The sequence below is a fragment of the Streptomyces sp. NPDC048337 genome (assembly GCF_043201175.1).
In the GTDB taxonomy this organism is placed as follows: Bacteria; Actinomycetota; Actinomycetes; order Streptomycetales; family Streptomycetaceae; genus Streptomyces.
This window is the reverse complement of sequence record NZ_JBICYR010000007.1, coordinates 230,065-330,396: the sequence shown is the minus strand read 5'-3', so window position 1 is coordinate 330,396 and position 100,332 is coordinate 230,065. Positions and strand designations below refer to the sequence as shown.

At 71.0% G+C, this 100,332-nt stretch carries 102 protein-coding genes, 9 tRNA genes, 1 other RNA gene and 5 pseudogenes (1 of these 117 only partly in view); 56 read left to right on the top strand and 61 right to left on the bottom strand.

Annotation, left to right across the window (positions count from 1 at the left end):
• The 5 genes and pseudogenes from ACGFYU_RS15350 to ACGFYU_RS15330 form a co-directional block, all read right to left on the bottom strand.
• A partial coding sequence (locus tag ACGFYU_RS15350) for a DEAD/DEAH box helicase (protein WP_393827752.1) occupies window positions 1-1,961 on the bottom strand: 1,961 nt, incomplete at its 3' end.
• A 289-nt stretch (window positions 1,962-2,250) separates the two neighbouring features.
• Complete coding sequence (locus tag ACGFYU_RS15345; protein ID WP_393827751.1) at window positions 2,251-2,808, bottom strand: hypothetical protein; 558 nt, start codon at window positions 2,806-2,808, stop codon at window positions 2,251-2,253.
• Window positions 2,809-2,893: 85 nt separating this feature from the next.
• Window positions 2,894-3,268, bottom strand: a complete 375-nt coding sequence (locus ACGFYU_RS15340; RefSeq protein WP_393827750.1) for a fluoride efflux transporter FluC — start codon at window positions 3,266-3,268, stop codon at window positions 2,894-2,896.
• Window positions 3,265-3,756, bottom strand: a complete 492-nt coding sequence (locus tag ACGFYU_RS15335; protein WP_393827749.1) for a CrcB family protein — start codon at window positions 3,754-3,756, stop codon at window positions 3,265-3,267. The genes ACGFYU_RS15340 and ACGFYU_RS15335 overlap by 4 nt, the downstream gene beginning before the upstream one ends.
• Window positions 3,753-3,818 (bottom strand): annotated as a pseudogene (locus ACGFYU_RS15330) (metallopeptidase family protein); the annotation flags it as partial. The gene ACGFYU_RS15335 and the pseudogene ACGFYU_RS15330, both read right to left, overlap by 4 nt.
• Before the next feature lie 71 nt (window positions 3,819-3,889).
• Between ACGFYU_RS15330 and ACGFYU_RS15325 the strand changes: the two are divergent.
• From ACGFYU_RS15325 to ACGFYU_RS15305, 5 genes are all read left to right on the top strand, one after another.
• Window positions 3,890-5,599: a recombinase family protein gene (locus ACGFYU_RS15325; protein WP_393827748.1), complete on the top strand. Its 1,710-nt coding sequence runs from the start codon at window positions 3,890-3,892 to the stop codon at window positions 5,597-5,599.
• Between the two features lie 308 nt (window positions 5,600-5,907).
• Complete coding sequence (locus tag ACGFYU_RS15320) at window positions 5,908-6,420, top strand: hypothetical protein (protein WP_393827747.1); 513 nt, start codon at window positions 5,908-5,910, stop codon at window positions 6,418-6,420.
• A gap of 103 nt (window positions 6,421-6,523) precedes the next feature.
• Complete coding sequence (locus tag ACGFYU_RS15315; protein WP_393827746.1) at window positions 6,524-7,693, top strand: phage major capsid protein; 1,170 nt, start codon at window positions 6,524-6,526, stop codon at window positions 7,691-7,693.
• Between the two features lie 15 nt (window positions 7,694-7,708).
• Window positions 7,709-7,897, top strand: coding sequence for a hypothetical protein (locus tag ACGFYU_RS15310; protein WP_365924526.1), 189 nt, complete (start codon window positions 7,709-7,711; stop codon window positions 7,895-7,897).
• Window positions 7,898-8,295: 398 nt separating this feature from the next.
• Complete coding sequence (locus tag ACGFYU_RS15305) at window positions 8,296-8,421, top strand: HNH endonuclease signature motif containing protein (RefSeq protein ID WP_365924524.1); 126 nt, start codon at window positions 8,296-8,298, stop codon at window positions 8,419-8,421.
• Between the two features lie 12 nt (window positions 8,422-8,433).
• On the opposite strand, the gene ACGFYU_RS15300 is transcribed toward ACGFYU_RS15305, so the two are convergent.
• Together ACGFYU_RS15300 and ACGFYU_RS15295 are read right to left on the bottom strand one after the other, a co-directional pair.
• Window positions 8,434-8,619 carry a hypothetical protein gene (locus ACGFYU_RS15300; protein ID WP_393827745.1) on the bottom strand — a complete coding sequence of 62 codons (186 nt, stop codon included), beginning with the start codon at window positions 8,617-8,619 and terminating at the stop codon, window positions 8,434-8,436.
• 116 nt (window positions 8,620-8,735) lie between these two features.
• Window positions 8,736-8,885: pseudogene (locus ACGFYU_RS15295) on the bottom strand (IS3 family transposase); the annotation flags it as partial.
• Window positions 8,886-9,261: 376 nt separating this feature from the next.
• On the opposite strand from ACGFYU_RS15295, the gene ACGFYU_RS15290 reads away from it, so the two are divergent.
• From ACGFYU_RS15290 to ACGFYU_RS15270, 5 genes are all read left to right on the top strand, one after another.
• Window positions 9,262-9,534: a hypothetical protein gene (locus ACGFYU_RS15290; RefSeq protein ID WP_393827744.1), complete on the top strand. Its 273-nt coding sequence runs from the start codon at window positions 9,262-9,264 to the stop codon at window positions 9,532-9,534.
• On the top strand, window positions 9,515-10,033 hold the full coding sequence (locus ACGFYU_RS15285; protein ID WP_365924520.1) for a DUF6879 family protein: 519 nt from the start codon (window positions 9,515-9,517) through the stop codon (window positions 10,031-10,033). Before ACGFYU_RS15290 ends, ACGFYU_RS15285 begins: the two co-directional genes overlap by 20 nt.
• Before the next feature lie 12 nt (window positions 10,034-10,045).
• Window positions 10,046-10,894: a helix-turn-helix domain-containing protein gene (locus ACGFYU_RS15280; RefSeq protein WP_393817877.1), complete on the top strand. Its 849-nt coding sequence runs from the start codon at window positions 10,046-10,048 to the stop codon at window positions 10,892-10,894.
• A 286-nt stretch (window positions 10,895-11,180) separates the two neighbouring features.
• Entirely contained in the window at window positions 11,181-11,411 is a 231-nt protein-coding gene (locus ACGFYU_RS15275; RefSeq protein ID WP_393827743.1) for a hypothetical protein, read from the top strand.
• A 261-nt stretch (window positions 11,412-11,672) separates the two neighbouring features.
• Window positions 11,673-12,023: a metallopeptidase family protein gene (locus ACGFYU_RS15270; RefSeq protein ID WP_365924516.1), complete on the top strand. Its 351-nt coding sequence runs from the start codon at window positions 11,673-11,675 to the stop codon at window positions 12,021-12,023.
• 15 nt (window positions 12,024-12,038) lie between these two features.
• Here the strand turns inward: ACGFYU_RS15270 and ACGFYU_RS15265 are convergent, their stop codons facing one another.
• The gene (locus ACGFYU_RS15265; RefSeq protein WP_365924514.1) at window positions 12,039-12,392 is read right to left on the bottom strand and encodes a metallopeptidase family protein; all 354 of its coding nucleotides are present in this window, start codon (window positions 12,390-12,392) and stop codon (window positions 12,039-12,041) included.
• A gap of 128 nt (window positions 12,393-12,520) precedes the next feature.
• On the opposite strand from ACGFYU_RS15265, the gene ACGFYU_RS15260 reads away from it, so the two are divergent.
• The 3 genes from ACGFYU_RS15260 to ACGFYU_RS15250 all read left to right on the top strand — a co-directional run bounded on the left by ACGFYU_RS15260 (window position 12,521) and on the right by ACGFYU_RS15250 (window position 12,805).
• A tRNA-Glu gene (locus ACGFYU_RS15260) sits at window positions 12,521-12,593 on the top strand.
• 39 nt (window positions 12,594-12,632) lie between these two features.
• Window positions 12,633-12,706: transfer RNA gene (locus ACGFYU_RS15255), tRNA-Asp, on the top strand.
• A gap of 22 nt (window positions 12,707-12,728) precedes the next feature.
• Window positions 12,729-12,805 (top strand) — tRNA-Phe (locus ACGFYU_RS15250).
• 37 nt (window positions 12,806-12,842) lie between these two features.
• Here ACGFYU_RS15250 and ACGFYU_RS15245 read toward each other — a convergent pair.
• Genes ACGFYU_RS15245 through ACGFYU_RS15235 form a run of 3 tightly spaced genes read right to left on the bottom strand, consistent with a single transcriptional unit; the run spans window position 12,843 to window position 14,822 of the window.
• On the bottom strand, window positions 12,843-13,664 hold the full coding sequence (locus tag ACGFYU_RS15245; RefSeq protein ID WP_393827742.1) for a cytochrome c biogenesis CcdA family protein: 822 nt from the start codon (window positions 13,662-13,664) through the stop codon (window positions 12,843-12,845).
• Between the two features lie 5 nt (window positions 13,665-13,669).
• Window positions 13,670-14,395, bottom strand: coding sequence for a thioredoxin domain-containing protein (locus tag ACGFYU_RS15240; protein WP_393827741.1), 726 nt, complete (start codon window positions 14,393-14,395; stop codon window positions 13,670-13,672).
• Window positions 14,396-14,453: 58 nt separating this feature from the next.
• Window positions 14,454-14,822, bottom strand: coding sequence for a hypothetical protein (locus ACGFYU_RS15235; protein ID WP_393827740.1), 369 nt, complete (start codon window positions 14,820-14,822; stop codon window positions 14,454-14,456).
• Between the two features lie 111 nt (window positions 14,823-14,933).
• Here ACGFYU_RS15235 and hrpA point away from each other — a divergent pair, with 111 nt between their 5' ends.
• Together hrpA and ACGFYU_RS15225 are read left to right on the top strand one after the other, a co-directional pair.
• Window positions 14,934-18,857, top strand: coding sequence for an ATP-dependent RNA helicase HrpA (gene hrpA, locus ACGFYU_RS15230; RefSeq protein ID WP_393827739.1), 3,924 nt, complete (start codon window positions 14,934-14,936; stop codon window positions 18,855-18,857).
• Window positions 18,858-18,926: 69 nt separating this feature from the next.
• Window positions 18,927-19,000 (top strand) — tRNA-Asp (locus ACGFYU_RS15225).
• Between the two features lie 610 nt (window positions 19,001-19,610).
• Here ACGFYU_RS15225 and bldC read toward each other — a convergent pair.
• Window positions 19,611-19,817 carry a developmental transcriptional regulator BldC gene (gene bldC / locus ACGFYU_RS15220; RefSeq protein WP_003949541.1) on the bottom strand — a complete coding sequence of 69 codons (207 nt, stop codon included), beginning with the start codon at window positions 19,815-19,817 and terminating at the stop codon, window positions 19,611-19,613.
• Between the two features lie 566 nt (window positions 19,818-20,383).
• Window positions 20,384-21,226: a hypothetical protein gene (locus ACGFYU_RS15215; protein ID WP_393827738.1), complete on the bottom strand. Its 843-nt coding sequence runs from the start codon at window positions 21,224-21,226 to the stop codon at window positions 20,384-20,386.
• A gap of 210 nt (window positions 21,227-21,436) precedes the next feature.
• Here ACGFYU_RS15215 and ACGFYU_RS15210 point away from each other — a divergent pair, with 210 nt between their 5' ends.
• The gene (locus ACGFYU_RS15210) at window positions 21,437-22,531 is read left to right on the top strand and encodes a Leu/Phe/Val dehydrogenase (protein ID WP_393827737.1); all 1,095 of its coding nucleotides are present in this window, start codon (window positions 21,437-21,439) and stop codon (window positions 22,529-22,531) included.
• A 289-nt stretch (window positions 22,532-22,820) separates the two neighbouring features.
• Window positions 22,821-23,075, top strand: coding sequence for a DUF3073 domain-containing protein (locus ACGFYU_RS15205; RefSeq protein ID WP_393827736.1), 255 nt, complete (start codon window positions 22,821-22,823; stop codon window positions 23,073-23,075).
• Between the two features lie 80 nt (window positions 23,076-23,155).
• On the opposite strand, the gene purM is transcribed toward ACGFYU_RS15205, so the two are convergent.
• Together purM and purF are read right to left on the bottom strand one after the other, a co-directional pair.
• Window positions 23,156-24,226 (bottom strand): phosphoribosylformylglycinamidine cyclo-ligase, encoded by a 1,071-nt coding sequence (purM, locus tag ACGFYU_RS15200; RefSeq protein WP_393827735.1) that lies wholly within the window; start codon window positions 24,224-24,226, stop codon window positions 23,156-23,158.
• Between the two features lie 100 nt (window positions 24,227-24,326).
• Window positions 24,327-25,844 (bottom strand): amidophosphoribosyltransferase, encoded by a 1,518-nt coding sequence (gene purF / locus ACGFYU_RS15195; protein WP_393827734.1) that lies wholly within the window; start codon window positions 25,842-25,844, stop codon window positions 24,327-24,329.
• A 95-nt stretch (window positions 25,845-25,939) separates the two neighbouring features.
• Here purF and ACGFYU_RS15190 point away from each other — a divergent pair, with 95 nt between their 5' ends.
• Together ACGFYU_RS15190 and ACGFYU_RS15185 are read left to right on the top strand one after the other, a co-directional pair.
• The gene (locus tag ACGFYU_RS15190; protein ID WP_393827733.1) at window positions 25,940-26,089 is read left to right on the top strand and encodes a putative leader peptide; all 150 of its coding nucleotides are present in this window, start codon (window positions 25,940-25,942) and stop codon (window positions 26,087-26,089) included.
• Window positions 26,090-26,204: 115 nt separating this feature from the next.
• Window positions 26,205-26,926: pseudogene (locus tag ACGFYU_RS15185) on the top strand (sulfatase).
• A gap of 21 nt (window positions 26,927-26,947) precedes the next feature.
• Here ACGFYU_RS15185 and ACGFYU_RS15180 read toward each other — a convergent pair.
• The 6 genes from ACGFYU_RS15180 to purS all read right to left on the bottom strand — a co-directional run bounded on the left by ACGFYU_RS15180 (window position 26,948) and on the right by purS (window position 33,182).
• Window positions 26,948-27,754 (bottom strand): META domain-containing protein, encoded by an 807-nt coding sequence (locus ACGFYU_RS15180; protein WP_393827732.1) that lies wholly within the window; start codon window positions 27,752-27,754, stop codon window positions 26,948-26,950.
• Window positions 27,755-27,802: 48 nt separating this feature from the next.
• Complete coding sequence (locus ACGFYU_RS15175) at window positions 27,803-28,594, bottom strand: sterol carrier family protein (protein ID WP_393827731.1); 792 nt, start codon at window positions 28,592-28,594, stop codon at window positions 27,803-27,805.
• Between the two features lie 9 nt (window positions 28,595-28,603).
• A complete protein-coding gene (locus tag ACGFYU_RS15170; RefSeq protein ID WP_393827730.1) occupies window positions 28,604-29,626 on the bottom strand; it encodes a hypothetical protein in 1,023 nt (340 codons plus the stop codon).
• Between the two features lie 375 nt (window positions 29,627-30,001).
• Window positions 30,002-32,251 carry a phosphoribosylformylglycinamidine synthase subunit PurL gene (gene purL, locus ACGFYU_RS15165; RefSeq protein ID WP_393827729.1) on the bottom strand — a complete coding sequence of 750 codons (2,250 nt, stop codon included), beginning with the start codon at window positions 32,249-32,251 and terminating at the stop codon, window positions 30,002-30,004.
• Window positions 32,248-32,928 carry a phosphoribosylformylglycinamidine synthase subunit PurQ gene (gene purQ / locus ACGFYU_RS15160; protein WP_393827728.1) on the bottom strand — a complete coding sequence of 227 codons (681 nt, stop codon included), beginning with the start codon at window positions 32,926-32,928 and terminating at the stop codon, window positions 32,248-32,250. Before purQ ends, purL begins: the two co-directional genes overlap by 4 nt.
• Before the next feature lie 2 nt (window positions 32,929-32,930).
• Window positions 32,931-33,182: a phosphoribosylformylglycinamidine synthase subunit PurS gene (gene purS / locus ACGFYU_RS15155; RefSeq protein WP_008740952.1), complete on the bottom strand. Its 252-nt coding sequence runs from the start codon at window positions 33,180-33,182 to the stop codon at window positions 32,931-32,933.
• Between the two features lie 322 nt (window positions 33,183-33,504).
• Here purS and ACGFYU_RS15150 point away from each other — a divergent pair, with 322 nt between their 5' ends.
• The 8 genes from ACGFYU_RS15150 to ACGFYU_RS15115 all read left to right on the top strand — a co-directional run bounded on the left by ACGFYU_RS15150 (window position 33,505) and on the right by ACGFYU_RS15115 (window position 37,946).
• Window positions 33,505-33,822 carry an Lsr2 family protein gene (locus ACGFYU_RS15150; RefSeq protein ID WP_393827727.1) on the top strand — a complete coding sequence of 106 codons (318 nt, stop codon included), beginning with the start codon at window positions 33,505-33,507 and terminating at the stop codon, window positions 33,820-33,822.
• An 88-nt stretch (window positions 33,823-33,910) separates the two neighbouring features.
• Window positions 33,911-33,982, top strand: a tRNA-Gly gene (locus ACGFYU_RS15145).
• A 59-nt stretch (window positions 33,983-34,041) separates the two neighbouring features.
• Window positions 34,042-34,117: transfer RNA gene (locus ACGFYU_RS15140), tRNA-Gly, on the top strand.
• 129 nt (window positions 34,118-34,246) lie between these two features.
• Entirely contained in the window at window positions 34,247-35,227 is a 981-nt protein-coding gene (locus tag ACGFYU_RS15135) for an ABC transporter ATP-binding protein (RefSeq protein WP_393827726.1), read from the top strand.
• Window positions 35,224-35,985 carry an ABC transporter permease gene (locus ACGFYU_RS15130; RefSeq protein ID WP_393827725.1) on the top strand — a complete coding sequence of 254 codons (762 nt, stop codon included), beginning with the start codon at window positions 35,224-35,226 and terminating at the stop codon, window positions 35,983-35,985. The genes ACGFYU_RS15135 and ACGFYU_RS15130 overlap by 4 nt, the downstream gene beginning before the upstream one ends.
• A gap of 19 nt (window positions 35,986-36,004) precedes the next feature.
• Complete coding sequence (locus ACGFYU_RS15125) at window positions 36,005-37,243, top strand: histidine kinase (protein ID WP_393827724.1); 1,239 nt, start codon at window positions 36,005-36,007, stop codon at window positions 37,241-37,243.
• Window positions 37,240-37,851, top strand: a complete 612-nt coding sequence (locus tag ACGFYU_RS15120) for a response regulator (RefSeq protein WP_393827723.1) — start codon at window positions 37,240-37,242, stop codon at window positions 37,849-37,851. Before ACGFYU_RS15125 ends, ACGFYU_RS15120 begins: the two co-directional genes overlap by 4 nt.
• Before the next feature lie 22 nt (window positions 37,852-37,873).
• A tRNA-Gly gene (locus ACGFYU_RS15115) sits at window positions 37,874-37,946 on the top strand.
• A gap of 54 nt (window positions 37,947-38,000) precedes the next feature.
• Here the strand turns inward: ACGFYU_RS15115 and ACGFYU_RS15110 are convergent.
• From ACGFYU_RS15110 to ffs, 6 genes are all read right to left on the bottom strand, one after another.
• Window positions 38,001-38,906 (bottom strand): phosphoribosylaminoimidazolesuccinocarboxamide synthase, encoded by a 906-nt coding sequence (locus ACGFYU_RS15110; RefSeq protein ID WP_393827722.1) that lies wholly within the window; start codon window positions 38,904-38,906, stop codon window positions 38,001-38,003.
• Between the two features lie 74 nt (window positions 38,907-38,980).
• Window positions 38,981-40,468, bottom strand: a complete 1,488-nt coding sequence (locus ACGFYU_RS15105) for a N,N-dimethylformamidase beta subunit family domain-containing protein (RefSeq protein ID WP_393827721.1) — start codon at window positions 40,466-40,468, stop codon at window positions 38,981-38,983.
• A gap of 190 nt (window positions 40,469-40,658) precedes the next feature.
• Window positions 40,659-42,404, bottom strand: coding sequence for a hypothetical protein (locus tag ACGFYU_RS15100; protein ID WP_393827720.1), 1,746 nt, complete (start codon window positions 42,402-42,404; stop codon window positions 40,659-40,661).
• 288 nt (window positions 42,405-42,692) lie between these two features.
• Entirely contained in the window at window positions 42,693-43,946 is a 1,254-nt protein-coding gene (gene purD / locus ACGFYU_RS15095; RefSeq protein ID WP_393827719.1) for a phosphoribosylamine--glycine ligase, read from the bottom strand.
• Between the two features lie 60 nt (window positions 43,947-44,006).
• The gene (locus tag ACGFYU_RS15090) at window positions 44,007-46,220 is read right to left on the bottom strand and encodes a DNA polymerase III subunit gamma and tau (protein WP_393827718.1); all 2,214 of its coding nucleotides are present in this window, start codon (window positions 46,218-46,220) and stop codon (window positions 44,007-44,009) included.
• Between the two features lie 68 nt (window positions 46,221-46,288).
• Window positions 46,289-46,383: signal recognition particle sRNA small type (ffs, locus tag ACGFYU_RS15085), an RNA gene on the bottom strand.
• 121 nt (window positions 46,384-46,504) lie between these two features.
• On the opposite strand from ffs, the gene ACGFYU_RS15080 reads away from it, so the two are divergent.
• A tRNA-Ser gene (locus ACGFYU_RS15080) sits at window positions 46,505-46,592 on the top strand.
• Between the two features lie 63 nt (window positions 46,593-46,655).
• Here the strand turns inward: ACGFYU_RS15080 and ACGFYU_RS15075 are convergent.
• The 16 genes from ACGFYU_RS15075 to ACGFYU_RS15000 all read right to left on the bottom strand — a co-directional run bounded on the left by ACGFYU_RS15075 (window position 46,656) and on the right by ACGFYU_RS15000 (window position 58,019).
• On the bottom strand, window positions 46,656-47,939 hold the full coding sequence (locus ACGFYU_RS15075) for a tyrosine-type recombinase/integrase (RefSeq protein WP_393827717.1): 1,284 nt from the start codon (window positions 47,937-47,939) through the stop codon (window positions 46,656-46,658).
• A 74-nt stretch (window positions 47,940-48,013) separates the two neighbouring features.
• Window positions 48,014-48,238, bottom strand: coding sequence for an excisionase family DNA-binding protein (locus ACGFYU_RS15070; RefSeq protein ID WP_393827716.1), 225 nt, complete (start codon window positions 48,236-48,238; stop codon window positions 48,014-48,016).
• A gap of 466 nt (window positions 48,239-48,704) precedes the next feature.
• Complete coding sequence (locus ACGFYU_RS15065) at window positions 48,705-50,180, bottom strand: ATP-binding protein (protein ID WP_393827715.1); 1,476 nt, start codon at window positions 50,178-50,180, stop codon at window positions 48,705-48,707.
• A gap of 3 nt (window positions 50,181-50,183) precedes the next feature.
• Window positions 50,184-51,035 carry a bifunctional DNA primase/polymerase gene (locus tag ACGFYU_RS15060; protein WP_393827714.1) on the bottom strand — a complete coding sequence of 284 codons (852 nt, stop codon included), beginning with the start codon at window positions 51,033-51,035 and terminating at the stop codon, window positions 50,184-50,186.
• Window positions 51,036-51,215: 180 nt separating this feature from the next.
• Window positions 51,216-51,506, bottom strand: a complete 291-nt coding sequence (locus ACGFYU_RS15055) for a hypothetical protein (protein WP_393827713.1) — start codon at window positions 51,504-51,506, stop codon at window positions 51,216-51,218.
• Between the two features lie 12 nt (window positions 51,507-51,518).
• Window positions 51,519-51,671 (bottom strand): hypothetical protein, encoded by a 153-nt coding sequence (locus ACGFYU_RS15050; RefSeq protein WP_393827712.1) that lies wholly within the window; start codon window positions 51,669-51,671, stop codon window positions 51,519-51,521.
• An 8-nt stretch (window positions 51,672-51,679) separates the two neighbouring features.
• On the bottom strand, window positions 51,680-51,982 hold the full coding sequence (locus ACGFYU_RS15045; RefSeq protein WP_393827711.1) for a hypothetical protein: 303 nt from the start codon (window positions 51,980-51,982) through the stop codon (window positions 51,680-51,682).
• Complete coding sequence (locus ACGFYU_RS15040) at window positions 51,979-52,584, bottom strand: hypothetical protein (RefSeq protein ID WP_393827710.1); 606 nt, start codon at window positions 52,582-52,584, stop codon at window positions 51,979-51,981. Before ACGFYU_RS15040 ends, ACGFYU_RS15045 begins: the two co-directional genes overlap by 4 nt.
• The gene (locus ACGFYU_RS15035; RefSeq protein WP_364854103.1) at window positions 52,581-52,781 is read right to left on the bottom strand and encodes a hypothetical protein; all 201 of its coding nucleotides are present in this window, start codon (window positions 52,779-52,781) and stop codon (window positions 52,581-52,583) included. Before ACGFYU_RS15035 ends, ACGFYU_RS15040 begins: the two co-directional genes overlap by 4 nt.
• A 4-nt stretch (window positions 52,782-52,785) precedes the next feature.
• Entirely contained in the window at window positions 52,786-53,067 is a 282-nt protein-coding gene (locus ACGFYU_RS15030) for a hypothetical protein (protein ID WP_393827709.1), read from the bottom strand.
• A gap of 139 nt (window positions 53,068-53,206) precedes the next feature.
• Entirely contained in the window at window positions 53,207-55,360 is a 2,154-nt protein-coding gene (locus ACGFYU_RS15025) for a cell division protein FtsK (RefSeq protein WP_393827708.1), read from the bottom strand.
• A 41-nt stretch (window positions 55,361-55,401) separates the two neighbouring features.
• On the bottom strand, window positions 55,402-55,785 hold the full coding sequence (locus tag ACGFYU_RS15020) for an RRQRL motif-containing zinc-binding protein (protein WP_393827707.1): 384 nt from the start codon (window positions 55,783-55,785) through the stop codon (window positions 55,402-55,404).
• Window positions 55,785-56,873 carry a conjugal transfer protein gene (locus ACGFYU_RS15015; protein WP_393827706.1) on the bottom strand — a complete coding sequence of 363 codons (1,089 nt, stop codon included), beginning with the start codon at window positions 56,871-56,873 and terminating at the stop codon, window positions 55,785-55,787. Before ACGFYU_RS15015 ends, ACGFYU_RS15020 begins: the two co-directional genes overlap by 1 nt.
• A complete protein-coding gene (locus ACGFYU_RS15010) occupies window positions 56,873-57,517 on the bottom strand; it encodes a GGDEF domain-containing protein (protein ID WP_393827705.1) in 645 nt (214 codons plus the stop codon). The genes ACGFYU_RS15015 and ACGFYU_RS15010 overlap by 1 nt, the downstream gene beginning before the upstream one ends.
• Window positions 57,514-57,702, bottom strand: a complete 189-nt coding sequence (locus ACGFYU_RS15005; RefSeq protein WP_393827704.1) for a hypothetical protein — start codon at window positions 57,700-57,702, stop codon at window positions 57,514-57,516. The genes ACGFYU_RS15010 and ACGFYU_RS15005 overlap by 4 nt, the downstream gene beginning before the upstream one ends.
• Complete coding sequence (locus ACGFYU_RS15000; RefSeq protein ID WP_393827703.1) at window positions 57,699-58,019, bottom strand: hypothetical protein; 321 nt, start codon at window positions 58,017-58,019, stop codon at window positions 57,699-57,701. Before ACGFYU_RS15000 ends, ACGFYU_RS15005 begins: the two co-directional genes overlap by 4 nt.
• 854 nt (window positions 58,020-58,873) lie before the next feature.
• Between ACGFYU_RS15000 and ACGFYU_RS14995 the strand changes: the two genes are divergently transcribed.
• Together ACGFYU_RS14995 and ACGFYU_RS14990 are read left to right on the top strand one after the other, a co-directional pair.
• Window positions 58,874-59,614 (top strand): helix-turn-helix domain-containing protein, encoded by a 741-nt coding sequence (locus ACGFYU_RS14995; protein WP_393827702.1) that lies wholly within the window; start codon window positions 58,874-58,876, stop codon window positions 59,612-59,614.
• A 2-nt stretch (window positions 59,615-59,616) separates the two neighbouring features.
• Window positions 59,617-60,090: an NUDIX domain-containing protein gene (locus ACGFYU_RS14990; protein ID WP_393827701.1), complete on the top strand. Its 474-nt coding sequence runs from the start codon at window positions 59,617-59,619 to the stop codon at window positions 60,088-60,090.
• Here the strand turns inward: ACGFYU_RS14990 and ACGFYU_RS14985 are convergent.
• Both ACGFYU_RS14985 and ACGFYU_RS14980 read right to left on the bottom strand, forming a co-directional pair.
• Complete coding sequence (locus ACGFYU_RS14985; protein WP_393827700.1) at window positions 60,083-60,646, bottom strand: HD domain-containing protein; 564 nt, start codon at window positions 60,644-60,646, stop codon at window positions 60,083-60,085. The genes ACGFYU_RS14990 and ACGFYU_RS14985 overlap by 8 nt on opposite strands.
• Window positions 60,647-60,672: 26 nt before the next feature.
• Window positions 60,673-61,080: a GntR family transcriptional regulator gene (locus ACGFYU_RS14980; protein WP_393827699.1), complete on the bottom strand. Its 408-nt coding sequence runs from the start codon at window positions 61,078-61,080 to the stop codon at window positions 60,673-60,675.
• Window positions 61,081-61,604: 524 nt separating this feature from the next.
• Here ACGFYU_RS14980 and ACGFYU_RS14975 point away from each other — a divergent pair.
• On the top strand, window positions 61,605-64,028 hold the full coding sequence (locus tag ACGFYU_RS14975) for a helicase C-terminal domain-containing protein (RefSeq protein WP_393827698.1): 2,424 nt from the start codon (window positions 61,605-61,607) through the stop codon (window positions 64,026-64,028).
• 122 nt (window positions 64,029-64,150) lie between these two features.
• On the opposite strand, the gene ACGFYU_RS14970 is transcribed toward ACGFYU_RS14975, so the two are convergent.
• Window positions 64,151-64,789 carry a disulfide bond formation protein B gene (locus ACGFYU_RS14970; protein WP_393827697.1) on the bottom strand — a complete coding sequence of 213 codons (639 nt, stop codon included), beginning with the start codon at window positions 64,787-64,789 and terminating at the stop codon, window positions 64,151-64,153.
• 13 nt (window positions 64,790-64,802) lie between these two features.
• A complete protein-coding gene (locus tag ACGFYU_RS14965; RefSeq protein ID WP_393827696.1) occupies window positions 64,803-64,961 on the bottom strand; it encodes a hypothetical protein in 159 nt (52 codons plus the stop codon).
• Between the two features lie 205 nt (window positions 64,962-65,166).
• Between ACGFYU_RS14965 and ACGFYU_RS14960 the strand changes: the two are divergent.
• A pseudogene (locus ACGFYU_RS14960) lies at window positions 65,167-66,886 on the top strand (aspartate-alanine antiporter).
• 71 nt (window positions 66,887-66,957) lie between these two features.
• Here the strand turns inward: ACGFYU_RS14960 and ACGFYU_RS14955 are convergent.
• Window positions 66,958-68,442 (bottom strand): MFS transporter, encoded by a 1,485-nt coding sequence (locus ACGFYU_RS14955; protein ID WP_393827695.1) that lies wholly within the window; start codon window positions 68,440-68,442, stop codon window positions 66,958-66,960.
• 157 nt (window positions 68,443-68,599) lie between these two features.
• On the opposite strand from ACGFYU_RS14955, the gene ACGFYU_RS14950 reads away from it, so the two are divergent.
• Window positions 68,600-68,998, top strand: coding sequence for a TOBE domain-containing protein (locus ACGFYU_RS14950; protein WP_393827694.1), 399 nt, complete (start codon window positions 68,600-68,602; stop codon window positions 68,996-68,998).
• Window positions 68,999-69,011: 13 nt separating this feature from the next.
• Here the strand turns inward: ACGFYU_RS14950 and ACGFYU_RS14945 are convergent, their stop codons facing one another.
• The gene (locus tag ACGFYU_RS14945) at window positions 69,012-69,386 is read right to left on the bottom strand and encodes a PucR family transcriptional regulator (protein WP_393827693.1); all 375 of its coding nucleotides are present in this window, start codon (window positions 69,384-69,386) and stop codon (window positions 69,012-69,014) included.
• A complete protein-coding gene (locus tag ACGFYU_RS14940) occupies window positions 69,329-70,450 on the bottom strand; it encodes a PucR family transcriptional regulator ligand-binding domain-containing protein (RefSeq protein ID WP_393827692.1) in 1,122 nt (373 codons plus the stop codon). The genes ACGFYU_RS14945 and ACGFYU_RS14940 overlap by 58 nt, the downstream gene beginning before the upstream one ends.
• A 220-nt stretch (window positions 70,451-70,670) precedes the next feature.
• Here ACGFYU_RS14940 and ACGFYU_RS14935 point away from each other — a divergent pair, with 220 nt between their 5' ends.
• The 3 genes from ACGFYU_RS14935 (at window position 70,671) to ACGFYU_RS14925 (ending at window position 74,796) form a co-directional block, all read left to right on the top strand.
• Complete coding sequence (locus tag ACGFYU_RS14935; RefSeq protein WP_393827691.1) at window positions 70,671-71,498, top strand: FAD binding domain-containing protein; 828 nt, start codon at window positions 70,671-70,673, stop codon at window positions 71,496-71,498.
• A complete protein-coding gene (locus ACGFYU_RS14930; RefSeq protein WP_393827690.1) occupies window positions 71,495-74,263 on the top strand; it encodes a molybdopterin-dependent oxidoreductase in 2,769 nt (922 codons plus the stop codon). The genes ACGFYU_RS14935 and ACGFYU_RS14930 overlap by 4 nt, the downstream gene beginning before the upstream one ends.
• Window positions 74,264-74,346: 83 nt before the next feature.
• Window positions 74,347-74,796 (top strand): molybdopterin-dependent oxidoreductase, encoded by a 450-nt coding sequence (locus ACGFYU_RS14925; protein WP_393827689.1) that lies wholly within the window; start codon window positions 74,347-74,349, stop codon window positions 74,794-74,796.
• Here the strand turns inward: ACGFYU_RS14925 and ACGFYU_RS14920 are convergent.
• Entirely contained in the window at window positions 74,793-75,866 is a 1,074-nt protein-coding gene (locus tag ACGFYU_RS14920; RefSeq protein ID WP_393827688.1) for a serine hydrolase domain-containing protein, read from the bottom strand. The genes ACGFYU_RS14925 and ACGFYU_RS14920 overlap by 4 nt on opposite strands.
• Window positions 75,867-75,986: 120 nt before the next feature.
• Here ACGFYU_RS14920 and ACGFYU_RS14915 point away from each other — a divergent pair, with 120 nt between their 5' ends.
• On the top strand, window positions 75,987-76,277 hold the full coding sequence (locus ACGFYU_RS14915; RefSeq protein ID WP_393827687.1) for a hypothetical protein: 291 nt from the start codon (window positions 75,987-75,989) through the stop codon (window positions 76,275-76,277).
• 11 nt (window positions 76,278-76,288) lie between these two features.
• Here ACGFYU_RS14915 and ACGFYU_RS14910 read toward each other — a convergent pair whose 3' ends face one another.
• Window positions 76,289-76,708 carry a molybdopterin-binding protein gene (locus ACGFYU_RS14910; RefSeq protein ID WP_393827686.1) on the bottom strand — a complete coding sequence of 140 codons (420 nt, stop codon included), beginning with the start codon at window positions 76,706-76,708 and terminating at the stop codon, window positions 76,289-76,291.
• Window positions 76,709-77,221: 513 nt separating this feature from the next.
• Between ACGFYU_RS14910 and ACGFYU_RS14905 the strand changes: the two genes are divergently transcribed.
• The 3 genes from ACGFYU_RS14905 to ACGFYU_RS14895 all read left to right on the top strand — a co-directional run bounded on the left by ACGFYU_RS14905 (window position 77,222) and on the right by ACGFYU_RS14895 (window position 79,052).
• Window positions 77,222-78,007, top strand: coding sequence for a helix-turn-helix domain-containing protein (locus ACGFYU_RS14905; protein WP_393827685.1), 786 nt, complete (start codon window positions 77,222-77,224; stop codon window positions 78,005-78,007).
• 222 nt (window positions 78,008-78,229) lie between these two features.
• Window positions 78,230-78,727, top strand: a complete 498-nt coding sequence (locus ACGFYU_RS14900; RefSeq protein ID WP_393827684.1) for an RICIN domain-containing protein — start codon at window positions 78,230-78,232, stop codon at window positions 78,725-78,727.
• 127 nt (window positions 78,728-78,854) lie between these two features.
• Window positions 78,855-79,052, top strand: a complete 198-nt coding sequence (locus tag ACGFYU_RS14895) for a hypothetical protein (RefSeq protein WP_393827683.1) — start codon at window positions 78,855-78,857, stop codon at window positions 79,050-79,052.
• A 79-nt stretch (window positions 79,053-79,131) separates the two neighbouring features.
• On the opposite strand, the gene ACGFYU_RS14890 is transcribed toward ACGFYU_RS14895, so the two are convergent.
• A complete protein-coding gene (locus tag ACGFYU_RS14890; protein ID WP_393827682.1) occupies window positions 79,132-79,944 on the bottom strand; it encodes a VOC family protein in 813 nt (270 codons plus the stop codon).
• 112 nt (window positions 79,945-80,056) lie between these two features.
• On the opposite strand from ACGFYU_RS14890, the gene ACGFYU_RS14885 reads away from it, so the two are divergent.
• Complete coding sequence (locus tag ACGFYU_RS14885; RefSeq protein ID WP_393827681.1) at window positions 80,057-80,644, top strand: HhH-GPD-type base excision DNA repair protein; 588 nt, start codon at window positions 80,057-80,059, stop codon at window positions 80,642-80,644.
• 115 nt (window positions 80,645-80,759) lie between these two features.
• Complete coding sequence (locus tag ACGFYU_RS14880) at window positions 80,760-81,233, top strand: cupin domain-containing protein (protein WP_393827680.1); 474 nt, start codon at window positions 80,760-80,762, stop codon at window positions 81,231-81,233.
• On the opposite strand, the gene opcA is transcribed toward ACGFYU_RS14880, so the two are convergent.
• Together opcA and ACGFYU_RS14870 are read right to left on the bottom strand one after the other, a co-directional pair.
• Entirely contained in the window at window positions 81,182-82,114 is a 933-nt protein-coding gene (gene opcA, locus ACGFYU_RS14875) for a glucose-6-phosphate dehydrogenase assembly protein OpcA (RefSeq protein WP_393827679.1), read from the bottom strand. The genes ACGFYU_RS14880 and opcA overlap by 52 nt on opposite strands.
• A 180-nt stretch (window positions 82,115-82,294) precedes the next feature.
• The gene (locus ACGFYU_RS14870; RefSeq protein ID WP_393827678.1) at window positions 82,295-83,896 is read right to left on the bottom strand and encodes a helicase HerA-like domain-containing protein; all 1,602 of its coding nucleotides are present in this window, start codon (window positions 83,894-83,896) and stop codon (window positions 82,295-82,297) included.
• Window positions 83,897-83,984: 88 nt separating this feature from the next.
• On the opposite strand from ACGFYU_RS14870, the gene ACGFYU_RS14865 reads away from it, so the two are divergent.
• Together ACGFYU_RS14865 and ACGFYU_RS14860 are read left to right on the top strand one after the other, a co-directional pair.
• The gene (locus ACGFYU_RS14865) at window positions 83,985-84,281 is read left to right on the top strand and encodes a type II toxin-antitoxin system VapB family antitoxin (protein WP_017240525.1); all 297 of its coding nucleotides are present in this window, start codon (window positions 83,985-83,987) and stop codon (window positions 84,279-84,281) included.
• A 114-nt stretch (window positions 84,282-84,395) separates the two neighbouring features.
• Entirely contained in the window at window positions 84,396-85,064 is a 669-nt protein-coding gene (locus ACGFYU_RS14860) for a LytR C-terminal domain-containing protein (RefSeq protein ID WP_393827677.1), read from the top strand.
• A gap of 1 nt (window position 85,065) precedes the next feature.
• Here the strand turns inward: ACGFYU_RS14860 and upp are convergent, their stop codons facing one another.
• On the bottom strand, window positions 85,066-85,701 hold the full coding sequence (upp, locus tag ACGFYU_RS14855; protein ID WP_393827676.1) for a uracil phosphoribosyltransferase: 636 nt from the start codon (window positions 85,699-85,701) through the stop codon (window positions 85,066-85,068).
• A gap of 139 nt (window positions 85,702-85,840) precedes the next feature.
• Here upp and ACGFYU_RS14850 point away from each other — a divergent pair, with 139 nt between their 5' ends.
• The 10 genes from ACGFYU_RS14850 (at window position 85,841) to ACGFYU_RS14805 (ending at window position 92,452) form a co-directional block, all read left to right on the top strand.
• Complete coding sequence (locus ACGFYU_RS14850; RefSeq protein WP_393827675.1) at window positions 85,841-86,791, top strand: universal stress protein; 951 nt, start codon at window positions 85,841-85,843, stop codon at window positions 86,789-86,791.
• Window positions 86,792-86,860: 69 nt separating this feature from the next.
• On the top strand, window positions 86,861-87,055 hold the full coding sequence (locus tag ACGFYU_RS14845; RefSeq protein WP_393827779.1) for a hypothetical protein: 195 nt from the start codon (window positions 86,861-86,863) through the stop codon (window positions 87,053-87,055).
• Window positions 87,056-87,251: 196 nt separating this feature from the next.
• The gene (locus ACGFYU_RS14840; RefSeq protein WP_393827674.1) at window positions 87,252-87,800 is read left to right on the top strand and encodes a hypothetical protein; all 549 of its coding nucleotides are present in this window, start codon (window positions 87,252-87,254) and stop codon (window positions 87,798-87,800) included.
• A 74-nt stretch (window positions 87,801-87,874) separates the two neighbouring features.
• On the top strand, window positions 87,875-88,303 hold the full coding sequence (tadA, locus tag ACGFYU_RS14835; RefSeq protein ID WP_393827778.1) for a tRNA adenosine(34) deaminase TadA: 429 nt from the start codon (window positions 87,875-87,877) through the stop codon (window positions 88,301-88,303).
• Window positions 88,304-88,360: 57 nt separating this feature from the next.
• Window positions 88,361-88,445: transfer RNA gene (locus tag ACGFYU_RS14830), tRNA-Ser, on the top strand.
• 95 nt (window positions 88,446-88,540) lie between these two features.
• Window positions 88,541-88,864, top strand: coding sequence for a hypothetical protein (locus tag ACGFYU_RS14825; protein WP_393827673.1), 324 nt, complete (start codon window positions 88,541-88,543; stop codon window positions 88,862-88,864).
• Window positions 88,865-89,231: 367 nt separating this feature from the next.
• On the top strand, window positions 89,232-89,393 hold the full coding sequence (locus tag ACGFYU_RS14820) for a hypothetical protein (RefSeq protein ID WP_215014193.1): 162 nt from the start codon (window positions 89,232-89,234) through the stop codon (window positions 89,391-89,393).
• A gap of 216 nt (window positions 89,394-89,609) precedes the next feature.
• Window positions 89,610-90,533, top strand: a complete 924-nt coding sequence (locus tag ACGFYU_RS14815; RefSeq protein WP_393827672.1) for an RNA polymerase sigma factor SigF — start codon at window positions 89,610-89,612, stop codon at window positions 90,531-90,533.
• Window positions 90,534-90,764: 231 nt separating this feature from the next.
• Window positions 90,765-91,613: an RNA polymerase sigma factor SigF gene (locus ACGFYU_RS14810; protein ID WP_393827671.1), complete on the top strand. Its 849-nt coding sequence runs from the start codon at window positions 90,765-90,767 to the stop codon at window positions 91,611-91,613.
• 50 nt (window positions 91,614-91,663) lie between these two features.
• A complete protein-coding gene (locus tag ACGFYU_RS14805; protein WP_393827670.1) occupies window positions 91,664-92,452 on the top strand; it encodes a hypothetical protein in 789 nt (262 codons plus the stop codon).
• A gap of 45 nt (window positions 92,453-92,497) precedes the next feature.
• Here the strand turns inward: ACGFYU_RS14805 and ACGFYU_RS14800 are convergent, their stop codons facing one another.
• Entirely contained in the window at window positions 92,498-92,731 is a 234-nt protein-coding gene (locus ACGFYU_RS14800) for a hypothetical protein (protein WP_393827669.1), read from the bottom strand.
• Window positions 92,732-92,924: 193 nt separating this feature from the next.
• On the opposite strand from ACGFYU_RS14800, the gene ACGFYU_RS14795 reads away from it, so the two are divergent.
• Both ACGFYU_RS14795 and ACGFYU_RS14790 read left to right on the top strand, forming a co-directional pair.
• Window positions 92,925-93,317, top strand: a complete 393-nt coding sequence (locus ACGFYU_RS14795; protein WP_393827777.1) for a MarR family winged helix-turn-helix transcriptional regulator — start codon at window positions 92,925-92,927, stop codon at window positions 93,315-93,317.
• 15 nt (window positions 93,318-93,332) lie between these two features.
• Window positions 93,333-94,895 (top strand): annotated as a pseudogene (locus tag ACGFYU_RS14790) (MDR family MFS transporter); the annotation flags it as partial.
• 139 nt (window positions 94,896-95,034) lie between these two features.
• Here ACGFYU_RS14790 and ACGFYU_RS14785 read toward each other — a convergent pair.
• From ACGFYU_RS14785 to ACGFYU_RS14770, 4 genes are all read right to left on the bottom strand, one after another.
• On the bottom strand, window positions 95,035-95,646 hold the full coding sequence (locus ACGFYU_RS14785) for a TetR/AcrR family transcriptional regulator (protein ID WP_393827668.1): 612 nt from the start codon (window positions 95,644-95,646) through the stop codon (window positions 95,035-95,037).
• Between the two features lie 89 nt (window positions 95,647-95,735).
• Complete coding sequence (locus tag ACGFYU_RS14780; protein ID WP_393827667.1) at window positions 95,736-97,982, bottom strand: ArnT family glycosyltransferase; 2,247 nt, start codon at window positions 97,980-97,982, stop codon at window positions 95,736-95,738.
• Window positions 97,979-99,253 carry a glycosyltransferase gene (locus ACGFYU_RS14775; RefSeq protein WP_393827666.1) on the bottom strand — a complete coding sequence of 425 codons (1,275 nt, stop codon included), beginning with the start codon at window positions 99,251-99,253 and terminating at the stop codon, window positions 97,979-97,981. The genes ACGFYU_RS14780 and ACGFYU_RS14775 overlap by 4 nt, the downstream gene beginning before the upstream one ends.
• A gap of 25 nt (window positions 99,254-99,278) precedes the next feature.
• Window positions 99,279-100,332 carry the 3' portion of an ATP-binding protein gene (locus ACGFYU_RS14770; protein WP_393827776.1) on the bottom strand. 482 nt of this gene lie beyond the right edge of the window, so the window shows 1,054 of its 1,536 coding nt (coding positions 483-1,536); the start codon falls outside the window, past its right edge — the gene reads right to left on this strand; the stop codon is at window positions 99,279-99,281.

Genomic DNA, 100,332 nt, shown 5'->3' with positions numbered 1-100,332 from the left:
AAGCCACCCGAGGGGCGGTCGTCACGGCGGAAACCACCGGACGGACGGTCACCACCGGAACGGAAACCACCGGACGGACGGTCGTCACGACGGAAGCCGCCACGGTCACCGCGGTCACCGCGGTCATCGCGGTTGAAGCCACCCGAGGGGCGGTCGTCACGGCGGAAACCACCGGACGGACGGTCACCACCGGAACGGAAACCACCGGACGGACGGTCGTCACGACGGAAACCACCACGGTCACCGCCACGGTCGCCGCGGTCGTCACGACGGAAACCACCACGGTCGCCACCGCGGTCGCCACGGTCGTCGCGACGGAAGCCGCCACGGTCACCACGGTCGCCACCGCGGTTGTCACGGCGCTCGTAGTTGCCGCGGTCGTCACGCTGGGCGCGGTTCTCCTCGCGGCGCTCCTGCGCGGCCAGCTCGGCGGCAGCGGCAGCGGCGGCAGCCGCGACCTCGGCCTCGGCGGCCTCGGCCACCTCGGCGACAGCGGCCTCCGGGTCCTCGCCGCGCTCACGCGCGGAGCGGGCGACCAGGCGGTCGGCCTCCTCGCGCAGCTCGGCGGCACGGCGCGTCAGGCGCTCCAGCTGCTTGGTGAGCTCGGCGACCTCGCGCTCGGCCTGCTTGGCGGCGTTGTTCGCGGAGTCGGCCTGGACCTCGGTCAGCGAACGCGCACCGGTGATCTCGGCGACCTCCGGCTCGAAGGCGCCGGCGCCCTGGACGATGTGGCGCGAGGCGTCGACGCCCGCGTCCTCCATCAGGCGGAAGATCTGGCGGCGCTGGTGCGGCAGGGCGAGGGAGACCACGACACCCGACTTGCCGGCGCGGGCGGTACGGCCCGAGCGGTGCAGGTAGTCCTTGTGGTCGCCGGCCGGGTCCACGTTCAGGACCAGGTCGATGCCGTCGACGTGGATGCCGCGGGCGGCGACGTCGGTCGCGACGAGCGCGTTGACGTAGCCGTCCTTGAAGTCGGCGAGGACGCGGGTACGGGCGCCCTGCGTCATGCCGCCGTGCAGCGCGTCGGCCTTCACGCCGGCCTCGACGAGCTGCTCGGCGATGCGGTCGGCGCCCAGCTGGGTGCGGACGAAGATGATGGTGCGGCCCTTGCGGGCGGCGATGGCGGCCGTGACCGGCGCCTTGTCCTTCGGCTTCACGACGAGGACGTGGTGGGTCATGGTCGTGACGTTGCCCTGGGCGCTGTCGACCTCGTGGCTGACCGGGTTCGACAGGTAGCGCTTGACCAGGGTGCCGATCTCGTTCTCCATCGTGGCGGAGAAGAGCATGCGCTGGCCGCCGGCCGGGACCTGGTCGAGCAGCTCGGTGACCTCGGGCAGGAAGCCCAGGTCGGCCATCTGGTCGGCCTCGTCGAGGACCGCCACCTCGACGTTCTCCAGGGAGCAGGCGCCGCGGTTGATGATGTCGCGCAGACGGCCGGGGGTGGCGACGAGGATGTCGACACCGCGCTCCAGGGCGTAGATCTGGTTGCCCATGGAGGTACCGCCGCAGACGACCTTCATCTTCAGGCCGAGGACGTCGCCGTAGGGCTGGAGGGCGTCCGCGACCTGCATCGCGAGCTCACGGGTCGGGGTGAGGATGACCGCGCGGGGCTTCTTCTTCTCCGTGTGGCCGTCGGCCAGGCGGGCCAGGGTCGGCAGACCGAAGGAGAGGGTCTTGCCGGAGCCGGTGCGGCCGCGGCCGAGGATGTCCTTGCCGGCCAGGGCGTCCGGGATGGTCGCGGCCTGGATCGGGAAGGGGGTGGTGACGCCGTTCTGCGCGAGCTTGCGCACGACGCCCTCGGGCAGACCGAGGTCGCCGAAGGTGACGGTGGGCTCGGCGTCGGCGTCGGTCTCACCGTCCGCGTCGAAGTCGGTGGAGTCCTCGAGGGACTCGATGATCTCGTCCGCCTCGATGGCCGCGATGGCCTCGTCGACGATCTCGGTGGAGTCGTTCTCGGGCATGACGGAACGGTCAGAACTGGAAATGGACATGCGAAATGCGAAACCTTCCGGAGTCTCGGCACGCGCCCAAACTCCGTGAATCGCAAATCGACCGCCTCAATGCGGTCAGCCACGGCTAGGGAGAGTACGCGCCACGCGGCGCTCTTCGGATTCGGCGCCGGGCAATGGGATCAAACGATCTATAACCATACGCACCCTCCCCCGGGTCTGGCAAGTCACTCCGCCGAAACGGCCCTGACCTGCGCAGACACCGCCAGCCCGGCCGACTGTGACAAAGGCACGACCGGGGCTACGGCTGCGGTACGGGCTGGGTGGTCGGCTCCGGCTGCGGGCTCGGCGGAGGAGTGGTTTCCGTCACAGGGGAAGGCGTCGGAGCCGGCGGTTCGGGGGTCGGCGCGCTGGTCGGCTGGCCGCCGCCGGAGCCACCCGAGCCGCCCGAGCCCCCGGAGCCGCCCGATCCACCGGACCCGCCGGAGCCCCCGGAGGGCGGCTGCTGGGGGCCCTGGCCGCCCGCCCCGCCGCCCGGTCCCGCCGACGGCGAGGGCGCTCCGGGTCCGGCGCCCGTCGCACCCGGACTGGGCGAGCCCCCGGTCGCGCCGGACGCCTTGCCGTCCTCCTTGGCCCTGCCGTCCGGGCTCCCCGTGGCGTCCTTCGTGCCGTGGCCGTTGCCGTGGACCCCGGAGCCCCGCCCCGCGGCGCCTCCCCCCGACCCGGCGCCGGCCTTGCGGTCCGCGGCGGAGGAGGGCCCGGGCTTCGCCGCGTCCTCGCCGACACTCATGCAGCCCGCCGTCGCCGCGACCGCGAGCGCGGTGACGGCCAGTCGGAGGGAAGCGGACAACTGGCGCACTGGGGCACCTCCGGAGCCTGGGGGTGAGAGTCCGCATGAGCGGGTCAATGTGCCCAACTCCCTTTGACCCGTAAGAGACACGCCCTCAGCCGAACAGCTGCCGCGCCACCTGCGACCCGAGGTGTACGGCGCCCAGCCCGACCAGCACCGATACCGCCACGTTCGCCCCCGCGAGGAATCTCCGGCCGCTCTCGGCCAGCCGCAGGGACTCGTACGAGAACGTCGAGTACGTGCTCAGCGCCCCGCACAGCCCGGTCCCCAGCAGCAGGTCCAGCCGCGCGGAGGAGGCCCCGGCCAGGGCCGCGCCGGCCAGCGCGCCGAGCGCCAGGCAGGCGGCCGCGTTGACCACGAGGGTGCCCCAGGGGAAGACGGCGTCGTGCCGGGCCTGCACCGCACGGTCCGTCAGATAGCGCAGCGGGGCCCCGACGACCGCGCCCAGGACCACGACCAGCCAGTTCACCGGGCCCCCGGCCGACGCCGGAACCGGCCCCCGACCACCAACCGCGTCACCGAGGCCGCAGCCCACACCGCCCCCAGCGCCGCCACCACCGTGAGCCCGGCGTACGCCAGCGCGACCGGCGCCTCCCCCTCGTCCAGGAGCCGCGAGAAGTCCACCGCGTAGGCCGAGAAGGTGGTGAACCCGCCGAGCACCCCGGTCCCGGCGAAGGGCCGCACCAGCGGATGCGCCGAGCGCCCGCCCTCGCCGATCAGCACCATGAGTACGCCGATCAGCGCGCAGCCGGCCACGTTGATCCAGAAGGTCGCCCACGGGAAGGCCCCGGGCCCGGCCGGCCACAGCAGGGAGATCCCGTACCGCGCCGAGGCCCCGACCGCCCCGCCGGCCGCCACCGCCGCGAGCACCCGGCCCTGCGGCTCGGCGGCCTGCGCGGGCACGTGCAGGTCGACGTCCGGGTCGATCGCCTCGGCGCCCTCGACCGGCCGCGTCATCCGTAGCCCAGCGCGTGCAGCCGCTCGTCGTCGATCCCGAAGTGGTGGGCGATCTCGTGCACGCAGGAACACCCGCCAGACACCTTGTCCGACCCAGGATTTAGGCTGGTCAGCGGGGTAAGGGGAGGTTTGAATGTCACCACGAGAGCCATTCTCGCGTGCCGCCGCCATCCTGCGCGCGATTCTGTACCTGCGGATCTCGGATCTCACGGACACGTCCACGTCCATCCCCCGCCAGGAGAAGGCCGGCCGTGGCCGGGCCGATAACCTGGGCGCGGAAGTGATCAAGGTCTTCAAGGACGAGGACAAGTCCGGCTTCCACGCGTACGTGAACCGCCCCGACTGGGACGCGGCGCTCGCCATGCTCCGGGAGCGCCTGGCGGACGTCCTGATCGTCTTCAAGGTGGACCGGGCGACCCGCCAGGGCATCCCGCAAGCGTCGGAGATCATCCGGATCGTCTACGAGACGGGCTGCCGCTTCATCTCCATCGCGGACGGCATCGACTCCAATAACGAGGGCTGGGAGATCCAGCTCACACTGGCCGCGCACCAAGCCCACAAGGAATCCAAGAACACGTCCATCCGGGTCACCGACCTCCGGGCGGACGAGCGGGACGGAGGCCGCTGGATGGGCAGCCGCCCGTACGGCTTCATCGTCACGCCGGAGCGGAAGCTCACCCCACACCCGGAGGAGTCGGAGATCATCCGCGCCGTGGTCGCCAAGCTCTTGGACGGTCAGTCCCTGCGGTCCGTGGCGAAGTGGCTGAACGATCAGGGCTACGACTCTCCGCGCTGGGCCAGCCGGAAGCTGCGGATCACCCAGCTTGAGGCCAAGGGCGAACCGATCAAGGCGCAGAAGCTCCGGGAGAAGCCGCTCAAGACCCCGAACTCATGGTCGTGGCCAGCCGTCCGACAGCTTGTGATCTCTCCCACAATGGCCGGGTACCTGCCCCACAAGGGCGAGGTCTACCGCCACAGCCTGACCGGCGAGATGGTCCGGGTCAGCAAGGAGATCATCAGCTTCGCGGACCACACCCGCTTGCGGTCAATGTTCGGCAGCCGTGTTCCGGTCCACTGGACCAGGGACGCCACACCGGGCACGAAGTCCAAGGAGACGGGCCGGGCTGTGACCGGACTCCTGTCGGACTACCTGCACTGTGCCGGGTGCGGCTCCCGGATGTCGTACGACACGGCGTTCGTGCGGAACGGTGAGGTCTGGCCGCGCTACCGGTGCATTCGGCGCCACTTCAGCGGCCGGTGCCCCGGCGTGCTGATCAAGGGCACCCACGCGGACGCCCTGGTGACCGAAGCGATGATCAACCGTCTCGGCGCTCTTGCCGACGATGACCCGGCGGTCCTGGCCATCGCCCAGCGCTGGGCCGACATGCAGCACCCGGACCGCAAGGCCCGCCGCTCCCAGCTTGAGGCGCTGATCTTGGAGGAGGAACAGTTCCTTGACCGCCTGGAGGACGAGAAGCTGAACGGCCTCTTCCAGGGCTCTCGCGGTGAGGCCCGCTTCAAGCGCCGGTACGACGAGAGCAACGACCGGCTGGACGGCTACGAGCGGGAGCTGAACGATCTCCCCACGGGACAGGCACTCGACATCACGTTCTTGCGGGACACCGCCCTCTTCATCGAGGCGTGGGAGGAGTGGCTCCTTGCCGAACGCCGCGAGATCGTCGGACTCGTGTTGGAACGCGCCTGGGTGATCAAGGCCCGCAAGACCGGAGTCCGCCCGACGATCGGCCGCTTCCGCTTCTGGTGGGTCGGGGAAGAACAGCCGGAGGACCTGAAGTTCCCCACGACGCTCCCTGAGGCCGACACCAAGCCCGAGCCCGCGTAAGTCCTCACAGGCCCTCAGACGGCCGCACAGCCCCGTTCCTCCCCGCCGGAGGGACGGGGCTTCCCCTTGCCCAGCGAGGGGAGGCAACCGACTCCCCAGTCCATGGATGAGGGCGGTGACGAAGTGACGGAATGACGATTAGTTCTAATCCATGCATAGAACTAAGAAACACATATCTATAGAGGTAACCGCGATCTAGCGGCACTTCGTCACTTCGTCACCACTGCGGTCCCTGCTGACCGCCATCGGCCCCCATGCCTGCCCCGGCTCCCAGTCCGGGGCTTCTTCATTCCCGCACTGGAGGTCTTGTGTACTACAACCCGACCGGCGTCACAGAAACTGAGATCGACGCGGTGATCGGTACAGCGGACGAGCTCACGGAACACGTCGCCCCCGAAGTCCGCAGGGCATGGATGGAATGGGACACCGCCCGATTCATGGCCGGAGTCAACGGCCCGGTGGTCGTGCGCGCCGGCTTCGCCCGTGGCCCCTACCGGCTCATAGCCGACCCGTTCCGGCCCCTGTGGGACTTCCCTCCCGCGCTGCGCACAGACGTGCTCCGGTCCCGCCTGATCATTCGGCGTCGGGAAGCGCGCCCCCTGTCATGGAGGACGAACGGCGGCAGGATCCGCGTGGTGGGCGGCGTGAAGGTCTTCACCGGCGAGTGCGAAGTGTGCGGCAAGACGTACGAACAGAGACGCCCCGAAGGACAGAAGCGCCGTTGGCCGCTGATGTGCTCGGAGGAATGCCGCGCTGAGCGGAACCGGCAGCGGAAGCGCGAATGGGCGGCAAAGAGCCGCGCGCAGGCCAAGGCCGCGTAGACGCTTACTGATACAGGTGAGAGGCGCTTCCTCTCGCGAAGTTTCCGCCGACCGACCCTCTCAGGGAGGTCGGCTTCCTTGTGTCCGGGAGGAAGGAACAACCTTGTCCCACGCCGAACGAGCGCGCGCGCATATGGCGAAGCGCGACGAATATACAGACCTCTTGAACAGGCTGGACCTCGGCTCCAAGCGCTCCCTTTCCCCCTCGGAGCGGAAGACAGAGAAGGAACTCCTTGGGGGAATCGCCACCGCTGACGCGGCGGTGAAGCGGCACCTTGAGGCAGCCGCCGCTGAAGAGCGCGCGATGCAGGCCACGTTTCCGCTCCAGCTCATGGGTACGACCCGCAGGCACGAACCGAAGGAAGACCGCATGACGGCCGCCATTCCGGGTGAGCTTCTGGCTCGCTCTCTCGACATCGCCCGCGGCATCACGACACCGAGCACCGGCAAGGCATTCAGCCCCGAGGAGATGGCGAAGAAGCTCGTAGACCTCCTGGCCCCTCAGTCCGTCGTGATGGCATCGGGCGTGAACCGGGTGCAGACAAACGCAGAGACCTACTCGTTTCCCGTGATTCGATCCGACTTCACTGCGGGGTTCGTGGGCGAGCTGGATGACCTCCCTACCGGTGGCTTCGGAGCAGAGCCGCTGAAGGTCACACCGAAGAAGATTGCCGCCGCTGACATGCTCGCCAATGAGCTCATGGACGATGGTGGTTCGGCGTTCCTGGACCCTGTTGCCAAGTCATTGATGCGGTCGCTCTCTCTGGGCTTCGACCGCGAGGCCCTGTTGGGCACGGGCGCCAACAAGGGCTTCGTGGGAATCGCGAACACGCCGGGAATCCAGAAACACGCGGTCACGGGAGGGTTCAAGGACCTTGACGCCTTCGTTGCCGCGTTCGGGAAGCTCGAAGCGGTGAACTCGAAGGCAACGGCGGTCGTGATGCACCCGACCACCTGGGCCGACCTCATGGCACTGCGTGAAGCATCGGGTTCCCTGAAGCCCCTCCTGAGCGAGTCCGCTGGTTCACCCACGGCCGGTGTTCAGCGCTCGATTCTGGGCGTTCCGGTGTGGATCTCGTCCTTCATGCCGGTCACGACCGTTCTCGCCTATGAGGCGGACCAAATATTCGCCGTATGGCGCAAGGACGCGGGATTCCAGATCTCCGATCAGTTCGGCTTCCTCAAGGACGGCACTGCGGTGCGCGCCATCGCCCGTGCCGCCATCGCTGTCCCGAACGCCGCCGCCGTCTGCAAGATCACCATTTCCGCGTAAAGAGGAGCTGCCCGAATGCCTTATTTCAACACCACCAACCTGGCAGTGACCATCCGAATGATCGGCTACATGTCCTACAGCCCGACCTCTGACGGCATCCCGTCTCGTGTTCTGGAGAACGGCCAGACCTACGAGGTCCCCCAGAGCGAGGCTGAGTGGCTGGTCTCCGCTGAGCTTGCGGAACTGGTCGCACGTGATCGTTGAATTGACTACCGGCGTGCGCATCGACCGTGCGTCGGTAGGTGCTGGGATGCGCATTGCGTGCCACTCCGACGTGGCCGGGCATCTGATCGAAAAGGGCTGGGCTCGGCAGGTGGCGACTGGCCACCGGAGCGACGGCCGGACACTGCTCGCGCTCAAGGCCCGCACTGTCCCCGGCACCAACGAGGACCTGAGCGAGTGGCCTTCATGGATGAGACCGGCATGGATCAGGCCGGACGGCCGGGTGTCCCACAGTGGGGATGACCGCCAGTGGGTTCCCGCCCACTGCCGCGCATGCCCGCGCTTCTCTTACGCGCTGAGAGACCGCCTGCCGACTGACGCTCAGCGTGAAGCCAAGTCGGATGCCTGGGTGATCCTCTGCCCACGGTGCCGCGACTGACGTGGACCACGTGGTTCCCCTGTCGCGCGGTGGTGAGGACGTGGACGGCAACGTTCAGGTGCTGTGCCGCCCGTGCCACAAGGCGAAGACCCGCGTGGACCTGGGCTACGCGGGTCTTCCCTTCTGAGTACGCGGGGCCTCAGACGCCGGCGGCACCCTGGATGGCGGCCTGGGTGGCGATGTTCGGGACAACGGTTCCCCAAAGGCCACCGATGGCACTCCCGGCGGTGTGCATGAGGTTGTCAAAACCTGAAGCGCTAGCTGTCGAAGCGGAGAACGCGACAATCGCGACTGCTCCGACGATGACGGCAGTGATGCGACGCATGAACGGCCTTTCCTCTCTTTGGCAGGTTGCCTAGCCATGGCTTCCCGCAAGTGAGCCTGTGCATGTGCTGTGTCGCTCGTGTGGGTGAGGTTCCCCCGCTGTGCGGGAGTGGTTGACTAGCTGGTCAGGGCGGGTTGACGTGGTTTCAGATTCAGTTGTTCGGTGCCTGCCTGGTTGGCGTAGTGCTTCTCCTCGAACTCGATGGGGCTGAGGTAGCCGAGTCGTTCCTGGATGCGGCGGGGGTTGTAGAAGCCGTCGATGTAGTTGAAGAGCGCGAGGCATTTCCCTTCCGAAAGAGGGGAGGGGGAGAGCGGTCCGGAAGTTCCCGCGCGTGCCCGCCGGCGATCCCGGCCCCAGCTCGGAAAACGCGCCCTGGGTGCGGCTCCTTTTTTGGGCCCTGGGCGCTGTCTGACCTGGGCAAAGCCCGTTCCGCACCCCTGAGAAAGGCACCCTTAGTGGGCCGCTAAGCCCCGTGAAGCACCCCCGAAGCCCCCGATGGCTACCCGTACCGGGTGGCTGTCGGGGGCTTCGTCGTGCGGCTGGAAGGCTCAACCACCTTGTCCGCACGCCCTCTTGCGCCCGTCAGCCACAGGGGTGAGGCTCGTGCACGCTCATGCAACCGACTCGACAGCGGGAGCGATCGTGAACCTAAAGTTCCTCGGCATCATCCCCAACACGCCGACCGACGAGTCTCCGACGATCTGGCTCGACGAAGAGACCGGCGACCTCCTGATTCAGTCGTACAAGGCGACTGAGGAAGAGGTGAAGGCATGCCAAGAGATCGGTTCGATCCCGGGCCACTCCACCGATGTGCCGGACCACGAAACGATCATCAGGCTCCCCGCGGTGATGCTGAAGTACATCCCGCGCCCGGACGGCATCGGAGAGGCAGGAAGTGCAGCCACCCGCGCGTAACGCACTGGCCCAGGCCCGGCACTCTGCCGTGCATCTTGAGTTGCGCGACAGCTACATGCGCGACGATCCCGAGTTCATCGCGTGGCAGCAGGGCGCGCGCCTTGAACCGTCCGACCGGTCTTCGTGGTGGGGCGGCTGGCACGACGCCGTGACGGCCGCGACGGCCCGCGGGGTCGTGGTCCGCCGGGCCCGCATCATCTCGGAACCCATCAGTGACTACATCCGGTACGAGTACGACTGCACGTTCACGAACATCGCTGCGGGTGAGTTGGTCCGGTGGCTTCCCCGGCGACAGACGACGGACCTGGCCTTGCCGGGTACGGACTTCTGGGTCTTCGATGGGGCGCAAGCCCTCTTCCACCACTTCACCGGGGACGGCCAGTTGGACGAGGACGGGCGGGAGTACACCGACGACCCCGAGAGGTTGAGCCTGTGCACCACAGCTTTTGAGGCTGTGTGGCAACGCGCTATTCCGCACGAGGAGTACAAGCCGCGCTGACCGGTCACCACTATGGCTGTCTCTCCCTCTTCGAGTGCCCAGCAAGCCCGGCAGGCTTTGGCGAACCGTCTCGCTGAGCTGTGCCGGGATGCCGGGCTGAGTGGACGCGATCTCGCCCGGCTGTGCGGGTGGCATCCGTCGAAGTCCTCCCGGATCATGAATGCCCGCACTCCCCCGTCCGCCGACGACATCCGAGCGTGGTGTCAGGCGTGCGGTGCCGAGGCGCAGACGAACGATCTGATCGCCTCTCTGCGGACCGTCGAGGACATGTGGATCGGCTGGCGGCGCATGGAGCGCGCCGGCCTCAAGCAGGCCCAGGAAGCCCGACTGCCGCTCTTCGAGCGAACCCGCCGGTTTCGCGCCTACTCCTCGTGGTTCATCCCGGGGCTGATCCAGACCTACGGCTACACCGAAGCCGTCTTGCGTGCCGTCCAACGGCGACGGGTCGAAGTGGACGACGTGGCGGATGCCGTCGCAGTCCGCATGGAGCGTCAGCGCGTGCTCTACGAGGGTGCTCGACGCTTCGCGTTCCTGGTTGAGGAATGGGTCTTGCGGAACGGGATCGGCGGTTCGGATGTGCAGGAGGAACAGCTCCGCCATCTCCTCACGGTGGGCTCACTGCCCACCGTCAGCCTGGGCGTGGTCCCCACACGAACCGAGCGTTCCCGGATGCCGGTGGAAGGGTTCTGGATCTTCGACACCGCACAGGTCAACATCGAGCTGGTCTCCGGCTACCTCACGCTGACCCAGCCGAGCGAGGTTGCCGCGTACGCGGACACATTCACCGAACTGGCCGACATGGCCGTCTACGGGGCGAAGGCCCGCGCGCTGATCACGAGGGCCATCCAGACTCTCAGGTGATGGCTGTGCAACCTCGTGCAATCCGCTGGGAGGCGCAGCTCCGGCGTTCCTAGCGTGGTCGCTACACGGACGACACGAGGAGCGGCCCCGTGAAGGCGATCACGTATGCGCAATCCCCGGTAGAGCTGCCGTTGCGAACTGATCCGGAGCCCGTACCGGTGGCCGGCTGCGGGGTCTGCGGCGCCCTTGCGGTACAGCGCCGGGAAGCCCGCCTCCGCGGCGACCACTCCACAGTCAGCGATTGCAACGTGGAGCTCCGGAACCATCCGCATCCCGAGGGAGCGGCATGAGCGTGAGAGCCGTGCTCCGGTACGTCAGCTACGTCATGCACCGCCACCCCTCAGCGGAAACGACGGCTACGGCGCGTTGCCTGAGCCCGGACTGTCAGTGGACTGCCGCGCCGACGGGGAACGCGGACGTGTGCACCGACATGTGCATCCAGCACACCGGCCGGACCGGCCACATGACCTTCCTCCGGGAGTTCTCGGAAGTCGCCGTGGTGGAGCGGGTCCGGTGAGCGGGCGGCCCCGGCTGACGGTCCGGGTAGTCAGCGGGGGCTCGGCTGGCCCGGTGCGGATCTTCCGATCAGGAGAGCCCGTTCAGCTTCTGTCCCGTGATCCCGTCGCTGTGGCTCGGTTCCGGCGAGAGGGCTACTGGCAGGGGTGGGGGGATGAGTTCCCGCCGTGCCGGTGTCCTCAGCACAGGTGAGCCCGCTCCAGCTCCCAGACGGGCGGGCACGGTAGCTCCGGAAGTGATGTCGCTCACGGAGAATGGCCCTGTGCTGGAGATGACGCGAGAAGCCTTCGAAGAGCTGGTGTCCGACGCCCTGGACACGATCCCGCCTGAGCTGACGCGGATCATGGACAACGTGGCGGTGTTCGTCGAGGACGAGCCCCCGGCGGACGACCCGGAGCTTCTGGGGCTCTACGAAGGGACTCCGCTCACTGAGCGGGGCGAGTGGTACGCCGGAGTCCTCCCGGACCGCATCTCGATCTACATGGGGCCGACGCTCCGGATGTGCGAGAGCCCGGAAGACGTTGTTCACGAGGTTGCCGTGACCGTGGTCCATGAGATCGCCCACCACTTCGGCATCGATGACGAGCGGCTTCACGAGCTGGGCTGGGGCTGATCCGGGGCGGCCCGCTCAGGCCGCGAGAGTCACCTGAACAGGGGAATCCTCACTCGAAGAGGTGTACGACGGGATATCGTGCACCACGGTGACCTCCGTCTCGGCGACCACGCTCTCCCGGTCCTCGCACATCCGCAACGTGGGGTTCCGGTAGATGGTGATCCGGTCCGGCAGCACCCCGGCGTACCACTCGCCGCGGTCCGTCAGCGGGGTCCCCTCGTACAGCCCGAGCAGCTCGGGATCGTCGGCCGGCGGCTCGTCCTCGACGAACACCGCCACGTTGTCCATCAGCCGCGTCAGCTCCGGCGGGATGCGGTCCAGGGCCTCTGCGACGAGCTCTTCGAACTCCTCGCGCGTCATCTCCAGCACGCCGTCATTGTCCCTCCAGTGGAGGCGCCTCCCGCTTGGCCGGGAGAAACCGTTTTGGCGATAGCTCCCCGGATCCCATATGCTTCTCACGTCCCCGACGCGCTGGAAAGCGCCCAGGCGGGCCTTTAGCCCTCATCGTCTAGTGGCCCAGGACGCCGCCCTTTCAAGGCGGTAGCACGGGTTCGAATCCCGTTGGGGGTACGCATTACCGTGTGCGAGACTTGTTCTCGCGCACTGCAAGGTCCTGTGGAGCAGTTGGTTAGCTCGCCACCCTGTCAAGGTGGAGGTCGCGGGTTCAAGTCCCGTCAGGATCGCTGAAACCGGAAACGGTTTCGTGGCTGGGTAGCTCAGTTGGTACGAGCGATCGCCTGAAAAGCGATAGGTCGCCGGTTCGACCCCGGCCCCAGCCACCACCAAGAAGGCCCCGTCTCCGGACGGGGCCTTCTGTGGTTACTCCCCTTCCCCGCGGCGCCACCGCGCCAGGCCGAAGGCCGCCGCCCCCGCCGCGACCAGGCCGAGCAGCGCCCAGTCCGGGACCCCGTCCGCCAGGGACCGGACCCGCTGCTCCACCGCGAACGAGTCGTCCACGTCCAGCAGCCCCGGCAGCGCGCTCGCCCCGTCGAAGACGAGGAACAGCGTGCCGAGCGCGATGAAGAACAGCCCGGAGAGGGCTGAGGTGGTGTGCAGCCCGAAGCGGCCCACGGTGACGGCCCGGCCGCGCAGCCAGCGCCGCCGGCCCAGCTCGAAGCGCTCCCAGAGCAGGGCCAGCAGGAAGAGCGGTACGGCCATCCCCAGCGCGTACACCGCCAGCAGCAGGCCCCCGTAGACCGGGCTGCCGCTGACCGCCGCCACGGTCAGGACGCTGCCCAGGATCGGGCCGGCGCAGAAGCCTGCCAGGCCGTAGACCGCGCCGAGGGCGTACACGGACAGGGCGGTCGTCGGGCGGATCCGCCCCGACAGCTCGGAGAGGCGCCGGCTTGCGAAGCCGAGGCCCAGGATCTGGGCGAGGCCGAGCGCGATGATCAGCCAGCCGCCGACGAGGACCAGCGTGTCTCGGTGCCCGTGGAAGAACCGGCCGGCGGTCGAGGAGGCCGCCCCCAGCGGTACGAGGGTGCTCGCGAGGCCCGCGTAGAAGATCCCGGTGCGCGCCAGCAGCCGGGAGGCGGAGTCAATCGAGTACGCGAAGAAGGCCGGGAGCAGCAGGGCGCTGCACGGGCTGAGCAGGGCGAGGAGGCCGCCGAGCAGGGCGGCCAGGTATCCGATGTCGGTCATGCCGGTCACTGCTTCGCCGAGCCGGCGGCCTGGGCCTGGGCCTTCGCCTTGGCGATGGCGGCCGCGAAGGCGGCGGTGGGCTGGGCGCCGGCGATCGGCTGCCCGTTGACCAGGAAGGACGGGGTGGAGCTGACGCCGATGCGGTAGCCCTCGTCCTGGTCCTTCCGCAGGGCCGCGGCCGCCTGCTCGCCGGCCATGTCCTTCTTGAAGCGCTCCAGGTCGGGGACGCCGGCCTGCTCGGCCAGCTCCACGAGGCGGGCCTCGCCGAAGCCCTTCTCCTTGGAGCCCTCGGCGTACGCGGCCGCGTGGAACCGGGCGAACCGGTCCTGCTGCCCCGCGGCCCAGGCGGCCTTGGCGGCGGCCTCGGATTCGGCGCCGAAGATCGGGAAGTTGCGCCACTCGATGCGCAGGGTGCCGTCGTCGACGTACTTCTTCACGAGCTCGGGCTCGGTGTCCCGGGCGAACTTGCCGCAGTAGCCGCACTTGAAGTCGGAGTACTCGATCAGGACGACGGGCGCGTCGGCGCGGCCGAGGGCGAGCTTGTCGCCGGCCTCGCGGCGGGCGAGCGCCTTCAGCTCCGCCGCCGGGTCCGCCTGGGGCGCGGAGGCCGAGGCGGACCGGTCGGGCTTGTCCGCGGGGGCGGTGGCCTGCCAGGAGACGAGGCCGAGGGTGACGGCGGCGAGGGCGACCCCGGCGGAGATCAGCAGCGGCTTGCGGGTGGAAGAGGACATACGGGTGCTCCAGGGCTACGCGTTTTACGGGTGTGCAGGGGACGGGCGCGGCCGCCCCCTACACCCGCATCACCGCGAGCTCCACCGGCCCCGGCGCCGCCCGGTCCGGCCCCCGTACGAGTGCCCGTACGGGCATCGCCCGCTGGGCACGCGGCCCCTCGGGCACGCCCGCCCCCGCCGGAAGCTGCCCGTGATCACCACCGACCCGCACCGGCACGCCGGGCACACCACCCCGATCCGGACCGGTCGGGTCGCAGGCGGGGCCCTTCTGCGGGGCAGGGGCCGGATCGGCCGCCCGGGCCGAGGCGGAAGCCGGGCGCGGGCCCGGGCCGGCATCCACCGGCCCGGCCAGGGCAGGGGCACGGGTGCCCAGGAGGATCGCGAGCACGGCTGCCAGCAGGCACCACGTACGGCGACGGCGGGACACGGGTGGGCTGCCTCTCACTCACACAACTGGGGGACTCGTCCCGAAATGGTACGGGGAGGGGCACAAATGCGTTCGCCACCCGCCCGGCCCAGGTGAGATCCTCGACCAGGTATGTCTACTTCCTTCGCCGCCCTGCAGACGCTTCTCGGTGAGATCTCCCTCCGTGACGCGCACCGCCTCGGCCGCCGCCTCGAAGGCGCCCGCCGCATCCGCAAGCCCGAGGCCAAGCAGGCCGTGCTCGACGAGATCGCCGCGGAGGCCGCGAAGGCCGCCGAGCGACTGGCCGGCCGTGCCTCGCGGATGCCCGAGGTCACGTATCCCGAGAACCTGCCCGTCAGCCAGAAGAAGGACGAGATCGCCGAGGCGATACGCGACCACCAGGTCGTGATCGTCGCGGGCGAGACCGGCTCCGGCAAGACCACGCAGATCCCCAAGATCTGCATGGAGCTGGGCCGCGGGGTCCGCGGCATGATCGGGCACACGCAGCCCCGCCGGATCGCCGCCCGCACCGTCGCGGAGCGGATCGCCGAGGAGCTGAAGTCGGAGATCGGCCGGACGGTCGGATGGAAGGTCCGCTTCACCGACCAGGTGGACCAGGACGCGACCTTCGTCAAGCTCATGACCGACGGCATCCTGCTCGCCGAGATCCAGACGGACCGCGAGCTGCGCGCCTACGACACGATCATCATCGACGAGGCCCACGAACGCAGCCTCAACATCGACTTCCTGCTCGGCTACCTGGCCCAGCTGCTCCCGAAGCGCCCCGACCTCAAGGTCGTGATCACCTCGGCGACCATCGACCCGGAGCGTTTCTCCCGCCACTTCGGCGACGCCCCGATCGTCGAGGTCAGCGGCCGGACGTATCCGGTGGAGGTCCGCTACCGCCCGCTGCTCGAAGAGGACAGCGAAGAGAGCGACCGCGACCAGATCACCGCGATCTGCGACGCGGTGGACGAGCTCCAGGGCGAGGGCGCGGGCGACATCCTGGTCTTCCTCTCCGGCGAGCGCGAGATCCGCGACACCGCGGACGCGCTGATCAAGAAGAAGCTCCGCTTCACGGAGGTCCTCCCCCTCTACGCCCGGCTCTCGCACGCCGAGCAGCACCGCGTCTTCCAGCAGCACACGGGCCGCCGGATCGTCCTCGCGACGAACGTCGCCGAGACCTCCCTCACCGTCCCGGGCATCAAGTACGTGATCGACCCGGGCACCGCCCGCATCTCCCGCTACAGCCACCGCACCAAGGTCCAGCGCCTGCCCATCGAGCGGATCTCGCAGGCCAGCGCCAACCAGCGCAAGGGCCGCTGCGGCCGTACCTCGGACGGCATCTGCATCCGGCTGTACTCCGAGGACGACTTCCTCGCCCGTCCGGAGTTCACGGACGCCGAGATCCTGCGCACCAACCTGGCCTCCGTCATCCTCCAGATGACCGCGGCCGGCCTCGGCGAGATCGAGAAGTTCCCCTTCATCGACCCGCCGGACCACCGCAACATCCGCGACGGCGTGCAGCTCCTCCAGGAGCTCGGCGCCTTCGACCCGGCGCAGAAGGACCCCCGCAAGAAGCTGACGCCCATGGGCCGCCAGCTCTCCCAGCTGCCCGTGGACCCGCGGCTGGCCCGCATGGTCATCGAGGCCGACAAGAACAACTGCGTCCGCGAGGTCATGGTCATCGCGGCGGCCCTGTCGATCCAGGACCCGCGCGAGCGCCCGTCGGACAAGCAGACCCAGGCGGACCAGAACCACGCCCGCTTCAAGGACGAGACGAGCGACTTCCTCTCCTTCCTGAACATGTGGCGCTACGTCCGCGAGCAGCAGAAGGAGCGCGGCTCGTCCTCCTTCCGCCGGATGTGCAAGCAGGAGTACCTGAACTTCCTGCGGATCCGCGAGTGGCAGGACATCTACTCGCAGCTGCGTACGGTCGCCAAGGGCATGGGGATCCACGTCAACGAAGCGGATGCCCCCGAGACGAGCGTCCACATCTCGCTGCTGGCAGGTCTGCTCTCGCACATCGGGCTGAAGGACACCGACAAGAACGAGTACCTGGGGGCGCGGTCCGCCAAGTTCGCGATCTTCCCGGGCTCCGCGCTGTTCAAGAAGCAGCCGAAGTTCCTGATGTCGGCCGAGCTGGTGGAGACCTCGCGGCTGTGGGCGCGGGTCAACGCCAAGGTGGAGCCGGAGTGGGTGGAGCCGCTCGCGCAGCACCTGATCAAGCGCACGTACAGCGAGCCGCACTGGGAGAAGGACCAGGCGGCCGTGATGGCGTACGAGAAGGTCACGCTGTACGGCGTGCCGATCGTGGCCCAGCGGAAGATCAACTACGGCCGGATCGACCCCGAGGTCTCGCGCGAGCTGTTCATCCGCAACGCGCTGGTCGAGGGCGACTGGCGCACGCACCACAAGTTCTACGCCGACAACCGCAAGCTCCTCACCGAGGTGGAGGAGCTGGAGAACCGGGCCCGGCGCCGGGACATCGTGGTCGACGACGAGACCCTTTTCGACTTCTACGACCAGAAGATCCCCGAACACGTGGTGTCCGGGGCGCACTTCGACTCCTGGTGGAAGCACAAGAAGCGCGAGGAGCCCGAACTCCTCGACTTCGAACGCGAGATGCTGCTGACCGAGAAGGCGGCCGGGGTCACCAAGGCCGACTACCCGGACTCCTGGTGGCAGGGGCAGCTGAAGTTCCGGGTGACCTACCAGTTCGAGCCGGGCGCGGACGCGGACGGCGTGACCGTGCACATCCCGCTCCAGGTGCTGAACCAGGTCACCGACGAGGGCTTCGACTGGCAGATCCCCGGTCTGCGGGAAGAGGTCGTCACCGAGCTGATCCGGTCCCTCCCGAAGCCGATCCGCCGGCACTACGTGCCCGCGCCGAACTTCGCGACCCGGTTCCTCGCGACGGCGACGCCGCTGCGGGAGCCGCTGCCCGTCACCCTGGCGCGCGAGCTCCAGCGGATGGTGGGGGTCCCGGTCTCGGCCGAGGACTTCGACCTGACCCGCATCCCGGACCACCTGAAGATCACCTTCCGGATCGTCGACGAGCGCCGCAAGAACCTCGCCGAGGACAAGGACCTGGAGGCGCTGCGCCTGAAGCTGAAGCCGAAGGCACGCCAGGCGCTGTCCAAGGCCGCCGCGGCCACCGCCGAGCGGGCGGGCGGGGAGTCGGTGGAGCGCACCGGGCTGACCGACTGGACCATCGGCACGCTGACCAAGGTCTTCGAGACCCGGCGGGCCGGCCAGCCGGTGAAGGCGTACCCGGCGCTGGTGGACGAGGGCAGGAGCGTCTCCGTACGGCTCTTCGACACGGAGGCCGAGCAGCAGCAGGCGATGTGGCTGGGCACCCGGCGACTGATCCTGCTCAACATCCCGGTGAACCCGGCGAAGTTCGCCTCCGACCACCTCACGAACCAGCAGAAGCTGGCCCTGTCCAGGAACCCGCACGGCTCCATCCAGGCGCTGTTCGACGACTGCGCGACGGCCGCGACCGACAAGCTGATCGCCGACCACGGCGGCCCGGCCTGGGACGAGGCGGGCTTCCGCAAGCTCTACGAGGCCGTCCGCGCCGACCTGGTGGACACGACCGTCCGCACCATCGGCCAGGTGCAGCAGGTGCTGGCCGCCTGGCAGGCCTGTGAGCGCCGCCTGAAGGCCACGGGCAGCCTGGCTCTGGTGGCCAACATCCAGGACGTGAAGACGCAGCTGGCGGCCCTCATGCCGGCCGGCTTCGTCACGCTCACCGGCCTGCGCCGGCTGCCGGACCTGATGCGCTACCTGGTGGCGGCGGACCGGAGGCTCCAGCAGATGCCCACGGGCGTCCAGCGCGACACCACGCGCATGGAGAAGGTCCATGAGATGCAGGACGAGTACGCCTGGCTCCTGGAGCAGTTGCCGAAGGGCCGGCCGGTGCCGGCCTCGGTCACGGACATCCGCTGGATGATCGAGGAGCTGCGGGTGAGCTACTTCGCCCACGCGCTCGGGACGGCGTATCCGATCTCCGACAAGCGGATCGTGAAGGCCGTGGACGCGGCGGCCCCCTGATCGGGTTCGACCGCACCCCCTGAGCTGCTGTACAGTCTGATTCGCAGCCGCCCGGCGGCCGCGAATCAAGGTCCTGTGGAGCAGTTGGTTAGCTCGCCACCCTGTCAAGGTGGAGGTCGCGGGTTCAAGTCCCGTCAGGATCGCAACAAACGTCAGGGCCCGTATCCCCCCAGGGGATACGGGCCCTGACGCGTTGACGGGAAGGGATGGGCCGGCGGGCCCGCGATCCCGCCAGGCCACCCCCCAGGGCCGTTCAAAGGGCTCTCAGGGGCCGTTGGAGCCGCCGAAGTCGTGCCGGGTGGCTCGTCGTCCCGCCCTGGGTCGTTCGGGCCTTCACGGCGCCCCTCCCGGGTCGGCGGTGCCGGAGGGGCCGCCGCCAGAATCCCCCTTTCGCATGATGCGTCCGACGGCGCACATCCCCTTACGGGGTGCATTACCGGAAATACAAGAGTGATCATCTGTGACGGGAGTCACCGCACGAGTTTTTGAGACTCACACATTTATCGCGCCCATACGCGTGCTCGATTTAATATGTGCAATGGCACCCACCCCCGCCGGGGGTCCCGCGCCAGCCCGAGACCGCCCTGACCTGGGCATAAAAAAGATCGCGCTGGACCCGGCGGAGTCCAGCGCGATCGAACGACTGAGACCTGTTGGGGCAGGTCCGGCCGTATGAAGCTATGTGGGTTTCATCGGATTGGGGGACCCGATATAGACCCGTTAAAACGGGGTGCTACGTGGTGCTGCTGAACCTCAGGCCTCGCTGCGCTGCTGCGGAATTCCCGCAAGCAGTGCGCGAACCTCGGCCTCGCGGTAACGGCGGTGTCCACCCAGGGTGCGGATGGACGTGAGCTTGCCAGCCTTGGCCCAGCGGGTGACCGTCTTCGGGTCCACGCGGAACATCGTGGCAACCTCAGCCGGGGTCAGCAGCGGCTCGGCATCAGGGGTGCGAGCGGTCATGAGCGGCCTCCTCGGGAGAACCGAACCATCTCGGTTCTTTCCTCTAAATTCTGCACCTTGGCCCGCGTTGCCCGAAATGGACATACGCGGGCCGAGTCGGTTATAGGACGAACGGCTTGTCCTCGGCACTACAACTACACCATCCGTCCAGCCCCAAGGGCCAAACCGACGGAATTGCCCTCCGAGGTGTTCATCAGCGGCGGAAGCCGATGGACCGTCCCATAACGGACAGTCACCCCACTGTGACGATCAGTCACAGAGCGATCAGGAGTCGTCAGACCCCCCGTAGAGCGCAATGCCGAGCATTCCGCCCTTAGTTGGACGGAAGGAACCCTCCCCGGACTCCTTGTCCTATTTTGGCACGAGGGTAGGGGAAGGGCGCAAGGGTGTAGATAGTGCGGTCCGTCACGCTTGGGCCAATGGCCCGTATCGGGACGTAGGTCCTGGTACTACGTCCCAAATGCCATGATCAAGCCTCTGATCAGCCATTTATGACCGATCGGCCGATACGCAGCGGTACGTACGGGTCGCGCGTGGACTCTCGCAGCATGATCCGCTCTCTCGGCCTAATTCGCGAACAGTCTCTCCCGGACCGCCCGCCACCGGTCCGCGAGCTCCGCGTACGCCTCGGCCGCCCCCTCGGCGTCCCCCGCGCGCAAGGCCGCGATCCCCGCCGCCAGCTCCGCGGCCGACCGGTCCGCCGCCAGCCCGGCCGCCGGCAGCGCGTGCAGCAGCCCGCCGTAGTCCAGTTCGACCATCGACCGCGGGTGGAACTCCTCCAGCCAGCTCCCCACCTCCACCAGGCCGTCGGCGAGCGCCCCGTATCCGTCCGCCTCCCGCAGGGTCCGCAGCGCCCGCGCGAGGCGCCGCCGCGCCTGCACCATCGGCGTCCGGTAGCGCAGCCGCTCGCCCGGCAGGTACTCCCGCTCCTCCTCGGCCACCAGCACGAACCAGCGCAGCGGGACCTGCCACACCCCGGTGCGGATCCACGGGCGCGCGTCCGGGTTCCGCTCGCGCCAGCGCTCGTACTCCTCGGTCGCCCGCCGGCGCGCCACCGGCGGGAGCGCGGCGTCCAGGACCGGCCGCGGGAACTGGTCGACGAGCTCCTGGAGCGCCAGCCAGCCGCGCAGCCTGGTCCGCCACGGGCAGACCAGGAGCACCCCGTCGACCTCGGCCGTGAACGCGTCCGCGCTCTCGTGCGCCGGTACCCCCACCACGGGCACCCGTACCAAGTCCGTGAGCGATCTGCGCAGTTCGTCCTGTGCGGTCGGGGCGGCCCCGCGCCGGGCGTAGTCGGCCCAGTGGGTGCGCTCCGGCTCGGGAAAGGCCGCGAGGGGCTCGTAGACGCGCAGGTAGGAGGCGTACGGAACGGTCGGCGCCGAGCGCGCGGAAGGAGGGGATTCGCTCACGCTCTCGTACCTGCCCCTCTCGCGGGTCCGGTTCACCTCCGGGACCCCTTCCGCCCGGCCGGCCGGGGCCCGCCGTCCCCCGGGAGTGTTCCGATCTCCGGACAGCTCGACCACAGACGCCCCACAGGTCTTACGCTGCTCCCAGCACGCCCTCCCCCACCCGCAGGGCGGGCGTCATTCCGCCGCATCTCTTCCATGGGAGTCACCACCGTGACCGAAATGACCGACGGCGTCCTGCACACCCTGTTCCGTACGGAGCAGGGCGGCCACGAGCAAGTCGTGCTGTGCCAGGACCGAGCCACAGGCCTGAAGGCCGTCATCGCCATCCACTCCACCGCCCTGGGCCCCGCCCTCGGCGGCACGCGCTTCCACGCGTACGCCTCCGACGAGGAGGCCGTCATGGACGCGCTCAACCTCTCGCGCGGCATGTCCTACAAGAACGCCATGGCCGGCCTCGACCTGGGCGGCGGCAAGGCCGTGATCATCGGCGACCCCGACGTCCTCAAGTCCGAGGAACTGCTGCTGGCCTACGGCCGGTTCGTGGAGTCCCTCGGCGGCCGCTACGTGACGGCCTGCGACGTCGGCACCTACGTGGCCGACATGGACATCGTGGCCCGGGAGACCCGCTGGGCCACCGGCCGCTCCCCCGAGAACGGCGGCGCGGGCGACTCCTCGGTACTCACCGCCTTCGGCGTCTTCCAGGGCATGCGCGCCAGCGCCCAGCACCTGTGGGGCGACCCGACCCTGCGCGGCCGCAAGGTCGCCGTGGCGGGTGTCGGCAAGGTGGGCCACTACCTCGTCGAGCACCTCCTGGAGGACGGCGCCGAGGTCGTGATCACGGACGTGCGCGAAGACTCCGTCCGCCGCATCCTCGACAAGCACCCGGGCAAGGTCACCGCGGTCGCCGACACGGAGGCCCTGATCCGCGTGGAGGGCCTGGACATCTACGCCCCCTGCGCGCTCGGCGGCGCCCTGAACGACGAGACGGTGCCGGCCCTCACCGCCAAGATCGTCTGCGGTGCGGCGAACAACCAGCTCGCCCACCCCGGCATCGAGAAGGACCTCTCGGACCGCGGGATCCTCTACGCGCCCGACTACGTGGTCAACGCGGGCGGGGTGATCCAGGTCGCCGACGAGCTGCGCGGCTTCGACTTCGACCGCTGCAAGGCCAAGGCCACGAAGATCTTCGACACCACGCTCGAAATCTTTGCTCGCGCGAAGGCAGACGGCATCCCGCCGGCCGCGGCGGCCGACCGGATCGCCGAGCAGCGGATGGCGGACGCCCGCGCCGCCCGCACGGCCTGACCCTTCCGAGGCCTCCTGGGCGGGCCCGCCGGGGCGCGGCGAGACGGAACTCACTGCGCTTCGGCGGGTCGCCCGCCAGGAAAGGGTTAAAATCGCGGTTGACCAGCGAGGACGGGGCGCCTTGTTGGTTCTGCGCCGAGGCGCGTCATGCGGGCGGCGTACCGTATGGCCGCGGAAGCAGGTACCGTTAAACCCCTACGGACGGTCTCTCTACGGAGAGCCCGCTCCGAACCATGAACGCGTGTCAGACTCTGGGGCCGTCGAGCCCCGTCACCGAGGGGGTCGAGCCATGGGGCGCGGCCGGGCCAAGGCCAAGCAGACAAAGGTCGCCCGCCAGCTGAAGTACAACAGCGGCGGGACTGACCTCTCGCGTCTGGCCAATGAGCTGGGCGCATCGCCGACGGAGCCGCTGCCTGTCAGCGAGCCGGTCGAAGTCGATGACGAGCTGGACGAAGACGACCCGTACGCGAAGTACGCGGCTCTCTACAACGACGACGACGAGGACGAAGAGTCCGGTCCGTCGGCACAGCGTCGCGGCGCTTGACGCCCTAGGGCGTCTGCACAGCAGGTCATATAGCTGAAACCCGGTCCAGGGCATCGCCCCGGGCCGGGTTTCAGTGCTGCTCAGCTCGCGTAGGTACCGGTGAGGGTCGCGCCCTCGGTACGGTCGCCGCGGTCCTGGATCTCGCCCGCGACCCAGGCGTCGACGCCCCGGTCGGCCAGCGCGGTCAGGGCCACGTCCACCGACTCGGCGGGGACGACGGCCATCATGCCGACACCCATGTTCAGCGTCTTCTCCAGCTCCAGCTGCTCCACCTGCCCGGCCTTGCCGACCAGGTCGAAGACGGCGCCGGGGGTCCAGGTCGCACGGTCGACCGTGGCGTGCAGGTGGTCCGGGATGACCCGGGCCAGGTTCGCCGCGAGGCCGCCGCCGGTGATGTGCGAGAAGGCGTGCACCTCGGCCGTACGGGTGAGCGCGAGGCAGTCCAGCGAGTAGATCTTGGTGGGCTCCAGGAGCTCCTCGCCGAGGGTGCGGCCGAGCTCCTCGACCTCCTGCTCCAGGGACATCCCGGCGCGGTCGAAGAGGACGTGCCGGACGAGCGAGTACCCGTTCGAGTGAAGGCCGGACGAAGCCATGGCGATGACGGCGTCACCCGTACGGATGCGATCCGCGCCGAGCAGGCGGTCGTACTCGACGGCACCGGTGCCGGCGCCCGCCACGTCGAAGTCGTCCGGACCCAGCAGGCCCGGGTGCTCGGCGGTCTCGCCGCCGACGAGGGCGCAGCCGGCGAGGACGCAGCCCTCGGCGATGCCCTTGACGATCGCGGCGACCCGCTCGGGGTGCACCTTGCCGACGCAGATGTAGTCGGTCATGAAGAGCGGCTCGGCGCCACAGACGACGATGTCGTCCATGACCATGGCGACCAGGTCGTGGCCGATGGTGTCGTAGACGCCCATCTGGCGGGCGATGTCGACCTTGGTGCCGACGCCGTCCGTGGCCGAGGCCAGCAGGGGGCGCTCGTAGCGCTTGAGGGCGGAGGCGTCGAAGAGGCCGGCGAAGCCGCCGAGGCCGCCGAGGACCTCGGGGCGCTGCGTCTTCTTCACCCACTCCTTCATCAGCTCGACGGCGCGGTCTCCCGCTTCGATGTCCACACCCGCGGCTGCGTAGCTGGCACCGGTGGTCTTCTCTGTCATGACAGGAGAGAGCTTTCGTGTCGTTACTGCGTGTGGTGCTGGGCCCCCGGATAAGCCTCAAAGAGAGGGCCCAGCGCAGGTTGAGCCTGGGGCAGCGGGGCTACGGGCGGCGGAGCGCGTCGGCGGCGTCGGTGCCGCCGGCCAGCTCGGACTCCAGCAGCTGCTTGCCCAGGAGCTGCGGGTCGGGCAGCTCCATCGGGTACTCGCCGTCGAAGCAGGCACGGCAGAGGTTGGGCTTCTGGATGGTGGTCGCCTCGATCATCGCGTCCAGCGAGATGTACGAGAGCGAGTCCGCGCCCAGCGACGTGGCGATCTCGTCGACCGTCATGCCGTTGGCGATCAGCTCGGCCCGGGTGGCGAAGTCGATGCCGAAGAAGCAGGGCCACTTCACCGGCGGCGAGGAGATCCGGATGTGGACCTCGGCCGCGCCGGCCTCGCGGAGCATCTTGACCAGGGCGCGCTGGGTGTTGCCGCGGACGATCGAGTCGTCGACGACCACCAGGCGCTTGCCCCGGATGACTTCCTTGAGGGGGTTGAGCTTCAGGCGGATGCCGAGCTGGCGGATCGTCTGCGAGGGCTGGATGAAGGTCCGGCCGACGTAGGCGTTCTTGACCAGGCCGGAGCCGTACGGGATCCCGCTGGCCTCGGCGTATCCGACGGCGGCGGGCGTGCCGGACTCCGGCGTCGCTATCACCAGGTCGGCCTCGACCGGGGCTTCCTTGGCCAGGCGCCGGCCCATCTCGACGCGCGAGAGGTAGACGTTCCGGCCGGCGATGTCGGTGTCCGGGCGCGCCAGGTAGACGTACTCGAAGACACAGCCCTTGGGCTTCGCTTCCGCGAAGCGGGAGGTGCGCAGGCCGTTCTCGTCGATCGCGATGAGCTCGCCCGGCTCGACCTCGCGGACGAAGCTGGCGCCGCAGATGTCGAGGGCGGCGGTCTCGCTCGCGACCACCCAGCCGCGCTCCAGGCGGCCGAGGACCAGCGGGCGGATGCCCTGCGGGTCACGGGCGGTGTAGAGCGTTCCCTCGTCCATGAAGACCAGGGAGAAGGCGCCCTTGACCTGCGGGAGGACCTTGGCGGCCGACTCCTCGATGGTCAGGGGCTTGCCCTCGTCGTCGGTCTGGCCGGCGAGCAGGGCGGTGACCAGGTCGGTGTCATTGGTGGCGGCCACCTGAGTGGCACGCCCGTCCTGACGGGGGAGGTCGGCGACCATCTCGGCGAGCTCGGCGGTGTTCACCAGGTTGCCGTTGTGACCCAGGGCAATGGAGCCGTGGGCGGTCGCGCGGAAAGTGGGCTGCGCGTTCTCCCAGACGGAGGCTCCGGTGGTCGAGTAGCGGGCGTGACCGACCGCGATATGACCCTGGAGCGAGCCGAGAGAGGTTTCGTCGAAGACCTGGGAAACGAGGCCCATGTCCTTGAAGACGAGGATCTGGGAACCGTTGCTCACAGCGATTCCCGCGGACTCTTGTCCGCGGTGCTGCAATGCATACAGTCCGAAGTAGGTGAGCTTGGCGACCTCTTCACCCGGAGCCCAGACACCGAAGACGCCGCAAGCGTCCTGGGGGCCCTTTTCGCCGGGGAGCAGGTCGTGGTTGAGTCGTCCATCACCACGAGGCACGCCTCCGAGTGTAGGCGAGATCGACCACTGGTCCGAATTCGTGAGGCCCGGGAAATCTCACAGCACAGAGGGTGACCGCGCCCCCCCGTCTCGGTATGCGGATCACTTTGTTGACAGCTACGAGGGGAATTCGTACAGGCTCTCGCCTCATGCAGCCCCTCGGTGACCGTTCCGTCACCCTCGTCGAGCGCCGGCACGTGGACCTGGTCCGTGTCGCGAGCGCCATCTGTCGCTGTTCCGCGTAGCCACAACTCTTCCGCTGCCCTTCTCGTTTCGCTCCGCCCTGCCCCGCCCTGCCGTGCCGCGCGCCGTCCCGCGCCCGCCCGGGGCGGGGTGGCCGAGCTGCGCCTTGGAGTACCTGTGTCTTCGTACAACAACAAGCTGTCCCGCCGTGCCTTCGGAGGCGCCGTCGGAGCGACCGCGGCCGCCGCCGCGGTGGGTCTGGGGGCGGGCCCGGCCGGCGCCGCCGAGGCCTCTCAGGCCGGGCCGCAGGAGCGCGAGTTCCGGGCCGCGCGCGGCCGTCCGTCCCGGCGACCGAACATCCTGTTCATCCTCGGGGACGACCTCGGCTGGGCGGACCTGTCCTCGTACGGGTCCCCGCACATCAAGACCCCGAACCTGGACCGCCTGGCCCGCCAGGGCCTGCTCGCCGACCCGGTGCCTCGCTCCAGGACGGCGGGATCCGGGTGCCGAACATCGTGCGCTGGCCCGCACGCCTGGACGGCGGGCAGGTCAGCCACGTCCCCGTCTTCAGCCCGGACTGGACGGCGACGCTGCTGGAGCTGGCCGGGACCCGGCCGCACCCGGCGTACCCGCTGGACGGGGTGAGCCTGGCCGGGTACCTGCTGCGCGGGGAGAGGATCGCCGAGCGGAACCTGTTCTGGCGGGTCCGCGGGGAGCGGGCGCTGCGCCGCGGCGACTGGAAGTACTACCGCGGCAAGGCGGGCAAGGACCAGCTGTTCAACCTGGCCGGGGACATCCGCGAACAGGCGGACAGGGCCGCGGTGGAACCGGCCCGGCTGGCGGAGCTGCGGACGGCCTGGGAGGCGGTGAACGCGCAGCTCCTCCCGTACCCGGCCTGACCCGCGGCCCTCTGGGCCGGGCTATTCGACGGCGGAGGCGGCCCTGGCGGTCAGGCCCTTGCCGTCGGGGGCGGTGAGGGTCAGGGCCCGGTCCTTGATCTTCCAGGTGAGGGGGCCGCTGCCGAACAGGTCGGTCAGCGCCCGCTCCACCTCGCCCGCCGGGCCCTCGCAGGCCATCCGGGTGGAGGTGACCGGCCCGAAGGTGAGCGTGGATCCCTCGACGGTGGCCTTGGCGCTGAACCGGTTGCAGCCGAGGACGCCGCTCGCGGTGCCGTCGGCGGCGAGGGTGAACCGGGCCTTGCCGGCCGCCTCGGCGGGGACGGAGGACACGGTCGCGCCGCTGATCAGGGAGTCGACCGTCCACTCGGTCGCGGTCAGCGGGGCGTCCGGGGCCGGGGGCTTCGGGGTCATCGCGATGGTGCTCCCGTCGGCGGTCTTCAGGGTGAGGCGGTCGGGGCCGCGGTCGATGGTCAGCCGGCCCTTGAAGAGCTTGGCGAACTCCGTCTCGAACTCGATGTCCTCGCAGGCCATGGCGGTGGTGGCACCGGGGGTGACGGTCACCGCGGACGTACCCGTGAAGACGACCGCGGCCTGGAAGCCGTTGCAGCCGTAGTTGCCCGTGGCCTCCCTCTCCGCGAGGTCGACACGGGCGGTACCGGGCGCGTGCAGGGTGCGGCCGCCGCTGGTCAGGGACTCGACGGCCCAGGATCCGGTGACTTCGGGGAGCATGCCGGACCCGCTCTCCACACTCTGGCCGCACGCGGCCAGGGCCAGGGCGAGAGCCGGTACGAGGGCCAGGCCGATCGGGACGTGCCGGTGGGTACGCATGTTCCTGGGACGGGCCGGGCCCGCGGGCGGTTCCACCCTCAGCCCCCCTCAGCTCATCAGCGGGAGCAGCGCCGACAGGTCGGCCCGCTCGCCACTGGCGCTGACCCGCGCCGCGTCCAGCTCCTCGGCCCATCCCGTACGGCCCGTGGCGAGCCGGAGCCAGGTCAGCGGGTCGGTCTCCACCACGTTCGGCGGGGTGCCGCGGGTGTGCCGGGGGCCCTCGATGCACTGGACCACCGCGAAGGGCGGGATCCGCACCTCGACGGAACCGCCGGGCGCCGTGAGGGCGAGGTAGTCGGCGAGCAGCCGGGTGCAGGCGGCCAGGGCCTGGCGTTCGATCGGGATGTCCAGTCCGGTGGCCCGGTTCAGGTCGTCGGTGTGGACCACCAGCTCCACGGTCCGCGTGACCAGGAAGTCGGCCAGGGTCATGGCCCCGATCCACAGGTCCAGCACGCGCTGGTCCGGATTGGCCGCCAGCGCCTGCGCCATGCGGTCGGCCGCCCGGTCGTACAGCTCGGGCAGCGGGGCCCCGTCAAGGGTCTCCCGGGCGGCCTCGGAGATCTGCCCGGCGAGCGAGGCGGTGGCGGAGGGCCATTCGACGGCCGTCAGCTCGGCGATGGCGGCGGGCGGGCGGGCGAGGCCGCCGGCGAGGGAGTCCGCGATCCACGCGACGTGCGCGGCGAGCTCGGCGACGGTCCACTCCCCGAGCCCGCTGGGCCGCGCCAGCTGCTCAGGACTCAACTCCCGGACGGCCCGGGCCACATGCCCGAACTGCGCGGTGACCGCGGCACGGATCTTGGCGGGGTCGTACGTACGCGGCTTCTTCTTCCCGGGCGGCATGTCCCGACCCTACTCGGGGAGCTTGAGGTCGGTGCAGCCGCGCCGTGCCGCCGCTTCGCCGACGTAGGCCTTGAACACCTCTGCCGTGCGGCCGCCCAGGACCCGGCTGTACGTCGCGTCCGCGTTCATGGTGAAGGCGGCCGGCCGGCCCTGGCAGGTGGCGGAGGCGTACAGGATCGTGCGATCCCGGCCCGCTCCCAGCACGGTGACGGGCTTGGCGGAGTAGTCATGGGTGACCATGGTGGCCTCGGCCTCGTCGCCGAAGTAGGACTGCGTACGGATCCACCACGGACGCCTGGTCAGGGCGGATCGGGCGTCGTCACCACCTCGTTCGGCCGGGGTGAGCTCCGGGAAGATCCGCCGGACTCCGTCCGGACTCATGGCCAGGACGCAGGACTCGCCGCGGGTGGCACTCGCGGTGGGGGCGCCGACGGACCGGTCGGGCAGCCTCCCGCGCTCCGCGGTACCGCGCAGCATGGACGCGTACCAACCGCACGTGCCCTGACCCGACTCGGCCGGACCGAGGTCGAGCGAGGGCATCGTGAGCCGGGCGGGGAGCTCCGGCAGCGTGGTCTTGCAGCCCAAGCGCCGAGCAGCGTCCGCCGTCGCCTTCCGGGCCATCTGCGCCAGCGCCCGCAGATCGGTGTCCGTCGCCTCTTCCTTGTACTCGCCGCCGACCCTGACGCTGACCGACGTCGGGCGTGAGCCCGCCGCTCCCTCGCAGCCGGCGGTCACGGTGGCGCTCTTCCGCCCGTGGTCACCCAGCAGACCGTCCCCGAGCGGAGACCGGCTCGGGTAGTCGACCTGCGCGGTGGCGTCCTCGTCTTCACGGAAGCTTCGGTCGCCGAACGGCTTGTCGTCGACCCCGATCTCGTGGATGTACGGCGCCCGCTTCTGCGGCAAGGCGTACACGGTGAGGGAGAAGTGGTCCGAGTGTTCCGTGTCGCCGTCCACCTCGCGGACGCTCTCGAAGCTGCACGAGCTGGGCAGCCGGCCCAGCTCGAGGCGCCTGCCGCGCCGTTCGGGCTTCACGCGGTCGGTGCCCCCGTTCAGCCGAAGGACCGCTGCCGGATCCACCAGGCCGGCACAGCCTTCCTCGATGGCCGCCCGGCTGTCCCGGCGGTCCTGCCACCTCTCGTACGAACCGTGGAGCGACCAGACGCTCAGTACGATCCCGCATACGGCGAGTGTGCACAGAAGCGAATTGCCCCGGTTACGCCGCGGTCCCCGGTCCGGGAGGATCCGCTCATGCGGCCCCGGAAACGGCGCCGAAGGGCGCGGCAAAGGATCGAACACGGCGACCTACCCCCCTTGCAGATGCGATGAAGGCACCGTAGCAACCACCGCCGACAGCGCAGAGGCCCCGCCCACACCGTGGACGGGGCCTCGTACAGCCGAAGGCGGGGATCAGGCCAGCAGGGCCGGGATCGTCGCCTCGTGGGCTTCGCGGAGCTCCGCCAGGGGGAGGGTGAACTCGCCCTGGACCTCGATCTCCTCGCCGTCCACCACGCCGATGCGCGCGACCGGCAGACCCCGCGCACCGCACATGTCGGTGAAGCGGAGCTCCTCGCTGCGCGGGACGGCCACGATGGCGCGGCCCGCGGACTCGGAGAACAGGAAGGTGAAGGCGTCCAGGCCCTCCGGGACCACGATCCGCGCACCGTTGCCGCCGCGCAGGCAGGACTCGGTCAGCGCCTGGATGACGCCGCCGTCGGACAGGTCGTGCGCGGCGTCGATCATGCCGTCGCGGGACGCCGAGATCAGGATCTCGGCCAGCAGCTTCTCGCGCGCCAGGTCCACCTTCGGCGGCATGCCGCCCAGGTGGTCGTGGACGACCTGGGACCAGGCCGACCCGCCGAACTCCTCGGCCGTGTCGCCCAGCAGGTACAGCAGCTGGCCGGCCTCCGCGAACGCCATCGGCGTACGGCGGTTGACGTCGTCGATGACACCGAGGACCGCCACGACCGGGGTCGGGTGGATGGCAATGTCGCCCGTCTGGTTGTAGAGGGAGACGTTGCCGCCGGTCACCGGGGTGCCCAGCTCCAGGCAGCCGTCCGCGAGACCGCGGGTGGCCTCGGCGAACTGCCACATGACGCCCGGGTCCTCCGGCGAGCCGAAGTTCAGGCAGTCGGAGATGGCGAGCGGCTTGGCGCCGGTCGCCGCGACGTTGCGGTAGGCCTCGGCCAGCGCCAGCTGCGCGCCCGTGTACGGGTCGAGCTTGGCGTAGCGGCCGTTGCCGTCGGTGGCCATGGCGACGCCGAGGTTGGACTCCTCGTCGATGCGGACCATGCCCGCGTCCTCGGGCTGCGAGAGCACCGTGTTGCCCTGCACGAAGCGGTCGTACTGGTCGGTGACCCACGACTTCGAGGCCTGGTTCGGGGAGGAGACCAGGGCCAGGACCTGCGCCCGGAGCTCCTCCGAGGTCGCGGGCCGCGGCAGCCTGTTCGCGTCGTCCGCCTGGAGCGCGTCCTGCCAGTCCGGGCGGGCGTACGGGCGGTGGTAGACCGGGCCCTCGTGGGCGACGGTGCCCGGGGGCACGTCCACGATCTGCTCGCCGTGCCAGAAGATCTCCAGGCGCTCGCCGTCGGTCACCTCACCGATGACGGTGGCGATGACGTCCCACTTCTCGCAGATCTCCATGAAGCGCTCGACGTGCTGCGGCTCGACGATCGCGCACATGCGCTCCTGCGACTCGCTCATGAGGATTTCCTCGGGCGAGAGCGTCGCGTCGCGCAGCGGGACGGTGTCCAGCTCGACGCGCATGCCGCCGGAGCCGGCGGAGGCCAGCTCGCTGGTGGCGCAGGAGAGCCCGGCGCCGCCGAGGTCCTGGATGCCCGCGACCAGCTTCTCCTTGAAGATCTCCAGGGTGCACTCGATGAGGAGCTTCTCCTGGAAGGGGTCGCCGACCTGGACGGCGGGGCGCTTGGTGGGCTTCGTGTCGTCGAAGGTCTCGGACGCGAGGACCGAGACGCCGCCGATGCCGTCGCCGCCGGTGCGGGCGCCGTAGAGGATGACCTTGTTGCCGGGGCCGGAGGCCTTGGCGAGGTGGATGTCCTCGTGCTTCATCACGCCGATGCAGCCGGCGTTGACGAGCGGGTTGCCCTGGTAGCAGGCGTCGAAGACGACCTCGCCGCCGATGTTCGGCAGGCCGAGGCAGTTGCCGTAGCCGCCGATGCCCGCGACCACGCCCGGCAGGACGCGCTTGGTGTCGGGGTGGTCGGCCGCGCCGAAGCGCAGCGGGTCGACGACCGCGACCGGGCGGGCGCCCATGGCGAGGATGTCGCGGACGATGCCGCCGACGCCGGTGGCCGCGCCCTGGTAGGGCTCGATGTACGACGGGTGGTTGTGCGACTCGACCTTGAAGGTGACCGCGTAGCCCTGGCCGACGTCGACGACGCCGGCGTTCTCGCCGATGCCGACGAGCATGGCGTCGTTCTCGGGGGCCTTCTCGCCGAACTGCTTCAGGTGGACCTTGCTGCTCTTGTACGAGCAGTGCTCGGACCACATGACCGAGTACATGGCGAGCTCGGCGCCGGTGGGCCGGCGGCCGAGGATGTCCCGGATGCGGGCGTACTCGTCCTCCTTGAGGCCGAGTTCCTTCCAGGGCTGGGCCGCGTCCGGGGTCTCCGTCGCGTTCTTGACCGTGTCGAGGCTCATGCGTTGACCAGCTTCTTCAGGACCGACGTGAAGAACGGGAGGCCGTCGGTGCGGCCCGTCCCGATCAGCGGCTCGACCGCGTGCTCGGGGTGGGGCATGAGGCCGACGACGTTGCCCGCGGCGTTGGTGATGCCGGCGATGTCGCGCAGCGAACCGTTCGGGTTCACGTCCAGGTACCGGAAGGCCACTCGGCCTTCGGCCTCCAGTTCGTCGAGCACGCGCTCGTCGGCGACGTAACGGCCGTCCATGTTCTTGAGCGGGACGGAGATCTCCTGGCCGGCGGTGTAGTCGCCGGTCCACGCGGTCTCCGCGTTCTCCACCCGCAGCTTCTGGTCGCGGCAGATGAAGTGCAGGTGGTTGTTGCGGAGCATCGCCCCCGGCAGCAGGTGGGCCTCGGTGAGGACCTGGAAGCCGTTGCAGATGCCGAGGACGGGCATGCCCGCCTTGGCCTGCTCGATGATGGTCTCCATCACCGGCGAGAAGCGGGAGATGGCTCCGGCGCGCAGGTAGTCCCCGTAGGAGAAGCCGCCCGCGAGGACGACCGCGTCGACCTGGTGCAGGTCCTTGTCGCGGTGCCAGAGCGACACCGGCTCGGCCCCCGCGAGGCGGACGGCGCGCAGCGAGTCACGGTCGTCGAGCGTTCCGGGGAACGTGACGACTCCGATGCGTGTGGTCACCGTCAGGCCTCGACCTTCACGGTGAAGTCTTCGATGACGGTGTTGGCGAGGAACGTTTCGGCCATCTTGTGGATGCGGTCGAGGGCGGCCTGGTCGACCGGTCCCTCCACTTCCAGCTCGAAACGCTTCCCCTGGCGGACGTCGGCGATGCCCTCGAAGCCCAGGCGCGGCAGTGCACGCTGCACCGCCTGGCCCTGGGGGTCGAGGATCTCCGGCTTGAGCATGACGTCGACTACGACGCGTGCCACTGGCACTCCCGATGAGGTGGTTGGTGCGAAGGCGGTTCCCTCAGCGTACCCGGCCGAAATTTCTACGCGGGTAGATATCTCTCGACCGTGATCGCCGAGCGGTTTCGGCTTCACCAACGCTTCGCAAAATCCCCCGGAAAACCACGCGCCCGGGATTGCGGCGGGACACGCGGAGACAATTAACTGGGCTTCGCAATGCAATGGGAATCAGGGTACAAAGGAATCACCCGGGATTCCCGTGGAATGATGCATTGCCCCGAAACATCCATACAGGCGACATCGCCGCACGTCAGCAGGTGGCGGCGGTCGCACGAAGGGACCGATATCCGTGGCGCAGCGCGTAGTGGTCACGCTCTCCGATGACATCGACGGCGGGGAAGCGGCGGAAACGGTCGTGTTCGCTCTGGACGGTAAGTCCTACGAGATCGACCTCAATGTGGCGAACGCAAAGAAACTGCGGAAGAGCCTGGCCCCGTTCGTGGCCGCCGGCCGCCGGCAGGCGCGCTCGGGGAAGACCTTCAAGCACACGTCCATCGCGCCCGACCCGGCGGTCGTCCGCGCCTGGGCCCGGTCCAACCAGTTCGAGGTGCCGCCCCGGGGTCGCATCCCCAAGAAGATCTACGAGGCCTACAACGCTGCCCACTGAGGGCCGATTTGCCATCCACCCCCATGGGTCGGCTAGAGTCTGGATCACGCCGAGGGGCGAGGCCGCAAGGTCAAGGCCCCGAAGTCGTGCGGGTGTAGTTCAGTAGCAGAACATCCTCCTTCCAGGGGGAAGGCGCAGTGTGCGATCCCTGTCACCCGCTCTGCATCGGTTTACCGACCACCACGGTGGATCAGGTAGAGTGATGCGCGCAGTACACCTGCGGACGTAGCTCAGTTGGTAGAGCACCACCTTGCCAAGGTGGATGTCGCGCGTTCGAGTCGCGTCGTCCGCTCCAAAGGGAGAAGGCCCCGGTCATTACGACCGGGGCCTTCTTCGTGTTTCCCCGGAAGACCCTGACAAATGTCATCGCGGATCATGACAGCGCGCACTCCTGACCCGGCCCGGGCGCCGCGAGTCTGGATTCATGACTGACACCGTGATCGACGTCCAGGGGCTGCGCCGCGGCTACGCCGGCGGTTTCGAAGCCGTGCGGGGCGTTTCCTTCTCCGTGGCGCGCGGCGAGATCTTCGCCCTGCTCGGCACCAACGGCGCGGGCAAGACCTCCACCGTCGAGCTGCTGGAGGGGCTGGCCGCGCCGAGCGGCTGGGGGTCCCCCCAGCGGAGCTGGGGGAAGGTCCGCGTCTTCGGCCTCGACCCGTACGCGCGGCGGGCCGAGGTCCGCCCGCGGACCGGGGTCATGCTCCAGGAGGGCGGTTTCCCCTCGGACCTCTCGGTGGCCGAGACCGTCCGGATGTGGGGCGGGGTCACCACCGGCGCCCGCCCGGCGGCGGAGGTGCTGGAGCTGGTGGGCCTGGCCGCGCGGTCCTCCGTACGGGTCAAGCAGCTGTCCGGCGGTGAACGGCGGCGCCTGGACCTGGCGCTGGCCCTGCTGGGGCGGCCGGAGGTGCTGTTCCTGGACGAGCCGACCACCGGCATGGATCCGGAAGGGCGCCGGGACACCTGGGCGTTGGTACGGGAGCTGCGGGAGAAGGGCACCACGGTGCTGCTGACCACGCACTACCTGGAGGAGGCCGAGGAGCTCGCCGACCGGCTGGCGATCCTCCACGAGGGGGAACTGGTCCTGTCCGGCACCCCGGCCGAGGTGACCGCCACCCGGCCGGCCCGGATCCGCTTCACGCTGCCGGCCGGGGTGCCGGCGGCCCGGCTGCCGCTGGCCCTGCACGCGGCGGCGTACGGGCGGCGGGTGGAGATCCGTACGGAGAGGCTCCAGGCGGACCTGACCGAACTGCTGCGCTGGGCCCACGACTCCGGGGTGGAGCTGGCCGGGCTCGACGCCCGGTCGGCCTCGCTGGAGGACGCCTTCCTGGAGATCGCGGGGAACCGCCGGAGCACGAACACCCGTAACGAGAACCGTAACGACGACACGATGGCGGGGACCCGATGAGCGCACTGCCCCTGAACCCCGGCCGGCTGGCCGCGCTCGGCCGCTGCGAGCTCACGCTGCTCGTGCGCAACCGGGCGGCGCTGAGCGTGGCCCTGGCCATGCCCGCGCTGACGGTGTTCGTCCTGCGCTCCACGCTGAGCGGCGACACCGCAGGCGCCGTCGCCGAGGCCACGCTGACGGGCGGCATCGGCATGGTGCTGCTCCTCGTCGTGTACATGAACCTGGTCTCCGCCTACGTGGCCCGCCGCGAGGAGCTCGTGCTCAAGCGGCTGCGCACCGGCGAGGCGAACGACCTGGAGATCCTGGCCGGGACCGCGCTGCCCGCCGCCGTCATCGCCCTCGGGCAGATCGCCCTCCTCGCGGTGGCGGGGGCCGCGGCCCTGGACGCCCCGATGCCGGCCGAGCCGGTCCTGCTGGTCGCGGCGGTCCTCGCGGCGGTGCCGTTGCTCGCCGGGATGGCGGCGCTGACCAGCGTGTTCACGCGCAATGTGGAGAGCGGGGGGCTCACCACCCTGCCGCTGCTCCTGGTCACGATGATCGGCTCGGGGCTGTTCGTCCCGCCGGACCGGCTGCCCGGCGTAGCGGCCTCGGTGTGCGAACTGCTGCCGCTCAGCGGGGTGATGGCGCTCGTGCGGGCCGGGTGGAGCGGCGGCGCGGAGGCCTACGACCTGCTGGGGGCTGCGCTCACCACGCTGGCCTGGGTCATGATCACCGTGTTTGCTGTGCAGAAGTGGTTCCGCTGGGAACCGCGCCGCTAGAGAGCCGGGGGACGGGACCGTGTCGAGACTGACCGGGTGGTGGAGCAACCGCAGCAGCGCGGCGAAGGTCGAGCTGTACACACGCTGCTCGATCCACTTCTTCGTACTGATCGAGATCGCTTCGTTCGGGTTGCCCCTGGTCGGCTCGGCGGCGATGAGGACGTCCTCGCGTCCCGTGTCCGTCGTCTTCTTCCTGGCCCTGTGCGCCCACTCCGTGCTGGTCGGATTCCTCTCCTCCAGGGCGCTGGACCGGGTGGTGGGGCGCCGGGGGCAGCCGGTGCGGCTCGCGGTGGCCACGACGGTCCTGACGGCCGTCGCCTGCGTCGCCGCCCTCATCCTGCGCAAGACCGGGCACATCGACCCGTCGGCGGCCCCGTCCCTGGTGATCGGCATCAGCTGCTTCGGCACGGGGGCGGTGGTGCTGTGCCTGAAGAGGGTCCGGCACATGTGGGGCGTCGCCCCGGCCGCGGCGCTCGGCACGACCGCCGCGACGGCCGTCCTCGGCCTGCCCCTGGGCGAGGTCGTCGGCTACACGGTCGGAGTCCTGCTGGCCGGCCTCTTCATGAGCATGGCCTACGGGTTCTCCGGCTGGCTGCTGAACACCGTCTGGGAGCTGGACCGCTCCCGCGAGGCCCAGTCGAGGCTGGCGGTCGCCGAGGAGCGGCTGCGCTTCGGGCGGGACCTGCACGACGTGATGGGCCGCAACCTGGCGGTGATCGCGCTCAAGAGCGAGCTGGCGGTACAGCTGGCGCGCCGCGAACGCCCGGAGGCGGTAGACCAGATGATCGAGGTGCAGCGGATCGCCCAGGAGTCCCAACGAGAGGTACGGGACGTCGTGCGCGGCTACCGGGAGGCGGATCTCGCGGTGGAGCTGGAGGGTGCGCGCGGGGTGCTGAGCGCGGCCGGCATGGACTGCCGGGTCGACTTCGAGGCCGGGCGGGCGCTCCCCTCCGAGGTGCAGTCGGCGCTCGGCTGGGTGGTGCGCGAGGCGACCACGAACGTCCTGCGGCACGGGGACGCGCAGAGCTGCCTGATACGGCTGACGGCGCCGGAGGCCGGTTCCGTGACGCTGGTGGTGGAGAACGACGGGGCGCCCGACTCCCCCGCCGGCCCGCCGGGATCGGGGCTCGCCGGGCTGCGGGAACGGCTCGCGGTCCTGGACGGAACCCTGCGGGCAGGGCCTGTGGGCGGCGGACGCTTCCGGCTGTGCGCCGAGATCCCGAGTGCACACGTGCAAGAACTGGAGGTGCGGGTTTGAGCCCCGTACGGGTACTGCTGGCCGATGACGAACACCTGATCCGGGGGGCGCTGGCCGCGCTGCTGGCCCTGGAGGACGATCTGGCGGTCGTCGCCCAGGCGGCCTCCGGGCCGGAGGCGCTGGCCATGGCGCGGGCCCACCGGCCGGACGTGGCGGTGCTGGACCTGCAGATGCCGGGGGCGGACGGTGTGAGTGTCGCCACATCGCTGCGGGCCGAGCTCCCGGACTGCAAGACCATGATCGTGACGAGTCACGGCCGGCCGGGCCACCTGAAGCGGGCTCTCGCGGCGGGGGTGCGGGCCTTCGCGCCGAAGACGGTCTCGGCGCAGCGGCTGGCCGAGCTGATCCGGACCGTGCACGCCGGAGGGCGCTATGTGGACCCGGAATTGGCGGCCGACGCGATCAGCGCGGGGGACTCGCCGCTGACCGCCCGGGAGGCCGAGGTGCTGGAGCTCGCGGCGGACGGGGCACCGGTCGCGGAGATCGCGGAGCGGGCCTCGCTGTCGCAGGGGACCGTACGGAACTACCTGTCCTCGGCGGCGACGAAGCTGGGGGCCGAGAACCGGCACACAGCAGTGCGTCTCGCACGGGAGCGAGGTTGGGTATAGTGGGTCCCGCGCTACGGCGCATGCGGACATAGCTCAGTTGGTAGAGCACCACCTTGCCAAGGTGGATGTCGCGAGTTCGAGTCTCGTTGTCCGCTCAGAGTGCGAAGGCCCCGATCACCGATCGGGGCCTTCGTCGTATCCCGCCCGGCTCAGCTCCAGGTCAGGCCGGTGAGGCGCTCGTAGGCCTCGACGTACTTGGCGCGGGTCTGCTCGACGACCTCCTGCGGGAGGGCCGGCGGCGGGAGTTCGCCCTTCGCGTCCCAGCCGGAGGCCGGGGAGGTCAGCCAGTTGCGGACGTACTGCTTGTCGAAGGAGGGCTGCGTACGGCCCGGCTCCCACAGGTCGGCGGGCCAGAAGCGGGAGGAGTCGGGGGTCAGCACCTCGTCGGCGGCGACCAGCGTGCCGCCCTTCGGGTCGAAGCCGAACTCGAACTTGGTGTCCGCCAGGATGATCCCGCGCTCGCGGGCGATGTCCCGGGCGCGGCCGTATACGGCCAGGGTGGTCTGGCGCAGCAGCGCGGCCGTCTCGGGGCCGGTGGTGCGCGCGACCTCCTCGTAGGAGACGTTCTCGTCGTGCTCGCCGACCGCGGCCTTGGCGGCCGGGGTGAAGATCGGGGCGGGCAGCTCGGAGCCGTCGACGAGCCCCTCGGGGAGGGCGAGTCCGCAGACGGTACGGGTCTGCTTGTACTCGGCGAGGCCGGAGCCGGTGAGGTAGCCGCGGGCCACGCACTCGACCGGGACCATGTCGAGGTTCTTGCAGATCAGGGTGCGGCCGTCCCAGTCGGCGGGGGCGCCGGCCGGCAGGTCGGTGGAGATGACGTGGTTCGGGACGAGGTCCGCGAGCTGGTCGAACCACCACAGGGACAGCTGGGTCAGGACGCGGCCCTTGTCCGGGATCTCGGTGGGGAGCACCCAGTCGTAGGCGGACATCCGGTCGCTGGCGACCATGACGAGGCGGTCGTCCTCGTCGCGGTAGAGGTCGCGGACCTTGCCGGTGTGGAGGTGGACGAGGCCGGGCACCTGGACCGGCTCGGGCTTTTCGACGAATCCGGACACGGGGACTCCCTGTGGTTCTGTACGAGCGCGGAACCATTCTCCCGTACGGGCGCACCTGCCCCGGCCAGGGGGTCTCAGTCCCTCTTGCAGATCCGGTCGAGGAGGTTGGCCGTGGCCCGCTGGACCCGCTCGTCGATGTGCCCGGGGCGGTCGAGCGCCGGGGACCAGGCGAAGGTGCCGGAGGCGAAGACCAGGGCGCCGCTGGGGGCCCGGTAGAGGGAGGTCTCCTGGTGGCGGCGGTGGTTCTCGCTGTCGAGGTACGGGGAGTGCGCGAGCAGGATCCGGTCCTGGTGCTCGGGGAGCTGGGTGCGCGGGAAGTACCGGTCGGCCTCGCCGGCGACCAGCCCGGGCAGTTCGTCGTTCTCGCCGGCGCCGGTGGAGTCCCAGAGCCAGTGCGTGGCATTGCGCACGATCAGGGGCGCGGGCTCGGGGACCCGCCCCGCGTACTGGATGCCGAGCAGCTGCTGCTCCGGGCGGTCCACCTCGCGCCAGAGGCTGGGGCGGCCGGGGCCGCGGCGTTTTCGGCAGGTGAGGAGCCGGTCGTCGACGCCGGAGGGGGAGGGGGCGAGTTCGACCTGCCAGTACATGGTGTTGGCGGAGAGGAAGACGAGCGAGGTGCCCTGGTCGCGGGCGCGCTCGACGGTTCGGCGCATGGGGGCGGACCAGTACTCGTCGTGGCCGGGGAAGACCAGGCCGCGGTAGCGGGCGGGGTCGACGCGGCCGGCGTGCAGGTCGCGGGCGTCGGCGTAGGCGAGGTCGTAGCCGTAGCGCTCGGCCCAGCGGATGAAGTCGTAGGCGTGGCCGACGTGGAGGGGCAGGCCGGCGCCGGCGTAGGGGCGGTCGAAGGAGACCGTGATGGCCGCGTCCTGCTCGCCGAGGAGCCGGCCGTCCTCGTCCCAGGCGTGGTAGAGGCTGGCGCCGGTGCGGCCGTCCTCCGGGTAGAGGTTGTAGGCCTGCCAGGTGATGTCGGGGAGCAGGAGCAGGAGGTCGGCGGGGTGGTCGTCGCGGACCGTGAAGGGGATGTGGGAGCGGTAGCCGTCGGCGGTGGTGAGGACGGCCACGTACGCGCCGACGGACCAGTACGAGGGGACCTGGAGGCGCCAGGAGAGCCACCAGTGGTGGCAGGAGACGGTGCGGTCGGCGGCGAGGGGGGCGGGCTGGACGATGCCGGAGAGGCGGGGGCTGGTGGTGATCTTGGAGGCGCCGTCGCCGCCGTAGTGGCCGATCCGGTAGACGTCGACGGAGAACTGTTGGGGCGGGTCGACAGTGATGTGGAAGTCGATGGCCTCGCCGGGGGCGACGGCTCCCGTGGAGGTGAAGCCCTTGATCTGGCGGTGCACGTCGTCGGCGGTGCGGGGGCCGCCGTTGCCGCGGGCGCGGGGGATCTGGCCGGTGCCGGCGGCCGCGGCGGCCGGGTCCACGTACCAGGGGACGACCTGGCCGGTGTCGTCGAAGTAGAGCTCGCTGCCCCGGAACCAGGGCAGGGGGCCCTGCCCGAAGGGGTCGGTGACCGCATGCGCGAGCGCACCTGACTCCCAGCGCCGGATCTGGTCCGCACCCATGGCCGCTCCCCTCCCTCGCTCCCCCGAACGGGCATTCATCGGACCCAGCACATCACATAACGCATGCAGTCCGTCACCGTTCGTCGCGAATTGACGTGACCGGAACATTGGAATCCGGTTACGTGTGCGAGTCGTAGCCCTTCGGGGCGGCCCACACGGGGCGCGCCGTGGCTCGCGATGGCTCGCACGCTCAGACCAGGCGGACCGGCTTCTCGGGACGGACGCCGAGATCCGCGAGCCAGTCGCGCAGGGGCTGCGGGTCCCCGTCCTCGACCAGCGACAGCACGCGCGGCGCCAGGTCGGCACGGCGCTCGCCGCCGACCAGCAGCACCGGGCCGTCGAGCCAGTCCAGGCCCGGCGCGGCCCCGGCGGAGTCCACGGCCGCGCAGCACACCATCGCCGTCACGTGGTCGGCCAGCAGGTCCCGGCCGGTGCGCGGCGGCTGGAGCGGGAACAGCGGCACGGCATCCGCGCCGCGCGCCTTCCCGGCCCCGGGGCCCGGACCCGCGGCATGCTCCTCCCGCGCCAGGTCCCCGGTGAGCCGTCCGGCCAGCGCCTCCCCGGCCGCGCCCTCGCCGGCGGGGTCGGTGAGGTAGCCCAGCACCCGCTCCAGCGTGGGCCCGGCGAAGCGATCCGCCTCCGGCGGGGCGAAGGAATCGGGGTCGGGATCGGCGGGCTCCGTCGGCCCCGGCGGCAGGGCGGAGGCGGCGACCGCGGACGAACCGCCCGCTCCCGGCCGGCCGGATCCGGGCGAAGCGGCCGGCAGACCCGCCGGGACGGCCAGGGCGTCCAGCGCGGTGTGCAGTCGGGCCGCCTCCGTACGCCACTTGCGGTCCACGACCTCCTCCGGATACGCCGCCCAGTCCACGGGGGACCAGTCCGGCCCGGGCTCGGCCGGACCGCCGTGGAAGAGCCGCGCCGCCAGCAGCGAGGCCGCCTCGTCGACGACTCCGGGCTGCTCCAGCAGGTCGCAGGCGGGGCGCTCGCCGAGCCGCGAGGTGAACCCCTCGGCCAGCCGGTCCCGCCTGGACAGCTCGGTCAGCGCCGATACCACCCCGGCGTCCAGGTGCGCGGGCCAGCGGCCCATCCGCCAGGCGGGCAGCGCGACCCGGGTCAGCAGCCGGTCCCAGCCCGCGTAGGCGAGGCCGACCTGCTCCTGGGCGACGATGCGCAGCCCGTAGTCCACACCCTGTGCACGCTCCGAGGCGGCGGCGGCCACCCCGCGCTCCATCTCGGCCGCGTCCACCCGGCACAGCCGCAGCAGCAGCCGGGCGGACCCGGCGATCCAGCCGAGGCCGGGCCGGTTGCCCACGTCCACGGCGGCGTCCAGGCCCCGTACAAAGCCGCGTGCGTCGGCTATGTCCGGATGGGCGGAAGGGCCCGTACCGGCGACGACCGGGGCGAGCACGGCCCGTAGCTCCGCGACCCGCATCCACCACAGGAACGGCGAGCCGATCACCAGCACGGGAGCCGCACCGGGCTCGGACTCCGGGCCGGTCGATATGAGGCCGCGACGGTGGGCCGTGTGGGTGCGGTCCTCCAGCCAGCTGTCGCAGTCCGGGGTCAGGGCTATCGCGGAGGGGGCCGGCACGTCCATCCGGTCGGCCAGATCCCGCACCAGCCGGTAGAGATCGGGCGCGGCGGCCTCGGTCAGCGGCACCGTCGGGGTCACGGCGGGCCCGGCCCGCAGCACCACCGCGGCGAAGATCCCGCCGACGAGCAGCACCAGCACGGCGACCACGCACACGGCGAGGGTCACCACGGGCCAGGGGTCACCGGCCAGCCGGCCCGTCATACGGGCGGCCACCAGCACCACCGCGAGGGCGGCCGGCACCAGCCCGAGGGCCAGGGCCCTGCTGCGCACGCGCAGCACGGCCAGGGCGCGGGACCGCGCGGACGGCACGCCCACTTCCATGATCGAACCGGTTCCGGACACGGCCGGACCTCACCCCCTCTGCCCTGCGACGGCTTTGCTCACTCCCCCACTGTGACACCCGCCACTGACATCGCAATGCCGGTGGGCCAAGTGCCGGAATGCTTGCGCCGCACCCTAGTTGGGGCGCGCCCGGCCGTCAGGCAGACCGGGTGACGATCACCCGATGGAATGGCTTTGGGTAAAGGTGGGTGTGTTCGAACGCGGCTGTATGCAGTCGCACGCGAGCACGCCCGCGGGCCCGGTCCGCACCTCGTGCGCACCGGGCCCGCGGGATCACGGAGCCGCAGTTCAGCGGCCTTCGGCCGCCTTGGCCGCGATATCCGTACGGTGCTGCGAACCGGCCAGCCGGATGCGCGCCACCGCCTTATACGCCTTCTCCCGGGCCTGCGCCAGATCGGAACCGGTCGCCGTCACCGACAGCACGCGGCCGCCCGCGCTGACGACGGCGTCGCCCTCGCGCCGGGTCCCGGCGTGCAGCACGTACGCGTCGGGTCCGTCCTCGGCGGCCACCTCGGCCAGGCCCTCGATCGGGTCCCCGGTACGCGGGGTCTCCGGGTAGTTGTGGGAGGCGATGACCACCGTCACGGCCGCGTCCTCGCGCCAGCTGAGCGGGGGCTCGGCGTCCAGGCTGCCCCGGGCGGCGTTCAGCAGCACGCTCGCGAGCGGGGTGCGCAGGCGCGCCAGGACCACCTGGGTCTCGGGGTCGCCGAAGCGGGCGTTGAACTCGATGACCCGCACCCCGCGCGAGGTGATCGCGAGGCCCGCGTAGAGCAGGCCGGAGAAGGGCGTGCCGCGGTGGCGCAGTTCGTCGACGGTCGGCTGGAGCACGCTGGCCATGACCTCGTCGACCAGCTTCGGGTCGGCCCAGGGGAGCGGGGAGTAGGCGCCCATGCCGCCGGTGTTGGGGCCCTCGTCGCCGTCGAGCGCGCGCTTGAAGTCCTGCGCGGGCTGGAGCGGGAGGACGGTGACGCCGTCGGTGATGGCGAAGAGGGAGACCTCGGGCCCGTCGAGGTACTCCTCGATGACCACGCGGTCGCAGGCGAGGGCGTGGGCGCGGGCGGCGGCCAGGTCCTCGGTGACCACGACGCCCTTGCCGGCGGCGAGGCCGTCGTCCTTGACGACGTACGGGGCGCCGAAGGCGTCGAGCGCCTCGTCCACCTCCTCCGGGGTGGTGCACACGTAGCTGCGCGCGGTCGGGACGCCGGCCGCGGCCATCACGTCCTTGGCGAAGGCCTTGGAGCCTTCGAGCTGCGCGGCCTCGGCGGAGGGGCCGAAGACCGGGATGCCGGCCGCGCGGACGGCGTCGCCGACCCCGGCGACCAGCGGCGCCTCCGGGCCGACGACGACCAGGTCGGCGCCGAGTTCGGTGGCGAGGGCGGCTACGGCATCGCCGTCGAGGGCGTCGACCGGGCGGAGCTCGGCCACCTCGGCGATGCCGGCGTTGCCGGGAGCGCAGTACAGCGCGGAGACGTCGGGGTCGAGGGACAGAGAGCGGCACAGGGCGTGTTCGCGGGCGCCGCCGCCGATGACGAGGACCTTCACGCCGCCCAGGGTAGCCCGGACGGAGTGGCTCGTTTCGTGCGGCCACCCAATGAGGAGGGGCTACTCATTCGTGTATTCCTCCACAACGGTGGCCCCGAGCTCCCGCACGATCAGGTCGTGTCCGGTCAGCGCGCTCTCGACGAGGTCGGGATCGTCCTCCTCCGCGAAGTCGTCCTCGGGCGCGACCGGCGGCGGCACCTGCTGTACGGGCGGCTGCGGGGCGGACGCCGACTGCTGGGGCTGCTGGGGCTGCTGCGGGGGCTGGGGCTGCGGCGGCTGGTACTGCGGGGCGGGCGCGGCCGGCGCCGGGGGCGGCGGGTTGTACGCCGGGGCGGCCGGGGCCGCGTAGGAGGCCTGGGCGGCCGGGGCCGCCGGGCCGCCGCCGCCCACCACGGCGTCGATCTTCCAGTTGACCTGGAACTGCTCGGCCAGGACCGCCTTGAGCACGTCCTCGCTGCCGCTGCTCGCGAAGTTGTCGCGCGCTCCGGCGTTGGGGAAGCCGAGCTGGAGGGTGGTGCCGTCGAAGCCGGTGACCTGGGCGTTCTGGCTGAGCAGGATCCAGGTGAAGCGGCGGCGGTTCTTGACGGCCTCCAGGACGCCCGGCCACATCGCCTGGACCTGCCCGGCCCCGGCGGCCATGCCGGGGGAGGGGGCCGCGGCCGGGGTGGCGGCGGGCCCCCCGGGAGCGGCGGCGGGCGCGGGCGCGGCGGCCGGGATCCCCTGGCCGGGCGCGGCCGTACTGGGCCAGGCACCGGCGGCGGGGGCGGCCTGAGCCGGGGCGGCGGGGGCTGCGGCGGGGGCGGCCGGGGCGGCGGCTCCCGGCCAGGCGCCGGGGGCTCCGGCACCGGGCTGCGCGGCACCGGGCCAGGCACCGGGCGCGGGTGCGGACGCGGGCGCGGACGGGGGCGCGGCCTGAACCGCGGGCTCCGGCGGCGCGGGGGCCCGTACCGGCTCGGCGGGCGCCACGGGCGCCGCAGCCTGCACCGGGGCCGGGGCCTGTACGGCGGCCCGCGCGGCGGCGGCACCGCCACCGGGGCCGGTCGGCGCCATGGCGTGCGCCTCGGGGGCCGGTACGTACCCCATGGCGTGGGCGGGCGCGGCCGTGAAGGCGGCGGCCCCGCCGCGCTCCAACCGGTCGAGCCGGGCCTGGAAGGACCGCTCGTCGTCGAAGGCGGCGGGCAGCAGCACCCGGGCGCAGATCAGCTCCAGCTGGAGCCGCGGCGAGGTCGCGCCCCGCATCTCGGTGAGCCCGGTGTTGACCAGATCGGCGGCGCGCGACAGCTCGGCGGCCCCGAAGACCGAGGCCTGGGCCTGCATCCGCTCCACGACATCGGCGGGGGCGTCGATCAGCCCCTTCTCCCCCGCGTCGGGCACGGCGGCGAGGATGACCAGGTCGCGCAGCCGCTCCAGCAGGTCGGCGACGAAGCGGCGGGGGTCGTTGCCGCCCTCCACCACCCGGTCGACGACCTCGAAGGCGGCGGCCCCGTCCCCGGCGGCGAAGGCGTCGATGACGGAGTCGAGCAGCGAGCCCTCGGTGTACCCGAGGAGGGAGGTCGCCATGGCGTACGTCACACCGGCATCACCCGCACCGGCGAGCAGCTGGTCCATGACGGACATCGAGTCACGCACGGACCCGGCGCCGGCGCGCACGACGAGCGGCAGCACGCCGTCCTCGACGGAGGCGCCCTCGCGCCCGCAGACCTCGCCCAGGTAGTCCCGCAGGGTCCCGGGCGGGACCAGCCGGAACGGGTAGTGGTGCGTCCTGGACCGGATCGTCCCGATGACCTTCTCGGGCTCCGTGGTCGCGAAGATGAACTTGAGGTGCTCCGGCGGCTCCTCGACCACCTTCAGCAGGGCGTTGAAGCCCGCCGAGGTGACCATGTGCGCCTCGTCGATGATGTAGATCTTGTACCGGCTCGACGCGGGCCCGAAGAAGGCCTTCTCCCGCAGGTCACGGGCATCGTCCACACCACCGTGCGAGGCGGCGTCGATCTCGATGACGTCGATGGATCCCGGACCGTTGCGGGCCAGGTCGCGGCAGGACTGGCACTCCCCGCAGGGATCCGGAGTGGGACCCTGCTCACAGTTCAGACACCTGGCCAGGATGCGCGCGCTGGTCGTCTTTCCACAGCCGCGCGGCCCGCTGAACAGGTACGCGTGATTGACCCGGTTGTTCCGCAGGGCCTGCATCAGCGGTGCAGTGACATGCTCCTGCCCGATGACCTCGGCGAACGACTCGGGGCGATAGCGGCGGTACAGCGCAAGGGACGACACGTCTACGAGGTTATCCGGGCCCACCGACAACAGCGGCCCGCCGACGCCACTCAGGGCCCCCGGGAACGCAAAGGGCCCCCCACGCACCCGCCAGAGCCCACTTACCCTTGCTGCCTTCCGGCCCTGGGGGAGTTGGGTGAGATAGCGCCACGTGAGGGGCTGGCCCCCACCCTAGCGGATCCCCACCCCCGGAATCGAGCCCGCTCCCACCGGACCCCCGACCAGGACCCCCCGCAGACGATCACGTTCGCGAGCACCCCTCAACGTCTTGTATTGTTTGCGGCGGAGGATTCGCCTAGTGGCCTAGGGCGCACGCTTGGAAAGCGTGTTGGGGGCAACCCCTCACGAGTTCGAATCTCGTATCCTCCGCCATTGCTCTCACCGGGCAATATGTCGAAGGGCCCCACCGTTCGCGGTGGGGCCCTTCGTCGTCCCTCAGGTCACGTTGTCCTGGTCTTTGTCCACGGACCCCTTCTCCGAGGGACCCCAGATGGCTTCCGCGATCTTCTGGGCCACGTCCTTCAGCATGGCGTCGGGCACGTGCAGGTACCGCGCACGCATTCGGGCGGACGTTCCCGGCTCCCAGCCCATGATCTGGTCGATCACGCGGTCCGGGACCCCCAGCAGCATGAGCACGGTCGCGGCGGTGTGCCGTGCGTCGTGCAGGCGCGCGTCCCTCACCCCTGCGTCCCCGATGAGCTTCTTCCAGTCGTGGTAGTCCGTGTTCGGGCTGAGCGGGCCGCCGAGCGGCTTGGTGAATACGTACTCGGACTCAGTCCACAGGTCGCCGGCCGCCTTCCGCTCACGGGCCTGCACCTCCTTGTGCGCCCGGAGCATCCGGACCAGAGGGCTCGGCAAGGGCACCGCACGCCGCCCCGCGCGCGACTTGGTGTTCTTCGTCTCCCGCCGCACCTGGCTGCGCAGAGGGCAGTACCCCGCCTTCCGGCCGCACGGCTCAGCCTCCTTGCACCCGTGCGCGTACTTCGGCCGCAGCCGGTTCCGGCGCAGCTTCAGGTACTCGTTTTCCAGGTCCACATCGGCCCACCGAAGCCCCAGCGTCTCCCCCTGCCGCAGGCCGAGGGCGAGGGCGAGCATCCAGCGCGCGCTGTTGCGGCGCTTGTTCACCTCGATCAGCAGGCTTTGGATCTCCTCGACCGAATAGGGCTCGATCTCGTCTTCGGCCTCCTCCACCCTCGGCGGCTTCGCCAGCGCGGCGGCATTCTTTGCCGCGTGGCCGCGCCGTACCGCCTCACCCAAGGCGGTGCGGGCGGTCCGGTGGGCCTGGTGAGCCGTGGCGGGCTTGCTGCCCTTCGCCTTCATCCGGCGGTAGAGGCTCTCCAGGTGTTCCGGCTCCAAACGGTCGATCCGGTGCTTGCCGATGCCGGGCACGAGGTGCACGCGAACGGCCACCTCGTAGCCGTCGTAGGTGTTCTCGCTGACGACTTCCTTGGCGATGTTCTCGACCCAGTGCCACAGCCACTTCTCGACCGTCCACAGCTTCCCGGGCTGCTGGGCAGTCCCTTGGTCGCGCTGCTTCTCCAGCCGCTTCACCTCCACCATGAGGAGATCTTCAGTAGTCCGGGTGATGTGCCTCCGGTACGGCTCGCCGTTGTCCCGGTAGCCCATCGGCACTCTGGCGTGCCAGCGGCCGTCCTTTCCGAAGTAGATCGCGGTTTCGCCGTTGGCGCGGCGCGTGCCCTTCCTGCTTCTCTCTGCCACAGGCAGACTCCTGTCTCAGGTAGGTCAGGACGGTGGGCTGCCCCCGCGGGGGCAGCCCACCGTCCTGGCGTTCATCAAGCCGTGCGCTGGGTGGTGCGGAGTCGTGCGAGGAAGTCGGTCACGGCTTCCGCCGGCACTCGGCGAAGTCGGCCGATGGGCACGGACTCCAGTTGTCCGGAGGCGATGAGGTGGAAGCACGTGGTCCGGCCGATGGAGAGTCGGCGGGCTGCCTCTTCGACGGTTAGTAGAACGAGCGTTGGATCTGCGGAGTGGGTCGCGGCGACATGAACGTCGTGCATGAGCACGCTCCTTGGCGGGGGTCGTGTCGTGGTGTCCGAGGCCGGGATTTCTGCGTCATCGCGTCATCTGCGTCATTTACTGCTCTGACCTGCGGTTTTTGGGTGACGCAGTGGGGGGCTGTGTGTCATCGGCTGTGTCACCCGGAGTCTTCGGGGATCGAAGGTGGTGACGCAGGTGACGCGGGATGACGCAGCCGTGGGCCGTCTGCGTCACCCGTGTATTCGCAGGTCACAGGCCGTTTCGGGGCTGGTGGTGACGCGGGTGACGCAGCATCTCTTCTCTTAGGAAAAGAGCGGGGTGGTTTCTGTTGTGGTGCGCCCCTGCTCAAGACGAAGAAGGGGCCGCTGCGCGGCACGACTTTTGCGGCGGCGGCAAGCCGCCGGACAGGCAAAAGGAGCACCCCCCCCCCCGGCGAGGCAGGGCGTGCTCCTCTTGCTTGTACGGGTGCGGCCCCTGGGGCGCGGGTCAGAACGCCTCCTGCTGGTGGCCCGGAGGCCCGGAGGCCGGTCGGGTCATCGCGATGTAGCGTGCGGCTTTGGTGCGGCCCCAGTCGACGAGGACGCCGCGGGCGGCGAGGGTCGGCTGGAGGCGCTTGAGTCGGTCGGAGAAGACCTTGCCGGTGGTGGGCCAGCCCTTGGGCAGGGGCCGGAAGTCCTCGCCCGCGTAGAGCTGGGTGATGGCGTGCAGCCACTCCGCCGAGGTCATCCGGACTTCCTCGCCCGGATCGGTACTGGCAGCGTGCTTGAGGACGGTCTGTGCCATGAGGTCGCCCTCGATCACGTCGTCGTTGAGTTCGTCCAGGCCCGACCGGTAGGCGTTCAAGGTCCCGAAGCCGCTCGCGGCGTCGAGCTGCGCGCACAGGTGGGCGAAATCGGCCATGCGCAGGTCGGTGGGGATGTCGGCGTCGGCGGCCCGGACCTTGACGGTGAGGTCCAGGATGGAGCCGAGGATGACAGGCAGCACCTGCGCGTACTCCGCCCACAGCTCCGCCTCGGTCCGCCGGACCCGGGGTCGCACCAGGCGCAGGGGCAAGAGGCGTTCGGCGAGGTCGGGGCGGATGACGCCTACGTCGATGCCGGTCAGCAGCAGGGGGCGGCGGTAGCGGGATCGGTAGACGTCCCCGTCGCTGAACAGCGCCCGCTTGATGCTCTCGGCGCCGGTCACGATGCAGCACATCAGGTCGGACAGGTCCGGGGGCAGGTGGGAGAGGTTGTCCAGGGCGGTGATCCATCCGGCGGCGACGGCCGTGATCAGGTTCTCCTCGTCCTTCGGGGCCCGGCGCAGGTCGCCGGTCATGCCCTCCACGATCCGCATCAGCATGCGAGCCGCGGTGGACTTCCCCGCGCCCTGGGGGCCGGTGAGGAACGGGGCGGGGACGGGGACGGACGGCTCTAGGCAGCCGATCACCCAGGCGACGGCCAGGCACTCGCTCTCGGCTCCGGCGAAGTTGCACAGACGCAGCAGAGCATCGATCCCCTTCCCGTCTGTGTCCCGCTCGGGAAGCGGCAGTTCGCCGGTGAGTTGGGTGCGGCGCCAGCACACCTCGCGCGGGTCGGGGATACGGATGTCCCAGCCGGTGGGGTGGATGCGGACGGACTTGCCGTCGTCGCGGCCAAGGTCGAGCCAGGTCGCTCCGTCGAATCCCGGGGCGACGCGGATGTGGGTGGCCTGGACGTCCTGGCTGAGGGCGAGTGCTTCGATCAAGTCCAGCGCCTCCTTGAGGGCGGTGCCGTTGAAGGAGCCGATCCCGTCGTTGTAGAGGCCGACCATGAGTTCCTGCCGGTGGCTGCCGGTTGTGCCCTGGGAGCGGATGGGGCGGGCGACGGGGTGGCCGGTCTTCTGCGCGTACACGGTGCCTTCGGTGGTGCGGAAGTACCGGAAGTGGTCCTGTGCGTAGTCGGTGATGATCTGGCGTGCCGGGTTCTTCTCGTCCTCGGACACGGCTCACATCCCCAATGCGGTGCGGGCGTTGGTCCAGGCGTCCTCGCAGTGCCGGACGGATTCGCCCTTGCCCTGAGCGGCGGTGAACAGGCGTCCGGTGTGGGCTTCGGTGAGGCAGCCGCATCGGCCATGGGCGGACAGCACGGCGAGGAAGGTCCGGTACACGGTCTTGTGGATGGCTTCGGTCGCCGCGGTGATGCGCTGCTCGGCCATGGCGATGCCCCGTTCCAGGTAGGCGGGCGAGCGGTGCGGGCACTGCCCACCTCTGGCCGGCACCGCCACGATGACAGGGCGGGTCTGCCGGACGGTGGGGTACTTCACCACGAGCGCGCGCACGTCGTCCGGCAGCGCGGCCATCGTTCCGCCGCCGGGGCCGCGCCAGCGGACGTAGGACATCGTGGACTTCACGTCGATCCCGGGGCGGACCCCGTTCTTCGACTGCATGGCGCCCCGGTAGATCCAGTGCTCGCCCCGCGTCGTCGGCACGACCGTGGTGGCGGGGAGGGTCTGGTGGGCCCAGGCGACGGCTTCGGCGTCGTCCAGGTCCACGACGGTCAGACCGGCACCGCCCGGGTGGTAGGCGACGGCCCCGGCCTGACGCCAGGCGCGGGCCCATGCCGGGCCGGTGATGACGTCGGGGTCGGTGGTGGCGGCGCCCCAGGCGTGGCAGGGAGCCGGGCACTGGCAGGGGCCAGCGGCCTTCATGTGGGGCCGGTCCCCACACGCCGAGCGGGTGCAGGCCGGACAGTTCCCGAACGGCTCCTTGCCCTCCCGCAACGGCAGCACGGGCAGGCCGATCCCCGCGAGCCAGAGCGCCGTACGGAGTGGTCCTCGTGTGTTCGTCGGCACGTTCATACCGTGCCCCTGACGCCGCCGTACCCGGCGTCCAACGCCAGGAGGCGAGGGGGCCGGACGGTGGCCTCTCGCGGAATGTCGATGGGTTGGGTCATGCTGGGGGTCTCCTGTTTCTGCGAAGGGACGGAGAAGCCGGGGCGGTCGCGGTCTTGTGGTGAGAGGCGACCGCCCCGGGCACAGCTACAGGTCGGTGAGCGCGGCGGTGGGGATCTCGTAGACGTCGATGACGTCACGGACGCCGTGCCAGCGGCCCGGGGTGTGGTGGATGTAGACCACGTGCAGCGGGATGCCGTCGCGGCCGGTGAAGGCGTAGACGTTGACTGTGTCCACGTTCTTGGGGCTCTTGCGGGCGCTGCGGATGTGCGACAGGGCCGCGATCACGCTGATGGGCTCGGGCCGGTAGCCGCGACCGTCAACCAGCGTGTGCATCGTGGGGTGCTGCGTCGTACTCAAAGCAGGGCTGGAACTCATGGCGAATCTCTCCTACTGCTGTTTGGTGATCAGCCGGTGGGCGATCTGCATGTTCTCGATGACGAACCGGTGGTGGTCGTCGGGCGTGCACTGCGGCCGGTCGCAGGTGATGGCCTCGCGGATCACTTCTGCGGCGAGCTGTACGGGCTCTCGGGCTTCGGTCATGGCGGTCCTCAGTGGTGGTGGAGCCAGAGGGCGTATTCCTGGCGGACGTAGGCGCGGGGGTCGGCCGTGTGGGGGCCGTCCGCGTGGTCGATCTCCATCAGCCGCCGGGCTGCTTCGGTGGCGCAGGTCGCGGCGTCGCCGCCCTCGGGGTCGTCGTCGGTGAGGGCGATGCGGTCCAGGAGTGCGGCCTTGCGGAGCCAGTACTCACGGACGCGGATGCCGTTCAGGCAGTCGCGGGATCCGCGCACGGTCCATCCGATCTCGCTGATGACGCTCGGCGCGGTGACGTAGGCCGCTTCGGGGCCGGTCACCAGTCCTTCCCTTCGGCGGAGGGCAGTTCGGGCAGGCCCGCGTTGGTGATGGCCTGCGGGTTGAAGCCGGGGAGGCCGGCGCGGGTGATGAGGGCGCTGGCGAGCTGTTCGGCGTAGGCCGCGCCGGAGCGGGCGACTTCGATCTGTGATCCGGCGCGCAGCGCTTCGACGCGTTCGACGTGGGCGTGGTCTTCGCGGCGGCTGAGGGTCTGCCGCTCGTGGGTGACGGCTTCGCGGCGGTCGGTGCGCCAGTAGCGGGCGGCCAGGCCGTAGGCGACCGCCGTGGCCAGCGCCCACAGCAGCACGGGGAGCGAGAGGCCATCGGCGTATCCGGCGACCCCGGCCAGGGCCAGCCCGCCGGATGCGGCGAACGCGGTTCCGGCGATGACGCTGCCGCCGGAGTGGTTGCCGGAGGAGAACGCGCCGGCCGTCGCGGCTCCGGTGGCGAGGACGACCATGAGGGCCGCGTTGCCGACGCTGTGTTCGGCGCCGTTGGCGTTCCAGATCCGGCCCAGGATCAGGACCGTGGTCGTGGCCAGGGCGGGGGCTGCTTTGGGGGCGAGGTCGAGGGCCCAGTGCCGGTAGGTGATGGGCTCGTTCATCCCTGGCTCCCGAGGTCGGAGACGGCGTTGAGGACGGCCGTGGTGAGTTCGTTGATCGGGCCCGACGCTCCGGTGGAGGCGAGGAAGAAGCCGAACATCATGGCGATGAACGCCGAGCCGTAGCCCAGGGTCTTGGAGCGGAGGAGGAAGAACAGGACCAGCCCGAACAGGGCGACGAGAGAGACGGTGATGGCCATGGGGTTATCCCTTCGGGGTGAACGTCTTGCGGGGGGCGGGGTTGGCGTCGCGGTAGAGGCGCAGCCACAGGTTGTAGAGGTGGCGGCCGACGCGGATGCGCTTGCCGTGGCCGTCGCAGCGGCGGCAGTGCTTGCCGCGCTTGAGGCGACCCTTGCGGTCGGTCTTCATTGCGTAGCCGAAGCCCTTGCACTTGCGGCAGTTGCCGAACGGCGAGGACGCGCACAGGCCGACATAACCGAGAGTGATGGCGAGTAGGCAGGCGCTAGCAAGGAGAGTGAGGGCCATGGGTGCCTTCCGGGCGGGGTTTCCGGTGTTTTCGCAGGTCGGCTGCTAGGTACGAGATCGCTGATGGGAGCCGATTCGGGGTGCTAGCGGGGGTGCTAGACCTAGCAGCGCGGGCCGCTAGGTCTAGCAGCGGTGCGAGTCAGCCCCCGGACCGATTTCCGTCACGTAGGGTGATGGCTTTGGTGATGTCGGCGCGGGCGATGCCGCGCCTCGTGGTGCCCTTGCCAGAGGTGGTGGAGCCCCAGACGTCCTGGGCGGTGATGCCGTGCGGCTTGAGGTTCGTCGTGACCGTCTCGGCCTTCCAGCCGCTGTAGACCTCGGGGCGGAACGAGGCGAGGCGGGCGGCGACCTTCTCGTTCCAGACCTTCTCCTCATCGGCCGGCACGACCCTGAGGATGTCGGCCAGCAGATCGAAGGAAGCTTCCCCACTCTCGGGTTCCTGGCCGACGGCGTGGCCGGTGACGTTGCCGTACTCCTCGCGCATCCTGCGGGCCCGCACGACGACCTGTTCGGCTCCGAGCGCGTCCACGAACGCGGAGGCCACGATGCGCGGGTCGTCGCCCTCACCGGCCATCCAGCAGATGCCGCGGTCGGTGCGGGAGAACATCGTGGCCCGGTAGCCCGCCTTGTACATCGAGGTGCCCAGCACCATGTCGTTGGCGGGCTGGCCCATGACCTTCAGGCAGAACCGCAGCACCGCGTTCGCGCTGATGCCGGTGGGCAGCGACTTCGCGTCGGGGCGCTGGGTGCCGAACAGGGTCACCATGCCGAGGGCGGGGCCACGCTTGCCGAGGTCGGTGCAGATCTCCTCGATCTCGGCGCCGTACTTGTCGTGCTCGAAGGGAACCTGGCACTCATCGAACGCGGCGACAATCGGGTGCAGACCCAGGCTCTTGTCGTTGGCCAGGTCCGGGGTCACCTTCGACTCCGGGCACCGCGAGCGCGGCAGCGATTTGATGACCTTGGCCCTGCGGCGCAGCTCCTGGCGCAGCTCCCGCAGCGATTCGAGGACGTAGAGGATGTCCTCGTCCTCGTCCCCGGCCCGGTAGCGGTGGCAGACCGGTTCCAGCGCGCCAAAGTCGCCGGTGCCTTTGAAGTCGAACGCGTACAACTGGGCGCGCGGGTCCAGAGCAGCGATGAGCAGGAAGAGGCGCATCAGGAACGTCTTGCCCATGCGCGGGATGGAGCCGACGACCACGCTCGCGAACATCAGGGTCACGGCGACGTCGCCCATGCGCTGGTCGTTGCCGAAGACGACCGGCTTGAACAGGTCCACGCTGCCCGACTTCAGCAGCGGCCACGCGGGCTTCTTCGTCTCGTTCATGGGCTTGTCGCCCACCCACAAGATCAGTCGCCCTTCGTGTTCTGTCGGGTCGGCGGACGGCCAGACGGAACCGACCTTACGGCGGAGGCCAGAGGCGAGCGGCTTACGGGCCTCCATGATGTCCTCGGGGGTGACGCCCCAGGGAAGGTCCAGGTCGGCGCGGTAGCCGGGCCCGTCCCGGGTGATCTCCGAGGTGAACCGCAGCCCGTTCATGTCGCCGCCCTTCTTGATGGCGGCCGACAGCTTCGCATTGCCGATGTTGTCCAGCGCCCGAAGCACGAGCGTCCCGGTCAGCTTCTGAAGCTCCGTCTTCAGCACGGCCGGCCCAATCACCGGCTGATCCTGAGGTGCCCCCCAAAAACCGGCGGTGAGGACGGCCGCCGAGGCGAGCACGGCGAGCCAGCCGGGGGCCATCACGTACATGGTCAGTGCAAAGCCTGTACCGAAGATCAGCGCCACGGTGGTGACCAGTGTCCGCAGGCGTACCCGGCTGTCACGCTGGCGGGAGAGCTTCAGGTACTCGGCGGTGTTCTCCTTGTAGACCTCGTACGCCCGGAGCGGGGCCGCCTCGGCGTCCCACACCCACCGGTTCGTGTCACGGACCAGCCGGGCCATGCCGCGCGGGGCGTGCAGCCCGAGCTGCAGCGCGTACCAGGGCGTGCGGATCCCGTGGAAGGCCGTGGCGTAGAACGCGTTGCTCGCGGCGCGCTGGGTGGTGGAGACGAACCCCGGCTTCGACTTCAGCCACGTCGGGATGATCGGCAGGCGCTTGTAGGTGGTGACCCCCGGGGACGGCAGATCCGGGGAGTCAACCGGCCGCGGCCGGGGCGAGCCGTATTCGTCGTCGTCCGGGTCAGCCTGCGGAGCAGCCGGGGCGGGGTTGGCGGGGCGCTTGGTGGTGATGTCGAAGACCTCGGCGCCGGGGCGTTCCAGGTCCTCGCTCTGCTCAGTGACGTGGACATCAGACACGGTGGGTCTGCTCCCTCGTAGCGAGTGGGGTGATCGGGGGTTCAGGCGGCGCGCTGTTCTTCGGGGTAGGCGCAGGGCACGCACATGCCGAGCGAGGCCGGGATGACGTATCCGGCGTCGGCACGGCACTGGGAGCAGGTTCGGCGGGCGAGCATCGCCAGAGCGAGCGCGCCCCACTTGCGCGAGGTCATGGGCCGCACGGGCTTGGCCAGCTCGATGCGGTAGAGGTAGGCCACCAGCGGTCCGCGCCGGAACCGGGGCCGCAGGAGCTGCGCCGCGATCGGCTGGCCGCCGGGCCGCAGCCCTTCGGCGCGGAGCTGCCGGCGGGTGGCCATGCCTTCGGGGGCCAGGCGCCACGGGTAGGTCGGTATCCCGAAGCGGGCGCCGTCCGGGTCGAAGCACTTGCCGTACGTCAACGGCCCCATCAGGCAGCCCTGTGCTCAGTGCGCTCGGCCCTGAGCGTGTCGCGCAGCAGACGGCCGTTGGCGGATGACGTACGGACCGCCTTACGGATGGCATCGGCTGTCAGCTCGCCATCGGACCAGTTGGCCGTGACCGACCGGGCTTCGTCCAGCAGCTCATCCGAATCACGCGTCGGCCGCGGCGTGCGAGCCGACTTCGGTACCCGGCCAGTCGCCCGACGCGGAGCCGCCTCAACAGCGGCAACTGTCTTCACCGGAGCCAACTGGCGAGACTCGACCGGCTCGACTACCGGAACCGACTCCGGCAGGGCAACCGGCTCGATGACCGGGATGGGGTCGGCCGACTCTGATGCAGGGAGTTCGGCCGTAACGGTCGGGGCCGCGGGGGCCGACTCATGCAGGTCAGACCCCAACCGATTTACGATGGACTCAGCCGATTCATGTTGGTTTGCTGGGGCGGTGAACATGGCGGCCAGCGCGGCATCCGCACCGCTGCTCAGACGGTCGCGCTGAACGTCCAGGAGCTGGGCTCCCAACGACGCGTCGCCCAGCCCGACCTTCCGGGCCAGCCGCCACGACGTCCGGTCGGACCACTTGCGGACCCACGACGACGGGTGGTTCGCAGCACGGGCCCGGTGGTAGGCCAAGGCCCGCACGACGGCTGCCGCCTCGGCCTCGGCCTCGGCGTCGCGGCCGTCCTGGTGGACGACGATCCGCCGGGCCAGAAACGCCATGCCCTCGGCCGCCACGCACATACCCATCGGGGTCACGGCGTAGATCACAGTCCGGCCCGGGTCGTCAGCGGCCATCGCCGCCATGACCGAAGCGGCAGCGGGCAGGGCCCACAGACCCACCCGGATGATCCTCGGGGAGGACTGGCCCAGCATCGTCAGCCCGAGCAGCACCAGCGCCAGAACCGCGGTCGCACCCTCACCAGCCGCCACCGCGCCCAGCGCCGTGCCGGAGCCGTAGGCACGGCTGATGTTGCTGTAGGTACCCACACCACCGGCGACGCCGGTGGCGAGCATGGGAACGAACGCGGCCGTCAGAACGACCTTCTGCACTGTGGTCAGTGACCTGCGGCTCGCCATCACGCCGCCTCCCCACTGGTGCCCCGACGGCCGTCACGGCGGCCGTTGACCGTGCGCGTCTCCGGGACCGTCAGCCGGTGCGCGATGCGCCAGCCGCCCCCGAGCTGCTTGGCCTTGTACATCTGCTCATCCGCACGCCGCAGCAGCGTGGACAGCTCGCCGGTGCCGGTGCGGTAGTACGCGGCGCCGATGGAGGCGTGAACTTCGATCGGGCGGCCATCGAACGGCACGGGCTGGTCGAGTCGGCGGGTCAGCATGAACAGGTCCACGCGCAGCTTGTCGATGCCGTAGCCAGGGATGACGGCGGCGAACTCATCCCCGCCGAGCCGTCCGGCGATACCGGCGTGCTCCTCGGCCCACCGGCCCAGTCGCTGGCCGGTCGTGCGGATGACAGCATCTCCGGCCGCATGGCCGAGGCTGTCGTTGATCTCCTTGAACCGGTTGAGGTCCAAGACGAGAACGGCGCGCTGGGACCCCCCAGACAGGCTCTTGCGGGCCCGCTCCTCGAAAGGGTCCCGCGTCCACAGACCGGTCAGCGGGTCCCGCCGGACCGTCTCGATCCGGCGCCGCATCCACAGGCTGTGTACCGACCAGCCGGACGCGAGTGGCAGCGCGGCGGACAGGGCCGTCAGTGTCTGGCTCATGCCGCACCGCCGATCCGGCGCCGGTGGAGCGACCAGCCGATGTGCTGGACGCCGAAGCCGAGCGCGGCGACCCCAAGGAGCCAGCCCTCGTGCACCGCCACGGCGCTCACGGTGCAGATCACGACGGCGAGCGAGCCGAGCCAGATCAGCACCCGGTGCAGGTCCTGCATCGCTCGGGCGCTCATGCCGCTTCCCCCGTCCGGGCGGAGCGGCCGGCGCCACGGGCAGCGGCCCGCAGGAACGGGACCGTTCGGGTCAGCGCGTCGGCGTAGAGCGCGTCCCATGCGGCGATCTCGTCGCCGCCCTCGCCGAGTGCGGCCAGCTCCGCGATGACCTCGCGGGCCACCGCCTCACGGGCCGCACGCTCCTGCGCGGTCTCCGGGGTGAGCGGACCGCGGAACAGGTCGCGGTCTAGCCCCAGGGGCAGTTCATCGAAGCCGAGCGCCAGCTCCTCGAACTCGGCCGGGTTCACGATCTGGTGGTTACCGATGTACGAACGCATGTCGATCTCTCCTGATGAGCGAAGGGAACCGGGGCGCCTCGGTCCGTGGTGAGAGGCAGCGCCCCGGAGGTGAAGCCCGAACTTCGCGGCTCCCCTCCACCCCGCCCGTGCATGACGGGCGGGGCGGGCAACCGGCCACAGCGCAGGCGCTGCGGGAGGGTGAAGAGGCCGGGCGAGCGGCGCCGGACGGAACGTCCGGGGCCGCCTCGCGCGGCGGTCATGCGATGACGCGGAAGGGGCGCGGCCCGCCGTACCGGTCCAGTACGGCGGGCGCCCACAGATGTCGAAGGAACACAGCAGCCTCCAGGTCGGAGGGGCGAGGCTTCACCGGCACGCCGTTGCCACGGCGCTCCGGTCCCGAGCCTGAGAATCGGGTGCGTCATCGTCACTGCTCTGACGCCAGCAGGGCGGCGCGTACCGGGTGGCGCCCCCGAGGGGACGTTCTCCAGAGCCAGCGCGCGGAGGAAGTGGCCGCCGGCGACAACCCGTCGCCATGGGGACGGGGGTCACGCCCCGCCTCGTCTCACTTGGCACGCTGTTCAGTTCTGAAGGATCGAGTGCTTCCTTCAGACCCCTTTCGAGGGCCCTCCGGGCACCGCTCGCTACAGGCATCGATGCAGGTCAGCGGCCAGAGAACCGCCTCAAAACTGCATCCGATACATGCTTGAACGTGTATCTCACATTGGCGGCCCTGATTGCGCTTGTCAAGCTCTTCGCTCAACGGGGTTCCGCTCGATGTGCCTTCAGAGTGCCGCCAGGGGGCGGGACGAAGTCACCGCGTCCCTGGACGACTTGGGACGTCCTCGGTAGCGTTCCGGGGGTCGAGTACGTCCCTGGACGTCCCTGGGGGTGGGATGGCTAACGAGCGCTTGCGATCCGCGATGCTGACGCAAGGCATCACCGTGGAAGCCCTGGCAGAGCACGTCGGGGTGGACCCCAAGACCGTGGAACGCTGGATCACCAAGGGTCGAGCGCCATACCGCCGTCATCGCCTGACGATCGCGGCGATGCTGCATGAGGATGAGTCGTACCTGTGGCCGGACGGCTTGCCCGACGGGCAGCGCCAGGACGCTGCCGACGCCGAGGTCTTGAAGGTGTACCCGCACCGGTCCTACGTGCCGGCCGAACTGTGGCTTCAGATGTTCGGCAGAGCCGAGCGGGAAATCGGCGTACTGGTACACGCGGGCGTCTTCCTTGCCGAAAACCCTCGATGGACGCAGCTCCTCAAGCTGAAAGCCGCTCAGGGAGTCCGGGCGCGCATCCTGCTCGGCGACCCGGAAAGCCCGGAGATCCAGCGCCGCGGCATGGAAGAGGAGATCGGAGAAGGCGTGGCCTACAAGGTCCGCGAGGTCATGAAGCTCTACCGCCCGCTCTACTCGGTACCGGGCATCGAGTTCCGCCAACACAGATCGACCCTGCACAACTCGTTGTATCGCTCGGATGACGAGTGGCTGGTGAACACGCAGGTGTACGGGGTAAGCGCGCCCCTGACCCCAGTCCTCCACCTTCGCAGAGTGGCTGGCGCCGAGCTGGTCTCGACATATCAGCAGAGCTTCGAGAAAGTCTGGACCGAAGCCGTCCCCCTCGAAAGGTGACCATGAGCCGCCGCACCGATTACTTCAACGACCCTTCCGCCCCCAAGGCCAACAGCATCGTGCCCGCCGTCACGGCCTTTGTCGTCGATGACGCGGGCGCTGTCCTGATGGAACGCAGGTCGGACAACGGACGCTGGGGAATGCCGGGAGGCGTTCAGGAAATCGGTGAGAACATCGCCGGAACGGTGGTCCGAGAGGTCCGAGAAGAGACCGGCATCACCGTTGAGGTCGTCGGCCTGGTGGGCATTTTCACCGACCCCGGGCACGTCATCGCGTTCGCGGACGGCGAGGTTCGCCAGGAGTTCTCGCTCTGCTTCCGCGCCCGGCCGGTGAGTGGGGAGATCAAGGTGAGTTCAGAATCCCTTGAGGTCCGATGGGTCCCTCGATCCGAGGTCGATTCGCTCGACATGTCGCCGACCACGCGCCGGCGCCTCGCAGAAGGCTTCCGGGAGTCCCCGGTTCCACGAATCAGCTGATCGCCAGCCGGTCCGCCTCGGCGCGACGCTGCCTCACCCGAGCCACCCTGGCCAGGAGCTCGGGCCGGGCTGCGGAGACGGCCCGATACACGACGTGCTCGTCGCCGTATCGGTCAAGCACTTCCGTCAGCCGCTCGCCCGGGTCGACTAGGGCGCCGGTGGGGCTGCTGGTGAGGTCGCAGAAAGTGATGGCATCCACGAGATCGGGTTCTGCGGGACCGAACTCGGCGAGAGCATCGTTCAGCCCCAGCTCGGACGCCTCCCACGGCGACGACGTGTGGAAGGCCACGAGACTGCACAACCGTGGATCGGCTCCGACCACATCGCGCAGGTACCGGGCCCCGTCAATCATGTGCTGCCCGGTATCGACGGCGACCCGGGCGTAGCCGACGTCGTGCGCGATGGCTGCCGCTGCCAACAGCTCGGCGTCGCGGCCAAGGGCCGGGGCCAGCGTCAGGGCCTGCGAATAGACGTGCAGCGAGTGGGCCCACCGGTTCGGCAGACTCTCGGCGAGCAGTGACTCCGCAAGGTCATGGGCCCACTTGGCCAGCTGCATGTACTTGCCTCCGAGGTCGTTGGAATTCAGGTGGCGCTGCTGACGAATCTTCCTACCCCGTGCTGGGCCCGGACGTGCCCGGACGTCTCCAGTTCCCGGACGGCACGGCGTACCGTGCCGCGGGCGACGCCGTAGGTCTCGGCCATTGCGGCCTCGCTGGGCAGACGGGCGCCGGCGGGAAGGGCGCCTTCCCGGATCTGCTTCAGCAGGTCCGCCATGATGCGCTCGTATGGTGCGGCCTGGGCACCCCCAGGGACCTGCCGGCCGACCCCGGCGACGGTGGCGACAACCCCGGACTCCTCCAAGGCGCGCAAGGCTCGCCGTACGGTCGTACGAGCCACCCCGAACTCGCGCCCGATCTCGGCCTCGGACGGCAGACCGTCCGCGTAGCGGCCCTCTGCGATCCTCGCTCGCAGCGACTCCGAGATGAGCAAGTACGTTCCTCGCGGACTGGCCTCCGGCACGTCGGCTCCTCGTCTCTCCGTGGCTCTCTGCCAAGAGTGCCACGGGCGTCGCCGCGATCCGTTGTCCTGGTCTTTGTCCAGTTCGCTGCCAGACGCTGGGGTTCGCAGTCGTCCACTCCCTTCCTTCACCTGACGTGTGGACGCCAATGAACCGCCCCGTACGGCCATGCGGACAGTTGGAAAGCGTGTTGGGGGCAACCCCTCACGAGTTCGAATCTCGTATCCTCCGCAGCCGCCTGAACAGGCGAAACGAAGAGCCGGACCGCTGATTGCGGTCCGGCTCTTCGGCATGTCGGGGTTGCATTTCGGGTTGCGTTTACATCGCCATGAGCAGCACATTTCGGCGCATCCCTGTGCGACACCGCCCGCGAGATGCCGCCCCAAGGAGGGACCCGCTCTCGTTCGGCGCACTCGCTGTCGGCGAATGCACCATGCTTGAGCCCTGCGCCTGCGACCCTCGGGCGCTGCTGCGGCCCGGTCCGACGAGGTGTCCGATGAAGTCCCGATCAACGCTGACAGCCTGGCTGGGCAGCCTCGACGCTCCACACCTGGCACGCGTACTTGCCACGCGCGAGGACGCGACGGCGTCTCCCGAGCCGCGCACCATGGGGGAGCTGGCAGACCGCCTCCAGCGCCCCGGGTCGGTGGCCCTGGCCCTGCCACGGCTCGCGCTGCCGCACCTGCAGGTGGCCGAGGCGCTCGCGGCCCTCGGCGGACCGGCGTCGCGCGACGACCTGACGGAGCTGCTGGGAGCGGCCGACGGCGAAGCCTCCCGCGGGCTGGACGCCGCGCTGGAGACGCTGGCCGATCACGCACTGGTGTGGCCGGACGCCGCCGGAGCACTCCGCATGGCCTCTCCCCTGCGGCAGGCGTGGGAGGCACCTCTGGGGCTGGACGCCCCTCTGGAGACGCTGCTGGCAGGCGCCACGTCGGACGAGCTGCGCGCCATGCTGGTGGCCCTCGGGGTCAAGCCCCCCGGCACCAGGCAGCAGCGCATGGTGGCCCTGATGGAACACCACGGCGACCCGGTGGCCGTCGCCGAAGTCGTGGCACGGGCACCCGCGATCACCAAGGAGCTGCTCGCCCGCCGCGCGAACCCCACTGGGGGGCAGCGACAGTTCATCATGTTCGGGTCACCCGGCCCCGACCTCGAACCGGGCGCGCGATGGGCACTCGACCGGGGACTCCTGCTCGTGGACCGCCACCGGTACGGCCCCGCACGCATGCCCGGCGAAGTCGCGCTGGCACTGCGCGGGCCGGGCTGGCACGCCCCGTTCGATCCCCATCCGCCTTCCGCGCAGTTGGTGTCCATCGGCTCTGCCGAGGTGGAGGGGGAGGCGGCAGCCGCGGCCACGGTGTTCGCCGCCAAGGCCGCGTCGGTCCTCTCCGCCTGTTCCGCGTCGCCGCCGGCCAGACTGAAATCCGGCGGGATCGGCGCCCGCGAACTGGCCAGGATCTGCAGGGCCGCTCAGGCCGACGACGCCGTCGTGCGTCTCACCCTGGAAACCGCGTACGCGGCTGGACTGCTCGGCCGGGACCACGACCGCGTGGCACCCACTTCGGCATACGACGCCTGGGCGGAGCAGGAGCCCGCCGAACGGCTCGCTGCGCTGCTCCAGTCATGGCATGACCTGGCGCTCACGCCGACCCAGGCGCGGGACGACGACAACAAGGCGCTCCCCGCTCTCGCGGGAGCACCTCCCTGCGGCGGCTGCCTGCAGGCCCGGCACGGGCTGCTTCACGCGGCGGCACGGCTCCCGGCCTGCCACGGCGCGACCACCGGCTCGGATCTGGGGCCGCTGGTGGCCTGGTATCGCCCCTTCGCCGACTCGTCACCCCAGGACGGGACGCCGTTCGCCGCTCTCATCCGCGAAGCCGAGCTGCTCGGCGTGCTCGGTCGCGGCGCGCTGTCTCCCCTCGGTACGGCCCTGATGGACGACGACCCGGCAGGACTGGCCACCACCTGCCGACGGCTCCTGCCCCCGGCTACCCGAACGGCCCGGATCGGTGCCGACCTCACCGCTGTCGTCACCGGCACGCCATCGGCGGCGCTCGCCGCGCTGCTGGATTCCGTCGCCGACCGCGAGACCAGCGGCACCGCCTCGGTATGGCGGTTCAGCACCGGCAGCGTCCGCCGTGCCTTGGACGCCGGGCACACGCCGGACGAGCTCACAGCCGGCCTGGCCGCCGTCACCGCCGGACCCCTGCCCCAGCCGCTGTCCTATCTCATCGCCGACACCGCCCGCAGCCACGGCCGAGTGCGCATCGCCCCCGCCGCCTGCGTCATCCACGGCGAGGAGCCGGCGCTGCTCACCGAGCTCGCCGCGCACCGCAAACTCGCCAAACTCGGCCTACGACAGCTCGCGCCCACGGTGCTGGTCAGCCGCAGCCCGCTCGACACGGTCCTGGCCGCGCTCCGCGCCGAGGGCTACGCCCCCATCGCCGAGGCCGCCGACGGAACGGTACGCATCGAGAAGACCCGACCGCAGAGGGCCGCCACCGTACCGACCCCGCGAAAGGCCGCCACAGGCTCAGCTCGCCGCAACACGGTCCGCTCCGCCGCAGGAACGCCGGCAGCCGCCGATCCAGGCGCCCTGGCCGCCCGCCTGCTCACCGCCCCGCCAACGGTTCCTGACCCCGACCCGTTCGGCAGCGGAGTCCCTTTCGGAACGGACACCGAGGAGATCGTCGCCGGGTACGCGAAGCGGCTGCCCTACACCGATGTCCGCCAGCTCGCCCATGCCATCGACGCCGGAACGCCGATCACCGTCGAATACGTCGCCACCTCCGGCAACCGCACCGTACGCACCCTCAGCCGCCTCGAACTCGCCCCGCCCTACCTCGAAGCCTGGTGCCACCTGCGAGAAGACGAACGCGTCTTCACTCTCTCCCGGATCCACGGCGTCATGCCGACGTGAATCAGTAGTCGGGCAGCGATTGCGGTTCTGGTTGCATTCGCCTCCGCCAGTGCCTCACCGGGCACGTGAAGGCCCCGACCGGGAAACCGGCCGGGGCCTTCCGCGTTCCGGCGAGCTCCGGCTCAGAACAGGTCGGTGAAGAATCGGTAGCCGGTGGGGTCTCCGGGCATCTGCCAGTGGAAGCCCTGCAGGAGGAAGCAGGCCACCAGGTTGCTCACCGCGAAGAAGGCCAGCACGGCCAGGGTGACGGTGGCCGCGCGGCGCAGGGCGGGGGAGGTCTGCGCGGCGTCGAGGGGCTGGGCGTCGCGGGCCAGGACCAGGTTCACCCCGGCGGCGAGGACGGCGGTCAGGAAGGTGACCGCGGCCCAGGTGTAGAGGTGCAGGCCGAAGAGGGCGCCGGCGTAGCCGGGGTCGGGGGGCACGATGTGCATCAGCACCTGTGCGCCCGAGACGGTGCTGCCGATCAGGGCGGAGACGATGGCGACGCCCCAGCCCGAGGCGAACTCGGCGGCGCTCACGGGGCCCTTGCGGGAGCGGGCGATGATCATGGCGGGCCCGATGGCGCTGAGCAGCATGAACATCCGCTGCAGCAGGCACATGGGGCAGGGGTACTCCCACATCCCGAACTGGAAGACGTAGGCGCCGCCGATGGTGGCGCACATGCCCAGGACGTAGGCGTGGGCGAACCAGAGGCCGAGGCGGTTCGACAGCCGGGCCGCCGAGGCGGGCCGGGCGACGGAGGTGGCGGTTGCGGTGGTCATGGTCGGCTCCTCCTCAGAAGCTCAGGCCGAAGGCGCGGTCGAGGTGGGGGAGGAACGCCAGCGTGGTGACGGCCAGCGTGCCCGCCCAGACCGACAGCCGCGCCCCGCGCGACCAGTCGCGCAGCACCGCCCACACGCACAGTGAGATCAGGAGGAAGAGAAGGGTGTACATGGTGTCCTTGCTTCATCGAAAGGCTCTTGTCCTCAGCCTCCGCCCGGGCGCCGGCCACCGGTAGGACCCGCGGATCGATGGACCCATAAGGCCGCCCTATATCCCCCTCCCCGCGCTCCTCCCGCATGCGGGGCCGCACGCTTCCCCTTAGCGTTTTCGCAGGTGGCTGCCGTGGAAGTGGGGAAGCGGGGAAGCGGGTAGGCGGATGGAGTGGTTCAGGGCGAACGTCTTCCGGCCCTACCCCGAGCTGCTGATCTTCCTGACCATCGCCGCCGGCTTCCTGCTCGGCCGGCTCCGCCACCGCTCGCTCGCCCTCGGCGCGGTCACCGGCTGCCTCGTCGCCGGGCTCGTCATCGGCTCCCAGGCCAAGGTGGAGATCGACGGGCCGATCAAGTCCGTCTTCTTCCTGATGTTCCTCTTCGCCCTCGGCTACGACGTCGGCCCGCAGTTCTTCCGCGCCCTGCGCAAGGACGGCCTCCCCCAGGTGGTCCTCGCCGCGATCGTCTGCGTGACCGGGCTCCTCACCGCCTCGGCCCTCGCCTCCTTCGCTGGCTACGGCCCCGGGCTCTCCGCCGGGCTGCTCGGCGGCGGGCTCACGCAGTCCGCCGTCATCGGCGTGGCCTCCGACGCCATCTCCCACCTCCCCGGGCTCGGGCCCGCCGAGGCGCAGGACCAGTCCCACCTCGTCGCCGTCGCGTACGCCGTCACGTACCCCTTCGGTACGGTCCTGCCCGCGCTGCTGCTCGCCGGGGTGCTCCCCCGCCTCGTCGGCAAGGACCTGGCCGAGGAGAGCGCCGTGCTCGCCGCCGACCTGGAGGCCGCAGAGGAGGACCCGGACGCCGGGGAGGGCTACTACAAGCACGTACTGCGCGCGTACGACGTGGACGTGCCGCGGTTCGCGGGCCGCACGATCGGGGAGTTCGAGGCCGACCAGAAGGCGGCCGGCCGGCGCCTCTACATCACCCGCCTGCGCCGCGCGGGCGAGATCCTCGAACACGACCCCGCCACCCGGATCGAGCTCGGCGACACCCTGGCGATCAGCGCGGTCCGCGGCGACCTCGTCGCGTACGACGCGCGCAGCCACATCGGCATGGAGACGGACGACAGCGAACTGCTCGGCTACCGCGCCGAGTCCCTGCACGTGGTGGTCACGGGCCGCAGCCGGGACCCGGACGACGGGCGCGACCGGCGCACCATCCGCACCCTGCGCCACGAGGAGTTCATGCCGGGCGTGTTCATCGAGGGCCATTGGCGGGGCGGCTCCGACCTGCGGGTCCGCCTGGACAACACCGTCGAGCGCGGCGACACCCTGGTCCTGACGGGGGCCTCGCCGCCGCGTCGACGCCGCCGCCGCGGAGCTGGGGAAACCGGTGCCGACCAGTTTCGCCACCGACATGGTGTGGATCGCGCTCGGGCTCTTCCTCGGCGGCTGCCTGGGCATTCCCGCCCTGCACGCGGCCGGGGCGCCGCTGTCGCTGTCGACCTCGACGGGGGCCCTGCTGATGGGGCTGGTCTTCGGATGGATCCGGAGCAAGTACCCGACGTACGGGAACCTTCCCTCGGCGGCGCAGTGGCTCATGGGGACGCTCGGCCTCTGCGTCTTCGTCGCCATCGTCGGCCTGAACGCGGGCCCCAGCTTCGTCCCCGGCCTGCGCGAAGCCGGCTGGCCGCTGTTGCTCTGGGGCGCGGTCGTGACCACGGTGCCGCTCCTCGCGGGCTTCCTGTACGGGCACTTCGTGCAGCGGCTGCCGCTGCCGATCCTGCTCGGCGCCCTCGCCGGTGCCCAGACCACGACCGCCGCGCTCGGCGCCCTGGCGGAGCGCGCCCGCAGCCAGATCCCGGCCCTCGGCACGACGGTCCCGTACGCCCTCGGCAACGTCCTGCTGACGATGTGGGGCTCGGTGATCGTCCTCCTGCGGCGCTGACGCCGCCCGCGCACACGGAAGCGGGGGAGACCCGTAAGGCCTCCCCCGCTTCTTCCTGCCTTGTACGCCGATCAGCGCGCGGCGGCCACCGCCGGCTCCGGGGCTTCGGCCGGCCCGCGGTCCTTCATCAGGACCAGGGCGAGCGCGGCGGCCGCCAGGACCCCCGCCGCCGCGGCCGTGAAGGTCGCCGACATCGCCGAGGTGAAGGCCTCGCGGGCGGCGCCCGCCAGGGCCGGGTCGGTGAGGGCCGCGGCGACGGAGTGGCGGGCGGTCCCCGGGGCCGAGTCGGGCATCCCGGCGGCGTAGGTGGTGGAGAGCACGGCGCCCAGTACCGCCACGCCGAGGGCGGCGCCGGCCTGCTGGACGGTGTCGTTGAGGGCGGAGCCGACGCCCGCGTGCTCCTCGGGGACGGCGCCCATCAGGGCGGCGGTGGCGGCCGGCATGGCGAGCCCGCTGCCGATGCCCATCAGCACCATGGCGGTGGCCAGCGGCGCGAAGCCGTCGCCCGCCTCCAGGGTGGTCAGGACGGCGAAGCCGGAGGCGATCACCACGAGGCCGATGGCGGTCATGACCCGGTTGCCGATCTTCTTGCCGAGGGTGGCCCCGAGGCCGTTGAAGAGCAGGGTGGCGACGGCGAGCGGGGTGAAGGAGAGGCCTGTCTCGGTGGGGGTGTAGCCGCCGACGAACTGGAGGTACTGGGTCAGGACCAGCATCAGGCCGCCGTTGGCGAAGGTCAGCAGGACGAGGGAGAAGCTGGCTCCGCTGAACATCCGGTCGCGGAAGAGGGCGAGCGGCACCATCGGGGAGTCGCTGCGGAACTCGTGGACCACGAAGGCGGTGAGGGCCACGACCGCGACGGCGAGCGAGGCGAGCGTGCCGGGGGCGGTCAGGCCGTCCTTCGGGAGGGTGATGATCGTCCAGATCAGGGCGGTCATGCCGGTGACGGACAGGGCCATGCCGGCGAAGTCGGGCTTGCGCCAGGGTCCCTTGGACTCCGGCATCAGGATGAGCGCGGCGACGATGGCGAGCAGGGCGATCGGCACGTTCATCAGGAAGACGGCGCCCCACCAGAAGTGGGCGATGAGCACGCCGCCCAGGCCCGGGCCGCCGACGAGGCCGAGCACGGCCACCGCGCCCCAGGCGGAGATGGCCTTGCGGCGCTCCTCCTCGTCGAAGACGGTGATCAGGATCGAGAGCGTGCTCGGCATCACCAGAGCGCCGCCGATGCCCATGACCACACGGCCCGCGATGAGTTGGGCGGGGGATTCGGCGTAGGCCGCGAGGAGCGAGGCGAGCCCGAAGAGGGCCAGTCCGATGATCATCACACGGCGGCGGCCGAAGCGGTCGGAGAGGCTGCCCGCCGTGAGGAGCAGTCCGGCGAAGACCAGGATGTACGACTCGATGATCCACTGGATGGCCTCGGCGCCGGCGCCCAGGTCCTGCGCGATCGGCGGGATCGACACGGTCAGGACCATGTTGTCGACGACCAGCACCAGGGTGCTGAGGCAGAGCACGATCAGGATGAGCCAGCGTCGCGGATTGCGAGCCTCGTCCATGGCGGTTCCTTCCCCTGTCCGAATGTCCGGATGTCCGGATGTCCGAAGATCCGAACACCGTCTGCGTACAGTGTTCGCTTCGCGGAGAACAACGTACGCCGATGCGTACAGCGTTCGCAACTCCCACGGCGGAGCTCCCGCCGCCTAAGCTGCGGGCGTGCCGTCGTACTCCATCGGCCAGGCCGCCGACCTGCTGTGTGTGAGCCCCGAGACCGTCCGCCGCTGGGCCGACGCGGGGCGGCTGCCCGCGCACCGCGCCCCCGACGGAACGCGGACCGTCGACGGCACGGCCCTCGCCGCCCTCGCCCGGGAGCGGGCCGCCGGACTCCACCCGGTGCCCTCGAACGCCCCCGCGACCTCCGTACGGAACTCCTTCGCCGGGATCGTCACCGGCGTGCGGCTCGACGACGTGGCGGCCCAGGTCGAGATCCAGTCCGGACCGCACCGCGTGGTGTCCCTGGTGACGCGCGAGTCGGTCGAGGAGCTCGGCATCGCGGTCGGGGTGACCGTCACGGCGCGCGTGAAGTCCACCGAGGTCCACGTCGACCTCGGGTAACCGGAACAGGGGCTTACGCGCAGCGCAGCGCCGCGTACAGGTCCAGCTTGTGGTCCAGCCGCGAGAGGTCCCGGCCCGTCAGGACCTCCACCCGCTCGATCCGGTAGTGCACGGTGTTCACGTGCAGGTGCAGGGCCTCCGCCGTGCGCGCCCAGGAGCAGTTGTTCGCCAGGAAGACCTCCAGGGTCTCCCGCAGCATCCCGTCCCCGAGCGCCCCCAGGATCTGCGTCCGGAACTCCGCCCGCACCTCCGAGGGCACCCCCGCCAGCAGCTCGGCGAAGGTGTCCAGCTCTTCGACCCCGCGTACGGGGCCCTCCCCGTCCGCCGCCGTCAGGGCGAACCGGGCCTGGCTGAGCGACGCGCGTAGCGCCTCGGCCGACGGGGCCACCGCGCCCGCGCCCAACCGCAGATCGGCCTCCGGGCCGACGCACGCCTGGAGCAGCGGCCACACCTCGCGCAGCCGGGCCGCCACGTCGGGCGCCGCGCCCGGGTCCCCGTACAGGACGGCCGCCGAGCGCCCGACCGCGTACGGGACCCCCTCCAGGTGCGCCAGCGCCTCCTCCAGGGCGTCCCCCGAGGTCGCGGCGAGCGCCCGGCCGCGCCCAGCGCCTCCTCCAGCGCCGTGGGGTCGGCCGGTCCCGCCCCCTCCAGCAGGGCGATCAGCTCCTGCCCCGCCTCCCGCGCCCCGGCCGCCCGCCGCGCCTGGCCGTCGCGGTACTGGGCGAGGACCTCGGCGATCTCGTGGAGCACCCGCGGAGGCGCCGCGTCCGCGTCCGGGAGGTGCAGCTGCCATGCGTCGTACGGGGAGCCCTCGGCCTCGATGCGCAGCGAGACCCCGCCCCGCGCGGGCGCGGAGACCGCCCGCCGGGGCGCGAGGGCGGGGGCGGAGGGCGTACGGGCGACGGTGCGGCCGCTCGCGGTGAGCACGTAGCCGCTCACCCGGCCCAGGTGGGCGCAGGCCCGGTCCAGCAGTTCGGCCGGTCCCGAGCCGCCCTCCAGGAGGCGGCTGAGCTCGCCGCGCACGTTCTCGGGAAGGGCGAAGATCCTGGCCGGGCGGCGGCTCAGGTCCCCCCAGTGCCGCAGGTACACCGCCTCGGTGACGGCGCGGAAGCTGGTCCGTGCGGGGACGGCCACGATCGGCACCCGGTGGGCTCGGCAGGCGGCGACCAGCTCGTCGGGGACCCGTCCGTGGGTCTCCTCACCGGCCAGCAGCGCGGTGGCCCCGGCTTCGGCGAGGGCGGCGACGAACCGTTCCGCCTTCACCTCCGCCGCCTCACCCTCCGCCCACCAGACCAGCCCGCTGAGGACCAGTTCGCCGGGGCCCAGGAAGCGCCCCGGGTCCTCCAGGTCGGTGGCGGTGACCCCGCTGATGTCCTGGCCGAGAAGGGTCTCCTCGCCCCAGAGCAGGGTGAGGCCGAGATTGTCGGTGTGGAGCAGGTCGAGGACGTGCATGGCAGGCTCCTTGCGGTGGGCTACCACCCACATTCGCCAGGTGAATACGAGAAAGGCCATCGTAAATGCAAGGCAAGAGCCCCTATAGGCTCTTGGTTGATCCTCCAGGGAAACCCGTCCGACGCGGCCCGGTTTCCATGTCCGGGACCAGTCGTTTCGGCCCCGCCCCCGTTGCTTCACTGACGGAAACACGTCCGTACGGAGAGGCCGGTGGCGCGAATTGGATCTCAACACGGTGCTCGACGTGCGCGACGCGCGCCGCCGCGAACCCTGGCGCCCCGGCGACGCCTGGCTCGGCGGCGGCACGTACCTCTTCTCCGAGCCGCAGCCGCACATCCGCCGCCTCGTCGACCTCTCCCGGATGGGCTGGCCGCCGCTGTCCTGGCAGCCCGACGGCTCCCTCGACATCGCCGCCACCTGCACCATCACCGAGCTGTCGCGGTTCGGGCGGACCCTGCCCGCCACCGCCGCCCCGCTCTTCGAGCAGTGCTGCCGGGCCTTCCTGGCCAGCTTCAAGATCTGGAACATGGCGACGGTGGGCGGCAACCTCTGCAACGGCCTGCCCGCCGGCCCGGTCATCTCCCTCTCCGCGGGCCTCGACGGCACCGTCCTCCTCCAGGGCCAGGACGGCGCCACCCGCCGGATGCCCGTCACCGACTTCATCAAAGGCGCGGGCGTCAAGGACCTGCGGGAGGGCGACCTGCTGCGCTCGGTCCGCGTCCCGGCCCGCTCCCTGGAGTGCCGTACGGCCTTCCGACAGGCCTCCCTCTACGGACTGGGCCGTTCCGGAGCCCTGGTCATCGGCACCGCCGACCCCCAGGACGGCTCCTTCGCCCTGACCGTCACGGCCGCCACGACCCGCCCGTTCCGCTTCTGGTTCGCCCTGCCGCCCACCGCCGCCGAGGTGCGTACGGCGATCGACGACACCGTCCGCCCCGACGAGTGGTTCGACGACATCCACGGACTGCCCGCCTGGCGGCGCCACATGGCCCTGCGCCTGGCCGAGGAGATCCGCCGCGAGCTCACTGCCCCGGAAGGTTCCCGATGAGCTACGAGATCGAGATCAACAAGCAGCGGTTCGAGGACGAGCCCCGGGCCGGCCAGTGTCTGCGCACCTACCTGCGCGAACGCGGCTGGTTCGGCGTGAAGAAGGGCTGCGACCAGGGCGACTGCGGGGCCTGCACGGTCCACGTCGACGGGCAGCCGGTGCACAGCTGCCTGTACCCGGCCGTCCGCGCCGAGGGCCGCTCCGTCACCACCGTCGAGGGCCTCGCCAGGGAGGGCGGCGAACTCCACCCGGCCCAGCAGCAGTTCCTCGACGCCCAGGGCTTCCAGTGCGGCTTCTGCACGGCCGGCTTCCTGATGACCACCTCCGCCCTCCAGGCCGAGCAGGGCACCGCCCACGACGACGGCAAGCTCGACGACCTCCCGCGCGCCTTCAAGGGCAACATCTGCCGCTGTACGGGCTACCGCGCCATTGAGGACGCCGTGCGCGGCGTCAAGCACACCGAGAGCCCCGAGGCCGGGCAGGCCGTCGGCAAGTCCCTGGGCGCCCCCGCCGGCCCCCTCGTCGTCACCGGCACCGCCCGCTACACCTTCGACGTCGAGGTGCCCGGGCTGCTGCACATGAAGCTGCTGCGCTCCCCGCACCCGCACGCCCGCATCGTCTCCATCGACACCACCGACGCCCTCCAGGTCCCGGGCGTGCAGGCCGTCTTCACCCACCACGACGCCCCGGCCACCCTCTATTCGAGCGCCCGGCACGAGCACCCCACCGAAGACCCGATGGACACCCGCGTCCTGGACGACGTGGTCCGCTTCGTCGGCCAGCGCGTGGCGGCCGTCGTCGCCGACAGCGAGCAGGCCGCGGAGGAGGGCTGCCGCCGCGTGGTCGTCACGTACGAGGAACTCCCGTACGTGATCGACCCGGAGGAGGCCATGCTCCCGGGCGCCCCCGTCATCCACCCCAAGGGCCCCGAATCGGGGATCTTCCGCGCCGAGAACAACGTGTGCGGCGAGGTGCACGGCACGATCGGGAACATGGAGGAGGGGTACGCGCAGGCGGACGTCGTCCACGAGGAGACCTTCCGGACCCAGCGCGTACAGCACGCCAGCCTGGAGACCCATGGCAGCGTCGCGTACTTCGAGCCCAAGGAGGACGGCGACGGCGAGCGCATCACCGTCCGCTCCTCCACCCAGGCGCCGTTCCTGACGCGGCGGGCGCTGTGCGCCCTGTACGACCTGAACGAGGACGAGGTCCGCGTCGTCGCGGGCCGCGTGGGCGGCGGGTTCGGCGGCAAACAGGAGATGCTGACCGAGGACATCGTGGTCCTCGCCGCCCTGAAGCTGCGGCGGCCGGTGAAACTCGAATTCACCAGGGCCGAGCAGTTCTACGGGGCCACCACCCGCCACCCCTTCAAGATCACCATCAAGATCGGGGCCAAGAAGGACGGCACCCTCACCGCACTGCGCATCCGCATCGTGGCCAACACCGGCGCCTACGGCAACCACGGCCCGGCGGTGATGTTCCACAGCGCCGGCGAGTCCTTCGCCGTCTACAAGGCGCCGAACAAGGAGGTGGAGGCGTACTCCGTCTACACCAACACCGTCCCCGCGGGCGCCTTCCGCGGCTACGGCCTCGGCCAGGTCCTCTTCGCCCTCGAATCGGTGATGGACGAACTCGCCGTCCGGCTCGGCATGGACCCGCTCGTGCTGCGCGAGAAGAACGTCATAGGCGCCGGCGACCACATGGTCACCCCGATCGGCCACGAAGAGGACCTCTTCATCGCCTCGTACGGCATGAAGCAGTGCATGGACGTCGTCCGCAAGGCCATCGCCGAGGACCGCAGCCACGAGGACGTCCCCGAGGGCTGGCTCACCGGGACGGGCGCGGCGGTCGCGATGATCGCGACCGGCCCGCCGGGCGGCCACTTCGCCGACGCCAAGGTCAGCCTGCTGCGGGACGGTACGTATGACATCGCGGTCGGCACGGCGGAGTTCGGCAACGGAACGACCACCGTCCACAAGCAGATCACGGCGGGCGCGCTGAACACCACGGTGGACCGGATCACGATCCGCCAGTCGGACACGGACGTCGTCCGCCACGACACCGGCGCCTTCGGCTCGGCCGGCACGGTGGTGGCGGGCAAGGCCGTGATGCTGGCGGCGGGCTCCCTCGCGGAACGCCTCCAGACCTTCGCGGCACACCACACGGGCGTGGCCCGGCACTTGTGCAAGCTGGAGGCCGAGGCCTTCGACTGCGCGGGCCGGACCGTCACGCTCAAGGAGCTGTACGAGGCGGCTTACGACAAGGGCAGGCTGGAGGAGGTCTCGGCGGACGGCCACTGGGGCGGCTCCCCGCGCTCGGTCGCCTTCAACGCCCAGTGGTTCCGTATCGCCGTCGACCCGGACACCGGCGAGATGAAGATCCTGCGCAGCGTGCACGCGGCGGACGCGGGCAAGGTCATGAACCCGATGCAGTGCCGCGGCCAGGTCGAAGGCGGCGTGGCCCAGGCGCTGGGCGCGACCCTCTTCGAGACCGTACGGGTGGACGAGCGCGGGGAGGTGACCACGGCCGCGTTCCGCCGCTACCGGCTCCCGCAGTACGCGGACGTCCCGCGCACGGAGGTGCACTTCATGGAGACCTCGGACGCGATCGGCCCGCTCGGCGCCAAGTCCATGTCCGAGAGCCCCTTCAACCCGGTGGCCCCGGCCTTCGCCAACGCGCTGCGGGACGCGACGGGGGTCCGCTTCACGGAGCTGCCGGTGACACGCGATGTGGTGTGGCAGAAGATGCAAGGAGGAAACGCCTGAAGTGTGCACAGGTGCCAGTTGGAGTAACCCCTCAACCTTGCAGATGAGGTTCCGGAATGGCGGGTCCCGGGCATGAGATACCCATGGCCAAACTCATCCTCCACGGAGATCTGCACCATCCCGCGACCCTGAGCGTCGCCGACCTGCGGGAATGGGAACAGCACCGGGCCGCGGTCACCTTCGACTGCGCGACGAACGGGCCGCAACACCACGTCTTCGAGGGCCCGTTGCTGCGCGAGGTCGTCTCGGACGCGGGCCCGGTGTTCGACGTCCGCCGCCGGAAGGACCGCAGCCGCTTCCTGCTGGCGATCAGCGGCGGCGACGGCCACCACTCCGTCCTCTCGTGGGCCGAACTGGACGCCGACTTCGGCAACAGCCCGGTCCTGCTGGCCACCCGGCTGGACGGGGTGGACCTGGACGAGGCGGGCAGCCAGCTGGTGGTGCCGGCGGACCGGTGCGGGGCGCGGTACGTCAGCGCGGTCACGCACGTGTGGTTCGGCTCGCTGCTCGTCCCGGCACTGGCCGGGGTCTAGGCCCGGCCCGTTCCCGCGCGCACGGCCTCGGCCAGCAGCCGGGTGGTCGGATTGGCCGGCTCGACCAGGCGGGTGCGGGCGAGGGCGAAGGACAGGCCGCGCTCCCGGTCGGCGAAGGCGATGCTGCCGCCGCTGCCGTGGTGGCCGAAGGCGGTCGGCTCACCGCCCATCTCGGGCAGGGCCAGGAAGTAGCCGAGCCCCTTCGCGTGGTGCCGCATCAGCATCCGGTCCCGGCCCTCCACCGCGATCGCCGCGGCCTGCGCGAGCCGCCCGGGCGGGAGCAGCCGGACCCCGTCGACCTCGCCCAGCAGCGCCGCGTACATCCGGGCGGCGGCGCGGGCGGTCATGGTGCCGCAGGCGGGCAGGTCGGCCCTCAGGTAGGCGGGGCGGTTGGCGAGGGTGGCGGTGGTCCACACGCCCCGGTTCGGCGCCACGAGGCGGGTGAAGGCCGCGCCGTACGGGAGGCCCGTCAGGTAGGCCTCCCAGTCGCCCTCCACCAGCGGGACGACCCGGGGCAGTTCGGACTCCGGCAGCCCGAAGTACAGCTCGTCGGCGATCCCGAGCGGCTCGGCGACGTACGCGCGCAGCGCCTGCCCGGGGGTCAGCCCGGTGACCCGGCGCACCACCTCCCCGAGGATCCAGCCGAAGGTCCAGCCGTGGTACCCGCTCGCGGAACCCGGCTCCCACAGCGGCCGCGCCCCGGCGACGATCCCGCACATGGTGTCCCAGTCGCACAGCTCGGCGACCGTGAGTGAGCGGGGGAGCTGGGGAACGGCGGCCGTGTGCGTCAGGGCGTGCCGGAGGGTGATCGCCGCCTTGCCGTGCGCCCCGAACTCCGGCCAGTACCGCACGACCGGAGCCTCGTAGTCCAGCAGCCCGCGCTCCGCGAGGACGTGCACCAGGGTCGCCGTGCAGCCCTTGCCGGTGGAGAAGCCGTGGATCAGTGCCCCGGGCCCGGGGACGCCCGCGTACGCCTCGACGAGCGGCCGGCCGTTCCGGTACGCGGCCACCTGGAGCCCGCTCTCGGCGCCGGACCCGACGAGCGCGTCGACCGCCTCCTGAAGATCCATGCGCCCCTCTTTCACCACCATGCGCCGCATCACGGAACGTAATCGCGAGCATACCTTGAGCGACAGCAATCGGTCACGCACGGTGACGGCGAAAGAGGTAGGCGAATGATGGCGATGGCTATGCGACGTACGGCAAGGCTCCTCGGGGCGTGCGCGGCGGCCGCGACCCTGGCCCTGGCGACCCCGGGCACGGCCCAGGCGGCGCAGGGGATCCTCTTCATCGATCGTGCTCCGAACCCGGATCCGAGCGGCTGCTACCCGCTGGGCGACTTCGCCCCGTCGGAGGTCGCCAACTTCACGGACGAGGTGGCCTGGGTGTGGTCGGGCCCGTCCTGCGACGGGCACGTGGTGCATCCGATCGTGCCCGGCGAGGTCACCATCGCGCACGGCCGCAGCGTCTTCATCGAGTGAGCCCGTGGGCCTTACGCGGCCTGGAGGGAAACCTCGGTCGACTTGATCAGCGCGACGACGGAGGAACCGGCGGTCAGGCCAAGGGCCTCGACGGCGTCGGCGGTGATCGCGGCGGTGAGGCCGCCGCCGTTCACGTCCACCTTGACGGAGGCCATGGCCGGACCGGCGGCAACGTCGACGACGGTGCCGGCGATCTGGTTGCGGATGGACAGCCCCTCGACGGGACCGGTCGCCAGGGCCACCTCGGTGGCCTTGACCAGCGCCTTGACCGAGGAACCCGTGGAGATGCCGAGGTCCTTGGCGGCGTCGGTGGTGATGGCGGCGGTGATCTCCTGGCCGCCCTCCAGTCGGACCTTGACCGTCGTCATGGCCTCACCAGAGGTGACGGCGGTGACGGTCCCGGCGATCTGGTTGCGGATGCTCAGGCTCATGGGTGGTTCGACCTCTTACGTAGACACTTCGTGCGGCCGGGAAAGAACCGCACGAGATCGACCGTACGAGCCTTCGCGCTGACGTGCGTTCAGCCCCTCGCATCCGCCAACCGGAACCACCCGTGCGGCCCGCTGATGCCGTCAGGAACGCCGTGCCTTCATGCCCCTGCCGGGTCCCGGAAAACCGCGACCCGGCGGGACCGTACGCTTCTTTTGCTTCGCAGTAACGGGGGAAAGAACCCCGCCCAACCCCACCAGCCTCCCCGCCGGGCCAAGCCTCACTCGCACGGGTGAAAGGCGCCAACTGGGCTGGATTTCCGACCCGTTGCGGGGCATATGCTCGCCGCGACAACCCCAGACATGAGACGGCCCCCGTCGGGACGGCAATCCCGGGCGAGGGCCTAACCAACCAGGAAACCCAACTTCCCTATGGCTCCCCAGCAGACTAGCGCGCCCTCGCGCACGCCGTACGGCGTTCATCACTCGAACGTCCGGCACACGACCCGGTACACCGTGATCGGGAACCACCTGCTCCAGAACCCCCGGCTGACGCTGACCGCCCGCGGCCTGGGCGGATACATCCAGTCGCTGCCGCCCGGCACGCGGATCGGCATCAAGGACCTGGCCAGGCGGCTCCCCGAGGGGGAGGCCCGGATCGCCTCCGCCCTGCGGGAGCTGGAGGCGCACGGCTACCTGAGGCGGATCAAGGAGCAGCTCCCCGACGGGCGGATTGTCACCCGTACGGTGTCCTACAACCACCCCAAGGCCGCCACCGAGGGCCGCCCGGCCTCTCCTCCGCCGCCACCTCCGCAGTCCGAGCCCCCTGCGCCCGAGCCCGTAGCGGAGCCCGCACCGGAGCCGGAACCGGAGCCCGTACCGGAGCCCTGGCCCGCCGGTCCGCCCGGTCCGCCCGCGCCGCCGTCCCCCGGCCGTCGGGCCGCCGTCGCCCTGCTCGGTGGGCTGCGCCGGACCGATCCCCGACTGCTGCTCGGCGAGCGGGACATCGAGCGGCTCGCCGGCGGCGTCGAGGCCTGGCTGGACCGCGGCGCGACGTTCGATGCGGTGACCGCCGTGCTGACGGCGAGGGTCCCGGATCCGGTCCGGAACCCGGCGGGGCTGATCGCCCACCGCCTCGCGGCCCAACTGCCGCCGGAACTCGAACCCCTGTTCCGGAGAGCCGCCTTCGTGCCTCCGGATCCCTTCCAGACCTGCGACACGTGCGACCGAGCCTTCAGAAGCCCGGCCCCAGGCCGGTGCGCCGACTGCACCGACGCGAAGGGCGCGTTCCGGCTCAGCTGACCGCAGTCGGTGTCACAGGTGCGCCCCTCGCGCCCGCGCGTGCGCCGTTCTCGCAGGTCAGTGCGCCATCACACCGGAGCCCGCCGGGGTGCGCCGGAGTGTGCATTGCTCGGGGCCGGGGATTCCGTTTCTCGGTTCTGCGGGCCGGAGAAACCTGCACATGGGTCGCATCGCAAATGCCGATGGACTGACCCGTCAGCCCCCAACGACAAGGAGCTCAGCATGCAGTTCGCACGTGCGTCCCTGGTCGCAGCCGGTGTCGCCGCACTCGCCCTGCCCTTCCTCGCCGTCCCCGTCGCACACGCCGGGCCGGCCGGGGCCTCGGCGGCCGTCTTCAACGTGATCGTCAGCGACCTCAACCCGGACCAAGTGCTCGACGACGGCCGGGGCTACGCCCTGTCGCACTACCGCCACGACGGGCTCAACCAGCAGTGGGAGCTCATCGACATGACCGACGACACCTTCCAGATCAAGGCCAGGACCGGCGCCTGTGCCACCGCCCCCACCTCGCACGGCGCGGTCCTCACCCAGCCGTGCGAGAGGAAGAACCTCGCCCAGCACTGGTACGTCAACCGCCACGGCTCCAAGACGGTCTTCGAGAACCTCCGGGAGGAGGGCCAGTGCCTGACCAAGGCCGCGGACCAGGAGCCCACCGTCGTCACCGACTGCAACGGGGCCAAGGCGCAGAACTGGCGCCTGACCGCCCCCCAGCTCAGGTGATCTGACCGGACGGACGGACCGGCAGGGGATGGACGATCGATTCTGCGGTGAATCGGCTGAGGCATACGGGTGATCAGGGGTAACCGGAACTGGCGTGTGGTCATGGGCGGGCGCTATTCCTCCAGCCATGATCAAGAACATCGCCGCCGCCGCGGCGCTCGCCTTCGGTACCGCCCTGCTCGCCTGCGCCCCCGCCCAGGCCGCAGCGGCGCCCACGTCCTTCCCGCTGCCGCCGTTCGGATACACCCTGGTGGCGACTCCCTTCTGGCACGCGCCGCTGCTCGACCACCCCGCCCACGCGGTCTATTACTACGGCCTGCGCTGAGCGGGGTCGCCCCCCAGACGCCCGTGCCCCTGCCGTGGAACTCCCGGCAGGGGCACGCGGCACCACACGCAACAGTGGCTCAGCCGAAGGTCGGCATCTCCCCGACCGTGGTCGACATGTCGATGACCGCGAAGGCCGCGCCCTGCTGGTCGGTCATCGCGGCGAAGCGGCCGAACGGGCTGTCCATCGGCCCGAAGTGGAGGGTTCCGCCGAGCTTCTTGGCCTTGGCGACCGCCTCGTCGCAGTTGTCCACGCCGAAGAAGACCTGGATGTAGGAGGGGATCTCGGGCGGGAAGTCGGAGCCCATGTTCATCCGGCCCAGCACCGGGTTCTCCTTGCCGCCCAGGCTGTAGATCTTGTAGTCCATGCCCTCCGCCTCCGGACTGTCACCCATGTCCATCTGCTGGGTGGCGTACGGGAAGACCTGGGGCAGGAAGGCGTCCACCTTCTGCACGTCCCGGCTGAAGAACTCGGCCCACGCGTACGAGCCCGATTCCCCGAGCTTCTCGAAGCCCTTGTGGTCCCCCGGCTGCCAGACGCCGAAGACCGCGCCGCTCGGCTCCTTGGCGATCGCCATCGAGCCGAAGGTTCCGACCTGCATCGGTTCCATCAGCAGCTCGCCGCCGGCCGCCTTGATCTTCTCCGCGGTCGCCGCCACGTCGGGGGAGGCGAGGTAGAGACACCACTGCGACGGGGCGTCGGCCCCCGGCATCGGCGGCACCACCGCGGCGACCGCCTTGCCGCCGGAGTAGGCCTGCGTGTAGTTGCCGAACTCGCTCGCCGCCTCGCCGAAGGTCCAGCCCAGGACCTCGGAGTAGAAGCTCTTGGCCCCCTCCACGTCCTTGAACATCGCGTCCACCCAGCAGGGAGCGCCTTCCGGGAAATCGGTCATGATCGACTCCTGTGTCCTGTCTACGCCGACGGTACGGATCCACGCTAGGCGGGGGGTCTGACAACCGCGCGCCGACCGCGCGCCCGGCCCCGCCGCGCGGGAACCTGGAGCCATGGACAAGACCATCCGCCTCGCGCAACAGCCCGAGGCCGACGCGCTGCTCGGCCGGAGCCCGCTCGCCGCACTCGTCGGGATGCTGCTCGACCAGCAGGTGCCGATGGAGTGGGCGTTCTCGGGGCCCTGGACGATCGCCCGGCGGCTCGGCTCCGACGACCTCGACGCGCACGCCATCGCCGCGTACGACCCGGAGGCCTTCGCCGCCCTCCTCTCCGAGAAGCCCGCCGTCCACCGCTATCCGGGCTCGATGGCGAAGCGGATCCAGCAGCTGTGCGCGTACCTCGTGGAGCACTACGGCGGCGAGGCCGAGGCCGTCTGGGCCGACGCCGCGACCGGGGAGGAGCTGCTGAAGCGGCTCAAGGCGCTGCCCGGCTTCGGCGAGCAGAAGGCCCAGATCTTCCTCGCCCTGCTGGGCAAGCGGTTCGGGGTCCGCCCGAAGGGCTGGCGGGAGGCCGCGGGCGCCTACGGGCCGGCGAACGTCTACCGCTCCGCCGCCGACATCACCGGACCGGAGTCGCTGGCCAAGGTGCGGGCCCACAAGCAGGAGATGAAGGCCGCCGCCAAGGCCGCGAAGACGTCCTGACGCCCTGATCGCCCTGACCGCCCTGACCGACCTGGTCACCGCGCCGAATTGACCGATCTGATGGACTGTCGATTGACCCCTGTCACCGGTCTATCCGGACCGTAGATTGAGGGACATGACAGAGATCGCGACCCGCGCCGCCACCGCCGAAGCCATCCAGGACGCCCCCGGCAGCCTCATCACGCTGCTCACCGACACCGCCGAGCTCACCTGCAACACCGCCACCTTCGACGAGGGCGCGGCCGGGGCCCCGGTGCACTTCCACACCAAGGCCACCGAGTTCTTCCACGTGACGGCCGGCCGCCTCGACGTCCTCGTCGGCGACGAGATCCAGACCCTCGACGCCGGTGACTTCATCGCGATCCCGCCGGGGGTCAAGCACGCCTTCGCACCCGCCGCCGGGCACACGGCCGGCGTCTTCGTCGGCTTCACCCCCGGCATGGGCCGCTTCGACTACTACCGGCTCCTCGGCCGCGTCAACGCGGGCGAGGCCACCGTGCAGGACATCAAGGACAGCTCAGCCACCTACGACAACCACTACGCGGAGAGCTCCGCCTGGAGCGGCCGCCGCCGCAGCGCGGAGCCGTAGACCACGTCCGCGTCGAGGCGGCGCAGCTCCTCCGCGATCAGCTCCGCGTCGCTGCGGATCTTCAGGGCCACCTTGCGGTCGGGGCTCCCGGGCAGGCTCAGGGTGGCCAGCTTGCCGGCCGGCCGGTCCACGCGGATCTCCCCGCCCGTGGTCTGGAGGCTGACCCGGGTGATCACCGGGCCCGCGCTCTCCAGCCGGGTGACGGGCACGCCGAGGCGGTCCTCCAGCCAGCGCGCGAGCAGCTCGGCGCTGACGTTGTCGGCCTCGCTCTCCACGGTCGCGCCGGTCACCGGCAGCGGCTTCTGGTCCAGGGCGGCCGCCAGCAGCGCCCGCCACGGCGTGAGCCGGGTCCAGGCCAGGTCCGTGTCGCCGGGCTGGTAGCCGGCGGCCCGCTCGTCGAGTACGGCGACGGGGTCGAAGGCGGCGTTCGCGTCGGTGATCCGGCGCTGGGCCAGCGCGCCCAGGGGGTCCTGGGCCAGATCGGCGGGGGCGTCGGCCGGCCACCAGGCCACCACCGGGGCGTCCGGCACGAGCAGCGGCAGGACCACCGAGCCGGCCTGCCCGGTCAGCGCCCCGTGCAGGCGCAGCAGCACGATCTCGCCGGTCCCGGCGTCCGAGCCGACCCGCAGCTCCGCGTCCAGCCGGCTCGTGCGCAGGCTGTGCGGGCCCCGCGAGGTCCGCTTGATCACCGCGATGATGCGGCAGGGGTGCTCGCGCGAGGCCTCGGAGGCCGCGCGGACGGCGTCGTAGGCGTTCTCCTCGTCGGTGGCTATGACGAGCGTCAGGACCAGGCCGGTGGCGGGGCTGCCTATGGCCCGGCGGGCTTCGAGCAGGGCCCGGTTGACCTTGCTTGACGTGGTGTCGGTGAGTTCGGTCCGCATGCTCCGAGTCTGTCAGCGCCCGCCCGGGTGGCGGCACCAGGTTTCCTCGATTCCGTCTGGAGTACGGAACGCCTGCGGCGAGCCGAGCCGTCCGCGCGCGGCGGGCCCGAGGCGTCCGCCCCCGGCCGGCCGGGGTGTCCGCGCCTGCGACCGGCAGGTGGCGGTACCCCGACCGGGAGGTCAGCGACGCCGGCGGGCCGTTCCGAAGATCGAGCGCGAGATCTCCCGGCCCAGCTGGGTCCCGATCGACCGGGCCAGCGAGCGGAACAGCCCGCTCCCCACCACCTGCTCGGCCAGCGAGGGATCCGGCTTCGGGGCGCTGCGCGCCGCCCGCGCGGCCTCCTTCTCCGCCTCCTTGGCCTGCTTCTCGGCCGCTGCCGCCGCCGCGGCAGCCTCCGCTTCCGCCTCCGCGGCGGCCTGCTCGGCGCTGATCCTCTCGTACGCCGACTCGCGGTCGACCGCCTCCGCGTAGCGCGAGTACAGCAGCGAGGACTTCACCGCCCGGTCCAGGGCCGTCGCCTCGATCGGCCCCATCAGCGACTGCGGGGCGCGCAGCCGGGTCGCCGCGACCGGGGTCGGGGCGCCCTTCTCGCTGAGCACGGTGATGACCGCCTCACCCGTCCCCAGCCCGGTGAGCAGCTCCTCCAGGTCGTAGGCGGAGTTGGGGAAGGTCTTCACGGTCGCCTTCAGCGCCTTCGCGTCGTCGGGGGTGAAGGCCCGCAGCGCGTGCTGCACCCGGTTGCCGAGCTGGGCGAGCACGTCCGCCGGTACGTCCTTGGGGGTCTGGGTCACGAAGAAGACGCCGATGCCCTTGGAGCGGATCAGCCGCACGGTCTGGGTGATCGACTCCAGGAAGGCCTTCGAGGCGCCGTTGAAGAGCAGGTGGGCCTCGTCGAAGAAGAAGACGAGCTTGGGCTGCTCCAGGTCGCCGACCTCCGGCAGGTCGGTGTAGAGGTCGGCCAGCAGCCACATCAGGAAGGTCGAGAAGAGCTGCGGCTTGTCCTGGACCGCGGGGAGCTCCAGTACGGAGACGAGCCCGCGCCCGTCCGCCGCCGTACGGAGGAACTCGCTCGTGTCGAACTCCGGCTCGCCGAAGAACTCCGAGGCCCCCTGCTGCTCGAAGGCGGTCAGCGCCCGCAGGATCACCCCGGCCGTCACCGTGGACAGCCCGCCGATGCCCTTGAGCTCCTGTTTTCCCTGATCGGAGACGAGGAAGGCGACGACCGCGCGCAGGTCCTTGAGGTCGATCAGCTCCAGGCCCTTGGAATCGGCGTAGTGGAAGATCAGCCCGAGGGACTGCTCCTGCGTCTGGTTGAGCTGGAGCACCTTCGACATGAGCACCGGGCCGAAGCTCGTCACGGTCGACCGGACCGGGATGCCGGGGCCGATCCCGCCCAGCGAGTAGAACTCGCTCGGGAAGCCGGTGGCCTCCCACTCCTGGGCCACGTCCTGGGCCCGTTCCTCGATCCTCTCGTTGGCCGTGCCCGGCGCCGAGATGCCCGAGACGTCGCCCTTGATGTCGGCGAGGAAGACCGGGACGCCGTTGGCGGACAGCTGCTCGGCGATGAGCTGGAGCGTCTTGGTCTTGCCGGTGCCGGTGGCGCCCGCGACCAGTCCGTGCCGGTTGAGCATCGACAGGGGGATGCGGATCTGGCGGTCGGGCAGGCAGCCGCCGTCCCAGAGCAGGGCCCCCAGGTCGAGCGCGGGTCCCGTGAAGGCGTATCCGGCGGCGATCTCGTCCGCCGGACCCGCCGCGACGGCAGGGTCGGTGCTCTCACTCATGCATCACTCCCGAATTGGTGCTGTTTGACACTTTTGCACCAACGTCGCGAGGCTGCGCCCGCAGCCACCGGCCCGGTAGGCTTTCCGTGTGATCTTCAAGCGCATCGGTAACGGAAAGCCGTACCCCGACCACGGCCGGGAAAGCACTCGGCAGTGGGCGGACGTCGCGCCGCGCCCGGTCCGGCTCGACCAGCTGGTGACGACCAAGGGCCAGCTGGACCTCGAAACGCTGCTCGCCGAGGACTCGACCTTCTACGGCGACCTCTTCGCGCACGTCGTGAAGTGGCGGGGCGACCTCTACCTGGAGGACGGGCTGCACCGCGCCGTCCGCGCGGCACTCCAGCAGCGCCAGGTCCTGCACGCCCGCGTCCTCGAAATGGACTGACGGAACGCACCGGGCTGATCGGCGCTTCGCGTAGATTGCGCCTTTCGGGTCAGCATTGACCTATCAGCAGATCATTTAGTAGGCATCGCTCCCGGGCGGCACTACGCTGCGCCCATGAGCATGCTCACTCCCCCCGGCATGGGCGGAAAGTACCGCGTCACGGGAGCCGCCTACCCGCGGATGAGCCGTAAGCGGAGCCGCCGCCGCATCGTCCTCGCCGTACTCGGCTCGGTCCTCGCCCTCGCCCTGGTCGGCTACGGGGCGCTGCAGCTCATCGACGTGTTCTGGGGCGACAGCTCCAAACGGAACACGGCCGCTGGCGGCAGGGACTGCCCGACCGCCTCCCCCGGATCCGCCGCCAAGGGCGGCCCCGCCGCCGCCTCCCCGGCCGCTGCGAAACCGGCGGTCGTCCTCCCCCAGCCCGGCGAGATCACCGTCAACGTCTACAACGCGACCCCGCGGGCGGGCCTGGCCAAGGCCGTCGGCGACGAGCTGAGGAAACGCGGCTTCGTCATCGGCAACGTCGGCAACGCCCCGGCCGACTTCGACAAGAAGGTCCCCGGGACCGGGATACTGCTCGGCTCCCCGGCGACCGACAAGGCCGCCTTCTCCGTCCTGGGCACCCAGCTCGCCGGCGTCACGCAGCAGACCGACGCCCGCGAGACCGCCGACATCGACCTGATCCTCGGCGACGCCTTCAAGGAGCTCAACACGAAGGCGGACGCGGACAAGGCGCTGGCCGTCCTGGCCAACCCCGAGCCCGCGCCCGTCAAGAAGTGCTGATCTACTCCGCGGAGCCGTACATCCGGTCGCCCGCGTCGCCCAGGCCCGGCACGATGTAGCCGTGCTCGTTGAGCCGCTCGTCGACCGCGGCGGTCACGACGGTGACCGGCGTGCCGGCGAGCTCGCGCTCCATGACGTCCACACCCTCGGGCGCGGCCAGCAGCACCACGGCGGTGACGTCGTCGGCGCCGCGCTTGATCAGCTCCTGGATCGCCGCGACGAGCGTGCCGCCGGTGGCGAGCATCGGGTCGACGACGTAGACCTGCCGCCCGGAGAGGTCCTCCGGCATGCGCGTCGCGTACGTGGAGGCCTCCAGGGTCTCCTCGTTGCGGACCATGCCCAGGAAGCCCACCTCGGCGGTCGGCAGGAGCCGCACCATGCCGTCGAGCATGCCGAGGCCGGCGCGCAGGATCGGCACGACCAGCGGGCGCGGGTGGGAGAGCTTGACGCCGGTGGTCGGGCCGACCGGGGTCTCGATGTCGGCCTGCTCGGTGCGCACGTCCCGGGTGGCCTCGTACGCGAGCAGGGTCACCAGCTCGTCGGCGAGGCGCCGGAAGGTGGGGGAGTCGGTGCGCTTGTCGCGCAGGGTGGTGAGTTTGTGCGCCACCAAGGGGTGATCGACGACCTGCAAACGCACAACATCCTCCAAAACTCGGCCTGCGACCTGCAAAAACGGCCGCGAGACGCGACCCACACACAAAAGGCTACGCGCTGGAGCGGGCCCTTCGTGTCCGTCTGGGGATGCGACCCGCGCAGGAGCCCAGCAGGCTGGACTGATGAGCAACGGGACGAGCAACGCACCGGTGGTCGCAGCCGTCGACGGATCCGAACACAGCCTCAAGGCCCTCGAATGGGCCAGGGCCGCGGCCCTGCGGCACGATACGGGGCTCCTGATCGCCCATGTACTGCCCGACCACGCCCAGTTGTATGCCGGCCGCCGCTCGGCACTGCACGACCGCTCGGAGCCGGAGGAGTTCACCGACCCGGTGAGCGAGCGGATCCGGGCGCTGCTCGGCGGGCGCTCCGAGCTGCCGGAGGGGGTGCAGTACGAATCGCTGGAGGGCTCGGTCCCCGAGGCACTGCGGGTGATCGGGGCGGAGGCGCGGATGCTGGTGATGGGGTCCCGGGGGCGCGGCGGCTTCGCCAGCCTGCTGCTCGGCTCCAACAGCCGGGCCGTGGCGACGACGGCCCCGTGCCCGGTGGTGGTGGTTCCGCACGCGGAGCGGAGCGCCGATGCCGAGACGGGGGCTTCCGCCGGACGGGTGGTGCTCGGCCTGCACGCCGCAGAGACGCCCGACGACGTACTGGCCTTCGCCTTCGCGGAGGCGGCCGTGCGGGGGACCACCGTCCAGGTGGTCTCGGCGTACGCCGTCCCGCCGGCGCCGACCATGGTGATCGACAGCCCGTTCGCGGTGATCCCGCCCGAGGGGCTGGCGGACGACGGGGACGGCGTACCGGCCGAACGGGAGATGCTGCGGGCGCAGACCGAGCGCCTGGCGCCCTTCCGCACCCGGTACCCGGACGTCCCGGTGGAGCAGGCCGCGGTGCCCGGGGACCCGGCGGGCCGGCTGGTCGAGGCCTCCCGGTCGGCGGCCCTGGTGGTCGTGGGCCGCCACCACCCGCGGCGCACCGCCATGTCGCTCTTGATCGGCTCGGTGGCGAACGCGGTGCTCCAGCACGCCCACGGCCCGGTGGCGGTGGTCCCGACCCTCACGGACGATGCCTGACCTGCACAGGGGTGGCATCAAACGGCCCGTCCGGGGGAAGGTGGGAGCGGAGGGGGACGACCGACCAGCCTGGGGTGGTGGCCGATGCCCGACACACAGCCGAGCGACGACGCGCCGGAAACCGCGGCCCAGCGCAGAGCGCGCCGCGCGCAGTTCCTGCGCGACCTGATGGAGGCGCGCGAACTCCGCGACCGCGTCCAGCCCCGCCGCGCCCGCGCGGCCCGCATGCGCCAACAAATGCGCATGCGCACCTTCCGCTGGTGACCACGCCCCCCGCCGTTGTCGGGGGTGTCGCCCCGGTACGACACGACGCAAGCGCGGAAGACCTCTCGCAACGCCGCCGTTTCTGCCACGATGCCGATTGGGCGGAGCAGGACGGCGGGCACCACAGCCGCTTTGCCCCAACCTCCGGCCGGGGGGACCTCCAACCGGCACGCCTAAGACCAGTGGGAGAGTCACGGTGTATTTCGCCGCACTGCTCGCGCGCACCGAAGACGGGTGGGAAGCGAGCGACATGGAACTCGACGACGTCGAGTCCCTCAGTGATCTGATCGATCTCGCCCGTTCCGCCGCTGTCGACGACGACACGGTGGTCGCCCTCATCGAGCAGGAGGACGCCTGGTTCGGCGTCGTCCGCGTGGACGGCGAGGAGGACCCGCGGTATTTCGTATCGAACGCCTCCGCGGCCGCCCGCAGCTCCTACGGCTCGATGCTGACCAAAGAGCTGCTGGGCACCGACGAGGAGGACGACGAACTCGACGAGCTGGACCTGGACGGCACCGAGGACGGTGAGGAGGACGCCATCACCGCCTTCACCGACGAGGACGACGAAGAGGACGAGGCGGGCGGGACCGGCGCGGAGCCGGTGCCGTCCGGTCCGCTCGGCGACCCCCGGCTGCTCGACGACCTCGGGGTCTCCCACAAGCAGCTGGAGAACCTGGACGGGGACGCCCTCTCGGAGATCGCCGAGTCACTCGGTGCCACCGACGTCCTGGAGGCCGTCCGCTAGTGATCCACACGCACGACCTCGAACACGGACCCGATGCCGACCCCGATCCCGTACGGGACCCGTGGCGGGCCTCCATGCGCCTCGCGCTCGCGGAGGCCGCCCGGGCGGTGCCGGCCGGTGACGTACCGGTCGGCGCCGTCGTGCTCGGCCCGGACGGCGAGATCCTGGCCACCGGGTACAACGAGCGCGAGGCGACCGGCGACCCCACGGCGCACGCCGAGGTGGTCGCACTGCGCCGGGCGGCCGCCCGGCTCGGGGAATGGCGGCTTCCGGGGTGCACCCTGGTGGTGACCCTGGAGCCGTGCGTGATGTGCGCGGGCGCGCTCGTGCAGTCACGCGTCGCCCGGGTCGTCTACGGCGCGGACGACGAGAAGGCGGGCGCGGCCGGGTCGCTGTGGGACCTCGTACGGGACCGCCGGCTCAACCACCGGCCCGAGGTGGTGCGCGGCGTGCTCGCCGAGGAGTGCGCACGGCAGCTGACGGACTTCTTCCGGGACCTGTGACCGCCCCGGCGGATTCCGATTTCAGCGAATGAGGCTCCTTAGGCTAGGATCCATCTCGGTAGTGTGTCCGAGTGGCCGAAGGAGCTCGCCTCGAAAGCGAGTATGGGGCAACCCATCGGGGGTTCAAATCCCTCCACTACCGCTCCGATCGAGAGCCCCGCCCCGCAAGGGTCGGGGCTCTCGTCGTTTCGCCCGCGCAATCGTCGCAATCATCGCAATCGTCCGGAGGACAGCGCCGTGACCGCCCGCCCCCTCGGCCGTTGTCACGGCATGACCAAGACCCAGCGCATGCTCGCCGCCATCGCCCTCGCGGGGGCCGCCGCGGGCCTCGCCGCACCCGCCGCCTCGGCCGCGCCCATCGCCCCCCTCACCCTCCCGGACCTCCCCACCGCCGCTCCGGGCATGCCCGCGGGGGCCCAGCCCGCCTCCGTGCAGGAGATCGGCGGGAAGCTCACCGAAGGCGCCAACCAGCTCAACCAGCTGACGCAGCTGCCCAACCAGCTGGAGCCCGTGATCGCCCCCGTGGCGCCGATCCTCGACCTGGCCGGCGCCGTCCAGTAGCGGCGGGACCCCGGAAACGCGAAGAAGGCCCCGACCGGGGTCGGGGCCTTCGACGTGTGGGACGGGGGAAGTGGCATCGGGGGGACAAAGCCACTTCCCCCGATGAGGACGGACCTGCCAGCCCGAGCCGCAGTCAGGGGGGAAGCTTGCGGCTCGGACCCCGCAGTGAGGTCCTGTCCCTCACCCACCGATTTCCTGCCAGAACCGGTGGGCTCACATCAATCCTGCGCCCACCGCAACCGGGGACACAGCGGCAAAGGACCCGGAGTGGCGGGTCATTGGTCCTTAAAGGCCGGGTGAGTGTCCAAACTTGACCGGTTAGACTCACCCGACCGTGCAGGACCGGTTGGGGAGGCCGTCACCGCTCATGGACACCAAGAAGCTCATCACGGGCGCCCTCACCGTGTTCGTCCTCTTCGTGATCATCACCCAGCCCAAGCGGGCGGCCGAGATGGTGGGAATCGGTTTCCAGGGGATATCGGATGCCGCCTCCGGCATCGGCGAGTTCATGACCGAACTGGTGCGCTGAGCCCGTACTCTGAACCGGTTCCCGGACTTCCCGGCCCCCCACTCCGACGGGTGGGGGGTTTTTTGCATACCCACCATCGGACGCAATGCCCCGATATGCCCAACTTGCCCTCAACACGGTGATATCCGGTGCTTGCACACAGTGCACATGTCTTGTGATGCTATGACCGCTTTTGACGGATGAGTTGACCGAGTTGACCGAAGGGGTGGCGTGACCGTGCCGGCCAGTACTGCGCCTCAGGTGCCACCCCAGCAGGACCCCCAGGTACCGCCCCGGCACGAGCCGCCCCCCGAGCCGAGGCAGGAGCTCCGGCAGGAGCCGCCCGAGGAACCCCCGGCGGCCCCTGCGACCGCCCCCGCGCCCCCCAGACCGCCGAGCCGGGGCGCGGACACCCGGGCCCTGACCCAGGTCCTCTTCGGGCAGCTGAAGGCGCTGGAGCCGGGCACCAGCGAGCACAACCGGGTGCGCGGAGCCCTCATCGAGGCCAACCTCCCCCTGGTCCGCTACGCGGCCGCCCGCTTCCGCAGCCGCAACGAGCCGATGGAGGACGTGGTCCAGGTCGGCACCATCGGCCTGATCAACGCGATCGACCGCTTCGACCCCGACCGCGGCGTGCAGTTCCCGACCTTCGCGATGCCGACCGTCGTGGGCGAGATCAAGCGCTACTTCCGCGACAACGTCCGCACCGTCCACGTGCCGCGCCGCCTCCACGAGCTGTGGGTGCAGGTCAACGCCGCCACCGAGGACCTCACCACCCTCCACGGCCGCACCCCCACCACCCCCGAGATCGCCGAGCGGCTGCGCATCACCGAGGACGAGGTGCTCTCCTGCATCGAGGCCGGCCGGAGCTACCACGCGACCTCGCTCGAGGCCGCCCAGGAGGGCGACGGCATGCCCGGCCTGCTCGACCGCCTCGGCTACGAGGACCCGGAGCTGGCCGGGGTCGAACACCGCGACCTCGTCCGCCATCTCCTCGTACAACTGCCCGAGCGGGAGCAGCGGATCCTCCTCCTGCGGTACTACAACAATCTGACGCAGTCGCAGATCAGCGCCGAGCTGGGCGTATCCCAGATGCACGTCTCCCGGCTGCTCGCCCGGAGCTTCGCCCGACTGAGATCCGCAAACAGGATCGAGGCGTAACCGGATCGGGTGGAGATCATTCACGCGTTTCCCGACAGAACGGGCTGACCGTCCGTCTGATCTCGTCTGTCGCTGGAGATATATGTCGACTTGGCGCTACAGCGTGTTGCCGACATGTGACATTCTGCTGGAACCGCGTTTGCCGCAGCCCCGCCTCCGGTATTCAGGTGGAGGCTGCGTTCCTCCGACGGGCGCACCGCACGCGACCGTCCGCGACCTCAAGGGGGTGGCATGTCCGTAGACCAGGGCAGCTCCAAGGTGCTCACGCTCGTCAAGAGCACGGCGCCGGCAGCACCTGCCGTGCCTGACCGCTCGGAAGCCATCGACACCCGCACCCTGTCCCGCTCCCTCTTCCAGCGCCTCGCCGCCCTGGACGCGGACAGCCCGGAACGGGCGTACGTACGCGACACCCTGATCGAGCTGAACCTGCCCCTGGTCCGGTACGCGGCGGCCCGCTTCCGCAGCCGCAACGAGCCGATGGAGGACATCGTCCAGGTCGGCACGATCGGCCTGATCAAGGCGATCGACCGGTTCGACTGCGAACGCGGCGTGGAGTTCCCGACGTTCGCGATGCCGACCGTCGTGGGCGAGATCAAACGATTCTTTAGGGACACCTCCTGGTCCGTCCGCGTCCCGCGCCGGCTCCAGGAGCTGCGCCTCGCGCTGACCAAGGCCAGTGACGAGCTCGCCCAGAAGCTGGACCGCTCGCCGACCGTCCCGGAGCTCGCCGCCGTACTCGGGGTCTCGGAGGAGGACGTCGTCGACGGCCTCGCCGTGGGCAACGCGTACACCGCCTCCTCGCTCGACTCGCCCTCACCCGAGGACGAGGGCGGCGAGGGCTCGCTCGCGGACCGCCTCGGCTACGAGGACTCCGCGCTGGAGGGCGTCGAGTACCGCGAGTCGCTGAAGCCGCTGCTCGCCAAACTCCCGCCCCGGGAGCGGCAGATCATCATGCTGCGGTTCTTCGCGAACATGACGCAGTCGCAGATCGGCGAGGAGGTCGGCATCTCCCAGATGCACGTGTCCCGACTGCTGACCCGCACGCTCGCGCAGCTGCGCGTAGGCCTCATCGGGGAGTGACAGGGCCCCACGGGGTTCCCAATTGACGGAGCGTCAGGAAAACTGGCGCGATGCGAAAGGGACCTCGCGCGGCCATCCTCCTCGCCCTGTGCTGCACGGCCGCCGCCGGCCTCACCGGCTGCGGCGGCCCGGCGCGGGACGGCTACGTCGCCGTGGGCGCCGCCGCCCCGGGCCCCGAACGGGGACCGGGGGAGAACGTGGCACCCCAGGGCCGGGTGGAGTTCCAGCAGCTCGGCGGCCCGTCCGCGGCGGGCGGATCCTCCGAGTCCTCTTCCGATACGTCGACCGGTACCCCGGGGTACGGGCCGCCCGGTGGCTCCGCCCCGGGCGGAGCCACGGCCGCCACACCCGGCGGCTCGGCAGGCACCCCCGGCACCCCGCCCGGAGCCGGCCCGGCCACCACACCACCCGGCAGCCCCGGCCCCGGCGGTCCGGGCAGCCCCACGACCCCCGGGACCACCCCGGGAACCCCCGGCACGCCGACGGCCCCGGGGACCAGGCCGGGCACGACCCCGCCGGCGCCCGCGGTCACCCCGGCGCGGCTGACACTGTCCACACCGACCCGGGCGGCCGCGGCCGACCGCTGGTGCGAGCGGGTCACCGTCACGTTCACCAACACCGGGACGACCGCGGCGCGTTCCGGCACGGTCAGCTTCGCGACCCACATCATCGGCGCCCTCGGCATCGACTGGGCCACGATCACCACCACCCAGCCGCTTCCCGCGCCCATCGCGGGCTCGGCCGCGAAGACGCAGACCTACACGGTGTGCGTGGAGGCCTGGCGTGTCCCACTGGGCATGCGGGTGGAGACGCGGAAGGTCACGGCCGTCTGGAGCTGAGTCCGGGCCCGTGGCGTCGCCGGCCCGTCGGTGCGGCCCGTGCGGTCAGTGCAGGACGACCCACAGGGCGGCGCCGAAGGCGAGCACGATGGCGATGCCCACCCCGAGCCACTTCTTGGAGCCGGCGGCCTGCTGCTCCTCCTCGCGGCGCTGGCGGCGCGAGCCGGCGGGCGTCTGCCTGGCCGGTGCGGCCTCCTCGACGAACGCACGGAACATCTGGGTGCTGCCCGCGGGGTCGTAGTTGCCCTCGGGGCCCTGTGAGTTGTGGTTGTCAGCCATGGAGCAGGACCCTAGCCGGTTTTCCGATTCCTTTACCGCCCCACCCCCGGGATTCATTTGCCTGTAGCAACCATCCGCTTCTATGGTTGCTCTAAGCAACGAGATGGGGGGCGGCCCGGTGGCCACGCAGACGACGGAAGCGACGGGGACATCGGAGACGAGGCAGCCCAGGCCGGGCTCCCGGCACGAGGAGCTGGCCCGCCAGCTCACCGGCATCGGGGCGGTCAAACGCGACCTCGCCCGCGTGCTGCCCCCGGACTGCCCGCCCGGCGCCGCCGCCGTCCTCACCGTGCTCGACCGGCACGGCGAGATGCGGCTGAGCCTGCTGGCCACGTTCATGGCGGTCGACATCTCGGTCACCAGCCGGCACGTCACGCACGTGGCCGAGCGCGGCTGGATCGAGCGCGAGCCCGACCCGGGCGACGGCCGCTGCCGGATCCTGCGGCTCACCCCGGCCGGACGGGCCCTGCTGGCCGAGCTCGGCGCCCGCTACACGGCCGCGCTGGAAAGAGCGCTGGCCGACTGGTCCCACGAGGACATCGACGTACTCAACACCCTGCTGGCCCGACTCCGATCGAGCTTCTAGAACCGAAGGAAACACATGGCCAAGTCGGAGACGACGTCCGACGGCGTCGCGCCCATGACCCACCCGCAGATCATGAAGGCACTGTCCGGGCTGATGCTCGGCATGTTCGTCGCGATCCTGTCCTCCACGATCGTCTCGAACGCCCTGCCCCAGATCATCACCGACCTCGGCGGCACCCAGTCCTCCTACACCTGGGTGGTCACCGCCGCCCTGCTGTCGATGACGGCCGCCACCCCGCTGTGGGGCAAGCTGTCCGACCTCTTCAGCAAGAAGCTGCTGGTCCAGATATCGCTGGTGGTCTACGTCCTCGGCTCCGTGGTCGCGGGCATGTCCCAGAACACCGGCATGCTCATCGCCTGCCGCGTGGTCCAGGGCATCGGCGTCGGCGGCCTGTCCGCCCTCGCGCAGATCGTGATGGCCGCGATGATCTCCCCGCGCGAGCGCGGCCGGTACAGCGGCTACCTCGGCGCGGTCTTCGCCGTCGCCACCGTCGGCGGCCCGCTGCTGGGCGGCGTCATCACCGACACCGAGTGGCTGGGCTGGCGCTGGTGCTTCTACGTCGGCGTGCCCTTCGCGATCATCGCGCTGATCGTGCTCCAGCGCACCCTGCACCTCCCCGTCGTCCGCCGCGACGTCAAGGTCGACTGGCTGGGCGCCTTCCTGATCAGCGGCGCCGTCTCGCTCCTGCTGATCTGGGTCACGCAGGCCGGTGACTCCTACGCGTGGATCTCCTGGCAGACCTGGGCGATGACCGGCGGCGCGGTGGTGCTGGGCCTGCTCTTCGTCCTCGTCGAGTCCCGGGCGAGCGACCCGATCATCCCGCTGCGGCTGTTCCGCAACAAGACCATCTCGCTCGCCTCGGCGGCCTCGCTGTTCGTCGGCATCGCGATGTTCTCGGGCACCGTGTTTTTCAGCCAGTTCTTCCAGCTGGCCCGCGGCGAGTCCCCCACGATGTCCGGAATCCTCACCATTCCGATGATCGGCGGGCTCTTCGTCTCCTCCACCGTTTCCGGTCAGGTGATCACCAAGACCGGCAAGTGGAAGGCGTGGCTCGTCTGCGGCGGTGTGCTGCTGACGGCCGGACTCGGCCTGCTGGGCACCCTGCGCTACGACACCCCGTACTGGCACATCGCGGTCTACATGGCACTGACCGGCCTCGGTCTCGGCATGATGATGCAGAACCTGGTCCTCGCCACCCAGAACCAGGTGGCCCCCGAGGACCTGGGCGCGGCCAGCTCGGTCGTCACCTTCTTCCGCTCGCTCGGCGGTGCCATGGGCGTCTCGGCGCTCGGCGCGGTCATGGCGCACCAGGTGACCGGATACGTGAAGGACGGCCTGACCGCCCTCGGCCCCAAGGCCGCGGCGCTCGGCCACGGCGGCACGGGCGGCGGCGGCATCCCGGACCTGGACAAGCTGCCGGCGCCGATCCGTACGGTCGTCGAGTCGGCGTACGGGCACGGCGTCGGGGACGTCTTCCTCTACGCGGCGCCCACCGCGCTGCTCGCCCTGCTGCTCTGCCTGTTCATCAAGGAGGTCGCGCTGAAGTCGAAGCCGGCCGCCCACGCCCCGGCCGCGGCCTCGGACTCGGACTCGGAGTCGGACTCGGAGTCGGACTCGGAGTCGGAGTCGGAGTCGGAGTCGGCGGAGGCCACCACCTCCGAGGTGCCGGCCAAGGCCTGAGCACGCTCCGCGGACAGCACGAAGGCCACCGCCCGGACTAGGCGGTGGCCTTCGCCTCGATCCCCGCGATCAGCACGTCGAGCGCGAGGCAGAAGTCCCCTTCGGGCGCCCTCCGCACCGCGCCCCCGCAGCCGTGCAGGAACTGCGAGACGGCCAGGTGCGCCCCGGTCCGGGCGGAGTCCCCCAGGCCGGTGGCGTCCAGTAGCCGCTGGAGGGCGGCGTCGAAGGCCCGGGCGTGCGGGCCGATGTTCGGATAGGCGGCGGTGAGCGGGGCCACCCAGGGGTGGTCCGCCAGCATCCTCCGGTAGCCCCGGGCCAGCGCCCGCAGCCGGCCCGGCCAGCCGTCAGGCGGCGAGCCGGGGGCGAGGGCCAGCTCGCCCAGGGCGCTGTCCAGGGCGAGTTCGAGCAGATCGTGCTTGGTGTCCACGTACCAGTACAGGGACATCGCGGTGACCCCGAGCCCGGCGGCGAGCCGCCGCATCGAGAACCGCCCCAGCCCCTCGGAGTCGAGGAGCCGCACGGTGGCCGCGGTGATCCGCTCCCGGTCGAGCCCGCAGGGCGCCTCGCTGCGGCGTCTGGCGGGAGCGGCGCGCCTGGCGGCCAGCCACACACTGGTCCGGATCTCCCCGCAATCGCCCGCGGTCACCATGGAGGCACCCTCCTCGCGCCAGGTGGATCAGCCCGGAATGCCCGGTCCGCCCTCTTGATGCTAGGCGGTGTGCCACCTGTGACGCCGGATCAGGACGCGACTGCGCTCGTAGGGGCCGTCAGGTCGTAGAAGGTGGCTCCGCCGATCGTGGTGGCCTTGAAGGTGGCCTTGATCCAGTTCTCGATGGCCGTGCCGGTGGCTCCGCCCGGGCCACCCATCCGGGCTGCGCCCTGGGCCGTCCCGGCCGCTTCTCCGGTCCCGCCTGTCCCGCCGGCCGCGTCGAGGCCGCCCTGGCCGATGAACCAGTGGATCCTGCCGTCCCGCACGTATTGCTTGAACTGCTCCAGGGTCGGCGAGGGGTCGCTGCCGTTGAAGCCGCCGATGGCCATCACGGGTGCCTCCGAGGCCAGTTGGTAACTGGCCGCGTTCTGGGAGCCGATGGCCGCCGCCGCCCAGGTGTACTTGTCGGCGTCCGCGCGGAGGGCCGCCTTGGCCTCGGCGCCGACCTTGGTGCCGTTCAGCAGGCCGCCGGGCCCGCCCTGGCCCCCGGCGAACCGCTCCAAGACCCGCCCCGCCTGGCCGCCCGGAGCGCCCTGACCTGCTTGACCGCCCTGACCTGCTTGACCGCCCTGGCCGCCCTGGCCGCCCTGGCCGTTCGGCGTCATCGGACCGGGACCGCCCTGGGGCCCGCCCTGCTGACCGCCTTGGCGGCCGCCCTGCGGAGCGCCACCCGGCCCGCCCTCCACCGTCCCCTGCTCCCCGGCGGGCCCGAACCTCATCCCACCGGGCCCGCCCCGGCCGCCCGCCACCGCGGGCCCGGCCGTCACGATGGAACCGGCGTGCCCGGTGCTCACGGTGGTCAGGCAGTACGCGAGCGGACCCGCCAGGGCCGCGCCCAGCCCCAGCGCCGCGGTGGCCAGCAGCACCCGCCGCCCGGCCCCGGCCGCGAACGGCAGTGCGGCCGCCGCGACCAGCCCGCCCACCAGCACCGCCCAGCGCAGCCACGGCAGATAGTCCGTGGCCCGGCCGAGCAGGACGTACGACCAGACGGCCGTCACGGCGAGCGTGCCGGACAGCGTGAACAGGGCGGCCCGGCTGCCCCGCTCCTCCCAGAGCACCCCCACGCCCATGCCGACCAGCGCCGCCACGAACGGCGCCAGCGCCACGGTGTAGTACTCGTGGAAGATGCCCTGCATGTAGCTGAAGACGAGCGCAGTGATCAGCAGCGCGCCGCCCCAGGCCAGGAAGGCCGCCCGGGCCATGCCCTCCAGCGAGTCCGTGGCCCGCCGGGCCCGCCAGGTGACGACCAGTCCGGCCACGAGCATGATCAGCGCGGCGGGCAGCAGCCAGGAGATCTGGCCGCCGATGTTGGACGAGAAGAGCCGGTCGATGCCGGTCTCCCCCCAGCCCCCGCCGCGGCCGGCGAGCACCGGACCGCCCTCGGGCATGCCGTAGGCCGCGGCCCCGCCGGTCCGCGTGCCGCCGCCGACGCTGCCCGTCTCGTTGCCGTTGATCCGCCCCAGGCCGTTGTAGCCGAGGGTCAGTTCCAGGAAGGAGTTGTTCTGGGAGCCGCCGATGTACGGGCGGGAGGAGGCGGGCCACAACTCCACGATCGCCACCCACCATCCGCCGGCCACCACCATCGCGAGCCCGGCCAGCAGCAGCTGGCCCAGTCGCCTGCGCAGCCGGGTCGGCGCGCAGACCGCGTACAGGAGGGCGAGCGGCGGCAGGATGACGAAGGCCTGGAGGGTCTTGGTGAGGAAGGCGAAGCCGACCGCGACGCCCGCCCACACCAGCCATCGGGTGTGCGCCCCGTCCAGGGCCCGCAGCAGGCAGTACACGGTGACCGTCAGCAGCAGGGTCAGCAGCGCGTCGGGGTTGTTGAAGCGGAACATCAGCGCGGCCACCGGCATGAGCGCGAAGACGGCGCCGCTCAGCAGGGCGGCCCCCGGCCCGAACTGGCGTCGTACGGCGGCGTACAGCACCGCGGTCGTCGCCACGCCCATCAAGGCCTGCGGGACGAGGATCTGCCAGGAACCGAGCCCGAACAGCCGGACCGACAGCATCATCGGCCACAGCGCGGCCGGGGGCTTGTCGACGGTGATGGAGTTCCCGGCGTCCGAGGACCCGAAGAAGAAGGCCTTCCAGCTTTCGCTGCCCGCCTGTACGGCCGCGGAGTAGAAGGAGTTGGCGTAGCCGGAGGAGCCCAGGTCCCACAGCAGCAGGGCGGCGGTGGCGATCAGGAGTCCGGCGAGGGCGGGGCGTTCCCAGCGAGGCCGGCCCGTATGGGCCCGGGCCTCGGCGGCCGGGAAGAGGGGTACTGCTGCCGTGGTCATCGGCCGTCCTCGGTCGTAGGGATCTCGGGGCCGCGCCGCTCGGGGAAGACCCAGGCGCGGAAGAGCAGGAAGCGCAGCACGGTGGCCGCGAGGTTGGCGGTGATCAGGACGGCCAGCTCGGTGCTGTGCGCGGGATGGGCCGCTGCCGCCCCGAGGGCGGCGAGGGAACCGCTGGTCAGGGCCAGCCCGATGGCGAACACCACCAGCCCCTGTGCCTGGTGGCGCACGGCCCGGTCCCGGCCGCGCACACCGAAGGTCAGCCGTCGGTTGGCGGCGGTATTGGCCACGGCGGAGAGCAGCAGGGCGGCTCCGTTGGCCAGCTGCGGACCGGTGCCGGTACGGAACGCGGAGTAGAGCAGCAGGTAGAGGAGGGTGGACAGTGCTCCGACGGCGCAGAAGCCGAGCAGCTGGCGGGCCAGCCCGCCCGGCACCCCGGGCAGGGCGGAGCGGTCGCGCGGATCGTCGCCGAAGGGGCGGGCGAGCCGGTCGAGCGGGAGCGCGCCGACAGCCAGCGCCCGGCCCACCCGCCACACGCCCTTGAGGTCCTCGGCGGCGGTCCTGACGATGTGGACGGTGGAGTCGGGGTCGTCGACCCAGTCCACCGGCACCTCGTGGATCCGCAGTCCGGCCCGCTCGGCGAGCACCAGCAGTTCGGTGTCGAAGAACCAGCCGGAGTCCTCCACCAGCGGCAGCAGCCGCTCGGCCACCTCCCGCCGGATGGCCTTGAACCCGCACTGGGCGTCGCTGAACCGGGCGGCGAGGGAGGAGCGCAGGAGGAGGTTGTAGGCGCGGGAGACGAACTCCCGCTTCGCTCCCCGCACCACGCGGGAGGAGCGGGCGAGCCGGGTGCCGATGGCCAGGTCGGAGTGGCCGGAGATCAGCGGGGCGACCAGCGGGAGCAGGGCGTTGAGGTCGGTGGAGAGGTCCACGTCCATGTACGCGAGGACGGGCGCCTCGGAGGCGGACCAGACGGTCCGCAGGGCCCTGCCCCGGCCCTTCTCCTCCAGCCGGGTGCTGCGCACGCCGTCCAGGGCCGCGGCGAGCGCTCCCGCGACCTCGGGGGTGCGGTCGGTGCTCGCGTTGTCGGCGACGGTGATCCGGAAGGGGTAGGGGAAGGTGCGGGTGAGGTGGTCGTGCAGCCTGCGCACGCAGGGGCCGAGGTCTTTCTCCTCGTTGTAGACCGGGATCACCACGTCGAGGACGGGCTCGCCGGGCACGGGCGCGAGGGGCGCCCGTGCCGGAAGGGCCCCGGGAGAGGTGTCGGTTCGCATGCTCCGACCCTCGTGGGACGGCCTGTCATCGCTGTGTGGTGAGCCTGTGCCCCGTCTGTGAGTCCGCGGCCGCCCGGTCGGTGTCGGGTGCGAGGGGCAGCAGGACCTCGAAGCGGGTCCGCCCCGGCTCGCTCTGCACGCCGACCTGCCCGCCGTGGGCGGTGACCACGGCGTCGACGATGGCGAGTCCGAGCCCGGTGGAGCCGGCAGCCCGGGAGCGGGAGGCGTCGCCGCGGGCGAAGCGTTCGAAGACGTGGGGGAGCAGGGCGGGCGGGATGCCGGGCCCGTCGTCCTCGATCCGCAGCCGGACGGCGGATGTTTCACGTGAAACATGGGCGGTGACGGTGGTCCCGGGCGGGGTGTGGGTGCGCGCGTTGGCCAGGAGGTTCACCAGGACCTGCTGGATCCGGGCCGGATCGGCGCGGACGGGCGCGGGCTCGTCGGGCAGCCGCAGGCGCCAGTGGTGCTCGGGGCCGGCGGCCCGGGCATCGCTGACGGCGTCGACCACGAGGGGGGCCAGGTCGGTGTCGGTGTGGCCGGTGGAGGGCGGGCGCCCGGCGTCGAGCCGGGCCAGTAGCAACAGGTCCTCGACCAGGCCGGTCATCCGGGTGGCCTCGGATTCGATCCGGCCCAGGGCGTGCCGGGTGTCGGGGCCGGTCTCCTCCCGCCCCCGGCGGGTCAGTTCGGCGTAACCGCGGATGGAGGCCAGTGGGGTGCGCAGCTCGTGGCTGGCGTCGGCCACGAACTGCCGGACCCGCGTCTCGCTCTGCTGGCGGGCCGTGAGGGCGGAGGAGACGTGCCCCAGCATCCGGTTGAGGGCCGCGCCGACCTGACCGACCTCGGTGCGGGGGTCGGCTTCGGCGTCCGGGACCCGCTCGTGGAGGGCCGGCTCACCGCTGTGCAGGGGCAGTTCCGAGACCCGGGTGGCGGTGGCCGCGACCCGGCGCAGCGGGCGCAGGGCAACGCCGACCAGGGCCTGTCCGGCCAGGGAGGCCGCGATCAGCCCGGCGAGGGTGACGCAGACCTCGACCGCGATCAGGGTGTTCACGGTGGAGTCGACCTCGTTGAGCGGGAAGCCG

Coding starts and splice junctions, on each gene's coding strand:
- ACGFYU_RS15040 (WP_393827710.1), bottom strand. CDS start 52,584: ATGAACGAGCCCATCACCTACCGGCACTGGGCCCTCGACCTCGCCCCC.
- ACGFYU_RS15030 (WP_393827709.1), bottom strand. CDS start 53,067: ATGGCCCTCACTCTCCTTGCTAGCGCCTGCCTACTCGCCATCACTCTC.
- ACGFYU_RS14970 (WP_393827697.1), bottom strand. CDS start 64,789: ATGACCACCGCAACCGCCACCTCCGTCGCCCGGCCCGCCTCGGCGGCC.
- ACGFYU_RS14985 (WP_393827700.1), bottom strand. CDS start 60,646: ATGCAGCTGGCCAAGTGGGCCCATGACCTTGCGGAGTCACTGCTCGCC.
- ACGFYU_RS14925 (WP_393827689.1), top strand. CDS start 74,347: ATGGCCAAACTCATCCTCCACGGAGATCTGCACCATCCCGCGACCCTG.
- ACGFYU_RS14800 (WP_393827669.1), bottom strand. CDS start 92,731: ATGGCTGACAACCACAACTCACAGGGCCCCGAGGGCAACTACGACCCC.
- ACGFYU_RS14890 (WP_393827682.1), bottom strand. CDS start 79,944: ATGACCGATTTCCCGGAAGGCGCTCCCTGCTGGGTGGACGCGATGTTC.
- ACGFYU_RS15175 (WP_393827731.1), bottom strand. CDS start 28,594: ATGCCGCCCGGGAAGAAGAAGCCGCGTACGTACGACCCCGCCAAGATC.
- ACGFYU_RS14965 (WP_393827696.1), bottom strand. CDS start 64,961: ATGTACACCCTTCTCTTCCTCCTGATCTCACTGTGCGTGTGGGCGGTG.
- ACGFYU_RS15275 (WP_393827743.1), top strand. CDS start 11,181: ATGAGCGTGAGAGCCGTGCTCCGGTACGTCAGCTACGTCATGCACCGC.
- ACGFYU_RS15020 (WP_393827707.1), bottom strand. CDS start 55,785: ATGGGGCCGTTGACGTACGGCAAGTGCTTCGACCCGGACGGCGCCCGC.
- ACGFYU_RS14870 (WP_393827678.1), bottom strand. CDS start 83,896: ATGAGTGAGAGCACCGACCCTGCCGTCGCGGCGGGTCCGGCGGACGAG.
- ACGFYU_RS14780 (WP_393827667.1), bottom strand. CDS start 97,982: ATGACCACGGCAGCAGTACCCCTCTTCCCGGCCGCCGAGGCCCGGGCC.
- ACGFYU_RS14820 (WP_215014193.1), top strand. CDS start 89,232: ATGGACACCAAGAAGCTCATCACGGGCGCCCTCACCGTGTTCGTCCTC.
- ACGFYU_RS15335 (WP_393827749.1), bottom strand. CDS start 3,756: ATGACGCGGCCGGTCGAGGGCGCCGAGGCGATCGACCCGGACGTCGAC.
- hrpA (WP_393827739.1), top strand. CDS start 14,934: ATGTCTACTTCCTTCGCCGCCCTGCAGACGCTTCTCGGTGAGATCTCC.
- ACGFYU_RS15190 (WP_393827733.1), top strand. CDS start 25,940: ATGCGGATCACTTTGTTGACAGCTACGAGGGGAATTCGTACAGGCTCT.
- ACGFYU_RS14940 (WP_393827692.1), bottom strand. CDS start 70,450: ATGCACGTCCTCGACCTGCTCCACACCGACAATCTCGGCCTCACCCTG.
- ACGFYU_RS14860 (WP_393827677.1), top strand. CDS start 84,396: ATGAGCATGCTCACTCCCCCCGGCATGGGCGGAAAGTACCGCGTCACG.
- ACGFYU_RS15240 (WP_393827741.1), bottom strand. CDS start 14,395: ATGTCCTCTTCCACCCGCAAGCCGCTGCTGATCTCCGCCGGGGTCGCC.
- ACGFYU_RS15005 (WP_393827704.1), bottom strand. CDS start 57,702: ATGAGCGCCCGAGCGATGCAGGACCTGCACCGGGTGCTGATCTGGCTC.
- ACGFYU_RS14995 (WP_393827702.1), top strand. CDS start 58,874: ATGGCTAACGAGCGCTTGCGATCCGCGATGCTGACGCAAGGCATCACC.
- ACGFYU_RS15280 (WP_393817877.1), top strand. CDS start 10,046: ATGGCTGTCTCTCCCTCTTCGAGTGCCCAGCAAGCCCGGCAGGCTTTG.
- ACGFYU_RS15300 (WP_393827745.1), bottom strand. CDS start 8,619: ATGCGTCGCATCACTGCCGTCATCGTCGGAGCAGTCGCGATTGTCGCG.
- ACGFYU_RS15010 (WP_393827705.1), bottom strand. CDS start 57,517: ATGAGCCAGACACTGACGGCCCTGTCCGCCGCGCTGCCACTCGCGTCC.
- ACGFYU_RS14990 (WP_393827701.1), top strand. CDS start 59,617: ATGAGCCGCCGCACCGATTACTTCAACGACCCTTCCGCCCCCAAGGCC.
- ACGFYU_RS14955 (WP_393827695.1), bottom strand. CDS start 68,442: ATGGACGAGGCTCGCAATCCGCGACGCTGGCTCATCCTGATCGTGCTC.
- ACGFYU_RS14915 (WP_393827687.1), top strand. CDS start 75,987: ATGCGACGTACGGCAAGGCTCCTCGGGGCGTGCGCGGCGGCCGCGACC.
- ACGFYU_RS15105 (WP_393827721.1), bottom strand. CDS start 40,468: ATGGGTGCGGACCAGATCCGGCGCTGGGAGTCAGGTGCGCTCGCGCAT.
- ACGFYU_RS15000 (WP_393827703.1), bottom strand. CDS start 58,019: ATGCGTTCGTACATCGGTAACCACCAGATCGTGAACCCGGCCGAGTTC.
- ACGFYU_RS14810 (WP_393827671.1), top strand. CDS start 90,765: ATGTCCGTAGACCAGGGCAGCTCCAAGGTGCTCACGCTCGTCAAGAGC.
- ACGFYU_RS14885 (WP_393827681.1), top strand. CDS start 80,057: ATGGACAAGACCATCCGCCTCGCGCAACAGCCCGAGGCCGACGCGCTG.
- ACGFYU_RS15035 (WP_364854103.1), bottom strand. CDS start 52,781: ATGGCCATCACCGTCTCTCTCGTCGCCCTGTTCGGGCTGGTCCTGTTC.
- ACGFYU_RS14975 (WP_393827698.1), top strand. CDS start 61,605: ATGAAGTCCCGATCAACGCTGACAGCCTGGCTGGGCAGCCTCGACGCT.
- ACGFYU_RS14805 (WP_393827670.1), top strand. CDS start 91,664: ATGCGAAAGGGACCTCGCGCGGCCATCCTCCTCGCCCTGTGCTGCACG.
- ACGFYU_RS14775 (WP_393827666.1), bottom strand. CDS start 99,253: ATGCGAACCGACACCTCTCCCGGGGCCCTTCCGGCACGGGCGCCCCTC.
- ACGFYU_RS15130 (WP_393827725.1), top strand. CDS start 35,224: ATGAGCGCACTGCCCCTGAACCCCGGCCGGCTGGCCGCGCTCGGCCGC.
- ACGFYU_RS15310 (WP_365924526.1), top strand. CDS start 7,709: ATGCCTTATTTCAACACCACCAACCTGGCAGTGACCATCCGAATGATC.
- ACGFYU_RS15070 (WP_393827716.1), bottom strand. CDS start 48,238: ATGCACGACGTTCATGTCGCCGCGACCCACTCCGCAGATCCAACGCTC.
- ACGFYU_RS15205 (WP_393827736.1), top strand. CDS start 22,821: ATGGGGCGCGGCCGGGCCAAGGCCAAGCAGACAAAGGTCGCCCGCCAG.
- ACGFYU_RS14850 (WP_393827675.1), top strand. CDS start 85,841: ATGAGCAACGGGACGAGCAACGCACCGGTGGTCGCAGCCGTCGACGGA.
- ACGFYU_RS14920 (WP_393827688.1), bottom strand. CDS start 75,866: ATGGATCTTCAGGAGGCGGTCGACGCGCTCGTCGGGTCCGGCGCCGAG.
- opcA (WP_393827679.1), bottom strand. CDS start 82,114: ATGCGGACCGAACTCACCGACACCACGTCAAGCAAGGTCAACCGGGCC.
- ACGFYU_RS15060 (WP_393827714.1), bottom strand. CDS start 51,035: ATGAACGTGCCGACGAACACACGAGGACCACTCCGTACGGCGCTCTGG.
- ACGFYU_RS15180 (WP_393827732.1), bottom strand. CDS start 27,754: ATGCGTACCCACCGGCACGTCCCGATCGGCCTGGCCCTCGTACCGGCT.
- ACGFYU_RS15245 (WP_393827742.1), bottom strand. CDS start 13,664: ATGACCGACATCGGATACCTGGCCGCCCTGCTCGGCGGCCTCCTCGCC.
- ACGFYU_RS15015 (WP_393827706.1), bottom strand. CDS start 56,873: ATGGCGAGCCGCAGGTCACTGACCACAGTGCAGAAGGTCGTTCTGACG.
- ACGFYU_RS15055 (WP_393827713.1), bottom strand. CDS start 51,506: ATGAGTTCCAGCCCTGCTTTGAGTACGACGCAGCACCCCACGATGCAC.
- ACGFYU_RS15135 (WP_393827726.1), top strand. CDS start 34,247: ATGACTGACACCGTGATCGACGTCCAGGGGCTGCGCCGCGGCTACGCC.
- ACGFYU_RS15050 (WP_393827712.1), bottom strand. CDS start 51,671: ATGACCGAAGCCCGAGAGCCCGTACAGCTCGCCGCAGAAGTGATCCGC.
- ACGFYU_RS14900 (WP_393827684.1), top strand. CDS start 78,230: ATGCAGTTCGCACGTGCGTCCCTGGTCGCAGCCGGTGTCGCCGCACTC.
- purL (WP_393827729.1), bottom strand. CDS start 32,251: ATGAGCCTCGACACGGTCAAGAACGCGACGGAGACCCCGGACGCGGCC.
- ACGFYU_RS14895 (WP_393827683.1), top strand. CDS start 78,855: ATGATCAAGAACATCGCCGCCGCCGCGGCGCTCGCCTTCGGTACCGCC.
- purM (WP_393827735.1), bottom strand. CDS start 24,226: ATGACAGAGAAGACCACCGGTGCCAGCTACGCAGCCGCGGGTGTGGAC.
- ACGFYU_RS14930 (WP_393827690.1), top strand. CDS start 71,495: ATGAGCTACGAGATCGAGATCAACAAGCAGCGGTTCGAGGACGAGCCC.
- ACGFYU_RS14910 (WP_393827686.1), bottom strand. CDS start 76,708: ATGAGCCTGAGCATCCGCAACCAGATCGCCGGGACCGTCACCGCCGTC.
- ACGFYU_RS14880 (WP_393827680.1), top strand. CDS start 80,760: ATGACAGAGATCGCGACCCGCGCCGCCACCGCCGAAGCCATCCAGGAC.
- ACGFYU_RS14785 (WP_393827668.1), bottom strand. CDS start 95,646: ATGGTGACCGCGGGCGATTGCGGGGAGATCCGGACCAGTGTGTGGCTG.
- tadA (WP_393827778.1), top strand. CDS start 87,875: ATGCGCCTCGCGCTCGCGGAGGCCGCCCGGGCGGTGCCGGCCGGTGAC.
- ACGFYU_RS15325 (WP_393827748.1), top strand. CDS start 3,890: ATGTCACCACGAGAGCCATTCTCGCGTGCCGCCGCCATCCTGCGCGCG.
- bldC (WP_003949541.1), bottom strand. CDS start 19,817: ATGACCGCTCGCACCCCTGATGCCGAGCCGCTGCTGACCCCGGCTGAG.